The following is a 115,343-nucleotide window of genomic DNA, read 5'->3' on the forward strand; positions in this document are numbered from 1 at the left end:
TAATCGAGGTGAAAGTTTGCCTTCTACTATCTCCCTTTCAAATTCCCAAATAACCCATACAACTGTGATTTGTCTCACTAAGAAAACTGCAATAAAGTAACGAGCAAAATCCACAGGTGTTAAACTAAACTGTCCTCCTTGCGCTGCTTGTATCCAAACTCCCATCAGAATAATTGGCAAAGAGTTTGCCAGTACCCATAGCAGGAGTTCTGAGCGATATTCCAGCATATAGGCATAGTACACAGAAAGGAACGTTAGGCTTTGCCTTAAAATTCGTTTTAGCATATGTTTGATTAGTTGTTAGTTGTTAGTTGTTAATTGTTGGTTGTTAGTTGTTGGTTGTTAGTTGTTAGTTGTTCACCACTATCTACTAACCACTATCTACTAACCACTATCTACTAACGACTCCCGCTTGAAACACTCGACCAATCACTTCTTCTACAGGTGGTTCTGTCACTGTTAAATCAACGACATCTAAGTCAGCTAAGATACGGGAAACAGTGCGGGTCAGTGACTCTTGCTGCACCATAAAACACACAGAGCGTCCCTCTATATGTCGTACATCACCATAAGATGTGAGTTTTTCTTTAGGAAGAGGATTCATTAATTCCAAATGAATTTCTTTATAAGGGGCAAAACTTTCTAGCAGCCCGTCCAGACTGCCATCATACATCAACTTTCCTTGGTGAATCAGCAGAACTCTTTGACACAAAGCAGTAATATCAGCCATATAATGACTTGTTAACAGCACTGTTGCTTGGTAGCGCTGATTATATTCGCGTAAGAAATCGCGCACTCCTATTTGAGCATTTACGTCTAGCCCTAGAGTTGGTTCATCTAAAAACAACACTTGGGGACGGTGTAAAAGTGCTGCTAATAATTCTGCTTTCATCCGTTCACCTAAAGAGAGTTTTCGCACGGGCTGGTTAAGTTTGCCTTGTAGCAAAAGCATCTCCGTTAATTCCCCTACTCGATGTCGGAACTCTCGATCTGGGATGTTGTAGACAGCAGCATTAATTTTTAAGGAATCAAGTGCTGGTAAATCCCAAAGTAACTGTTGTTTTTGCCCCATTACTAAAGTAATTTTTTGCAAAAACCCTTCATGACGGTGAAATGGTACGTATCCAGCAACTCTCACTTGACCAACGGAAGGATAAATCAATCCTGTCAGCATCTTCAGCGTTGTGGTTTTACCTGCACCGTTCGGTCCTAAGAATCCTACTACCTCACCAGGTGCAATCTCAAAGGAGACACCTTGAACTGCTTTAATTTCTCGGTAGGTACGGCGGAAAAAATGAGTTATTGTTCCTACAATACCTGGTTCTTTAACAGCAACAGGGTAAACCTTACTTAGGTTTTGAACCGATATTATACTGCGATCGCTAGAGTTAGATGCACGATAAGTATCAGATACAAGGGATTCTGGGGACATATATTAGGAGAACTGGGTAGGGGGTTAGAGGCTAGGGAAGAGGAATTTTCATCTACCCTGATATATACACTACATAACGACTACTTGTATGTTTTAAGATTGTATTGTTTTTGTAGTCACACAACAATACACCTCAAGTTTAGTTAGCCCTAATGAGTCGTTAGTACTCGACCAGATTAATTGTGAGGATCTGTAAGATCCCCGACTTCTTCAATTCGTCGGGGATCTGAGCAAACTTACTGCCTTCCTTATAAAATGACTGTATATTTTTAACGCAAGCGACCAGACCGCAGAATACTAACAATCAACCACAGCCCCAACAAACTCGCAAATGCAAACAACACATTACTCAAAAATGATAACTGAGATGTCCGTGCATTACTAGAAATAATTGCTGCACCCATAATCAGTGAACCTACTAAGATGCTGAAAGAAAGACGATTAGCAGCATCGTCTGTGGTGCGCCGCAAACCATCCAATCCCCGCACTGATATATTCCATTGTAGAGTTTCCGAGGTGATTCGGTCTAGTAGCAATTCTATCTGACGGGGAGATTGTAAAGAGAGACTTTTCAGATCCAATGCGGTTCTGAGGAGCGATCGCACGGGGCTATCCCCAACGAGCTGTCGGCGGAACAAATCTGTCAGTAATGGCTGAATTTCGTCGATAAAGTTGACTTCTGGGTTAAATCCCCGTGCTACCCCCTCCAAATTAGCTAGTGTTTTAGCATACAATCCCATATTGCTGGGTAAGCGAATCTTATTGTTACGGGCTACTTGCAAAAGTTCATAAATAATTTGACTAAAATTCATTTGAGACAAGCTCAAGTTATAATATTTTCGCAGCATCCGGTCGTAGTCATTTTCCAACCGTCTCAAAATCACTGGTTCAGCAGAATCCGCGAGTTGCAAAGTTAATTGAGCACAACGTTGAGCATCCAAATCCACAATTGCCAGCAACATTTCTGTTAGTATTTGCTGGGTGCGCGGATCGAGCCTTCCTACCATGCCACAATCTAACAAAGCAACGCGACCATCTTTGAGATAAAACAAATTGCCTGGATGGGGATCGGCATGAAAGAACCCATCTATATAAAGTTGCTGGAAGAAAGCACGGAATAAAATGCTGGTAATTGCTTGTCGTTTGGCAGCAGGATCTGTGTCATTTTGCGGATTCTCTAAATCTGCCATCAGCAGGGGAACACCGTCAAGCCACTCCATAACGAGTAACTTTGGTGACGTTAAATCCCAAAAGATTTCAGCAACAACCAATTGTTTGGGATCAAACCACCGACTGTTTGATAAATTGCGACGCAACTGGTCGGTAAAACCAGCTTCCCGTGTAAAATCTAACTCGGCTTCCAGCGCTTTGGTAAATTCTTCAGCAATAGATTTGATTTCATACGTTTGCCCAAACTCAGTACGCGCCACCAAATCAGCAATCCCTTGAATCAAAGCAATATCTTGGGCAACAGTAATATCAATTCCCGGTCGTTGTACCTTGAGTGCGACTTCCCGACCACTTGCAAGGGTAGCATGGTGTGTTTGAGCAATAGAACCAGCCGCAACTGGAATAACGTTGATTGTACTGAAGGTTTCTTCTAAAGGCTGTTTGAGCTGTTGGCGAATGAGAACTTCTACATCTGCCCAAGGAACTGGTGGAACTTCGTCTTGCAGAGTTGATAGTTCCTCAATATAGGAGCCGCTTAGCAAATCCGGACGCGTGGACATCAGCTGGCCTAACTTAACATAGACTGGTCCTAAATCTACCAAAATGTTTTTTAAGACAGCTGGTGTGGGTAACTGAGGTTCATCGGCTTTACCAAGTGTAATGAGTCGCCGCATATAGTCCCAGCCGTTGCGAAGCAAAACTTCAATAATTTCTCTTTGACGAGGAACTGTTTGGGTTAGGAACATTTTTATAGGAATTTTGGATTTTGGATTTTGGATTTTGGATTTTGGATTTTGGATTTTGGATTGGGCGTTGGGGGTTAGGGATTGTGAAAAACTATTCAATTCTCATTGCCCAATGCCCAATGCCCAATGCCCAATGCCCAACTTGATATACAAGGTATACTCAAAAATGCACTCCTGTAACGTCTTGCCCAGGTCTAGTTTTTACAGTAAATTGGTAAAGCGGGGATCGCTTTGTAAAGTTTTGAGCACTTGTTTGATTTCCTGAGTACGGTCTTTTCGGACAATAAGTGTGACATTGCGATCGCGCACAATCACAACATCGTCCAAACCGATAGTTACAATAACATCTTCAGGGTTGGAAGAATAGAGTATTGCTCCTTGTGTATCTAGACCAACGTGAGTAGCAAGTTCAACATTGGGAGTGTCTTCTTTTTTCAGTAAGCGCTCGATAGCATTCCAATCGCCCAGATCGTCCCAACCAAATTCTGCAGGAATTACATAAGCTAGACCTGTCTTTTCCATTAACGCATAGTCTATACTCTTCTTAGGTAGCTGGGGGTAGATGTTAGGACCGTGCTTTTCTAACGGTTCAATGATTTCCGGCGAGTGGATATGCAGTTCCTTGAGAACAACACCCGCTCGAAAAACGAACATACCGCTATTCCAGCTAAAACGTCCCGTAGAAAGGAAATTTTCTGCCGTTTGATGGTCGGGCTTTTCAGTAAAGCGGTTGACGTGATAAGCTGGCAAATCCTTAAAGCTATCAATTATTTCACCTTGTTCTATGTAGCCGTAACCAGTTGATGGAAAGGTTGGCTTGATCCCCATAGTTACAATTGCTGAATAGCTAGCCGCAAGTTGCGAAGCTGCATCTATGGTGTTTGCAAACGCTTCTTTATCGGCAATCCAGTGGTCGGCGGGGAAAAAGCCAATAATGGCATCTTCACCGTAACGGTTTTTAATTTCCAAACTTGTCCAGGCAACTGCAGCCGCAGTATCCCTTCCCTGTAACTCAACAAGTAAATTGTCGGATGGCAGTTCGGGTAGTTGTTCAAGAACACCCCGAGCAATCTGACTAGAAGTGATTACCCACAAGTTTTCCCAACCGCCTGCTAGTGGTAGCAGTCGGTCAGCAGTTGCTTGTAGCAAGCTTCTATTGCTGCCATCTAGATTTAAAAATTGCTTGGGACGGTTTTGGCGACTCAGTGGCCAAAAACGTTCGCCTTTTCCACCGGCAAGAATGACAGGGATTAGGGATTTAGTCATTGTTTCATGTCTAGGTTACTGAAGAACACTACAAGTGTACTGTGACCCTACAGAAGAATGAAGAAGTATAAAGTTGTTCTGGTGAAATAAGAGGGAATGCTAAGCAAGGATATAAGGATAACGGGTAAAGGATAACAAGACTTACGCACTCACACGAAAGAAACCTGGTTTCTGGACAGAGACTCATGGCGAAACAACAATTTTTGGTAAAGAAACCCGGTTTTTGCGTAAGTCCTAGGATAAAAACGGCTAACTTCATCTTTATAGAGGACTTATTGAATCCTTGACAAGGTGATTTCGTTCACTGGCAAGCTTGATAGCGTGCATTAACATTACGTTTAGGGAGTGGTTGAGTGGGGAGATATTCGTGGTTAAACAAGTAGCAAAGGCAAATCAGGGCACATCTGAAGCAGAGGAACAGTCACCAATTGAGGTGAAAGTAAAAGAGCACCAAAAAGATTCCCAGACTTATGTGGAGTCTAAAGGTTCCATTCCCAGCCAACTTTATTACAGGTTGGGGTTGGCAATGCCTCGATGGCTGTTCTGGATACTTACAGGAGTTGTGGGGATCACTTTATCGGGGTTATTAGTATCGACCTTGGCGCTTTGGACTCCGTTGTGGAGTGATATGGATCGAACAGATGAAGAGCTAAGTACTGGAGGTCAAGATACTCATAAAGGACCGTTGCCAGGAGAATTGTGGAGTAACATCTCCCAATATCAGCTCGCACGACCCATGAACATTTTAATCATGGGTATTGAACCTGTTCCCGGTAGTGTAGATGGTTCTCCGGAAAGTTTTTCTGGAAATAGTGACACAGTTTTGCTAGTACGGTTAAATCCAGAAAACAAAACAATTCGATTGCTTTCGATCCCCAAAGATACGATGATAGCAATTCCAGAAAAGGGATTGAATAAGGTGTCTGAGGCTAATGCCAAAGGAGGTCATGTTTTAGCAGCACGCGTAGTCAGCCGTACTTTAAATAACGCCCCTATCGATCGCTATATCCGCCTTTCTTCAGCAGGTTTGCGACAGTTGGTGGATCAGTTTGATGGGGTGGAAGTATTTGTACCCAAACCAATGGTACAAAAAGGCTCTACTGGGCGGTCATCAGTTAACTTGGTCAGTGGTTGGCAAACTCTCAATGGCGAACAAGCAGAACAGTTTGTGCAGTTCCGGGAAGAAGGGCTGGGGGATTTGGCAAGAGTTCAGCGACAGCAAGCGTTTTTGCTGGGGTTGAAAGAACGCCTTTATAGTCCCACGGTGAAGCCTAAGTTACCTCAAATCATCCGCCTAATGCGGAGGCACTTTGATACCAACCTGAAGGTAGAGGAAATGATGGCGCTGGTTAACTTTACCTTGAATATCGAGCGGGATAAGTTCCAGATGACCATATTGCCCGGTATCTTCAGCCCTATGAGTGCAGATCCTAATAACTACTGGCTCGATCTTACCGGACGAATAGACTTGCTTGATGAGTATGCCGGGGTGACAATCTCTGGAATGTCGCCAACCGTAAAACCTACATCACAACTGAAAATTGCTATTCAAAATGCTTCTAAAAAACCCCAACTAGCTGAAAAAGCGATTAAATATCTTAAAGACAAAGGCTTCGCTAAGGTTTACGCAGCGCCAGATTGGTCTGATACCCGAAGCGAATCTAAAATTATTGTTCAAAAAGGTAATCGACAAGCAGGAGAAAAAATACAGGAAATCTTTGGTAAAGGTCAGATTGAAGTCTCTGGCACTGGTGACATAGAATCTGATATTACTATCCGGATTGGGAAGGATTGGGAGTAGATAGTTGTTGGTTGTTGGTTGTTGGTTGTTAGTTGTTAGTTGTTAGTTGTTGGTTGTTGGTTGAAAACTACTAACCACTAACCACTAACCACTATCTACTAACCACTAACCAAGTTCAGTTGCCAGGTATTATTTGTGACACAAGAAAAAAAGGTTTCTCGTTCTATAGCGGGAATTGCGGGCATTGTTGCCGCAGGTACTTTAATTAGTAAAGTTGTGGGTTTAGTTCGGCAGCAAGTGATTGCTGCTGCTTTTGGTTTGGGTGTTGTAGCTGATGCTTATCAATATGCCTATGTGATCCCCGGCTTTCTGTTGATTTTACTGGGTGGGATCAACGGACCGTTCCATAGTGCTATTGTGAGTGTCTTAGCTAAGCGCAATAAAGAAGAAGCAGCACCTTTGGTGGAGACGATTACAACCATTGTGGGTGCGGTGCTGCTTGTCCTCACTATTATTTTGGTTCTTTTTTCTGGAAACTTAATCGATTTGGTAGCACCAGGTTTAAATCAATTGCCACAGGGAGGCGCTGTCAAAGCGATCGCCATCCAACAACTTCAGATTATGGCACCAATGGCAATCCTGGCAGGGTTGATTGGTATTGGCTTTGGAACGCTTAATGCTGCTAATCTATTCTGGCTGCCCTCCATCAGCCCTTTATTTTCCAGTATTACCGTTATTATTGGGTTGGGTATTTTGTGGCTGCAGTTGGGTAGTAAAATTACTGCCCCTGAGTATGCTGTGCTGGGTGGAATGGTTTTAGCTGCAGGAACTTTAGCAGGAGCCATATTGCAATGGATGGTACAGCTTGTCGCCCAAGCGCAAGCCGGAATGGGTGGTTTTCGCCTGCGATTTAATATCAATCAGCCTGGGGTAGGTGAGGTCATGAAAATCATGGGACCCGCCACCATTTCCTCTGGTATGCTGCAAATTAACCTCTGGGTGATTTTATTTTTTGCTTCTAATATTCCATCTGCTGCTGCGGCACTGGCAAATGCTAATCTCTTGGTACAAACACCATTGGGAATCATTTCTAGTATGATTTTGGTTCCCCTACTACCAGTTTTCTCCCGACTGGCAGATCCTAAAGATTGGCACGATCTCAAATTACGCATTCGCCAAGGAATTATCCTGTCTGCTTTTACCATGCTGCCTTTAGGTGCTCTAATGATTGCCTTGGCTGTACCTATTGTGCGCGTTATTTACGAACGGGGAGCTTTCCAAAAAGATGAATCTCAATTGGTAGCTTCTCTGCTTGTTGCATACGGTAGTGGAATGTTTGTCTATTTGGCACGCGATGTTTTGGTAAGAGTCTTTTATGCTTTGGGTGATGGGGATACACCATTTCGTGTCAGCAGTTTTAATATCTTTCTTAACGTTGTCTTAGCTTACATTTTTATCAATATTCTAAAATTGGGTGCTCCCGGTTTAGTGTTGACGACCGTAGGAGTGAATTTTAGCTCTACTTTAATGTTGTTATTTTTGCTACATCGCAAGATACGTGGATTGCCTTGGTTGGAGTGGAGTGTACCCATTTTGGGCATGGCTGTTGGTAGCGTGGTGGCTGGTGCAGCTAGTTATGGGACTCTTGAGGTTTCTCAAAGGTTTTTGGGTCAGGATGGGTTGCTAATTCAATTGTTAGAGCTATCTGTTGCTGGTTTAGTAGGCTTGGGGATTTTCGCTGCGATCGCGGCTTGTATGAAAATACCTGAGGTGAATGTCTTTGCATCTCGGTTGCAACAGCGCTTTCTGAACCGCAGATGAACGCAGACAGACGCTGATAAATAATACCATAATATTATCCGCGTGCATCCGCGTTCATCTGCGGTTATTTTAGCAAAATTAACAGACAATATGTTCACCATAGTGGGTGTAAAAACTTCACCCCCTTAGGTCACCTAAGTGTACGAGGGCATATCTTGTAAAAAAGGGGACTCTAGTACTAGAAAGCATTGATTTTAATGAACTCTAGTTACGAAAGACCTATGAAATTTACAAAATTAGCAACCTCTACACTTGTTTTTGCTTCTGTTATTCTTTCTGCTGGAATTGCCTCAGCACAATCAGTTCCAACACGCGGTACAAGTGCTAACTACTTGGGTGCTGGTGTTGCGGCTGGTGTGACTAACGGCGGACAAGATAATGATGCAGCAACGTTGGGTGGTAATATTCAAGGACGATTTGCTGTTCCAAATGCCCCTGTTTCAGTTCGCGGTTCTGTTCTGTTCGGTGGCGATGCAACAGCTGCTATGCCAATAGTCACTTATGATGTACCTGTTGCCAAAAATACAAATGTTTATGTTGGTGGTGGTTACTCCTTTGTGACTGATGAAGGTCAAAGCACTCCCTTGGGCAATAAAAATTCACCGGTTGTGACAATTGGTGCTGAGAGAGAAATCGCTAAAAACTTCGTCTTATACGGTGATGCTAAATGGGGTATTGATGCTTATGAAAATAGTTCTGCTGACGCCCTTAGCATTCAATCAGGTGTAGGCTTGCGCTTCTAATCCTTCTGAGTGCCATTGGTAAAGAAGGTTTATTGATGCCGCAGTATAAGCAGTGCTCTGTGGTACGGGCGTCCCCGCTGGTTCTAGGCAGGAGAGCAGGCGAGGACGCCCGCCCCACTCCATGTGGTCTATTAATCTGAAAAATGCTACAAGACCACTTTGCCCAGATGGAGCTTGAGGTTAAACATCCGCAGTAAAATCAGTGTAATGTTCAGTGTAATTGGCTGTAATGCTGCCATCAACAGAAAATGTGTCCCTCTGGCACCACTAATCAAGAAAAAAAGCAAGACCTTTTCCTAGTATGCGGACTCAAAAGTTTAGGGCAACATTGTGTTGCAGTCCTCAATAAGTACGATGTTAAAATCAGCGCTATTGACGATGTGCAGCCCGAACATTGGGAAGTCCCAGAACTACCCAGCTTACTAGAAAAGTTAATCATAGGAGACTGCCGCCAGCCAAGTATTTTGGAGCAGGCGGATATACGCCAGTGTCGTTCAATACTTTTAGTGACAAGAGATGAGCGGATGAATATAGAAGCTGCGTTTGCAGCACGGCGTATCAATCCGCAGGTTCGCCTGATTGTACGTTCTGACAAACAAAATTTCAACGAACTCTTGTACGAAAATTTAGGCAATTTTGTTGCCTTTGAGCCTACCCATCTTTCGGCTCATGCCTTCGCTCTGACAGCCCTGGGATCTGAAGCTATTGGATATTTTACTGTAGAAGGGCAACTGTTGCGAGTCATAGAGCATCAGGTACAACCAAAGGATAGCTGGTGCATTGGCAAACCAGTCTATAGACTCAATCTCACAACTCGCTGCATTTTGAGTCACACACCTGTTTCATCTAACCCACCGAAACAATTCTATGACTGGAATCCAGAAGCAGAAGTACAGGTAGGAGACACACTCGTTTACATTGATGTTGCAAGCGAATTGGCTTTATTTGAACAACATACAACGAAATCTCAGGACTTTTGGGGGCAGTGGCAACATTTTCTCCAAGCCATCACAGCGAAGAATCTCTGGCAGAGAACAGTGCAATTTTGGCAATCTTACTACCAAAGTCAAAATCAGATCCGGAGAATTGCGACAATCTATGCAATTACCGTACTCATACTGTGGCTCGTTGGCATAGTTCTTTACTGGTTGTATTATCCTCAGATCGCTCTCCAAGAAGCTTTCTATGCCACAGCAGTCTTGCTTTTAGGAGGATACGGAGATTTATTTGGCGGCGTTAAGTTTGCAGCGCAATTACAGGAATCGAATTCTATACCGTGGTGGTTGCGGTTGTTCAGTCTGGGATTGACGTTAACAGGTCAAGCTTTCGTAGGAGTCTTGTATGCACTGCTAACTGATGCTCTTGTGACTTCAAGATTCCAGTTTTTCAATTCCGAACCTCCCATGCCACAACGCAACCATGTGGTGCTCATTGGCTTAAATCGGCTGGGACAGAGAGTGGCTGCTCTTTTGCAAGAACTCAACCAGCCGTTAGTGGGAATTCATAGTACCACTCTCGACAAACACATTTTACCTGATATGCCCCTGATTGTTGGCAATGCTACTGAATCACTCGCTAAGGTGAATCTCTCTCATGCCAAAAGCATCGTTTTAGTTGGGGACGATAACATGGAAAATCTGGAAATTGGTCTGGTGGCTCATGCAATGAACCCCACAAGTCGCTTGATTATCCGCACTCAAGATCGCCAATTTTGTGACAATATAGCTCCTCTGTTTCCTTATGCTCAAGTTCTGTGTGGTGCAGTTTTATCTGCGGAAGTCTTCGCTTGTGCTGCCTTTGGAGAAAACGTTCTCAGTTTCTTTCACTTGAGCGATCGAATAGTCATGGTAACAGAATACAACATCGAAGAAGGCGATACCCTCAATGGGTTGCTTCTCTCTGAGATAGCCCATGGCTACGGTGTTGTTCCGATTCTCTACCAGAAATATCGGCAACAAAAATACTCGTTAATGCCCTGGGATGATGTTACGCTTTATGCTGGCGATCGCTTGATTGTTTTAGCCACAAGTAGTGGTTTGCAGCGAATTGAATGGGGTGAAATGCTACCTCGCCTTTGGCAAGTGCAGATTGAACAAGCGCTGACTCAAAATGCTATTGCTAACGGTGCAGAGAAAATCACCTTGATTGCGGGATGTAGTTCTACTCATGCTAGGCAATGGATAAATAATTTACCTATAGTGTTGCCAACACCACTTTATAAATATCAAGCTCAGCGTCTTGTGCGCGAGCTAAGAAAAGTGCAGGTTGTAGCAAGTGTAGTTTTCATTGGGCAATTCCATTAATTCGCTCTTTGCCAAATGCGCTGGATTTCGGCTTGGACTTGTGCTTTGGGAACTGGTACTGCTTTCACAGATGGATTCACTTCTACGCCAGGAACATTCTGATTCCAAGGGCTGTTAGCAACTCCTTGCAAATTAACGCCATTAATTGCTGGACGGAAACCATGCTGTACAAAGACTTTTTGTTGTTCGGGTTCTCTTATATAAGAGATAAAACTTTTCGCAGCACTGGCTGTTGCTGCATCTACATCTTGACGAAGAATTGCCGCAGTTGCTATTGTTTCAATGGTAGGATCGAGGTAGTAAATTTGATAAGGTTTACCCTGATTCTTACTAGATTGCTGCCATCGCGATAGGGCAAGACTTTCATAAACAGTTGCTACATCCGCATCATTAGGACCGCGAGTAATAAACTCTTGTAAAAGAATATCTGTAGAACGAGGTGGTTGGTAGACTGAGCGCTTAATTGTTCCAAATAGGGAACTCACCGTAGGATTGCTGAAGTTAGCATTATTAGGATTATCGCCACCAAATTTTGACAGCGACCACAAACTGAGAGTAACTTGACCGCTGTTAGAACGGCTGGGATCGGTCATCATAAAATCAAAGCTTCCCCAATCTTTTTGACCGCCAATTGCTTGCCAATTAGAAGCTTGCATAGCTTGTTCTACCCTTTGCCAAGAAAAGCGACCATTGGGGAAAAGAACTTTACCTCGTTCTAACCAAGCAACACCAACTAAAAGTGTTTTAGCAATTGGTTGTGGTGATTCTATAAATGGCTCTTTGTTATTTTGTGTTGTGTAGCGTTGGCGCAATTCATCTAAAAATTCAGCCGAAGCAGGTATCAAAATAGTTGGCTTTGGTTCAGTTTTTTGGTCAATGTAGTTATTAACAATATCTTGAGAACCTTGAAATTTTAACTCTATTTTGATGTTAGGATTATTTTGTTCAAACTTAGTTGCTAGTTCTTGCAACGGAGCTTGTAATTCTGTCCCGCTAACGATCGCAACTGTTTGTTCTAGTCCTGGTAAGGGAGCATAGGCTAAACCGAGTGCTGCTAGAGCGATCGCAATTGAAGTTATTGCCTGTTTCCGACGAAGCAATGAAGTTTTTTTGATAGTCATAAATGTGTTTCTCACTTCAGTTGTATATCAAGTACAAAAAAATTTACTTCTCTAACTATTGACCCACTAAAATTTCCACATTCTCCTGGTAACTATTAAGCTCAGCACTTAAAGAACGTAACTCATTAACTTCCTCAAATTTACTCAAATCGGAAGTCCGCAGCTTATTTTGTAAATGCTGCAATATACCTGCAGTCTCTTGAATTAAAGTGTAGAGATTCACGATTTGTGCTTGTCGAGTATCTTCACCTGCTTTTGCCAATTGAATATTGCGTTTTAAGCTATCGGCTAATTTCTCTAAATGCTCGCGTGCAGACCCAGAACTTGCACCTAATTTATTTTGAACTTCTAGCAATTGTTGCTGTAATTCTGTAGGAGAGAGCAAAGAATTATGACCTTGGACGCGCCGGGATAGTTGGTCAATTTTTGTAGGAAGTTCCGTAGCTCGATCGCAAGCCTCTTCCACAATCACCAGTAATTCCATTTTAAAACTATCATCAGTTAACAAATACTTTGCTTCTTGACGCAAATCTCTCGATTTATCAGCCAAATTTTTAGCAGCATTATACAGCATTTGTAATTCCTTTTGTAATTGTTCTTTTGCCATTTTTTCTGCATCTGGTTCCCTAGACTTCAAAAAAGCTGCCCCCACTGTTACCACTAAAGCAGCCGTAGGTAATATAACAACATTAGGTAATCTCACAAAACGAACACCAACAACAAGGACAACACCACCAGCCAATACACTTAATGGGTAAAAAATAGGATTTGCCAATTTAATCATTTCCACGCATCCAAAATTCAAAATCTAAAATCCAAAATCCAAAATCCAAAATCCAAAATCGCTAAAACTCCACCTGTAATTCAGACATCAAAGTAGAAATTGTTGCAGGGTCTCCCTTCCGGTAATAACCACCATTAACTTGAGCAATTTTCTTCAATGCGTCTGGATTAAATTCTCCTTCATTGCCATAACCAACAGTAAAAAAGGCAATTCTTTTGTCACTACTAAAGTTACTTTTGCCAAGTTCTTGCTGTAATTGCTCTAAGTTAATTGAAGACTCAGAATCTTCACCATCCGTCAAAATAACAACAGCATTAATAGCATCTTTGCGGAGATTAGATGCTAACCAATTACGTGCATAGAGGGCAGAATCATATAATTTAGTCCCACCATCGACTTGCAAACTAGCAATAAATTGCATCCCCCGTTCTTTACCTTGAGGAGTTCCGTCTACAACGATGGGAGAGCGAATTGCAGAATCAAAATCAATGAGAGCAATCTTTTCTTTTGGTCCGAGGCTTTCAATATATTGACGCAAAGTACTTTGCACTGCAGGTAATTTATTCCCTTGCATAGAACCGGAAGAATCGACCACAACAATGACTTGTGAAGGTTTTTTGGCAAATTCTTGCCAAGATTTCAGCATTGCAGCCACCACTTCAGGTTGGGGGGGACGCAAAGAATCATATTTAGCATTGGGATCGACGCCATATTCGGGACTAAATTTTGCTCCCAACTCCACTCCAGGAACACCTGGTCTCAAACCGAGTTCTGTGGCAATTTTCTGTGCGTCTGGGGATTGCAAATAAGCAATAACTTTTTCCGCAGCTGCTTTTTCATCTGAACTTACCCAAGGTGCATTAGGTACGATCGCCCGCATATTAGAGGTAAAGGTTGCTTTTGGATAAATAGCTTTGTAGCGGGTTTGACCGGGTTGTAAATTGGAGTTGGCTTTAATCACAGATGATTCGTAAACAGAAGCGACAGATGCCCAAAATGAACCATTTTTGACCATATCGGTGGCTAAAGCATCTGTAGAAACACCGTAGCGAGTGATTTTAGTTTGGATATTTTGGATTTGGGTTTGGAATTTCTGGACATCTGTTGCTGTTAGTTGTTCGGGACGTTTCCCAGAGACAGACACAAATTGCGCCACAAGTGTTTGCAAGCCTGAATTCGAGCGAGTTGGTGCGGATTGAACAAAGTAAATGGGTAGTGTGGGACTACTTGCATCAAGTTCTTTGTGGGTTTTTGCCTTGGCTAATGCTTTATATACATCTTCTTGTTTTTGCAATCCAGTAGCAACATCTGTAGGAACCATAAACACCATTGGGCTATTTGCCAGTAAGGGTGCATCAGTAATTTGAGGAATATAGTTTTTTCCGGGGAAGACTTGATTGAACTGGTAAACTAACTGAGAGTGGTAAATTTCTCCATCTAAAGAAACTAAAGTAGGAAAGTCTGGTGAATCAGCTTGCAAGCTTCCAGATTGAAGTTGCTTGGCTTTATTAACTAGGTTTGTGACTATATCGCCACTTCCCATCGCCTGACAACTTAAGTAGAACGCTTTACCATCACCAAGCTTGGGTTTTGTTTGATTGAACTGTTCTGCTGCTTGGGTGCAGAATTGTTGTAAAGCACTACCGACTAAAAACTTGACTTCAAAACCCTCTCTAGGGGCGGAACTCACTTCAGACGTGCAACCAGCCAGTAGGAAAGTACCTAAGGTGACACTAATGTAAAATTTTTTTTTCATAGCCTGAGTTTGTAACTAGTTATGATAAATTGCGAAGGCACATTCGTATAGTTCCCTGAACTTGACTTCAGATAACGGTTTTTAGTTGAGAATGGTTTGTTTATTGGTAAGCTTGGTAGATAGGGTGTTTGAGTTTTATCCTTGCTTTTATAGATGAGCTACTACTTAATCAGGCTTGTTGTTAGAATTTATGAAATGAGCTAGATTTCTAACTTCAATCTGGGAACTATAAACCTGTCAAACTCCCCAGAGAGAAGCAAAAGAGCGTATGCGTTCAGAGGGGTGCTTGCGTTTTGGACAAAAATTAAATGTCTTGGGTTGTCAAAAAAGTTTCACTGCGCTTGCTCCTTGTTGTCCCCTTTGTCGTGCAAATCTTCGCCGCTGTGGGGTTGACTGGGTATTTATCTTTGTATAATGGACAGAAAGCGGTTAATAATTTAGCAACGCGGTTGTGCAGCGAGGTCAGTGGGCGTATCCATCAGCACCTTGACAGCTACATGACAACGCCCCGGATACTGAGCCACACCTATGCAGATGCTTTCGACTTGGGGATACTCGCTCCACAAGACCTAGAAAAGCTGCAACACTTTTTCGCGAAGCAAATACAGTTATATAATGTTGGTTATATTCTCTTCGGTTCGATCGCAGGTGAATTTGCATCTGCTGGACGTTCTGCTTATGACAACCGCATCAATATTGATGAGGTTTCGCAAAAACGACATGGCAATAGTGGAATTTACACCTACGGAACAGATGAGAAGGGAAATCGGACTAAACTCATTGAATACGTTAAGAATTACGCTTTTCAAAAAGAAGCTTGGTATGCACAGACAACCCAACTTCACAAACCCTTATGGAGTGATATTTATCAATGGGAAACAAAACCATATCCCCTGTCAATTTCTGCAACTCATCCTGTTTTTGATAAAAACAAAAATCTCATAGGTGCGATCGCGGTTGAGCAGCGCTTATCACAGATTAGTAATTTTTTACGCCTTCTTAAAGTCAGCCCCACAGGAAAAACCTTTATCTTGGAGCGCAACGGACTATTGGTTGCTAGCTCTGGTACTGAGCAACCTTTCACAATAGTCAATGGAAAGCCACAAAGACTTAAGGGAATAAATAGTCACGATTATCTCATTCAAGCAACTGCAAAATATTTAACACAGTATTTTGGCGGGATCGGCAAAATCAAAAACTCACAGCAGCTTAACCTTATGCTCAATCAGAAGCGCCAATTTGTGTTGGTCACTCCTTGGCGGGATAATTTGGGTCTGGACTGGTTAGTGGTGGTGGTCGTTCCTGAAGCTGACTTTATAGAGCAAATTCACGCCAATACCCGTACCACAATACTATTGTGTCTGGGAGCATTAATACTGGCTGTTATGTTAGGAATATACACTTCGCATTGGATTACGACACCAATTCTACGTTTAACTGAAGCAGCAACTGCTATTTCTAATGGTTGTTTAGAGCAACAAGTAGAAAATTCAAGAGTTCATGAAATTTGTGTTTTAGCCAACTCATTTAATCAAATGGCGGTTCAATTAAGTTCTGCTTTTACGAACTTAGAAAAGACGAATCAAGAACTAGAAAATGCTAATTCAGAGTTAGAAAATCGTGTAGAAAAACGGACAGAAGAATTGACGCAAGCTCTGCGAAACCTCCAACAAGCTCAAGCTAAATTAGTACATAGTGAAAAAATGTCTAGCTTGGGACAGATGATAGCTGGAATTGCTCATGAAATCAATAACCCAATAAGCTTTATTCATGGAAACCTTTTTTATGCTAATCAATACTTAAAAACACTAATAACAACTTTAAGTTTTTACCAAAAACATTATTCTCAGCCTGCAAGCGAAATTCAGAAATATTTAGAAGAGGCAGATCTGAATTTCATTCTGGAGGACTTTCCAAAATTACTTGATTCTATGGATGTAGGAACGCAGCGGATCGGCGATATTGTTTTAAGTTTACGAAATTTTTCGCGCTTGGATGAAGCAGAATTAAAAACCGTAGATATTCATACTGGGTTGGATAGCACCTTGCTACTTCTACAGCATAGACTAAAGCATAATACCCTTCATCAAAGCGCAATTAAAGTGATAAAAATGTATGGCCAGTTGCCAAAAATTGAGTGCTACCCAGGACAAATGAACCAAGTGTTTTTGAGCATATTAAATAACGCTATTGACGCCCTCGATCAGGGTTTGAGGGAAGAATTTTCTACTCCTCAAATTCAAATTACCACTGAAGTCGTACAAGACAACCGCGTCTTGGTTCGTATTTGGGATAATGGCTTTGGGATATCTCAAAAAGTGCTATCCAAGATATTTGACCCCTTCTTCACCACCAAACCCGTAGGTAAAGGCACTGGTTTAGGATTGTCAATATGCTACCAAATTGTAGTTGAGAAACACGGAGGTCAATTAAGCTGTATTTCTGCTTTAGGAGAGGGAACAGAGTTTGCGATCGAGATTCCGATTCAGCAATCGTAGAGTTGATTGGGTAAAACTCCCCAATTTCAGTAATCTTCCTATTGTTGTTATACCGAAAAAGTTATTAGCTTATATATAGATGAATTTCTGTATCGCGCCGAGCATTAAAACTAGGCAATTATTAATTTGGGTGTTTGCTAAAACTAGCCCAAACCTATCCTCATGAGAAAATCCCCCTTTTTTTTAACCCTAATCTACTGGGCTATTTTGTCTGTATTTTTTCTTAGCTGTACCCCAGCTAAAAAGGAATCAAAATTTATAACTTTAACGGTATATGCTAGTGCTAGCTTAAAAAGCGCTTTGGCAGATATTCAAAAAATTTATAACCAAGACAATCCCAATATTACTATTAAATATAAACTGGCCAATTCTGGAACTTTAGAAAAGTTAATTGAGCAGGGTGCTAGAGTGGATATTCTCATCACTAGCAACTCTAAAAGCTTAGATAATTTACAGTCTAAAAATTTTCTTCTTGCAGGTACTCGTCAGAATTTATTGAAAAATCAAATAGTATTGATTGTATCCAAGGATACTAAAAATATTTCTGATTTCAAAGACTTGACTCGCAGGCAAATTCAGAAAATTGCTTTAGGCGATCGCACAAAAGAAGCATCAGGTAAATATGCTTTAGAAATTTTCATGAATCTTGGAATTTTAGACCAAGTCAAACAAAAATTTGTGTTCATGTCTAAAAATAATGAAATACTGAGTTTTGTAGAAAATGGTAAGGCAAATGCAGGTCTGGTCTATGCAACAGATGCTATTTTATCGGAAGGAGTAAAGATGGTAACGCTTTCACCACACGAGCTTCATTCTCCGATTGTTTATCCCATAGCCATACTTAAAACTAGCCCAAATACCCCTGAAGCTAGGAATTTTATCCAATTTCTTCAAACCGATCGCGCTGAAGCTGTGTTTCTTAAGTATCGATTTGTTGTTAATTCTAAGAGATCAAATTAACCAGGACTTAAATCTTATTAATAATTATTTCTCAGTCAAAGTTCCAGACTTGATAACTATGAAATGCAGTTTTTACCTTCCCTTAGCTATCTTATCTCTAGTTTTAGTCAGTTGTAGAAAACAAGAGGCAAAAACAATTAGTTTAAACGTCTCAGCAGGTCAAAGTTTACAACCTGCTATGACGGAAATTAAAAAAATTTATACTCAGCAACAGCCAAACGTATCTATTACTTACAAGTTTAGCAGTGGTGGTTTCCTTAAAGACTCAATTAAGCAGGGAGAAACCATAGATATTTTCTTTACAGGAGGCTCGGAATTTTTGGATGATTTGCAGTCAAAAGGGTTTCTGTTTGAAAAGACTCGTAAACATTTACTTAATAACAAATTAGTCTTGATTGTGCCAAAGAATTCTACTGGTGTATCTACATTCAATGATTTGTCTGGTAAACAAGTCAAGACGATTGCTGTAGGTAACTTTAAGACTACAAGTTCTGGTCAACACGCTGAAACAATTTTAACATCTTTAAAGATTTTAGACCTAGTAAAACCAAAATTACTTTTTTCTAAAGTTGGCTTTGGTGCAGCTCGTTTTGTGGAAACGGGACAAGCAGATGCAGGTATTGTTTATGCCACAGACGCCATCAACGCAAGTCAAATTAAGATTGTGGCGATCGCACCTGAAAACTCTCATTCTCCTAGTATGTATAGTGTAGCTATACTTAAAGCTAGCCCGCATATTCCCGAAGCTAAAGAGTTTATCCAATTTCTGGAAAGTAACCAAGCCAGTGCTGTGTTTGTGAAATATGGATTTGCGATCGCAAGGGACGATCGAGCTAGAAAATAGTTTATCTTTTATTAGAGTTGTTTTACTTATTCATAATATTTTATGTCTATCAGGCAAGAATTTACTTCGCTACCCATATTTAGGTATCAATTCAAGTTAAAACATTTCTTTAGTCAATTAGGTATTCGACAAAAAATTACCTATGGGTATGCTCTTGCTATTGGAATTGCTATACTGGGCGCTACTGGTGGGAAAATTATAGAAAATTATTATCAATCTCAAGCCAAAAAACAACTAGTTGAGTCTCAAGAAATTATATTACTTCTAAATAATTTACAGGCATCTACATTACAAGCTCACACTCAAACACCAAAACTCATTTATTTCTTAACTGAGCCAGTTAGGTTAGAGTTAGAATACTCTCGGTTTTTAGAATATATTGCTGCGGTCAATCAATTGCTTTATCAAACTAAGAATTACTTAGATATTTTAGAGTCAGAACAATTTTTTATCAATAAAAAAGAAAAAATTCAGACAGTTAAAATGTCAATCCAAACTTATATTGATTCTATTAAAGAGTATGCTCAAAGGCTAGAAGTAATAGAAAAACAATCTGCATCTACTTGGAGAGCAAACACGATTGATTCCGTATCTTTACTCAGTGTGACTAAGAAAAGCAAAAAACTTGATTTAGCAGTTAATAAAGTTTCACAAGAAATGTCTTTGCTTATTAGCGAAATTCAAGACAAAGAAGCTAAAAAAACTGTTCAAGCCTTAGATCGAGCTAAAGTAATAGGGACACTTATTTTAGTGATTAGTCTCATGTTAGCAGCAGGGCTTGCAACTATCTTAGCTATGTACACTAGCTGGATGATTGCTTCACCTATCGAAGCAACTACCAAAATTGCTCAACAAGTTACAAAAGAGTCAAATTTTACCCTCTTTGCGCCCGTAACAACAGAGGATGAAGTTGGTCAATTAACCATATCTCTCAATCAACTGATCCAACGAGTTGCGGAATATACTGAAGAATTGAATCTTGCTCAAAGCCAGTTGATCCAAACTGAAAAAATGTCGAGTCTGGGACAGATGGTTGCTGGTATTGCCCATGAAATAAATAACCCGATTAACTTTATCTATGGTAACATCGAACATACTAAAAATTATGTTCAGGATTTGTTAGAACTCATATATATTTACCAGCAGAAGTATCCTCAATTTGAGACTGAAATTGAGGAACGAATTGAGGAAATCGAGCTAGAATTTATCATTTCCGATTTGCCCAAAATCTTAGGTTCTATGAAAATGGGTGCTGAACGCATCCGCCAACTTGTGTTATCTTTACGAAATTTTTCCCGTCTCGACGAAGCAGAGGTCAAGTACGTTGATTTGCATGAAGGAATTGACAATACATTATTGATTCTCAATAATCGGATCAAAGATAAAATTGAAATTATCAAAAAATACGGCAATTTACCATTGGTAGAGTGCTATCCAGCACAGATTAACCAAGTGTTTATGAATCTTATAAGTAATGCTATAGATGCTCTAATTAGTGCTAGCGAACAATTACAAAAAGAAATAGTGATTCAAACAAAAATTATTGCTTCCGATTCAATTCAGGTAGAAATTCGAGATAATGGAGTAGGTATACCTTTGGAAATTCAAAACAAAATTTTCGATCCTTTTTTTACCACAAAACCAGTGGGTTCTGGAACTGGTTTAGGGCTGTCAATTTGTTATCAAATAATAGAAAAGCATCGTGGCAAAATTCTTGTCAAATCGCAACCAAATCAAGGCACAGAATTTGCCGTCTCTCTTCCAATTCAACAGATACATTCACTCTAGTCAGAGTGAAATTCAACCCCGCTCAACGAACAGCTTGCAAAGCATCGTAAAGTCGCTCGTATCGCTTAAACCCTGCTTCATACAAAAGATTTGCCTGGGGCTGTACCACATGACTATCCTGTGGTAGTATCTTGAGTGCAGTTTCTAAGACAGGGTAAACACTTACGCCCACCATTGCCAAAATAGCGGCTCCGTGAGCTGCTCCTTCTTCGGCTTTGGGAGCAATGAGTTCTGTTTGCAAAACATCGGATAAAATTCGTAACCAGATGTTAGAGCGTGCTCCTCCACCCGTTGCTAAGAGTTGATGAACGGGGGCGATCGCGCTGATGAGTTCCAAAGCTTCCCGCAGACTGAATGCAACTCCCTCTAGAACAGCACGAATGATATCTGCTTGCGTATGAGCTAATGACAGATTCACGAAAGCACCCCGAGTATTTGGATCGAGGTGGGGACTGCGCTCTCCTGATAGGTGGGGCAAAAATAGTACACCACGCGCACCTGGAAGCGATCGCTCTGCTATTTCCATCAGCTCGGTATAGGATATATGCGGTGCAAATGTATCCCGATACCAACGCAGAGAACCACCACCCGCCAGTGTCACTCCCAGCAGATGATAACCCCCATCCACATGACAGAACAAATGCACCCGACCTTCTGGATCGGGAATTGGGCGATGTCTACGACGGGCTACGCCTACGCACGGTGCAAAAATGACCCCCGATGTGCCAATACTCAAACTACCTCGGTTCAGGTTGCTTGATGAGATGTCCAAACCGATGAAGCTGCGGCTCAAGCAATCCTTGCGAAGATTTAGTACCAGTTTGCCGTCTCTACATTGTTTTCCTGATAAGGGTTCCGGTTTTATCTGAACCGTATTGGGTTATATAGGACTCCTATTTGATTTTTGAACAATTACTGAGCCTTAGAAACCCGGTATCTGGGAGATACCGGGTTTCTTTATTTCAAGATTCAAGTAGGATTGCTATATAGTCTCTAGGTATTTTTAGAGAAACGTTTAAAAAGCTCTGCATATTCTTCAAGTTTAATTTCATCAATATTTGAACCTATACGCTGATAAAATTTTCTATCGTATGGTATGGGATCTCCAGCTTTTAAACAAAAGATAACTACACATTTATCATAATAATTAATTATTTTAATTTCTCTACCTATGGTATCTTTAGCTATTTGAGGAATAGGTTCTAATTTAATTTGTTGAATTATCCAGCGATAAAAACTATCAAGATTTCCCTGTAATCTGTTTGCTTCATGTTCTATTCCTGTTATCTTGAAATTTTTATAATCCACGGGATCAATATTATATAATTCTTTTATCCTTTGTGCTGTCTGATCATTATCTACTACTCCAACACAAACATAACCAATTGCATTAGGAGAATGATTTGCCATTGCAGTTAAAGTTTGAATTATTTTGCTAAAATTTCCTTGATCAAATTCTCCTCTTTGATTTAGTTGTGTAAAACCTTGTTTAAAGTCATATAAAGTTTGTTCTGTTTTCGATTGAGTTAGTAGAGTTTCAAATTCTGTTAACCATGAATCTTTAGCAGGATCGTTATTATCCCTTTTTTTAAAAAACTTTCTAATGATTCCTTTAACTTTGTCTATATTACGCCTTTTATTTTGATAGCTCCATGTCGGACCGCTAGTAGTAGTTATATCATGATTAATATTTTTTAAAGATTTTACTAATCCATCATAATTAGCTATTTCCATTTGCTCCTGAAATACTAAATCGTAAAAACTTAAAAATATTATTTGAAAAGGGCGTGGCATATAATTGAGATTATTTAAACTTATCAAATCGCAAAAAGATTTGTTAGATTCTTTTAATATTTCACGAATATGATTATAAATAATCATAAACTGTTTTTTAATAAACTCGGTTTGCTTTAATACTAATAAAGTTTCTATCTTTTCATGATTTTCACAATTTTTAAAACCATAATATTCATCTAAAACGGAAGCACTACTTTTGGGAATTTCAGGGTATAGTGTAATATATGCAATAATGTTAGCAACAATTTGTTCATCTTCTGATTGCCTCAGCATTTGTTTTGTTAAAATTTTATTTTTTACCCAAAATATATCATCAATTTTGATACCATATTCAAGTTGTTTATTAGTAATACTAATTTTTTTCATCTCATTAAGAAGAATAATGTCTGAAGCTGATGCGTCTGATCTTATTTCGCTTGAAATTACTCTAACTAAATTAGCAAATTTAGAAGTTGCTCCTGCTGAACGTAATTCCTGTTTTGATAAATGTTTACCGTTAGAGTTGATTCTTCTGAAGATCTCGTCAACTTTATCATTATCATCGAAGTAATAAACAGAGAGTGGAAGAATATAACTGCCTATTATTTCACAATATTTTCTTTCAAGAATAGGTTCTTTTTGCACTAATGTTTCTTGGTCTAATTTGGATTTTGATTCCACCATTGTTTGCAAATCAAAATATTTACCTTTAATATCAAATTCTCCTTCAATAAAAGCAGTAATAGCATTTAATCTTTGCATTCCGTCTATAATTTCAAATACAGATTTTTTGTCTTTTTCTGTTTCTGCTAATAAGATAATAGGAACTGGAAATCCTTGTAAAATTGAATCTATAAATGCTCTTTTTTCTTCGATAGTCCAAACCAATTTTCTTTGATATCTTCTATTAGCATAAAAGAGATTATTTACATAAAAATTATAAATTCGTTGTATACTTTCGCTTCTTATTGAAAGTTCTCTTTGAACAGGAGATGATTGAATGTTTGCTGTACTCATAATTACTATCCCTTCCTTGCTAACAAGTATTATTGCGAAAAATTTTAAAAAATTAAAATGCCCGTATTATTCCTTTATGAACGATGCCCAGCAGCAATAGCGTAATATAATTTCCGGCAAATTACCCATAATTAAGCAGCTAGCTCATGCAATGCAAGTGCTTGCCAAAGTCATGCCTGCTGTACATCATCCAAAAGCGGTTCGCTGCTTCCTTGGTTTGAACTGCGTTGATCCCCTAAGGTTTCTGCTCCAATCCGGTTGTAGCCCCAAACCAACTCGTAAATCCAACTTCGGCTATACCCTGTAACTTCTGCCACTTCTTCAGTTCGTGTACCTTTAGCTAACAACCAAATTGTCTGGTAGTGTGTCCGCTTTATAAGTTCCTTGGTTTGCCAGTAACTTCTTTCTAGTTCTTCTAGGCTTAGATGTGGCTCAATTGTTACTCGTCTTGGCATTGCGATCTCACTCAAATGCATTCTGATTTATATTATGGCTGATTTGGCGGACATCATACTTATGGGTTCGTTCACCCACTGCAAGAGATGGCGATCGGCTAAGACAACAGGTGCTTGAAAGTTTATAACCAGATGGTCGTTCATTATCCATGATTTCTTGAAAAGTTTCAAAATATCTTTCTCGTTCTTTCGCTTCTGCTTCTGACACCTCTTCTTCAATCCAACTTTTCAATAATTTCATTGCATCTTGATTTTTCAAGAGTTGTTCCTCTGGAGTTTCCCCCTTATGTTTTAAAAAGGGTTTAAAAGAATTTTGCAAAGTGTGAACTTCTTCTATTTTATGAGTTTCTACCAGTCTATTTAACATCCAAAGTGTAGAAGTTACAGAACGACGTAAGTTTTTAGCGGTATCTTCAAAATCTAGATAAGTTTTTTGTTTTTTGTGTCTAATTTCCAATTCAATTTGTAATATTGTATTAGCAGCTATTTCAATTTGCTTACAAACTTCACCAGATAAAAATTGCCAACTATCCTCTACCGTTGTGGCAATCAGTTCAAATCCATTAACATATTCTTTTAATTTGACAGCTAAATCATTCTCATTTTCAGCAGCCGCTAGAAAATTTACTCCTTCTAAAAGGCTGGCGTAAACTACGGCTTGCCTTTTCAAAAACTCAATATTATCTATATGTAGCCAAATTTTTCTTGTTGGCGGGTTATTAATATCTTTTAATTGCAATAATATTTGACTAACTTGGATTAATGCGTGTCTTTTTTTTAGAATATTATGAATTTCAACAGTTTCCTTAAGGAATTTTTTAAGATTGTTTAAATTTTCCAGACTTATATGCTCAAAGTTTTGAAGGTTAACAATAGCCTCAAGTTTGTCTCTCAATACGTACAAGTCACGTTCTATCTGAAGAGTTAATAACCTAGAAATATTGAATACAGCAGGTTGCAATGTCATATTTATTTCTTTAAAGACGGTTTATAAATATATTTTGCCATAAATATAAGGTAAATGACCTTATCAAAACTTAACTCTTCTAATCAAGCCCTTTGTTCACGGCAAAACTGCCTGACAGCCCTGACAACAGTTAAATTCGTCCCAGTTCTTCTTAACTGTAGCTACTGATTCAACTGTTCTGCACTAATTAAAGGAAATGCCCGACTAGTGGGTGAATCAACATACTTCCTTTCACGCAGTTGTTTGATTTTGATTGTTTCTTGTTGATAAAGCCTACTTCAGGAACCGACATTGCCCAGTAAATACTGAGCTTACTATCTGGCTTGTTGCAATATAACCCTCTGAAAATCTTGTCGTTTGTTATATCATGTCCGGTTAAATAATTATGATTTAAAACTCACGCAAAGACGCAAAGGCGCAAAGAAAGACGCAAGTTTTTTAATAACTGATTAAGCGGACTTGATATTACACGGCTCTCTGCTCAATATGTATAATAGTATCGAGCAGAGATCCCTTATTAAGGTTTTAAGGTTTGAATAACGGGAGTTCAGAACACTGATTATTGCAATCCGCTAACCTACTACTAACAATTGCATAGCTTGTAGCTGCCAATAGAGAAAAAATTACAACGAAAGCGTCCTATAATAAATCAATCTCTTTTTTTCCCTCAGACCCAACAACATAAAAATTTTGAGGGTAGACCCATTGTGTCTCTAAAGGTCCGTGGATTTGAATACCTGTCATGACAGCATAATTGAATACAGAAGAGTTTAAAGTCTTCAAAAGCTTTTCTATATCTTGAGAAATAATTTGGCAAGCTAACTTTGTAATCCCAACTAGATCGGGTTTATCTCCATATTTGAGGGTAGAAAGGATTTTCTGCCGAACAATACTTTGCTCAATATCTTGCATATCAGTTTCTAGATTGAGACATCCTAATTCAAGTTCTTTGACAATAGCTTCCAATGCACCGCAAGCATGAGAGGGTTTGTCGAGACCTTTGCGATATACTTTCCCAATCTCGCCATACCGAGAAATAGCAATATGAGGCATGGCATAAAAAGTAAAACGACGCAAACCTTCAAAGATGGGAGTATGGTCACATGCTGCTGCCAAACCCGTTTTGCCCATTGTGACAAACCCTGCTAAGCTGCAACAGTTGAATGTCTTACCCCAGTATCTAATGACTGCATCAAAGAGTGGATCTGTAATCTCATCACGACATATAGCCACCATTCCCATTGTGTTTTCATCAGTCAAGCCATGGTCACTCAAGCACTCATAGGTCTTGCTCATATAGCTTTCTAATGGCAAAGTTCCAGGAAAATGACTGTGAACAGTTTGGTGGAAAGCTGGAAACACACTTGGGTTGTAGCCATTTAGATCTTGCAAAATGGTTTCTTGTTCTCGAACTTGGTAGTTTTGGGTCATAATATGACTGCTCAAATTTTCAGCACAGGCTGCTGGCTGCTAAACTTAACACTTCTTAACGGTTATAGCAAATCTTTTAGTAGAGTCATAATTTTCGCGAACCGCCCTTTCTTTTCCACTTCCGGTGAAGAAGAGTCCTAATCAAGCCCTTTGTTCCCGGCAAAACTGCCTAATAGCCCTGACAACAGTTAAATCCGTCCCAGTTCTTCTTAACTGCAGCCACTGATTCAACTGTTCTGCACGAATTAAAGGAAATGCCCGACTGGTGGGCGATTGTCTCCAAGTTCCCTCAGGAGTGTAATATAGTTTTCCCAAGTCACTCCATCAATCTTAATAGCGCTACCAAGTGCTAACTCTATCTGGCTGATGGGTATAGCAATTGTTGCTGTCATTTAAAGAAAAATAAACTTATATTATAGATTATCGCATGGGAATAAACTCAGCTTTCTCGGTTAACTTTTGCCCTTCTCTTGTTAACAATAAACTAGCGTAAGCTTCTCCCGCTTGTTCATCCACTTGACCGTTTTGTTTAATAATGACGAATAGACGGCGAGTCAATGGATATTCTCCATTTTGCAAAACCTCAAGGTTGAGCTTATTGTATTGTCTCTGACACTTACCTCCCGGCTCAGAACTTTCTATTTCTGGAGAAATTAAAGCACTTCCTTTATGACGACTGACCGGTAAAGTTTTCACAGTACACTGCTTGATAATTTCAGAAGCTGAAGCATAATAAATAGCCCCTTCTTCTGGAAAATTGCCAACTTTATTGAGTGCTTGAGTGGTGGTAGGAATAAAGACAATATTTGAACCAAAAACTTGGTTTTCTAAAATATTTTCTTTGAAAAATTCACTTGTTCCACTATTTAATGGGCGAGATAATGGCGTGATTTTTACATTAGGGCCACCTATCTGGCTCCAGTTGGTTATCCTACCTGTATAAATCCCTTTTAATTGTTCTACAGTTAAACCTTCAATCTTTAAAATGGGGTGAACTGCGATCGCGATCGCATCAATTGCCACAGGAACCTGTTTGAGTTTCACACCCCTCGCAGCCGCCAGTTCGTATTCTTTATCTAGAATTGGTCTGGAAGACTGAGCGAAAGAAATCTGACCATCTAATAACATCTTGATACCAGTTCCCGAACCGGGTGGTAAAGTAGGATGTTGAGTGTAAGTCAAGTTAAATTCAGGCAATTCCTGTTTAATTTTCTGATCTACCAAACCACGAATGGGTGCCCAAGTTGTACTTCCACCATACAGCCAAGTTCCAGACAGAACGGTGATGGATTTGATGCTAGATTGTTTGGGCTGTTGTGCTGATTCCGATCGCTGGTTGAGAACAATAGTAGCAGGGATCGCGATCGCACAACCAAGACACAATCCCATCATCCCAGCCAACAAAGCTGCTTTTTGACTTTTGAGAATTGGGAGATGCGAGCGATCAAATTTCGCAGTTGACAGCTTTGAAACTGTAGCTTTAGGATAATTCCCACTCAAAGAAAGCCAAGTCAGAGGTTCTACATTAGACGCAATACAAATTGTGGGCAACCAAACAGCACCGGGATAACGGGATTTAAAATGTTCCAAACGTTTGCGGGCTTTCAATACCGAAGCAAATAAAGATTTATTGCGAGTAAACTCTTGAAAAAAGTGTTTCAAAAACTCCACAGCCACAGGATCTGGTACGGGTTCCCGCATCACGACGCTTTGAGGCAAATGTAACTCAGCCAGTTGGTTGGCTAAGCCCAAACCATCGCAAGAGTTGAAAATTGCCAATTGCAATCCTTTAGCGATCGCTTCTTTTAATGCTTCCTTAAATTCCTCAATACTTAAACTTTCGCTATCATTAACTTCTATCCACCCAATTTGCCCATCTTTTCGACTCCCACTATGCCCGGTAAAAATGAAGATGTGATAGCCCTGTTCGTCCCAAAGGGCTTCACACAAATTTTTGAGATTCGGTTGCATCAAACAGACAACTTCCGCCCCAAGTTCCTCCAAGCGCCGAACAACTTCTATGTCATCGGTGGTATTAATCCCGTCACTTCTTCCCACTGCTACTAAAATTCTGACTTTTGAACTGTTGGGACGTGCAACGCTCTTGTGGTCTGTTGTTTTGGGCGCACTTAAGGCAATTTCCGCTTGAGGATAGTGTTGTTCAAATAAACTCCACTCTTGCCAAGGGAGACGCCGCAAGTTAATATCTTTGGCATCCAGAATTACTCGAATTTCTTCACCTGAGGAATGCAGTTGTTGGGCGATCGCAATCAATCCATCCCGAATCGGTTGCCATTTACTATCCCCCGAATTCAACCACTCATTCAGGTTAGTTTTCAGCGCTTGGGTGTGTTCCAAGTTGGAATGAACCGTGACACTTATTGGTGTTAAACGCAAACCTGGTGCGGGAGCAATGCAAGATCGTACATCTTCAATTTGACGATAAGCGGATTGCCATTGAGTAAAAGAAGTTTCTAATTCTGGTGGAAGTGTTAAAAGAAAACCCTCAGTTTCATACTCTCGATTTGTTGCTGTCAGAATAACTAGAAAGCCCTCTTCTGATGTTCGCCTAATTTTAATCTTGACAATGCCCATACAGAGTATCCTGTTATTTGATGCTCAGACAATAAACTTTTCAGTCAGACTTGTCCCTTCTAACACCACTTTGACACTAAACATTTCGCTTTGTTGGCAACTAAACTCCAATTCCATCCAACTGTCAGTTTTTTTAGATTGTGCTTCCATACAAGCACTTCCTGCTTCATCAAACAAAACCAACTGTAAATTTTCCGGCAAATAAATTCCATTGTTACCTGGATAAAGACGCAAACGAATATTAACTGACTCAGTTACCGTAAGTGTAACTTCCACAACAAGTAGTAACAGGCGATCGACCAAATCAATTTCTTTTACCCGACTCACAGAATTGGTTACATGAGTTATGTGCCTAAAGTTACCTGCCAGTGCCAATTCAACAGGCTGCCAGTCTTGGTTAAAAATTCCCTCAAGCCACTGACGCAAGTTGACAAAAAATTGTTCTGATTGGTTGCTCTGGATAGAGTTAATAGTCTCAATGAGAATATCTAAAGGCTGTAGTTGCGCCAATTGGACTATTTCAAGGTATTCATCAGCATTTATGGCACGAGCAAATCCCAGTAATTGTACGGAATTCAACTGACTGTGAAATTGAACTGCCACATAACCAATTCTATTTTGAGAAACTTCCATTGGTAACTCAAAAGCAAGCTCACCAGGTAGCACCGGACGGCACTCCAATTTTCCTACATTGGGAATAACCAAATCCGCGACATTAAAAATTGCCCGCAAACCCGGTTCCCAACTGTCACTGCTTGTGAGATTGGTTTCAACCATCAGCCATTTTAAATAACTGTGAACAGCACAAACAGCTAAAGTATTGAGATAGACTTGTTTACCCTTTTGGGGTGTAGCTTGTTCTGAGGCAAACATCTCAGCCCAACGATGAGCATCTTTACCCAAAGGAACACTTATAGGTTGTGATTGTGTGCTAGTCATGGTTTATACCCACAATTTCGTCCAATATCTACTAATAAAGGAAGGCATTTTTGCTTCCAATGTGAATAAAGGGTTTGGTTGTTCATTTCAAACTCTCTGGCAATGTCAGAAATTTTTTCAGGAGGTTCCTGCAAAAGCAAACGTTTTGCTAATAACTGACAATGACATTCTGGGTGTTTTCGCGGATGACACACACTGAGTGTTCCTTGAGTATCTTGTATAATGTGTCCCTTTATTTGTTGACCGAGACGCTGGCGTTCTCCTTCTTGCACTTGAAGAATTTTAATATCTAATAAGTCTAAAGAAAGGCTTGTAAATTGGGAATCGGGTAGGAAATCCAACAGAGTGATTTGGTCTCCATCATCATTCCGTATTGGTTTGTCTAAACTGGTAACATTTTGATTGTCCTTAGCATACAAATCCACGATTCTCCACTTAAGGTAGCCATTGATCCAACTTACCAAGCTTTGTTGCACTAAGGAATGACGTGGCTGAAAATCACAGATACTGCGACAAACCCACTGCCAAGTATCATTTAAAGCTTGAGGATAGTCTTGGTGAGTAGACTTATAAATACCAGGTAGTTGCTGTAGTTGTACGAGCAGCCGATTGAGAGCTTTTTGCCGCTCCGCAGTTAAATCTGCATGACGGCAAACCTCATGAATGAGATTTTGCAGTTGTTCATCCACAGCAAGTTTTCCCCGCAACTGCCATGCTTGTTCTACGTATAATTCCAAGAGACAAGCACTTGAACAGCTTGAGTTTAACTGATTTTCAGAAGATATGGTGGTTATCATTTCCATTCAATCTGGAGATTAACTGGTCACTGGTTACTGGTCACTGGTCACTGGTTACTGGTCACTGGTCACTGGTTACTGGTCACTGGTCACTGTTAAAAGGGCTACCCGCCTTTGTAAGGTTTCTATAGTTCTATCTACCCTCATCAGACTTTTTATGAAATTAAATCGTGAAAAATAAGTTGAATGACCCCATTGACAAAAAATATAACTTGGTAATAATGTAAAAATACGCAGCCAAAAAAGCCTCATCACTAACACGTGAAATGTTGGTTTTGTTTGGTCTCAGGTGTATCCTCCCAACTATCCTGCCTGATGTCAGGTTATCCCGTTGGCTGGATATTCAGTTTAACTTTTAACTATTGCTGACTAGTATATCCACAAGATAAAACTACGTTGGCTATTTGGCTGAATGTTCAGCCAGCTGGATAATCCGGCACTAGGCAGGATAGTTGAGAGGATACATCTGAGACCCGAACCAAATGAGTTTGTAAGTGATTGTTTTGGGAAATTTTCATCAGTGAAATTTCTCACAATAGAGCCTTGGTACAGTATTTAACATGGGGGCAAAAAACCCAGTCTTTTTCTGCTAAAAGGATTAATATCTCGTTAACTTAACGAAAGAAACTGGGTTTTTGAGATTAATGTACCAATGCTCTAGATGCTTTTTTGCTGCATATTGCAAATTTTAGGAAGCAAGTAATATGCTCAAAACAAAAAAAATACAGCCGCAGCGCATTTCGATTTATTGGGATTCTCAGAACGTGTATTTAACTCAAGAGCGAGTGAAACTTTTGCGAATTTATGCCAATCTTAAAGGGCTGATAATCGGCATAAAAGTTTACTATAATTCCCTACGTGAAGCGCAAGTAGTGGTAAAAGATGAGTCACCAATTTTTGGTATTAAATTTGTTGATGTACCTTGCGCTTTAAAAAATAGTGCAGATAATCAACTCGTATTTGACGTACTGGAAGATATGAGTAGTAGCCAGCCTCCGGACATAGTTATTCTTATATCTGGTGATGGGGACTTTGCTCATCTAGTTGTCATGTTAAAAAAATTAGGTGTAGAGGTCATAGTCCTAGCTCAACGAGGTAATGTCAAACGGATACTCAAAGAGGTTGCTCATGAAGTTCACTATGTAGATGAGTTACTGCAGTTATCTGAGGAACAAAACCAACGTCAAAACAATGCTATTGAATCTATCATTACTTACAATGAAGCTATAGGCTATTTAATAGCAGCTATAAAAACTGCATTAAATCAAGGTAAGCAAGCAACCCTAGGTAAAATTGACAACGTAATGCGTCAGCTATTTCCAAAATATAAAGGAGTTGCTTGCATTTGTAACCCGGATGGAGGAAAATTTTCTCGCTTTAGTAAATTTCTTGAAGCAGTTGAGAGAGATGGAAAAATCAAAATGCACGAGCAGAATTTATTGTTAATAGAGTAACATAGAGTGGTTTGAAGTTTCCTGGCTCTAAAAATTCTGTAAATTCTAGAAACCCAGTTACTTTGATAAACTGGGTTTCAACTTTGACATCATCATCTAAAATTTCTGATGCATATAATTAGAGAATTGCCAAACTTTTAAGGCAAATACTTATACTGTGATAGGAACCAGTTTTGATTTTTAAAATCCGCTCTTTCTTCCCTCAGCGCCCTCAGCGCCTCTGCGGTTCATTAAAATTTTTATAATTCAAATAAGATTGCCCATAACACGCAAATCATATCCAACAATCAAACACACAACCAATGCACAAACTGTTGACATTCCGAAATGAAAAACTCTTACGCCACGCTCTCACTCACCGTTCTTACGTTCATGAAAACCCAGACGCAGGAGAACACAACGAACGCTTAGAATTTCTGGGCGATGCTTTGTTAACTTTTTTAAGTGCTGAATATCTCCATCGCCGTCATCCCGACAAGGAAGAAGACGAACTCACTCGTCGCCGTTCCGCACTTGTAGATGAAAAGCAACTGGCAAAGTTTGCGATAGAAGTTGGCTTAGACTTAAGGATGCGGTTGGGCAAAGGAGCTATTCTAGAAGGTGGTTACCAAAATCCCAATTTGCTAAGCAGTACCTTTGAAGCCGTGATAGCGGCTTATTATCTAGACAATGATTCCGATGCAGACGCAGTTCGTAAGATTATAGAACCACTGTTTGATTCCGTACCAGAAAAAGTCGTTGAATCTCGTTCTAGTGTAGATTCAAAGAACAAATTTCAAGAATGGGTGCAGCGTAACGTGACCCAAACGCCCCCCAAATATGTCACAGTCCAAGCAGGTGGTTCTTCCCACGCTCCTGAATTCACTGCTCAAGTACTTGTAAACGATCGCGTGTACGGAGAAGGTAAGGGACGCAGCAAAAAAGATGCTGAAAAGGCGGCGGCTGAGGATGCACTAGCTCGTGTGAAAAAATGAATCAGAGAACAATCCAAGTAACACCAGGTGTGTTGGTTAAGCTGCTAAGGCAAAAACTCCCAACAATCTACAGGTTGTTCCAAAGAGCATGCACAGTAAGTGTTGCGTCCTTGTGCTTTGGCTTTGTAGAGCGATCGATCTGCAGCCATGATGAGCTTTTCCTGCAAGCACTCCACTGTAGGAATTAAGCTAGCAATGCCCATACTGATTGTCACATAAGTATTTGCTCTAGAAGCTGCATGGGGAATGGCTAGCTTGGCAATTTGCTGTCGAATCTGTTGTGCTACATAAGTAGCTCCTTCCAAATCAGTATCGGGTAGCAATACAGCAAATTCTTCTCCGCCATAGCGAGCGACTAAATCGCCCGGACGTTTGCACGTAAGTGCGATCGCATTAGCTACCTCTTTCAGACAACTATCCCCAGCCACATGACCGTAGCAATCGTTATAAAACTTGAAATAATCGATATCACAGAGAATTAACGCTAAGGAAGCTTGTCTGCGTTGAAGCCTCTGCCATTCCCTCTCAAGTGCTTCATCAAAACTGCGACGGTTGTTGATTTGTGTTAACCCATCCAGGGTAGCCAAACGCTGTAGTTCCTGGTTAGTCAGTATCAACGCTTCTTCTGTTTGCTTTCGCTGTATAAATTCACCTAGCTCAATCGCAACAGCATTGACTAGTTGCACTAACTTTGGATCGTAAGGCAAGGGCGATCGCTTAAAAAAAACCAAAACAGCAAGCACTTGCTCCTGCAACACAATCGGCATCCCAAAAGCTGCTTTCAACCCAGCACGAATTGCTGCTTCAGTCCGAAGAAAAACAGGCGCTTGCTTTTGTGAAACATCTTCAATCCACTCCGATTGGTGAGTTGCCCAAACCCGACCCAGCAATCCCACACCATCAGTAAAGGATATGTCTAATCTTGCCTGATGAAATTGATTGAGTGATAGATCGTGCATTGGATCGTGGCAGGTTTGACTCAGTTGTAAAGTCATAATATCGTCACCTAAAATCCAACCTTCGCCATAGTCCCAATCCATAGCTTGACGTACCTTACATAAAAGAATTTCCAAAGCACGCTTGAAATCAGATGCTTGATGAACTGCATGAATTGTGGTTAATAACAGTTGAGTTGCTGCTTCAGCTTGCCTTCGCTCTTGAATCTCCTTTTGCAGCTTCTGATTGTGTTCCTTAAGTTCTTGCTGTTGCTTTTGAATCTTAAGTTGATGGCGAACTCGGAGCAAAACTTCTTCAGCTAGGAATGGTTTGGTGATATAGTCTTCACCCCCAACCTCAAAAGCTCTGATTTTATCTATTGCTTCATCCAAAGCACTCAAGAAGATAATGGGAATTTCACAAGTTTGGGGAGATGCTTTTAACTGGGTACAAACAGCATATCCGTCTATCACTGGCATTTTAATGTCCAGCAAAATGAGATCGGGTGGTTCTAAGAAAATAGCTTTTAAAGCGACTTCACCACTAATTGCTTTCCGAACCCTGTAGCCCTGTTGACTAAGAATAGCAGAGAGTAGAGCAAGGTTACCGATATTATCATCAACAATCAATAAATCTGCATGATTTTTTAGGGCTTCTGTATCCTCCCGAACAGCCAGGTTTACATCTTTATAGTTATTATCAAATTCCTGATTTTGAATGTACATTGCGGTCAGGACAAAAGTGTTAATCTAAAGAAAGAGTTAAGATTGGACGATCTTAACACCATTCTTAAAAAACACTTTGGTATTTGTGGCAAAAAGACTTATTTAATGGCAACTGTAACAGTTGCTGACATTCCGGGAGATAACCGCGATTCAAAACCGCGAATGCTCTTAGGTTCAAACACTATCTTGACAGGTATTCTTTGCTCATCCAAATTTTTTGTAGATAATGGTGTATCGCTTTCTTGTGGCAAAGGAGTAAATCTACCAAAAGATGAGGGAGACATACTCTCTACCGTGCCACTAAACTTGTGACTGGGGAAAGCAGTCATCTTAACATCCACTTTTTGACCGGGCTGTATTTTTTCTAACTGCGTTTCTTTAAAGTTAGCCACAATCCAAGGATTTGGTTGCACAACTGTAATTAGGGTTTGTCCCGGTTGTACCTGCTGTCCTATCTGGACGTTTTTGTTACCTACTTTTCCAGGAACAAGCGCTGTAATGTTAGTATAAGATAATTGGAGTTGTGCTTTTTTTAACTCAGCTTCTTTTTGCGCGATCGCAGCTAGTGCTGTTTTGTACTTTTGCTCGTCAATCTCTTTTTGGGAGTTAGCGGTTGACAACTGCGAGACTCTCTGTTTGCTATCGGTTGGTTTGACTTGTTTGTCCTTGTTGCTTGATTTAGCAACCTGTGTTCCTTTCTTTGCAGGTTTTGTTGCAACTGGTTCTGGGATATTAATTGTGCTAATTGTGACAGCGTTCATATTTTCCCGGATCTGAGCGGCTTGTTGTTTGGCTAACTCTAGAGACGCTTTGGCTTGGGACAAAGAGACTTCATAATCGCGGGAATCGAGCTTTACCAACACCGTTCCGGGAGATACCATTTGGTTATCATTAACTGCAATTTCAGTGACGATTCCTGATATACGTGATGTGACTCTTTGAATATTTGCACTGATAAAAGCATTGTCAGTTTCTTGATATTTTTGAGCATACTGCCACGATTTGTAACCGTAAACTCCAGAAGCGATCGCCCCTGTACTTAACAACACGCCGATTGTCACTTTAGGGAGTAGATGACTCACAGAGAGCGAGACAGATTTTTTGTGATGAGTTTTTGTCTGAGTGGAATTGGTAGCGATCGCCTCTTGCTGCGACACTAGAGTTGTTTGTTCGTTTAGTCCTGCAACTGGCTGAGTCTGTTGTGAAGAATTTAGGCTTTCCATGAGCGACCTTTATCTAAGCAACGATTACGGTTTTTTAAACCGATGTATTAATTAGTAACAATCGTCAAGATCGCAATAGTCTGATTTTGACCGAGTGTTGTCCGCTTTCAGGACGCGCCCAATACTTCAGTTGTTCCAAAAATATCCAGTTCGCTTTTGTTCTGAGTTTGAATATAGACCATTAACAATCATTACAGAGAGTGTTTTTCTCTAACTCATTTGCCTAAATGAATGGCGATCGAGAATATACCCACACAAGGTACTATGCAATTTAATACGGTTAATGTTAGAGTTAAAACAAACACCAACATACCCAAAGAATTTATCACTACAACAAGTCATGAAGATTAAATTTTTACCGATTAAATCTTTATTTGTTCTCGGACTCACTCTTGGCTTGATAATAATTGGCAAACTGATAGTAGCACAACCGAGTATGGCCCAGAGTCTGCCAGTAGCACAAACTTACATTGAAGGTACAAACATTACTGGTACTCTACTTTTCAAAGAGCGAAAAGATGGATCTGTACAGATTAAGGGCGAGATCCAAGGAGATCCGGCTATACTGACACCCGGTTTGCACGGGCTTCACGTTCATTCCGTAGGCGTGTGCGATCCTAATGCTCAACCTGCTTTCAGCACCAGTGGTGGACACTTTGACCCCGGTCCTTTTACTTCAGAAGTTCCCGTGGAAGCAAACCACCCATACCATTTAGGTGATTTGCCAAACCTAATGGTGGATGAACACGGTTACGCAAAGTACAACGCGATCACCAGTCGTGTAACTCTACGTGAAAGTCCTGTCAGTGTGTTTGACGACAATGGCAGTGCAATTATTATTCACCAATTGCAGGATCTACAACAAGCTGAGGGTTTAGCAGCACAAGCAGGTGGGGGACGGATAGCCTGCGGAGTTGTAACGTATGATTCTCAAGGTTATGGTGTATGAGGGCTTAGTAGGTTAGTCGGTTAGTAGTTATTAACAACCACTAACCACTAACCACTAACCACTAACAAATTATACTTACTCTTCTAAATAAACTTCACCGTACTCTTTTCCTGCAATTGGAATAGATTGATAGCGTATTTTACCTTTAAAAACAACTTTATCTCCCTCTTTTATACCAGTTTGATTGGTAAGTACCCACACTTTCCCGGTAGAGTCGTCAATTTGATATGCTAGCCGCTTTAACAAAGGTACTCGTTTCTCGACATGTCCTTGTATGTAGACTGTAGCATCATCCTCTTTTTGTGGTTTGATTTCCTGAATAGGGGTAATATTGGCTCCTATTGTGTTCCAGCCATACCGACCCAAATTAGTGCAACTTAACACCCCTGTCAGAAGGAGACTTGTCAATCCCAAGCGTAAGGATAAAACTATGCCATGCTGATACAACAACAATATATTTAAATTTTTCATTTTTTGCATAATGAATACCTGTACTTGTCAATTTTGGCATCAGGGATCGGCTAGTGACAATTTATATCTGTGAAGTCGGGTGTTATGGGCATGGGACAATTTTTACATTTCTTTACACAGTTGTTTTTATCTTTACCTACCTACTTACAAGCAATCTGAGAAGATATTGAATGTGGTGTTTAAGCACGAATGCTAATAAAGCATGAGAAGGCAATGCCACTGCGTAGCGTTCTTCTACGAATTGTGATGGATACAAAAACAGCCAAACTTCTTGATGGTAAAGCTAAGGCAGAAAAGATTCAGCAAGAACTTTCTGCTGTCATTAAAGAAGCTCAACCCAAAATAGGACGCCCGCCCGGATTAGCAGTGTTGATGGTGGGCGATCATCCGCCATCTGCAGCGTATGTACGTGGAAAGGAACGCGCCTGTAAGAAGATTGGTATTGCATCTTTTGGTAGGCATTTTCCTAAAGAAACGACTGAAACTGAACTGGAGGAAGTGATTGCTGCACTCAACAAAGATGAGCGAGTGGATGGTATTCTTATACAATTGCCTCTCCCTAATCACTTGAATGCCCAGCACTTGTTGTATCGAATTGCTCCAGATAAAGATGTTGACGGCTTGCACCCCGTAAACTTGGGACGACTGGTGCGGGGCGAGATGGGTTTACGCAGTTGCACTCCAGCTGGAATCATGAGTTTACTGGAAGAATACAAAATTCCCCTACAAGGCAAGCAAGCAGTGGTGGTGGGACGTAGCATTCTAGTAGGTAAACCTTTGGCTTTGATGCTACTCGAAGCAGATGCTACCGTGACTGTCGCTCATTCGCGATCGCACGATTTACAGTCAATCGCAAAGAATGCTGATATTCTGGTTGCAGCCGTAGGTCGTCCAGAATTCATAACTTCTGACATGGTGAAACCAGGTGCTGTTGTGGTAGATGTGGGGATCAATCGCGTGACAGACTCAAGTGGTAACAGTCGCATTGTGGGTGATGTTCACTTTGAAGGAGTTGCTGGAGTTGCAGAATTTCTCACACCAGTTCCTGGCGGCGTAGGTCTCATGACTGTAGCTATGTTGATGCAAAATACTGTAAATAGCTACAGGCAAAGTTTAAAAAATTAGTCATTGGTCATTTGTTCTTTGTCATTTGTTCTTGGTCATTTACAAATGACGAATGACGAATGACTAATGACTCTTTCCCGTAAAATTGTTACGTAGATAACGGAACATCAAGGATAATTAAGGATGGTAGCAGCAGATAATATTCAGACAACTTCACAGGAAGGCAAATTTGACCTGTTAGCTTATCTCAAAGAGAAAAAACAGCTTTGTGATGAAGCTTTGGATCGGGCTTTACCCGTGCGCTATCCAGAAAAAATCTATGAAGCAATGCGCTATTCCCTACTAGCGGGTGGGAAACGCTTGCGCCCAATTCTTTGTCTAACTACCAATGAGATGCTTGGTGGTACTATTGAAATGGCTCTGCCTACTGCCGTTGCTGTAGAGATAATCCACACGATGTCGTTGATTCACGACGATTTACCCGCGATGGATAACGATGACTATCGGCGCGGTAAGCTGACTAACCATAAAGTGTATGGCGAAGATATTGCGATTTTAGCTGGAGACGGCTTACTCGCCTACGCATTTGAATATGTTGCGACCCAGACTCAAAAAGTTCCTGCAGAACGGGTATTAAAGGTTATTGCTCGGTTGGGTCAAGCAACTGGAGCAACTGGATTAGTAGGCGGTCAAGTGCTTGATTTAGAATCAGAGGGCAAAACGGATACTCCTCTGGAAACATTAAATTTTATTCACAGCCACAAGACAGGTGCTCTTTTGGAGGCTTGTGTCGTTTGTGGTGGTATTTTGGCAGGAGCAACACTAGAAGAAGAGCAACACCTATCTCGCTACTCCCAAAATATTGGGCTTGCTTTTCAAATTATCGATGACATTCTAGATATTACGGAAACCGCCGAGCAATTAGGTAAAACTGCTGGCAAAGACCTAAAAGCCAATAAAGTCACCTATCCTAGTCTTTGGGGAATAGAAGAATCTCGCGCAAAAGCTCAACAACTGATTGAAGAGGCTTGTGCTGAACTGGAACCCTTTGGAGCAAAAGCACAAGCATTGATTGCGATCGCGCATTTTATAACAAGTCGCAATCACTAGAGCATGAAAATGAATGATGAAAGACGGCTTTACAAGTCACCATTTATCATTCATATTTCTTTTCATAATTCATCATTTATAATTGATAATTCATAAATAGTATGCAGGACATAAGCGACATTTTAGAAAACCGAGTACTGTTCGTAGCTCTGATATCTAGTTTGATTGCTCAAGGGCTAAAGCTGGTTATTGAGTTAGTGAAAAATCGCAAACTTAACGTAAACGTTCTGGTAACCACAGGAGGAATGCCTAGTGCTCATTCCGCTTTGGTTACAGCCCTAGCAGCTGGTATTGGACAAACTCTAGGTTGGGCTTCTTCCGAATTTGCTGTTGCCGTTGTTTTTGCCATTATTGTCATGTATGATGCAGCAGGAGTTAGGCAAGCTGCAGGTAAGCAAGCTCGCATCCTCAACCAAATGATTGATGAACTATTTCACGAACATCCAAATTTTAACGGCGATCGACTCAAGGAATTATTGGGACACACACCCGTTCAAGTTATAGCTGGTTCAGCTTTAGGCATAACCATATCATGGTTAGCGAGATCTACTGGTGTACTAGTTGTTAATCCGTAACCAGTGACCAGTGACCAGTGACCAATGACCAGTGACCAGTGACCAGTGACCAATGACCAGTGACCAGTGACCAGTTTACTGCAAGCGTACAGCTGAGCGTAACAGCAACACTTTTCGACTGTCTACCAATACAGCAGAAAAGCCTTGTTCGCTTAGCTTTTGCAATGTAGTGTATGCATCTTTTTGGTTACTTGTATAAACAGCTAACAAGTAAGGACGTTGTCCGTAAGTAGCAAAACCCACATCTCCTCCTACAACTTCCCGTACTTCATTGGCAACTTCTGGACGGTTATAGTAATCAACCAAGACAGCGTAACCCTCTCCCAATCGCTCGGGTTTATAGGTGACGTTTTGACTGGGTGCGCCATCTGTTGGTCGAGTTGTGATGATAGCAGATAGCGCAACAACGTGGCTGATGTACCTCGCCCAGCGATTAGCATCGTCTATGCTGCGAAATCCACCTATCCGCGTTACCGTATCTTTTAGATACCTGCATGTGGTTGTCTTGAGTTCTCCTGGCAATGCACGACGCAACTGATTTTGACTATTTGATGTGGGACTAATAACCAATAAAAGATACTCACCTGCACCGGGAGGTTGACAGACAGGTAGATTTTGTCCTTGAGCAATGGCAGAATCTACACCAGCAATCAAGCTGCTAAATGCTAGCAATAAACTACTGACTAAAGATTTTGTTAATGTCCGGGCAATAGCTTGATACATGATTTTATTCTTTTTTTCTAATTTATAGTATAAAGACGCGCCATAGCGCGTCTCTACATTTAGGATACAGTGGCAACAGATGCCAAAGCATCAGGGATTTCTGGCGAAGGAGCTTGAAATTCGCCAGTAATGACGTACTCCAATCGTAGTTTCAACCAGGTAATAAATTGGGAATCAGTAGAAATAATTGCCACTGCTGTTTGGGGACACTTTGCCTTGATTTCTGCCATTTGAGGTGCCTCTAGAAAAGCTGGTTGCTTAATCACCCAAAAATCTATTTCTTTTTCTTGTTCGTGATAATAACGGGTTCGTTCTTTGAGAACTTCCTCCATGGGTTCTTCTTCTAGTAAAAATCGTTGACTTGCCAAAAGGTAATAGTATTTTTGCATTTTTCGTCTTTGATTGATGAATGAAAGGACACATAAAAATGGACAAGGGGCAATAGGTAATCAATTATTTCTTATTCCCTACTCCCCACTCCCCATTCCCCATTCCCTATTTTCTACCTAGTTGTTTGTTTTTTACCAACAGTTAACTTTTTGAGAAACTGACTGTTGTCAAAATAGTGCTCCACCGAAAGAATTTTTAAATCTTCAGTGACACGGGCTACGCTCATACCAACGATCTCCACTGTCTCCCCTGTTGACGCAGAGTCTTTGTATGAACCGCTAAAAGTTCCCCAATGCCGCCATTTAAATGTTACGTTGGGAGGACTGGAGAAAACCTCTAAAACTTCCCACAAGAATCCTTTGGGAAATGCCGTGCGGAAAAGTTTCCCCGATGATTCAAAAGTTTCTTCTGAAGCTTTGTAATCTTCTGTATCCGGCATAAATAGATTATAAGTGCCTGCCTGTATCACATCTGATGCTGTATATTCTGCACCTCCATTGCTACTCATGCGGAATTGCTCGTTAACAACAGATAGCCACTGAGAGGGGTTAGTCTTGAAAGATGCTTCCATCTCAAAGGTTCTCACCAAATTTTGAACGATCGCTTCGAGTGATCCTTCAATATGCTTGGCTTTGCTTTCTTTTGCAAGACCTTCTTGAGACTCAGTGTAATCTGGTGGAGTTTGAGAACGCCATTCAGCGTTACCACTATTTGCTATAACTGTGTCTCTGTCCTGTACCCAAAGAGGAAGGTTGTGAGATGGTTCTGCGTTCATAGAATTTTGAATTCCGATTTAACTTGTGAAATACAAACAAGTTTCTGGATTTTCGCACTGACAACCCCTCCATTTCAGTTATTAGTGACCACTGATCACTGGTCACTGGTCACTGGTCACTGTTCCCCTCGCATGGCTAGTTTCATTTCACGAACTGCTCTTTCCATACCTACCAACACAGCGCGACTGACAATGGTATGTCCGATGTTTAGTTCTTCCATACCAGGAAAGGTAGCAATGGGGAAAACATTCCAGTAAGTTAACCCGTGTCCTGCATTGACTCGCAATCCTGCTTGTATTGCTTGCTCGCATCCTTTAGCCAGGAACGTTAGCTCCTGTTGGCGACTTGTTTCATTTTTAGCTTCAGCGTACCGCCCAGTATGGAGTTCAATAAACTGTGCCTGAATCTTGACAGAAGCTTCAATTTGTGCAGGTTCGGCATCGATAAACAAGCTGACTGGAATACTAGCGCCTTGCAATTTATCGACCACTGCTTCCATTCTATCAATTTGACCGACGATATCCAGCCCACCTTCTGTGGTGACTTCTTCTCGCTTTTCTGGAACTAGAGTAACGTAATCGGGTTTAATATCTAGGGCAATAGCAACCATTTCATCTGTAGCTGCCATTTCCAAGTTAAGATGTGTTCTTACTGTTTGACGCAATAAGCGGACATCTCGTTCTTGAATATGCCGTCTGTCTTCGCGCAGATGCACGGTAATGCCATCTGCACCTCCTAATTCTGCGAGTACCGCCGCAGCTACGGGGTCTGGTTCCACTGTCCGCCGCGCTTGTCGAATGGTGGCAATGTGGTCTATGTTTACACCAAGTGTAGCCAACCTGAGTCTCCCTGTTTACAATCCTCAGGTCTTGATTTTACTGGAAATTGTGGGTTTGTGGTTTGATCGTTTTTATTGAACCGCACCAGGCGCTGAGGGCGCTGAGAGAAAGAAAGAGAGTGGATTATATACCCGACGAGTTGAAGAAGTCGAGTATCTGATTGTGGAGAAAGAAACTGGGTTAGTTTTAGAATGGTTGTTGTTTAAATAATTAATACAAATTTGAACAAAGAATGGGACAAATAGTTAGCCTAAATCAAGTCTATACATCACTTTCTCAATCCAAAATCTAAAATCTAAAATCTAAAATGGTATAAGATTTATGAGTCGTCCGCGTATTCTTCAACCCGGTCAAAGCTATACATTTAGTAAATATTTTGAATTGTCATTCTCCCCAGAGGATATTCTTGCAGAACTGGGATGTTCTTATGAAAGACAAAGATTGCAGTTGCCTAAATCAGAATGGGACTTGAACAGAATTGAGGGATTGGGTCTTATTATTGAACGAAATATAAGACGCGTTAAGCTATTAAGTGAAGATGCACGCAAACAAGCTATAATCGCACCAATTCTCTTTGAAGTCTGTGAAATAACAGAAACTCAGTTGAATATTGAATATCCTGTTAGTGTTAATGATTACTTGAAAGGTAGTTTCGATTACTATGTTAATAGAGGTCGAGGATTATTGGTGATTGAAGCTAAGCAATCCGATTTAAGTCGAGGTTTTACACAATTAGCTGTAGAGTTAATAGCTCTAGACCAATGGACGACTTCAGAGACTCCGATTTTGTTTGGAGCAGTAACAACTGGTGAAGATTGGCGATTTGGTATATACAAGCGTCAAGAAAAACAGGTTATTGAAGATTTTAAGCTGTACCGAGTTCCAGAAGAATTAACAGAATTAGTCAGCATTTTGGTTGGTATTTTGAAGGGTTAGATTGGTTAGAACCCCGACTTCTTGAAGAAGTCGGGGTTCTGAATACCAGACTAAAGTAGAATAGAAAAGTCATTGCAAATGTTAGTGTCTATGACTTTGATTAACATTTTAAAACAAGCATCAGATGGTTTGTTGTTTATGAGCGAGTCTGAGTATCCTTTTGAAGTTTTTCTTTGGGATGCTCCCGAACAAAAGGATATTACGCCGGAGTTTGTTCTTCAAAAAATAGGAATTCCTTTAGATACGCCTGTAGAAAGTGTTGAAGTTGACTCTTTTTTTGAAGTCGCGATCGCAGAACAAGATTGGCATAGTTCCGAAGACAAAATGATTGTGAAAAAGTATCAAAATCTTGTTAAACTTTTGAAAGAAAATCTTTCCGATATCAAAGTCATGCGTTTTGGATCTATCAATATTGATGTTTATATTATAGGTAAAACCTCGAACGATCATTTAGCCGGACTTTCTACAAAGGTAGTTGAAACTTAGTTATTTCTTGCGCGTTCTACTCTTTGATTTTAAATTGGTCACTTGAGCCACCTTAGATTCTATAATATTCTGAATAGAAAGGTCAATATTGGATAGAAAATTATAACCTGTTGTTTTTTCAATAGCATCAACACTTGTTAAAAACTCAGTCCAGTCAGCATCCCGATTCCCATCTATATTGGGAGTATCAACAGTAATAATTCTTGTAGATTCATTAATGCTATTGACATTTTGATTGGGTGTGGTAACAATAATAATTTTAAAAATTCTAGCGGGAATAGAAACTTTTCCTTGAGCAAGAGTTCCTTTCTGACCGTAAACTCCTGATATAATATGCAACTCATTACCTTGATTAGCTAGAGTCCTCTCATAATCTTCCAGACGCGCCCAGTAACCCTGATTGTTATCGGGTGCTTGGGGAATAATATTTGTCATGAAAAAAGTAGCAGCATTATTTTCAGGATTATTGCTGCGGTCTGCGGAAGGTACCATGTGTCCTTTGTCAAAACCGCTTCTGGTGTAATCGTTGGGAGTGACACGATACCAGCCTTCTGGAAGTGTATCATCAGGACGAAAATTATTAGACCGTGGTGCTTCACCTAACCAGGACTGATTTAATTCCCAACTCACCCAGTTTGGAATTCCTTTATCTCTATTGTATGAAAGTATATATTGAGGCTTTTCTATTAAATAATTATTTGGGTCAGCTTTACTTGCGTTACTTGGATTGCCAAATGCTAAGTGAGGGTTAGTAGCAAACTGTCTTGGAAAAAGAATTGTGCATCCGACAGCTAGTGTCAGGAGAAGTGTGGTTAGGAGAATAAGAAGTTTTTTGGAGGCGAACATGAGTTTATGGGGAACTTTAAAAAACCGTGAATCTTGACCAGAACCTAAGACGCTAGGATAGTTATTTCAAGTACCATAGATGAAGTTAAGCTAGAAAAATATATACACATATGACTACATCTGTCAAGGTCACTAAAGTTTATGACGATATCGTTGAGTTTATTGCTTCAGGGACTACTCCTCAAAGCGTTATTAATTTTAAACTATCGGCTGAGGCAAAAGAACGTTTAGATGACTTGGTATACAGTCATCACACTGGAGAACTGACACCAGATGAACAAAAAGAATTAGATTATTTTTTGATGTTAGAGCATATAATGACGGCGGAGTATGGCATAGGGAGTGTAAGCTTTAAAGGCGTGGATATAAGTTGTGTATCCTGTTAATTCACAGATGTTGTCGTTTACGTTATATAATGGTAGTGGCTACTTTTTACCCGTCCGGTTGCACATTCAATCACTATGTCTGTGAGAGATGCATTTCATGATGCGGTCAGGCGAGCTCTCGAAAAAGATGGTTGGACAATTACGGATGATCCGTTGCGCCTTCTTGTTGAGGAAGTTGAACTGCTAATTGATTTGGGAGCAGAGCAACTGCTGGCTGCGGAAAGGTCAGGAGAAAAAATTGCGGTAGAGATTAAAACCTTCCTACAGGCATCAGCCATTTCAACTTTTCATACAGCCTTGGGACAATTCCTCAACTATCAGGAAGCTTTGGAACTCGATCAACCAGAACGAATATTGTATTTAGCTGTGCCAAAGCAGGCTTATAAAAGCTTTTTTGAAAAACGCTTTGTGCAGAGAATGGTAGATAAGTATAGCATAAAACTTTTGATTTATGATCCCAAGCAGGAGGTCATTGTAGAATGGAAAGAGTAGAGAAATATAGAGAGTTAGTGAAACAAGTTCTAGAAGAATATGCAAGCTATAAATTCTCATCAGGTGAAATTGAAGTGATGCCTGTTTTTGATTTAGAACGAGATCGCTATCAAGTTGTTAGTGCAGGATGGAAAGACGAGCGTCGAATTTACGGGTGTTCGGTACATATCGATATTAAAGATAGTAAGATTTGGATACAGCATGATGGCACTGAGATTGGATTTGCGGATGAATTTGTAAGGCTAGGAGTTGCAAAAGACGACATTGTGTTGGCATATCACTCGCCGTTTATGCGGCAGTTTGATGGTTTTGCAGTTAGCTAATGAACAAGTTTTGTACCTTTATACCTTATAAGATTTAATTATTAAAAATGAATGTTTGATGCTTTTAGTAATGGTCAATATTATTGGTATTAACCACGGTGCCATTCTAATGTGGAAACTGGTCAGTTATTTTTGCCAGCCTGCACTAGTTGCTTCATCTAAAATTGGATTTCCCTTGTTTTTCCCTGATAGTTGCTGCTATTGTGCTCTGCCAAACGGTTTAAACCCCCCATCGATCGGCTGTATGCTTATAAGAAGTCGGGGATTTTGCAGCCTCTAATCTCTCAATGAAGTTATCCGTAATTTGGTCAGCAGAGATTGAAGTATCTAGATGTCAGCAAAAACAATTCCAAGCAGGAAAAGTTTTAAATTACTCTTAACATCACCTAAGGCATATTTTAATGGCTACTTACGTTGCAACAAAAGAAGGCGATCCTCTCACAGTGCGTTCTAAACCCAATGGAGAATCAGTAGGTTCTCTCAGCAATGGTACTGAAGTTCAAGTAACTGGCGAACCCGTGCAAGCAGGAAACAGGAAGTGGGTACAAATTGGAACGAATCGCTGGGTTGCTAACGAGTTTCTCACAACTATCAAAACAGCACGAGTAGTTGCTAAAAGAACGACAAAAACCATCGGTGGCGGTTTGAGAGTCTACGAAACTCGACTGATAGATAGCAATGGTAATGTTATTAACACAGTACAAGCTGTTTCCGGTCGAGTTGGTAAGCAAACTCCATCTGATGTTGCTGGTTCTGAAACACCTCTACCTTTTGGAATTTACAAGTTTGACAGCCTTGGGGTTGTCGGTACACCACCAGGAAATAAACCAGAATTTGGTGGTGTTTGGTCTCCAGTGACACCTCTGTTCAGTACGGGACGTTCGGGTATAGGCGTTCACTACGATCCCTCTGCTTTGGCTCAAAATGCTAACACTGGTACGGCTGGTTGTTTTGCCACGCCAACTGTTAAAGAACGGGATATTATGACAAACTTTATTCGCACTCACAAACCAACCCATTTGATTGTGTATGAGGGTTAGTAGTTAGTGGTTGGTAGTTAGTGGTTATACTACAACTGTGTTTTACAATTCCCCTTATTTTCTGCACTCTAAGAATGGAACGGGCGAGACGCCCGTCCCACAAGAGCAGAGATTGTGGGATGGGCATCTTGCCCGTCCCTTGAATTTTCCAAAAAGCTTTCAAAATCTCCTTAAGTGAAAAGGTGTAAATTAATACTGAGCTTAGCATTTCTAGAGACGTAGCACTATACGTCTCTACATAACCTACTGTATCATCGGATGCTTGCCATTGCTATTATTCAACTCAACAGAGTTCTGAACAGAATACTTGGCGGCGTCTGCTGCTTCCAACGGTTTAACATTCAGACTTTCCTCATTATCAGTCTTGAACACAGTGACTGAAGCTTGTAACTGCTGTGCTACGTCTACAGTTTGTACCAAAGAACTTGACACCAAGCGGGAGAAATCACTCGTATGAAGTGAATCGCGAGCAATCTGTTTCATCAAAGACACAACTACTTGCGAAGTTTGCGTTTGGGATACTGTTGCATGGGAAATGGACTGTACTAAGGAGTCAATTTCGCGAGACACTTCTAAAATTCCCCCTAGCTGTTGCTTAGCATCTTTCACTGATTCTGTGCCTTCCACAACCTGTGTCATCCCCTGTTCCACGGCTTTCACAACTTCACTGGTTTCAATCTGTATATTTCGCACAATCTGTTGAATTTCTTCAGTGGCTTGGGCTGAACGAGCAGCTAAATCCCCAACTTCTTCTGCCACAACTGCAAAAGACAGACCTTCCTCACCTGCTTTTGCTGCTTCAATACTAGCATTGATAGATATTATGTTGGTTTGCAAGGCAATTTGGTTAATCAAAGACACAACTTTGGAAATCTCTTGGGATGATTCACCAAGCCGTTTCACCTTTTTAGCAGCTTCTGCCATAGTCAAATGCAGCTTCGTGATGCTATCTACCGTGCGCTCCATGGAATCTCTACCAACTTCTGCAGTTGTTGATGCAGTCCGTGCCATACCTGCTGCTTGATGAGCGCTATCTGCTACAGCTTGAATTGAAAGTACCATTGCATCTAATGATTTGAGGGTATGAGTAATCTCCTCTGCTTGTTTGAGTGCATCATCTGCCAACAGACGCATGGATTGTGAGTTTTCCCCAACAAGCACATTCACCTGTTGCACGGCTTGTTTTACTTGCACCACAATGTGTCGTAGGCTTTCAATAATAGCATTGAAAAAGTCTGCTACAGTCCCAATTTCGCCTGTATTAATCTGGGCATGCACGGTTAGGTCTCCTCTAGATGCTTCTTCAACATCATTTAACAATTCTACGACTTGACTCTGTAAGTTTTCTTTACTAAGCCGCAATTCTTCTTGCGCCTGCATTTGTTCTGTGATGTCCGCTTGTACCCCAATAAAATTTATGACTTTCCCGGAAGCATCTCGCACTGGTGAAATGGTCAATTGGTTCCAGAAAGGAGTCCCATCCTTGCAATAATTCTTAATAACAACTTGGCAATCCCGCTCTTGCTTTACGGCATTGTTGAGTTCTCTCACAGTAGCAGGGTCTGTGCCTTCTCCCTGCAAAAAGCGACAGTTATGTCCCAATACCTCTTCTAACGAGTAGCCCGTCATGGTTTCAAATGCTGCATTGCAAAAGACGATAGGGTTATCTTCCTGTCGTGGGTCAGTAATGAGAATACCGTTGCTAGCAGCCGCAATGGCGCGATCGCGTAACCGCAGCACTTCCTGCGCCTGTTGCAATTCATGGAGGAGATTTGCTTGTTCTAGAGCAATGCTAATTTGAACTGCTAGTTGTCGGAACAATTCAATTTCCCACTTTTGCCAAATCCGAGCATTAGAACACTGATGAGCAAAAAGTAAACCCTGAAGTTGATTGTTCTGTAGGATAGGCGCAGCCATATAAGCTTTGATCTGAAAGCGCTTTAAAATCTCCAGATGCTCCTCAGCAAAACCCACTTCGTAAATATTATCAATAACCCAAACTTGACCATTGTTATAAGATTCGACATAACGTTCCCAAAAAGAATCGTCCATTGTCAGCCCCAAAGTAGAAATCCAACCTTGGGCAACTGATTCAGCAATAATAGTGCCATTCCAATCACGATTCAAGCGATGGATAATAACACGATGGACACCTAATGCTTGCTGCACTTCACTCACAGCCGTATTGAGAACATCTTCCAACTTCAGAGAACGCCGAATGCGTAAAGTAATGTCTGTAAATTGTTGCAATCGTTGAGCTTCAGCTTCTTGCTGCTTCAGAAGATTCGTTTGAGATGCTATACGCCGATCTACAAAGGATGTCAGCAGTGTAAAACATAAGATAATCAGCGTAGCAATGCCAATGCCGATCGCCAGCCAGGTGAGAGAAGATTGCACAGCGGGGTTTGCTAAGACTGAACTCACAACTTTTGTTGGTGTGAAAGAAACTGCCGCCATTCCTGTATAATGCATCCCAGCGATCGCCGCCCCCATGATGAGCGCACTTAAAATCCGAGACGATCTTCCACTTTTACTCGTTTGCATGCGGAATTGAAAGGCAATATACAGCGCTGCTATTGACGCGCCGATCGCGATCGCAACCGACAGCACAAACAACAGAGGATCGTAGTGAGTAGAGGCATCCATCCGCATTGCTGCCATCCCAATATAATGCATGGATGCAATCCCTAAACCCATTAACATACCGCCAATTAGCAATCGCCTCATACTCAAAAACCGACGACTCGCGAGAAAAAGCGCACCTGCTGAACTAACGATCGCGGGCAATGTTGAGAACACAACAGTTCCCACATCATAGACAATGGGTATTGGTAAACTAAAGGCTAGCATGGCAACAAAGTGCATTGACCAGATCCCAATACCCATTGTAATTGCACCACCAATCAACCAAGCCACTCTGACCCTTTTCTCCACTCCACTGACTCTTCCGGCTAGGTCTAAGGCTGTGTAGGATGAAAGTACCGCGAGCACTATCGATAGCGCCACTAAACCTTGGTCATAGCTGCTACTGAGCATGGTTGCATCTCCTTGGTGTTTTTCAATAGTTTTTTAGAAATAGATGCATGAAACTCACAATCTGTTTGCTTGGGGTAGAGCAAGATTTGAGGCTATAGCAAACAGATAAGCCCCGTCCATACCGAAAACTGAAGTTTTTCTGTAAGGTAAAAACGACGGGTTTCAAAGTAGACGCGGCTTATATATAAATCTGAAGTAGATTTAAATAATATGTATTGTCTTCCACACATGTTATTCTTACATAAAAATTTTTTTTGTCAAACAGGACTTACATCAAGTCATAAAATTTATCAACGCTCGTTGGGTTGAGGAACGAAACCCTGAAAATTGATGTTGGGTTTCGTTCCTCAACCCAACCTACTAACTAACCATTAAAATTTCAAAATACGTGGTTTCCCATCGTCTTGAAATTGCTGTTCACCCACTCCAACAAGTTCAACAATCACTTCACGGGATGCTGGTATCCATTCTCCCTGTCGTTCTCCAATTTCTAAAATTGTGTGTTCCGCCTTAGCAAAAACACGGTAATTTGTTGTTGCAAAAGCTCCTTTTTGAAACTCAAATGTATGTCCGTCATCTTCGTAAAGAGTAAACTCACTAGCACCATGCCAAATACGCAGTCGTAATTGGTTTAGTGGATGCTCATCGACATACTGCATCACGGGTTGCATGGGAATAATTGCACCTGCGCGGACATAAAGAGGCATTGTTTCTAATGGTGCATGGGCTAGGATATGAACGGGTCCGGAATGACTTTCTCCCGTCCACCAGTCATACCACGTTCCTTCAGGCAAATAGACGGAACGATGCTCTATTCCGGGACGGTAAATGGGTGCAGCCATCAAGTTAGGACCGAGCAACACTTGATCGTAGAGCGTGTAAGTTTTGGGATCGTTAGGATAATGGTAGAGTAATGGTCTTAAAATCGGAGTCCCTGTAGTTGCTGCTTCCCAAAAGAGGGTGTATAGGTAGGGTAGCAACTGATAACGCAGATTTATGTATTCTCTACAAATTTTCTCTGTACGTTCTCCAAAAACCCACGGTTCGTGACGTGCTGTACTCATTGCTGAGTGACCGCGCATGAGAGGATAGAGCATTCCTACTTGCATCCACCGGGCGAACATTTCTGCTGTAGCGTTACCTGCAAATCCACCAATATCGCACCCTACAAATGCTACACCAGATAGTCCCATATTACACAGCATTGGTAGGGACATTTCTAAATGATCCCACAACGATTGATTGTCACCCATCCAAACCGACGACCATCGCTGCACTCCTGCAAAACCAGAACGAGTCAGCACAAAAGAACGCTCATTGGGACGTAACCGTTGCAAACCTTCTGCACTCGCTCTCGCCATTGACAAACCGTACAAATTATGAACTTCAGTGTGAGTAGTTCTATTTGAGGACACGGAGGACAGGGTAGAGTTTTCTCCCCCTCTCCCTCTTTCCCCCTCCCCCTCTCCTCCTTGGGGTGCATCCAGAGGAAACCAAATTTTATTGCCACCATCTCCAAAAGGGCGCTCGTCAATGGCTGGCTCGTTCATATCATTCCATATTCCTGCAACGCCTGCATCAGTTAGGCTTTTGTGTAAGTCTCCCCACCACTGACGTACATCGGAACGTAAAAAGTCGGGAAACACGGATTTTTCAGGCCAAACATAGCCGTGGAACAACCGCCCATCAACTTTTCTGACAAAGTAGTCGTGTTCTATTCCTTGGTCAAACACGTGATAATTGGCTTCTGGTTCGTATTTAACTCCTGGATCTATAATGGTAACCGTCTTAAAACCGTTTTGCCCCAAGTTAGAAATCAGTTTTGCAGGATCGGAAAAGCGGTTGGGACTCCAGGTAAACACGCGGTAACCCCGCATATAATCAATATCAAGATGGATGACATCGCAGGGAATTTGACGCGATCGAAATTCTTGGGCTAGTTCGCGTACTATGGTATCTGACTCGTAACTCCAACGACATTGGTGATAGCCAATTGACCATTTTGGCGGTAATGGCATTCTACCTGTTAATTGGGTATAGGTGTGAAGAATGTTTGCGGGTTCAGGACCGTAAATAATATAGTAATCTAACTCGCCCCCACGAGTTTCCATTTTCAATGTACCTGGTGCTTCTGCACCCATGTCAAACTGACTCCAAAACGTGGTATGGAAGAAAATACCGTAGGCAAGTTGGGGACGCAAGGCTATAAAAAACGGAATTGCCTGATACATTTCATCAGTTTGGGTACTGTAGTCTAAGGCATCAACCGTCCAGTTGGTTTTGACTTCGCTCAGTTTATCGAGCAATCCCGTGCGTTCGCCAAATCCGTAAAAGTGCTCTTCTGCTTCTATATGTTTCCAGGCGGCGACTGCACCCAAACGCCAACCCATTCCCATCTCTGTATCTTGAGCAAAGGGACGCCCTTCTTTATCAAAACAGCTTATACGGCATTTGTCTCTGTGTACGATCGCTCGTATCTGCTCAGTTTCAATTTCTACAACAGCATCTGTTGTTTTCACCTCAAAAGGCACATCTGCCCATTCGGCGTCATCCAGTGTCACCGCCCAAGGACGACGGGGCTGAAATTCACCAGTTGGTGACATCCGCACTTGTAGCAAGTTGGATGCGAGTATGCTAATGGTAACATGAGCGTCACTACACTCCAGATGAATTGTGCGATCGCTCTTAGCGCAAGCTGTACCCAGCTTATCGCCCTTGGCGCAAGCCGTACCCGGCTTATCGCTCTTGTTGACAGATTGCACCGTGCCAATAGTAGTCCAAGGTTGGTCAGTTGTGGGAAGTTTTCCAAAGTATTGGGGCATGCACCCTCCAAGGTGGATGTATATCTCAAAACAATTGCCACTTTAGTACACTCAACCAATGGGCATAAACCTACTGATGGCAGAATTTTTATTATGCTGCGGTTAACTCGGCAATTTTGGCACGAGCTTTGGCGATCAACTCTGCTAGCTTTTGCCTACCATACCAGGGCAAACGCACCAAAATTCACAAAAACCTACAGTTGCTAACCCTACTTAGCAACGAGCGGAACGGGGTATCATAAATTTTTGGTGTTCGGGGGTAAATGTACCGCGAACCATTAGGTGAGAGTCTCCATCTAATAATTCTGGTAATACTTCCGTATTTGTTTTTAGACTTTCTGGGTTAAAGTAGATAGAACAGGACTTGATATGATGAGGTATTCTTTGTATAAGCTCTTTTAACGGGAATATTTGCGGTGCCACTAAGTCATATAATTTAAGTTCGTTATTGTCGATGGACATACAGGCAATAGTGTCTAAGTCCGGACAGTAATACATAGATCTTGTAGCTTCGTTAACTAGAAACAAAGGCTTTTCGTTGACTACGCCAATAATGTTTGACACAGGTGCGCGCGTTTCTAACAGTTGGTGTAAAAGCTTCACGTCGTCGATATTATTAATATCAAGCAAACGTATTCCATTTACGCCACCTAGAGAGTTGACGCTAGCTATAAAACTGTGTTCTTGGACAAAGCGAAACCCAAACGTTTGGTAAAATTCAGGGTTAGAAGTAGTCAATACTAAAGTTTCGTAGCGTTTGTCGCAATAATCTAATACTTCATTCATAATTTCACGGTAATAACCACGTCTACGAAAATCAGGATGAGTACATACTGCGTGAACTCCACCAACTATGACATCTTTTCCCATGAGTCGCATTGGAATGGACAGTACTCCAACGTGGGTTATTAAACTACCGTCGTCATGGAAGCGTGCGAATGGTGTTGATGCATCTTCCCATGCGACACCTAGTTTTCTAGCTTGTTCTATATGGGAAGTAATTCCTGCTCCAGGAAATACAATTTCTAGTAAGTTGAATAATTTAGAACTCAGAGTAGTGTCTTGTGAGAATGAGCGTTGATAACGATTCTGCATATTATTGAATAATTATACGGGGTGAATGTATTATACTACTTATACTACATAAATGTTATGGTGCTTGAATGCACTTTGTTCTCTCGTTTCACCTAGAAACATCCTCATCTTGCTTTTTTCTGACTTTTTCAGCAAGCCCTAATTAATGACCCCTCCTCTAAGCCGAACCGCCGCCTGAGATAAGGCACATACTATTTGTCTATACGCTATTATTAAGAGAATTCGTAGAGAAAAAGGCTTTGCCAACACTGGTTAAGAAAGCGTTGTACGGCCAAAAATATGCGTCCAACCGTTGACGATAAGAAGATAGAACAACTTATGCAAGCCTTGGGAAGAGAAGCTCGGGGTTCAGGATGTGTTTACTTTACAGGTGGTGCAAGTGCTCTACTGATTGGATGGCGTAGTTCTACAGTTGATGTTGATATTCGTCTAGATCCCGAACCCCCAGGTATTTTTCAAGCAATTGCCAAACTCAAGCAAGAATTGAACATCAATATCGAACTAGCTTCCCCCCAGGATTTCTTACCTCCTCTTCCAGGGTGGCGTGCTCGCAGTGTATTTATTGGCAAACAAGGTAAAATCTCGTTTTACCATTATGACTTCACAGCTCAAGCTCTTTCTAAACTGTCCAGAGGATTTGACCGTGACATTAACGATGTTCAAGCCATGTACGAGCAGAGATTATTTTCCTTAAGCGAGTTACGTGATTGCTTTGAAGCCATTGCACCCGAATTAATCCGATTCCCCTCTCTCGATCCTGATGTGCTTAGAAACAGGGTCGAGAACTTTATCAAGCGTTTTGAAGGTAAACCACAGGAGGATGAACCATGAATCTCAATGAGTTGCCGGGGGCAGAATTGATCTTACCAGGAATAGACGATCTTCACAATGGCAAGACGAATACAGTTGGATCGTTGTTAGTTGCGATCGCAGCAACGCGCTTAACCGAAGCCGGCTTAGACATCCCAAAAGAGCGTCTAGCCCCAGAGCCAGAACTAACCTTGTATGCCCGTCTTCAAGATGAACGGGAGGATGCCTACTCTTACTACAACGCTTTGCTGAGGAGCCTCAATAGCTTTTGCAATGCACTTGAACTCAGTTATAAATATAGGTCGCCTAACAATCCCAATACACCAGGACAAAATTAAGAACCGTTGAAATATTTGACCCAGGGGCTTTCTAGAGCAAACGCACCTTGTCAATAAAAATGCTGTATTCTCAATAAACTCCTATTTTTTCGCATTAAACCCTATTTATTGAGAATTAGTGTCATGATAATTTTAGATGCGTTTGCCTTAAGGGGCTTGGACAGACAAACCCGTTTGGTGGGCAACTTGTTGAATCGTCAGGGTCTGCATGGAACTCACCTTCAGAAACTTAACTCTACCTTATATCTTAGAGTGCGCTCTAAGTCAAGCAATTTTGGTAAATTTTTTTCTGTGCTTAGGAAAGTATGACTCTCGTTGCAAACCAATGACCAATGACAATTGACCAACGACAAATTAACCCTTGACATTTTTCACTAGTACATTTAACCTATTAGTTAATTAACCGAGTGTTTAAATAACTCTATCCTAAATGTCCACTGACCGATTGAGCGTCACCTTTGCCGCCCTTGCCGATCCCACTCGGCGTGCCATCCTGGCTCATCTTGCTAAGGGGGAAGCATCGGTGACCGAGCTAGCTAAACCTTTTGAGATGAGTTTGCCTGCTATTTCCAAACATCTCAAAGTGCTAGAGCGTGCCGGATTAATTACACGCACTCGAGACGCTCAGTGGCGACCCTGTAGGCTAGAGACAGAACCACTCAAGGATGCAGCAGATTGGATCGATGGATATCGCCAGTTCTGGGAACAGAATTTAGATCGCCTGGACGAGTATTTACAAGAATTGCAAGCAGAGGAAAAGAAATCCGATCGCGAGCCATAATCTGCGATCGCGAAGCGCAAGCCGTACCCGGCTTATCGTTCTATCTTTAAGGAGAAACAAAATGTTGAAACAAAATGACTCCAGTGAAACCGAACTCGAAATTAAAATCGTTCGTATGTTTAAGGCTCCACGAGAACTTGTGTTTAGGGTATGGACAGAGCCAAAACACATTGAGCAGTGGTGGGGACCAAAAGGCTTTACAACCCGCGTGACTGAAATGGATTTTCGTCCGGGCGGTCAATGGCGCTATGTTATGGTCGGTCCGGATGGCAAGGAATACCCTAGCAAAGGTGTTTTTCGCGAAATCGTACCTCCAGAACGGATTGTCGCAAGCGATGAATTTGATGAAGGCTTTGAACAAGTTATGAATATGGAATTGCCACAAGGAATTGTGACAACAGCCATATTTGAAGAGTTAGACGGTCAGACTAAACTCACTCTCCAGATTCTCCACGCATCTGAAGGCGATCGCCGCAAGCATGAAGAAATGGGAGTTGTTGATGGATGGAGTTCTACCTTCGATAGCCTCGATGAATTCCTAGCAAAGCAAATCAAACAGCAGCAAAATGGTTTTGCGGTGACCTTACCATCAGAACGCGAGATCCTGATAACTCGCGTCTTCAATGCTCCGCGCCAACTCATCTTCAAGGCATGGACTCAACCAGAGCACGTCAAGCGCTGGTTTGGAGGTTGTACAAGCACAACGATGACCGTTTGCGAAATCGATCTGCGTGTAGGCGGTCAATGGCGCTATGTTCTACATGATTCTAGCAATGGTGTTGACCACGGTTTTGCAGGCGAATATCGCGAGATCGTATCACCAGAACGGTTAGTAGCTACCGAACGTTACGAACCCGTTCCCAACAGCGACCACCTGAACACGCTAACCCTGACAGAGCAAGATGGGAAAACAACACTACAAATTCTCATTCTGCATTCGTCAGTTGAGCAGCGAGACGGACATCTCCAATCGGGAATGGAGACAGGGTTAAACGAGAGTCTAAATCGTCTCGAACAACTCCTCGAATCAATCGCATAAACGCAAACTCTATTTCATCAGCGTGCATCTGCTACAGGGTGCCTAACAATAGGCGACCAAGAGTTGATGGGTTCAGACAGTCCACCTAAATACCAGGAAGAAACAAAAGGTTTTGCCGTATCGATTAGCTTAAACGATCCGGTAGAAGCAGAACGCATTTTTAAAACACTGGCAAAAAATGGTGCAGTGCAAATGCCATTTCAGCAAACCTTTTGGGCTTACCGTTTTGGGATGCTCGTCGATCGCTTTGGTGTTCCCTGGATGATTAACTGCGATCTCAATGGTGGATAAACAAGCTTAAACAAGGGACGGGCGGGACGCCCGTTCCACAAAGAGATAATGTATTTCTGAGCAATCTCTAACCGCGCATATCCATTAAATTTCCAATAGATTCGGGCTAATAACTCTAGAATGTCTCGGGGCGGGAGATGATACCACAATTGCGATCGCTGTCCAAAGACAACTCCTATCTGATAAGCAAGTTCGCGGCGATTGCGCCAGGGATTGAGACCTAACAATCTTGCTGTTCGGTGATGTGGGGTGTAAAATACCCGTTAGCATCTTGATGGTGGTGGATTTTCCCGCTCCATTGGGGCCAATGAATGCGATCGCTTGACCTGCGGGAACGCTTAAACTAATATCATCTACTGCAACAATCTCCTTACGAACTTTGTTGAGTCCCCAACCGCGAGTTAGGGTAAACGTTTTGCGTAAATTTTCTAATTCTACGGCTGCCATCTGCGATAAACCTCTTCCGGCGGCTTTATGCTACAATTATGATACAATAATCATTAACGTAATTTCGGAATTATGAAAAGCAGCACATAGCAAAAAAATTTGCTAAAATTCATTCAACTCGTAGAAGACGAAAGACCCGTCTGAGAGGTTTGCTCGAACAGGAAATCTCCAATAGAAGTGAAAAACTGATTGGGATAGGCATTAGTAGGGCGAAACGTCACTGCAACGACACTGCAGCAATTAAGTGCCACATTCTTGTGCTGAGAAGCCAAAAAATTGAGTTTGTGGAAGTTGGATGGTACCGCCGTTGATATGGTTCCAGCAATTAAACAATACAAACCTCACTCTGAGGTCATTTGTAGTTTTTTGCGGACTGTAGCATATGGTGAATACTGAACGAGTATTTATTGGTTTACTTCACTCATCACTTTCTGAACAGGTTTTAATTCGAGGATGGATATACCGTCTTCGGGAACTGGCGAAAACAACTTTTATTATCCTCAAAGACTGTAGCGGTGAGATTCAGTGTGTCGCAGATCCGGCGTACACGCGATCGCTCTCTTTAAAACTTGATGAACCAGTTGAAATTAAGGGTTGGGTCAAACCCGATCTTCGTTCTCGCAGTGGTTTTGAGATAGAAGTCACTGACATTTGTGTTTTAAATCGAGTCACTCATCTTCTTCCCTTTAACTCTTCCTCAGACATTTCTGAAATTGGCATTGACACAATTTTGGCTTATCGTCCTCTATCACTTCGCAATCATAGCGTTGGAGATATTTTTAGGATACAAGCGGCTGTTCTACATTATTTTCGTCAATTTTTGTGGGAAAAGCACTTCACTGAAATTGTCACCTCTAAGATAGTTTCTAGTGAAACGGAAGGAGGGACGAATTTATTTGAAATTAAATATTTTGAACGTTCTGCTTACCTTGCTCAAAGCCCTCAGTTCTATAAAGAGCAAGGGGTAGCTGGATTGGAAAGAGTTTTTGAAACAGGTCATGTTTACCGTGCTGAACCCCATGCGAGTAGCCGTCATCTCACAGAATACTACTCTTTAGACCTAGAATTAGGCTTCATTGAGCAATCTGAAGAGGTTATTCAGTTAGAGAAAGAACTCTTGACTTATATTTTTGAGATGCTTAATGAGAATTACGCGGAGATTATCAAAAGATATCGAACTAAGCTTTTGCCAAAAATGATAAATGTCCCCATTTGGGAATTTGAAGAATGTCTTGAGCGACTCAATCAATCTTATGGTCGCACTGACCTTGTAGACGACCTAGATCCGGAAGCTGAACGTCAACTTTGTCAACTTGCAGAATCTGAAACTGGCATAAGTGCTCTTTTTGTCATTGGATTTCCACTGTCAGCTCGTCCGTTCTATACTTATCCTAGAGGTAACAATGGGGCATCGCAAAGCTTTGACCTTCTTTTTGAGGGTGTTGAAATTACAACGGGAGGACAAAGACTCCACAAACGCGAGGATTTGGAACAAGCACTCCGCCTGCGTGCCATCAATCCCAATATGTTTGAAAGTCATTTACAGATGTTTGACATGGGAATGCCACCTCATGGTGGATTAGCTATTGGTTTAGAAAGACTGACTTCAAGAATCTTGAATCTTCCTAATATTAAGCAAGCAACTCTTTATCCAAGAGATAGATATCGGATTTCACCCTAGAGCACCACTATTTAGTTGAAGAAATTCAGATTATACAGGTATGATGATTGCCATGGTGGAAGTAAAATGGGATAAAAAAGGAAATCCGCATGGAAATTCCTGCCGTTCCCAACACAGCCCGGATTATTGATTATTGGCTCGGCGGTTCTCATCACTTCCCTCTGGACGTGGAGACCGCTAAACGTTTCGAGTCTTTGTATCACGACTACCCAAAGATTTTTTGGACGTTACGAGACTACATTGGTCGTACAGCTCGCTATATCAAGTCGCAAGGAATAGACCAGTTTGTTGTGTTTGGTGCCGGATTACCAACCTGTGGGAATGTGCATGAAGCTGTACCACAAGCCAAGGTACTTTATACCGACATTGACACAGAAAATATTCAACTCGGAAAGGAAATTTTAGCCGATCACCCCAACGCTGACTACACGTTTTGTGATGCAAAAAACCTAGATACTTTGGATAAATCGGTTGTGGCTCAGGTACTTGAACCGTTGAGACGTTTGGGTATGGTTTTTGTCGGCGTCTGTGCCTTCATACCTGATGAAATTTTGGCTGATATGTTTGATAAACTCTATGACTGGGCACCGACGGGCAGTTTCCTGGCACTAGACTTTGATGGGAAAGCGTGGACTCAGTATCCCAAAGTGCTAGAACTGCTCGACGAGATGGATGCACATCTTTATACGCGTAATCCCACAACAATCGAACCACTTCTAGGACGCTGGCAACTCACCCGCCATGGTATCCTACCAGTTGCCGCATGGCAGCCCGAACTGTTTGCTCAGCCGAGGGAGACGGGAGAACCTGTTTTCATGTATGGGTGCATTGTTTACAAAAATTGAAGGGGAAAAGACATTACACGATTGGCAGATTGCTTTACCCAATCATTCAGCATTTGAGCGAGCCACATTAGATTGACTGTCCCGGTGATGCTGTGGAAAAAACTTGCACAAAACGCGCAAATATGCGTGGGTTATTGGTTGTGCAGGATAACAGGCAAAAACCCGGTTTCTCTCTGCCGGAGAGCTTGATATCTCGTATGCTCAACTCGAAGAAACCGGGTTTTTGGTATTAGTGGATCGATGCTCTAGAGGGTCTTTATGTTTACTTTATCAATCCTCGACTATCAATAAATATTTTTGACGAGAGTATTTTGAATCAAATTCGGTGTAGTTAAATAAAAAAAATAAAGTAAATTTAGCAACGTTATGGTGTAAAATATTCTATGAGCTTACTTACTGTGTCGGGGAGCATTCCAAGTGTATACCCTCAGAATAGAATTTTGAGGCCACACAAACAAAGTACCTTTTGTGCAGACTAACTAGTCAGGGTTTTCAGGCTTTGTTTGTATAGCCGTAATTTCCAATCGCCTAATCTTTTTTTGCACTCATTGGGATACTCCCCTTTGTTGTTTGTAAAAATGACAGTTAAGTTGCCAATAAAACTGTGAGGAGTCGCCATGAAAAAATATCTACTAGCTTGCGCTGGTGGAGCCAGTTTTTTGTGTCTGTTTGCCGAGATATTACCCGTGCAAGCTATATCTAATTATGAATTAGCACATGACAAACAGGTATTAATGGATCCGGAAAACTTAGTAATTTTTAACAGTAGTAGCACTTATGAAACCAGCGAGTTTATTAATAACAATATTGTACCCAACGTAACTCAGACACAATTTACTCTATCTCAACAAGAAAATTTACCTGTTGTCAATCAACAGCAAGAAAGTAGGGATTTAGGGCAGACAATCGCTCCTAGTTCTTCAGTTTTACCTGTCTCACCATCTTCACAAACATCAGGTGCAGCACAGGTTACATCTGTATCGCAGCTGTCTGATGTAAACCCTACAGACTGGGCTTTTCAAGCACTGCAATCTCTAGTGGAGCGCTATGGTTGTATTGCTGGTTATCCAAATGGAACCTATCGAGGCAACCGTGCTTTGACTCGTTATGAATTTGCTGCTGGTTTGAATGCTTGCTTAGATCGAGTCAATGAATTTATTGCTACAGCAACTGCTGATTTGGTAAGAAAAGAAGATTTAGTAACTTTGCAGAGATTGCAAGAAGAATTTGCAGCAGAACTGACAACACTGCGAGGTCGGGTAGATGTTGTAGAAACTCGTGTGGCTGAACTAGAAGCAAATCAGTTTTCCACAACAACCAAACTTAATGGTGAGGCTATTATCGCGGGTATTGGTGCTACAGGAGGTGCTCCAGGCAGAGATGACCCCAATATTATTTTGGTTAATAGAGTGCGGTTAAACCTCAACACCAGCTTTACAGGCAAAGACTTATTGATTACCGGTTTGCAATCTTATAACTTTTTAGGTGGTGAAACTGGTAGTGGTAGCCTTCAAGAATCTTTGGGCTTAGCGTCAAATTTTAGTGCTAGCAGCGCACGTGTAAGTTTTGAACCTCAATCTCCAGGTGTTGATGTTAAGACATTAACCTCCTTTGGTGCCAACGATATTCAGCTTTACAAACTGGTTTATGTCTTTCCTGTTAGCAATCAATTAACTTTGTTTGCTGGACCTGCAACAGAAGTGCCTGATGCTTTTCCTGCAATTACCCCTTTTTATGGTGAAGGGCAAGAGGCGATTTCTCGCTTTGCAAGTTTGAATCCTGTAGTACGTGTTTCTGGAGGAACTTCTGGTTCTGGTTTAGCATCAGCAGCAGGATTTATTTTTAACATTTCAAAGCAGTTAGATTTAAGAGCTTTGTATGGTAACGCAAATGCTAACATTCCTCGTGCTGCCGAGGATATAGCACCTGGAGTATCTAACACGCCCTTGGGTGCGGGCTTCTTTGGTGGTAGCTCGATTGTGGCTGCACAGTTAACCTTCAGACCAAGTAAATCTTTAGATATTGGTCTCAACTATGCCAACAGTTATCACGAGGTCAATATCTTAGGTACGGGATTGACTAATAGTGATAATAGTGCTTTGGCTAATGTTCCCTTAGGAATACCAGTCAAACTTAACTCTGTTGGTGGTACAGTCACTTGGCGGTTTTCCCCAAAAGTTGCGTTTTCTGGGTATGGTGCAGCTATATTTGTTGATGATTCTTCTGGTCGTGTAGATGCTTCTACCACTTTCACAAGTTGGATGGCGGGGCTTCACTTTAGCGATTTATTTGGCAAAGGGAATAACGCCGGGATTATTTTTGGACAGCCACTTTATCGTACCTCTGCCGATGGTGATGCTAGACTTGCCAATGCAGGTGTAGATCGTGCCGTTCCCTACCATTTAGAGGCATATTACCGTTTTAAAGTGAATGACAACATCAGCATTACCCCAGGTGCCTTCGTTCTATTTAATCCAGAAGGTGATAGTAGAAACGACACAACAACCGTAGGTGTACTCCGTACTACTTTCACATTTTAGAGAAGAAATTCTGTTGGTTGGGGAGCCACTGCGTTGTGGGGGTTCCCGCCATGAAAGCAAGTGGCGTTTGAAGAACGAAACCCAACTTTTACAAACGTTTGTTAGGTAACACGAGCGTTCAAACCTACAAAAATTCTGTCAAATCCATGAATACAAGGAAAGAAAAGTTTCACTTAAGAGCGCCCCACAGGAAGCGATTGCCTCCGGCACGCTACGCGAACGCAACCCATTATGAATGAAAGAAACACTCTTTTCCCACTCCCTACTCCCTACTCCCCACTCCCCATGTTTCTTAAGATATACGTAGTAGTAGTAAGTAGGGCTAAAGCCTACCAATAGGATCGTGTGGTGGGCTTTAGCCCTACCTACAGTACTTAATGATTTCTATATTTAGAGGAACTGCCAAGATGAACTGGTGCGTCTTAGTGAATTTTAGTTTAGAGATTTCTTTTTTTTATACAGTTGATAAGAAAAATGAAGTAATTTTAGTAACTCCCTATTGTAATATACTCAATAAGTTTAAATGATGAATTGTTTGTAAAAATTACAGTTAAAACTTAACTGTAACTGTGAGGAGTTCCAATGAAAAAATACTTGCTAGCTTGCGGTGGTGGAGTGACTTTTTTGTGTCTGTTTGCTAAAGTTTTGCCCGTGCAAGCCACGGTTAGTTATAAAATAGCTGACGACAAACAGCCTTTGATAGATACAGAGAACTTAGAGGATTTTAACAGGAGTCGCACATATAACGCAAGCGATTTTGTTGATGAAAATATTATATCCAACGTCACTCAGGCGGAATTTACTCTATCCCAACAACAAAATTTGCCTGTTGTCAATCAGCAGCAAGAAAGTAAAGATTTAGGACAGACCATTACTCCTAGTTCTTCAGTTGTACCTGTCTCAAAATCTTCCCAGAAATCGAGTGCAGCACAGGTTACATCTGTATCTCAGCTGTCTGATGTGAACCCTACAGACTGGGCTTTTCAGGCATTACAATCTTTAGTGGAGCGCTATGGTTGTATTGCTGGTTATCCAAATGGCACTTATCGGGGTAACCGTGCCTTGACTCGTTATGAATTTGCTGCTGGTTTGAATGCTTGCTTAGATCGAGTCAATGAACTTATTGCTACAGCAACTGCCGATTTGGTAAGAAAAGAAGATTTAGTGACTTTGCAGAAATTGCAAGAAGAATTTGCGGCGGAACTGGCAACACTGCGAGGTCGGGTAGATGCTGTAGAAGCTCGTGCGGCTGAATTGGAAGCAAATCAGTTTTCCATGACAACCAAACTCAATGGTGAAGCTATTGTTGCAGGTATTGGTGCTACAGGAGGTGCTCCAGGCAGAGATGACCCCAATATTATTTTGGTTAATAGAGTACGGTTAAACCTCAACACCAGCTTCACGGGCAAAGACTTATTGATTACTGGTTTGCAAGCTTATAACTTCTTAGGTGGTGTCACTGGTAGTGGTAGCCTTCAAGAATCTTTGGGCTTGAGTTCAAATCTACTGAGTGCTAGCAGCGCACGTGTAAGTTTTGAACCTCAATTTCCCGGTGTTGATGTTAAGACGTTAACCCCCACTGGTGCCAACGATATTGAGCTTTACAAACTGCTTTATATCTTTCCTGTCGCCAATAAACTAACTTTGTTTGCTGGTTCTGCTGCAGAAGTGTCCGATGCCTTTCCTGCAATTACGCCTTTTTACGGTGAAGGGCAAGAGTCTATTTCTCGCTTTGCAGGTTTAAACCCTGTAGTACGTGTTTCTGGTGGGACTTCTGGTTCTGGTTTGGCATCAGCTGCGGGATTTATTTTTAACCTTTCAAAGCAGTTGGATTTAAGAGCTTTGTACGGTAGTGTAAACGCCAATATTCCTCGTTCAGCTCAAGATATATTGCCAGGAGTTTCCAATACACCCTTGGGTGCAGGAGTGTTTGGAGGCAGTAGTGTCGTGGCGGCACAATTGACTTTTAGACCAAGTAGTTCCCTTGATTTTGCTCTGAACTATGCCAACAGTTATCACGAAATCAATATCTTGGGTACGGGATTGACTAGTAGTGATATTGGTGCTTTGGCTAATGTTCCTTTAGGAATACCAGTCAAACTGAATTCTGTTGGTGGTACAGTCACTTGGCGGTTTTCCCCAAAAGTGGCTTTTTCTGGATATGGTGCAGCTATATTTGTTGATGATTCTTCTGGTCGTGTAGATGCTTCTACCACTTTCACAAGTTGGATGGCGGGGCTTCACTTTAGCGATTTATTTGGAAAAGGGAATAACGCCGGGATTATTTTTGGACAGCCACTTTATCGTACTTCTGCCGAGGGTGATGCTAGACTTGCCAATACAGGTGTAGATCGTGCCGTTCCCTACCATTTAGAGGCATATTACCGTTTTAAAGTGAATGACAACATCAGTATTACCCCAGGTGCCTTCGTTCTATTTAATCCAGAAGGTGATAGTAGAAACGACACAACAACTGTAGGTGTACTGCGTACTACGTTCACGTTTTAGTATGTAGAGACTAGCTATGCTAGTCTTTACACGATACAAACAAAGAAAAGTTATATGTTAAAATGCAACAGTGAAAAATAAGGATCAAATATCTGCTTTCAGCATGATAATGAGAAAATACTCTGGCTAACCCTGTAATTCGTATAAAGGAATTTCATCAGGATTACCAATTAAGTGCCAGAAAAGAGCAAGGTCACCAGCAGCACTAGAGATAAACTCTAATTGTTCTAGTGTGGCACCGTTTTCCATTTCTACCAAAAAGTTTTTTGCAGCCAGGATAGTGTTTTCTTGAGCCAATGCTTGCCGACTATGCCGTCTAACCATTTTTGTTTCACTCAAAAGCATTTAATGCGAATTTTATTTAAAATGCAATCAAATTTTGTTTTACCATGCATTAGTCCTGGGGTACAATACCCCATAGGTATAAGCTTTGCAAAATTTACCTAAAGTTTGTACGGATATCTTATCAAAAACAATATGGGAGAGTGAGAACCCCTGAAATGTCAGAACCTCGGTTTCGCAGAAGAAACCGGGGTTCTATTTCCGCTTATCCTAGTAGCATTGGAACCATTGCGAATAGGTTCACTTCAAGAAGATTAGCTCAAGCAGACTTTAATCATTTGCCTTAATCAGAGAAGCAAGACGAGAAAAAGCACTATGGATTGCTTCTCCAGACTGCTGGTGTTCTCGGCTATCTAAGTAATCGTCTGCAACAGCATCTAATAATGAGGAGACAACCAAAAGTTTTTCCTTGTCTGTAGTAGCGGCTTGAAATTGTTCTACAAAAGTTGCTACCTCTGTTGCTGTTAATGGCTGTTCGGGAAGGAAACGCTTTCTCCCTTCCCTTCTACCTTCCCCTCTATGCGGCTTTTTTTCAGTCATAATGCACCCTTGGTAATAGTTCAAGTAGATATTACCCAATTTACGGAATTTACAATCAGTGTTTGCGATCGCTCTTGATTTTCATTAAGTTTTATTTAAAAATAAGTGAATTCATCTAGTGATTAAAAATAATTTTATTATTATTGACTTACCGATTAGGTTGACGCGTTACTTGCAAAATCAGTTAAAATTCTGTAAAATACTATAAACTGTATTGAGAGAAAAATGGCTCTAAAAGATATGAATGCTAATGAATTCAAAGCATTGATTCGAGAGGCTTTTGAAGAAGCTTTGGAGGAATTTTTCGGCGATCCAGACGAAGGTAAAGAACTGAGAACTGAAGTTAAAGAACAATTAGTTGAACTAGTTAAGAAAAGACAGGCAGGTGCTCGTGGTATTCCTGCTGAGGAGGTTTAACGTACTTGACTACATTAATTTTGATAGATAAGTTTGCTCAGATACCCGACTTCTTCAAGAAGTCGGGTATCTTGCAGGCATTCACAGTCAATGCGATTATTGCCAGAGGTAAATAAGGATAAACAAAACAATCCAAATGACATCAACAAAGTGCCAAAATAGTGAAGTGGCATTGACACCAAAATGCCCTGAATCGTAGTTACCTGGAATAAAAGAGCGCCCAAAAACAATCAATTGCAACAGAATGCCAGTGAAAACGTGCAAACCGTGGAAGCCAGTTAGCAGGTAGAACATTCCACCAAAAACTCCTGTGGTAAAACCAAAGGAAAGGTGACTCCATTCGATCGCCTGTCCTACAAGAAAATAAGTTCCCATTGCGATCGAAAGCATTAGAAACAGGCGAAACTTTGTTAAATCATGACGTTGAAGAGCACGTTCTGCCAAGTAAATGACGAAGCTACTCGAAACAAGAACTACTGTGTTTATTGCGGGTTCTTTAATTTCTAACCCTGAAACACCAGGCGGTAACCAGTCTATAGCAGTTGTTTTGTAAATAGTATATCCTGCAAAAAAACTGAGGAAAATAAAAGTCTCCGAGATCAAAAACACAATGAAGCCAAACATCTTGTTGCCTTCTTCATCGTGAATATGCCCGTGTGCGGCATGATGTAACTCTTCTGAAACGATGGAACTGTCCATTGGATAAATTCTCCTTTAAGGGTTAGTGGTTAGTGGTTAGTTGTTAGTGGTTAGTTGTTAGTGGTTAGTGCTTAAATTCACAACTAGTAGAGCATAATCGATAATTACCGGATAATTTTGGATTGCCGCGTTGCTTCGCTCCTCGCAATGATGTGCCTAAATAACATACGGTTTTTAATGATTATGCTCTACTAGCAACTAACAACCAACAACCAACAACTAACTATTAACGATTTTCAACTAATGGTTCAGATTTGCCGTACCCGTAAGGTCCAGACACAACAATTGGAAGTTCTTCAAAATTCTCTACTGGAGGTGGTGAAGACACTAACCACTCCAATCCAATTGCTCGCCAAGGATTATTAGGCGCTTTTGGACCGTGCATCCAAGCAGCTACCATATTAATAATGAAGGGTAAAGTAGACATACCTAAAAGAAAGGCTCCAATACTAGCAATAATGTTCCACATCTCATACTCTGGAGCGTAAGAAGAAACTCGACGCAGCATTCCTTGCAATCCTAATGGATGCATGGGGAAAAAGTTGAGATTAGTACCAATGAAGGCAAGCCAGAAGTGGAGTTTACCCCAACCTTCATAGTACATACGGCCAGTCATTTTAGGGAACCAGTAATAAATGGCTGCATATAACCCCATAGTTACCGTGCCATACAGTACGTAGTGAAAATGACCTACCACATAATATGTATTGTTGACATGGACATCAATTGGAACTGAAGAAAGAGTAATGCCAGTAATGCCAGCAAAAACAAACAGTATTAATGCACCAAATGCAAACAGCATCGGTGTATCAAATTGCAGTTTACCGCCCCAAATCGTTGCAGTCCAAGCGAACACTTTAATGCCAGTTGGTACAGACACAAACATTGTCGTCAGCATGAAAAACAACCGCATCCAAGCTGGAGTACCACTGACAAACAAATGGTGTACCCAAACTATACCGCTAACTCCAGCAATAACAAGGGATGAAATGGCGACAACTTTATAACCAAATAAGGGTTTGCGAGAAAAAGTTGGAAAGATTTCTGAAAAAATACCGAAAACTGGCAGAATGATGACGTAAACAGCAGGATGGGAGTAGAACCAAAAGAAGTGTTGGAAAAGAATGGGATCTCCTCCCTTAACCGGATCGAAAAAGCTAGTTCCAACTGTTAAGTCAAATAAGAGCATAACTGCACCTGCTGTCAATACAGGCAATCCAAACAGTTGGATAATCTGAGCACTTAAGACAGCCCAGACAAAAACAGGCATGCGGAAAAATGTCATCCCTGGTGCTCGCATCTTGAAAATCGTGGTGACAAAGTTAACTGCCCCCATAATTGAGGAGATACCTGACACGGCTACTGCCAACAACCAAATAAATTCACCATTGATTAGGTTACCAGTTGGGTTTTGCAGACTGATAGGAGGATAAGACCACCAACCTGCTTGTGCTGGACCACCCGGTACTAAAAAACTCACCATCAGGAGAATAGCTGCCACTGGTACCATCCAAAAGGCAACAGCATTAAGTCGTGGAAACGCCATATCTTGCGCTCCAATCATCAAGGGAACAAGATAGTTAGCAAAACCTGCTAAAACTGGGAATGTCCAACCAAACAGCATCACCGTGCCGTGCATGGTGAACATGGCGTTATAAACAGTCCGGTCAATAAGGTCTGATTCTGGGGTAATTAATTCCCCACGAATGACCATTGCAAATATGCCAGCTATCAAAAAGAGAAGGAAAGCGGTGACAATATACTGAATTCCAATGACTTTATGGTCAGTACTAAAGCTAAAATATCGTTTCCAATCTGATGCAGCTGTTTCATGGTGAGATTTCTCACCAGTCACGCTAATATCATTTACAGAAATATTTGTCATTTGTCATTTGTCCTTTGTCATTTTTCACTGTTATGTTGGGTTTCGTTCCTCAACCCAACCTACGGTCACTGGTCACTGTAATTGACTAGAGGTGGTTGTGCGGGGACTACTGTTGTCCAACCTGCTTTCACTGGCGCTTTTAGTGCTTGAGCATACTCGGATGCTGCTTGATTGCTTGCAGGAGATGGTTTGTGCATTGCTGCTTTTGCAAGCCACTTTTTGTAGTCTTCTAAGGATTCAACCACGACATCTGCCTGCATGGTTGCAAAGTATGTACCGCTAAATTCGGAATCTGTCAAGCTATATTTACCTGGGCGAATAGGTGTGAACTCAAAATCAATTTTGCGCTGAGGAATAATATCTTGCTTGACTCGAAAAGCAGGAATATAAAAGCCGTGGAGAACATCTTCTGACTGCATTGCTAAACGAATGCGATGATTTACGGGTAAGTGCAGTTCGGTACTGGTAACTCCTGTTTCTGGATACCGAAAAACCCAAGCCCACTGTTTGGCATCGACTTCGATGTCTTCAACTGGTATCGCATTCGTATTTTTTGTGTCCTTGTTGACTGGTGCAGCATATGCTGATTCTATCCCGATTGGCATATGCACGTGAACAGCCTCCATGGGTCCTTGAATTCCCATTTGCTCATAAATTTGGTAGCTGTATCCAGCAATCCAAAATACTAGCAATACAGGAATTGCCGTCCAAATAACTTCCAAGGTTACATTTCCTTCAATAGGAGGACCATCGCTTGTATCGTACCTCTCAGCTCGATGGAAAAGAACTGAATACATCAGTGTGCTTGTGACTCCAAGGAAGATAAATGCTCCTAATGTTACCAAGAAGCTAAATAATTCATCAAAGAGTCGCGATTCTACTGCCGCTTGAGGGGGTAGCCAGGAATATGCCTGTTGTCCTATCCAAAGACTAGCAGCAGTTAAGGCGAGAGCACACGCACTCAGGAGCAAAATATTTCGGGTTTTCATAGTGACAAAATTGTTGAATGTTAGTTGTTAGTTGTTAGTTGTTAGTTGTTGGTTGTTAGTTGTTGGTTGTTAATTTTTCTACTAACTAATAACTACTAACTACTAACTACTAACCAACATCTATTTGAGTAGTAAGTTAGGGTCTTTGCCCAATCGCAATAACATATCGGCGGTGTTGTGAACCCCAAACTCAGCAGCTAGGTGTGCTCCTAGCGTTCCGTGAACGTACATGAGGGACATGAGGAACAGCCCGGAGAGTAAATATGTCCACTGCACTTCTTGGCTATCGTCCTTGCGCCAAATGAAGCGCTGAAATCCTCTCCAGATAGTCATACCGACAATTAATGACAGAAGAAAAACACCACCTACACCATGCCAAAGCATTGTGTCTATCGCTTGTAATCCCCAAGCACTCTTCACATGAGTGGCTGGTTCTGCCAGCAGGATTTCATAAAAACCTGCTGCTACCGTAAAAAATGTGATGACTGCTGAAGCCAGCATATTGTACCAGCCAGCATCAAAGAAGTTGGAACGTATCACAGGAATTGCCAAAAACTTGAAGATTGGTTTTTGTAAAGGAAACAACACACCAATAAAATCAAAGACAACTCCAAGAATGAACAAACCTAGAGTGAGATGGACTAAGTTTGGATGAATGGGTATGGCATAGGGTAAACCATTTGCCCCAAGCTGAGTTTTTAATTGGTCAATCACTTCAGGATTCATTGTAGTAAGCCCTCCTTCATGGCTTCAACAACTGGTACAGTATGTAGTCCATAAACCCAAACCAGTTCATCTCCGAAATACACCTGTATGCCTACTAAAACAGTTAATAACAAAGCTGCTGCTAGATAATAAATTGGCACTTTGTATGGAGTGCGAGCACGAATTACATAACGCCAAGCTGTGATGACAGCCAGAATTCCAGAAAGCGACCAACCAATGATGGTGTGTATATTTAGGATTGGTCGAGCTGCATTATAAGGTTCTGCCAAACCTGCTTCAAACTGACCAAAAATGATGGCAACGAAGATGGAAATTGTAGCGAAAAACATATTCCACCAACTCACTTCAAAAAGACGGTGGTTGCGGGTAAAGTATCCAACGACATCGCACAAAAAGGCAAACAACACCATCGCGATTACGAAGTGGACAACGATGGGATGCATTGTATCGGGATACGGTAAGTTATGGTCATTCAAAAGTGGAAGATACGCCAGCATGGTATTCTCCTTAATGGTTAGTGGTTAGTAGTTATTGGCTAGTAGTTATTGTTTTTTTGTACTAACTTGTAACTACTAACTATTTAGATAAAGTTACTCCTAAATCAAAATTTCAAGTTAAAAAGTCAAAAATACACTTTTGTCTTTTGAGTTCTGACTTAACTCAAAAATAAGTATTCCTACTTTTGACTTCTAACTTTCGACGCCTATAACAACTCAGATCGGACTTCACACCTGTCCAAATAGCAGCACCATACCGGACGAGTTTATAAGTTAGTAGTAAACTCTTTTCTTAAAGGTATTTACCACTGTTAAGTATCTTAAACTTATGTAAATAAATTTTGTGTATCTCATGATATTTTTGCATAAATCAAAAAAAACAGCAGCGTAACAAAACCTTTGTCTGAAAGTGCCAAGTATTATTGTTAAATCCAAAAAGACATAATCGACTTCTACTTGAGATTCATACCAGTTCCGATCGCGGTGTCTTGTGACCTACTCCCGAACCGCTAGAAGATTACCTATTTAAAATGGGCGAAACTAGAAGACCTTGCCTATGATATTTATCAGCTTCTCGAAACTTTTCAGCCGATGAAAGTAGAGGAAGCTAGTCCTAGTTTGCCTGACGTTCGTTGTCAAAAATTCGCTTTCCAAGCTGCAATCACACGACCACGTAAATTCATTTTTCTAGTTACTGGTACTAATGACAGTAGCGCTGGTTCTCTGCACGATGCTATTACTCAAGCTAATAACACTGCTGGCGCTGACACGATTAATTTTGATAATTTTATTCTTGATGGGCGCACAAAGGGCATTTTATAGTAGGATGGAAGGATTTATTCAAGCTATGATTGAAGTTATCAAATCTCATCAGAATCAAACTGCCACAGCCTTTTGGCGATTAACTCCGGGCTACTTGCAGTCAGGCTATGCAGATTTTGAATCTGTACATATTTTGTTAGGACGTTTTTTAGCAGACAGAACTTCTGTCGATCCCCTCGCTGAAAAAGAACTATTTGCGGAAGACAGCATTTTTGAGTGGGGACACGCATCGCCATTAGAGAAAGTGATTAATTCACGCTCAGACTTTGAGTTTCTACTGTTGCATCCCAGTTTGTTACGTAATTCTATAACCATTATCGAACCGTGGAAATATGTGGGTCAGAACGCTCTCGGCGAATGGGTTCGGGCTTCCAAAAACGTTGCCTACATTGCCCAAAAAGTCGCCGACATAGACTCAATATTGTTGCCTGTTTGGTCTTGTGGAATCATAGATCCAGAAATAGTCGTTCCAGCAATCACCTCCGGTTATGCTGTGGTCGTCGAAGGAGGCGAGCCATCGACCTACGATCCATCCACTTGGACAAGTCCGGCATGCTCGCAAGAGCATATGTTTGCCTTAGTAGAAAAATTACTCATCTCGCGATCGCCCAATAGTGCCGTCGCAATCTTCATTTGTATAGGGCATCAGCTAGCTGCTGAAAGTCATATACGACTGCTCCGAAAAGCAGTCCAACAAGTTCTGGGCATAATATCAATGGATCGCGATCGAGATGGTAGAGCAATCAAATCGCTGCAAGAGGTTGCTCTTCGCATTCAAGCTATGGGCAAAACACTCCAAGTCAAAAAGCGTGATGGACGCACTGTTGCTTTTGGCTGGAATGATGCCCATTTTGCAGTAACGCTCAATGAAACAAAGGAAGTTGGCGATCGCGTCCTGTTGCCATATCAGTCTCCCGACGGCGATGCCTTAGGTTTTCCCTGGGAACTCATCCATGCCCATGATGTGACAGCTGACAGCCATGAAGGTGTAATTGACACGACGATTCAGTACGAGCGTGAAGTATCGATTTCGATGTTTCACTCAGATGAAGTCAACGAAGAAGCCATACTGTTTGCTAACTGGGCATACCGCAGTATTCATGACGCCATTGTTCCTTATCGACACATTATAGCTGGAAGTCCTCTGTCATGGCTGATACAACTGCCCGACTCCGTTGAAATTCTCTGTTCGACAGCGATTGATGGTGAAATAGTCACAGAATGTTCGGCTACCTGCATTAACTATAAAGATTTTGAGACCAAGAAAATTCGACGCTCCTTCACTTGCCAATTCCATCCAGAACTGCTGTCAGATTTGCGTGCGATCGGTAGCAGTGAAGCTCCATCTTATTCTACTTTAAAAAAAGACGATGGCGTTCGCTTATTTGTGAGACTTCTATATGCTGGAATGCAAGAGTGATGACGTAAGTTGTTTTTGGAATACAACCCAAACATGAATATAGTAATTATATTAGTTGAAGTCGGTTTTGTGGTATTCATTTTCTCCCTGTTTAACTGGCTGATTGGAATAACCTGCAAGCAGATTGTTAAAATTTCTTGGCTGAATGAGAGAACTGAGAAGATCGCCACCCTGCGCCGGAATATCAGCAGATTTTTGATTTTTCTTTGTGTGGTGCTGTGTCTTCTGCTGATAGGTGTCAATGGGGTGGTAATTTATCGAGGTGACAATGTAAAGGAATTTCAACTCAACTTAATTCAAAGTATTCCTACCGAATTCTGGGTAAATCTTGTCACGGCAAGCTTAAAAACTGTTAGCCTACTCATGTTGGTTAACTGGAGCATACCATTGTTACACCGGGCTATAGACTGGGTTTGCGTTGTGGCTCAGAAATTCGATCAAATTAAGGCTAATGATGACAGCACCGAGGCTTTTTTTAGGGTTTTAAAAAGAATTATTACTAACAGCATCTGGATCTTATCTGCCATCCTATGCTCTCAATTTCTCTATTTTCCAGAAGTCGTTGAAAAATATCTTTACATTGCCTTAAAAATTTATATCATTGTCTCAGTTGGTTTACTCATTGTCAAAGCTGTTTCTACCATCATCGACACCCTTGATGCTCTCAGTCTTAAATACTCCAATTCTAACAATCTGCTGCGTTTTTACGAGCATTTTCGCCACCTGATCCCACTCTTCAAAAAATGTCTGGAATACGTTCTCTATATTAGCATGGTAACTCTTATTGTTCCACAAATAGAGTTTATCGCTTGGATAAGTGTTTATACTTCTATCATCATTCAGATTATTGGTATTTTCTTTCTCAGCAATGTTTTGATTGAAGTCGCCAACTTCATTCTTGAGGAGTTCTACATCAGAATTTCAGATTTAAATGATTTACAGAAACAGAGACGAATGACGCTCATCCCCTTAATGCGGAGTTTTGTCAAATATCTCATCTACTTCAGCGCTGGAGTTACTGTCCTCAAGCTTATTGGCATTGATGCCACGCCTATCTTAGCAGGTGCAGGGATTGTAAGTATAGCAATTGGTTTTGGGGCACAAAACCTCATTAATGATGTCGTTTGTGGATTTTTTATCCTGTTTGAAAATTATTACTTGGTGGGTGATTATGTTGAAGCTGGGAAAATTGAAGAGAGATGCGTTGAGGGAATTGTGGAGGCTATTGAGTTGAGAACTACTCACATCCGACATCCCGATGGTCAATTACAGATTATTCGCAATGGCGATATTGGATCGATTATCAACTACTCTAAGCAGTACATTTATGCAAAAGTGGAAGTTGGCGTTTCCTATAACTCTAATTTAGATCGTGTATACAAGGTTATTGAGAGGGTAGGACAGCAGTTAAAAGATGATTACCAGGATGTCCTGGAAGCCACGCAGGTAGCTGGATTAGAAAAATTTGGGGAGCATAACCTGTTACTTCTCACGCGGACAAAGGTCAAGCCTGGAAAACACCTTCATATCCAGCGTGTTCTCCGCAAGATATTAAAGGAAACCTTTAGCCAGGAAGAGATTGAAATTTACGGTTTCTCCAAAGATAGATAGTAACAAATGGGCAAGAGTCCCACCAGTGGCAGTAGGCAGCACTACTTTGCTGGATAACGCTCATTGAGGTAATAAATCTAAAAAAGCTTTAATATTGTGACCAACAGTGTCAAAGGAAAATTAAAGCATTATGGTTTCGATTTTACTCCATTATTTGGCTACTCAACGGTATAGCATTGGATTATCCCACCAAAATCTGGCGGTTGCCGTACTCCCGTGATGACTGAACTCTTTGAAAAACTGCGTGCCACTTTAGCAAAAGATTGGGTTCGTTTGACTCGAAGAACGTCCCAATTTCCTTTACAGAGGCAAAATCGCCATAGTGATACGTTTGTCGCTCAAAAGAAACAGGACGCGGCTTTGACTGAGGCTCCTCAAGAAATCATCTCTGATGACCGTCGCAACAATACCCCTTTCAAGTGGTTGTTCACTATTCTGAGCGCTAGTGTGGGAGTCACGGCTTTATTAGTGGGAGTTCGAGAACTGAAATTATTGCAGTCGGTAGAACTAAAGGCATATGACCAAATGTTGCGGTTGCGTTCCTTAGAAGCAACTGATTCGCGTCTAGTGCTAGTGTCAGTAACCGAAGATGATGTTCGGACACAAAAATGGCCACTATCAGATAGTAAAATCAACCAGTTATTGGCAAAATTACAATCATACCAACCACGAATTATTGGGGTTAATTTATATAGATCGGAACAAGAAAATTTTGCGTCTGGTTTAAAAGACCGAGATAATATCATTAGCGTGTGTGCATTCAGCAGTGTAGGAACTCAGGAAATTGCACCTCCACCAAATTTATCTATAAACAACGTAGGATTTACCGATTTATTGACAGATGATGATGGTATTGTTCGCCGAAGTTTGTTATTTGCTCATTCTGAAGATCAAAAATGTACAACAGCCGCATCATTTGCTACTGTACTGGCAATGAGTTATTTGGAAAAAGAGGGAATTAAACCAGATTATCCTAATCAAAAAAACATGATATTGAGTCAGACAAAAAATCACAAATTAAAAGCAATTTTTACATCTTTAACAAGTGATGCTGGTGGTTATAAAAGGATAGATGCTGGTGGCTATCAAATTATGTTAAATTACCGCCATCCCGATCGCCTTGCACCGGAAGTTACTCTTACACAAGTGTTAAACGGGGCTTTTAATCCTAAGTTAGTCAAAGACCGTCTAGTAATTATTGGCACTAAAACTCCCAGCCTTCATCCTGGTTTTTACACCCCCTATAGTGCATTACCAGACCAACCAGCAAGAATGTCGCCAGCTTTAATTCACGCACAGACAACAAGCCAGTTGATAAGTGCAGCTCTAGATGGGCGTCCCCTCATTTGGTATTTTCCAGAATGGGCAGAAGTGGTATGGATATGGATTTGGTCACTTGTTGGCGCTGCTTTGGCTTGGCGGTTGCGGCATCCTTTGCTACTCATCGTTGTAGGTGGTACAACCGTTATTAGTTTAATAGTCATTTGTACAAGTGTATTTTTACAAGCAGGATGGATACCAGTAGTACCACCTGCGATCGCATTCGTAACCAGTGGTGTTGCTATTGTGATTTATATTACGTATCAAACCCAACAGCAAACAAAGATAATTCTTATACAAGTTGAAAAACAAAAAGAAGCAATTGAACAATTACATACTCTTTTGAAAGAGACGACAGAAATAAAAGATAAACACATTCACACTCCAAAAGTAGAGCCTCTAGAAAAAGCAAGTGGTGATTCCATACTCAGTGGACGCTATAATGTGACAAAGGTTTTGGGATCGGGTGGATTTGGTTGCACTTATTTAGCACGAGATATGCAACGTCCCGGCAATCCGGTTTGCGTAGTGAAGCAATTGATGCCAGCCCGTCGAGATCCAAAGTTTTTACAAGTTGCTAGAAGGTTATTTGATGCTGAAGCAGAAATTTTAGAAGTTTTAGGTCAACATTATCAAATTCCTCAATTGCTAGCTTACTTTGAGGACAATCATGAATTTTATTTAGTACAAGAATATATTCAAGGACATTCTCTTAGTGACGAATTGCCACCTGTAAGGGGAGTACAAAATGAATCTTATGTTATGACTTTACTAAAAGAAATCTTAGAAATTCTGGTATTTGTTCACGACCATCGCGTCATTCATCGAGATATTAAACCAAATAATATTCTCAGACGTAGCTTTGATAATCGCCTAGTGCTAATTGACTTTGGTGCAGTTAAAATGATGCAACCATCTAGCAGCGAGCAAACAGAATTAGCAACAGTTGCCATTGGAACGCGAGGTTACGCACCACCAGAACAATTTGCAGGACATCCGCGCTTGTGTAGCGATATTTATGCTGTCGGTATGATTGGCATTCAAGCAGTGACAGGATTGTTACCTCAGGAACTTCAGCCCAACCCAGATACTGGTTCTGTTATGTGGCGACATCGCGCACAAGTCAGCGAAAATTTAGCAGCAATTTTAGATAAGATGGTGCGGTATCATTTTAGCGATCGCTATCAATCTGCTGCTGAAGTGCTGTTGGATTTTAAATTTTAATTATAGACATCTCCAGAAATTAATCATGCATTACCCGAAAGTCTTGGTAGGGGCGCAATGCCTTGCGCCCTTACATGGCATTGCGCCGAGAACCTTGTAAAATTATGCAAAATAGTCTGTAAAGCCTTGTATTGTCTAGCTTACAGGCATTTTTCGAAAATTCATGCTACTGAATAAGAAAGTAAATTACGGTTGACTTTTTAATTAAATAATTATTCTGGAAGTGAGTAGGACGGGTATAGGAGTTTAGTAAAAGTATAGAGGGAATAACCTAGGATGTAGGATTAAAGTAATACTAATCACATATGTCATGCTGTAAATATATCATATGTCTATCGGCAAACCGATAAATAATACTTTGTGTGCGTAGTTAAATCTCCGACGCCTTCCCAACTACTGCCCTTGTTTCCAGAAATTACTGATAAAAACTCCTATTAGCACCACTCCAATGGTGGGCTGTACCACTTTTGGCACCATCATAATGGTGCGCTGTACCACTCTGATTACAAATTTTTCCACCAGAAAATAATTAACGATGCTGGCAATTGCTGCGTGTAAGAGGCTAAAGCTGCTCTTACCTATGCAGAAACTTTCTCAGTATCAACTTGATGTAGAACCTGCTCTCGTACAGAATTTGCGGCGGCTGTAGCAATCATTTCCCAATCAGAATTAGTCAACAATATCGAGAGTAGCGTTTGTAATTCTTGTCTGTCAGATATAAATTCTTCGAACTTGACGCAGCTTGGGCGCGGAGTTTGGGGTCAGTTTCGGTGGAGAGTTCAAACGGCATTTCGCCGCGATCGCCCTTGGCGCAAGCCGTACCCGGCTTATCGCTTCGGCGCAAGCTGTACCCAGCTTATCGCCCCACCATGATGCAGATTTTTGCGGGTCGGCATCAACTAGCAGAGTGTTGAATTTTTTTGAGAGGATGGCGGCAGTTCTGAAGCGGTTGTGGTCTTAAGTGCGCCACCTTTTCCGTTTGCTATGGTCAGGATTTTCACTTTGTCAGTTTGTAAGTCTGTAAGTTCGACAGATATTATCCTGCCTTAGGTACACATATAGGTGTAAGATGGTGAATTAGCTGACTTATGAGGAGATAATGATTGTATGTATCAATAAAAACTTATCGTTCATGGGGAACTTGTGAAAAATAAGAGAACAATTGTGTTAATTGCTTAGTTGCTGCATATTTTGTTACATTAACTTTAAATAGAGTAAAAAACTATATCCGAAAATCCCTAAGCGGAAAGTTGGGCTGAAGCCGTGTAGTCAAAGTGTAAAACAAAGCTGAATGTACAAGCACCCATGATCTCAAAATTAGCCTTTTCTTGGGAACAAGCCAAACAGGTTGCCGAGCAAACAGTTTTCAATCATCTTGAAGAATACCTTAAAGATGTTGAAATGAACGTGCTTCAAGGTTCGTGGCAGGGTCTGACCTACGAAAAGATGGCAGAGCAGTACCACCTTTCTGTAAATTACCTTCGGGGAGATGTTGGGCCTCAGTTATGGCAGAAGCTGTCAGAGGCTTTCGGAGAAGAGGTTACAAAGAGTAACTTTAAAAGAGCTTTGGAAAGGGCATGGGAAAGGCAACAATCTCAGCCTTCTACTATTAATACAAGGTTACCAATATCAACCCTTAGTGCAGAACCACCTTTTCCTGGGGGATCGGTTCCTCTGAGTTCTCCTTTTTACGTAGAGCGAGATGGCATTGAGTCTGTTTGTTACGAGACAGTTGTCAAACCTGGTTCGTTGATTCGGATTAAAGCACCGAACCTGATGGGCAAAACCTCATTAATGACTAGGGTTCTAGCTTATGCTGAATCTCAAAATTGCCAAACGGTATATTTGGATTTAAGCTCTGTAGAGCGGGCAATTTTAACGAATTTGGATAAGTTTTTGCGCTGGCTGTGTTTGATGGTTGGTCGCAAGTTAAAGTTAGAAAATCGGTTAAAAGATTATTGGGATACAGAAATTCTCGGTAGCAACGATAACTGCACGGTGTACTTTGAGGAGTATTTATTGCCGGAAATAGACTGTCCTTTAGTCTTGGGATTGGATGAAGTGGATCGGATTTTTCCTTATAACGAAGTCATTGAGGACTTTTTTGGAATGCTGCGAAACTGGCACGAAAAGGGGAAAATTTCCGAGCAATGGAAACAACTACGTCTGGTAATGGCACATTCTACCGAAGTTTATATTCCCTTAGATATGAATCAATCCCCCTTTAACGCAGGAGTGCCCGTGGCGTTGCTGGAATTTGACCGCAAGCAGGTGAAAGATTTGGCTCACCTTTATGGATTGGATTGGAACGATATTCAGGTAGAAGAATTAATGAAGGTTGTAGGGGGGCATCCTTATCTGGTATGCTTAGCCATGTATGAAGTCTCCTCTGGAAAGACAACCCTTCAGCAGCTATTACAAAATGCTGCCACAGAAGCAGGAATTTACAGCAACCATTTGCGGAAGTACTTGGAGATGCTGCAACGAGGCTCGGAAGAGGTTCAAGCTTTAAAAGCAGCTTTAAAAAAGGTGGTCACCTCACTTGAGCCAGTGGAATTAGATTCATTGCAAATTTATAAGTTACACAGTATGGGATTAGTGCAGCGACAGGACAATCAGGTGATGCCCAGTTGCCATTTGTACCGCGAGTATTTCCACAGAGTGTTATAAAACCTGAACGTAATAGCCATTGCTCTGGTTCTATCTCACTTTAGTTATTGAGTTAACAAGTTGTTTGTTGCTTTATTCCATTGATAGGAATTTAGAATAAATCCTATAAATTCTACTTAACACTTATCAAAAATGCCTTCACCAAGTGCTGTTCTCTCAAGATAAGAAAGGGAGAACTAAGGCGCGGTGAGGGTTTTTGTCGTTTGTAAACTCTACTGACTTTTTCCTACTTCCTCATTATTCTCACTAATTTGTTTGGAAAGACCTCCGATTTTTCCCTATTGTACTCTTTAAAATTTATTAGGAATATAGTTACAGCAAGAGAGAAGCAACAAGCTGAAGTGGATAGAACAAAAAAACCACCCAGGTTGTCAATAGAGCGATCGGAGTTAACTCTAATTTTGGCTACCAACCCCTAACATCCCTGAACTAACCATTTGTTTGGAGAAAAATATGACAAATAACAGTTTATTACAAGCCGCTCGAGGTGAGAAACTGGAACGCCCTCCAGTTTAAATTATGCGCCAAGCTGGTCGTCATATGAAACAGGGATTGATATCGGTGCAGAAAATAGTCTTGTCAGCGTTCAGCAGGCACAAGGCTAAGGGTGACTTTTTTCATTTGACTCAAGGTAGCTAGCTTTGATTTTTGGAGAAAAGAATAAGATGACCGACTCTTTAAATGATTTTAAATTTTCCACGTTCGTAGACCTGTTGCGCTACAGAGCAGTACACCAGTCACACAAACTAGCTTTTACTTTTCTACAGGATGGAGAAACAGAAAGCTCAAGGTTGACTTATCAAGAATTGGATCGGCAGGCGCGTGCCATCGCCGCCTATCTGCAGTCCCTTGGAGCTACTGGCTCCCGAGCGCTGCTGCTGTATCCATCTGGTCTGGAATTCATTGCCGCCTTTTTCGGGTGTTTGTATGCGGGAGTTGTAGCGGTTCCCGCTTATCCACCCCGTCGTAACCAGAATATGTCCAGGTTGCAGGCGATTGTGGCAAATGCACAGGCGTCGATAGCGCTCACCACCACATCGCTGTTGGGCAACATAGAGGTTCACTTTGCCCAAAATTCCGAATTGGCACAGTTGAACTGGCTAGCCACGGAGCGGATTGCCAACAACCAAGCAAAAGCATGGCAAGAACCGGAAATCACTTGCGGCTCCCTGGCTTTTCTTCAGTACACGTCAGGCTCTACGGGTACACCGAAGGGAGTGATGGTAAGTCACGGGAATCTGCTGCACAATCAGCAAGTGATCCAGACTGGCTTTCAGCATACAGACAAAACCATCGGTGTTAGCTGGTTGCCTCTATATCATGACATGGGTTTAATTGGTAATATACTGCAACCGTTGTACTTGGGTATTCACTGTATTCTCATGTCTCCGGTTGCTTTTCTGCAACGCCCTATCCGCTGGCTTGAGGCTATTTCCCGTTATAGGGGGACTACTAGTGGCGGACCTAATTTTGCCTACGATTTGTGTAGCCGCAAGATTACTCCAGAACAACTGTCCAGTCTTGATCTCAGTAGTTGGGATGTGGCTTTTAATGGAGCTGAGCCTGTGCATAGCGACACAATTGAAAGATTTTCAGAAGTGTTTGCGCCCTGTGGCTTTCGCTCCAGTGCCTTCTACCCCTGCTACGGGATGGCCGAAACGACTTTGATCGTTTCTGGTGGTCTCAAGGTAGCCCCACCAGTGTTTGAAACTATCCAGAGAGATGCCCTTGAACAAAAACGGGTGGTTTCAACTTATAAAGAGAATTATGAAGCCCGAACCCTAGTTGGGTGTGGTCAAACCTTACTGGAGCAACAGATTATTATTGCCCATCCTGAGACTTTGACCTGTTGTTTGCCTAATGAAGTGGGTGAGATTTGGGTATCAGGTCCCAGCGTGGCTCAGGGGTATTGGGACCTTCCTGAAGAAACGCAACGTACCTTCCAAGCCTACTTAGCAGACACGGGAACAGGACCATTTCTGCGCACGGGAGATTTGGGGTTCTTAAAGGATGGTGAGTTGTTCGTCACCGGTCGGCTCAAAGACTTAATCATAATCCGAGGTCGTAACCACTATCCCCAGGATATTGAACTGACAGTAGAACGGAGCCATCCGGCATTACGACAGGGTTACGGGGCGGCGTTTTCAGTCGATGTGCATGGAGAAGAGCGACTGGCCATTGCTTTTGAGGTAGAGCGTAATTATCTACGGAATCTGGATGTCAATGAAGTGGTCACGGCGATCCGCAAAGCAGTGACGCAACAGCATGAAATTCAAGTTTATGCGATATTGCTACTCAAGACGGGGAGCGTCCCAAAAACTTCTAGTGGCAAGATTCAGCGCCATGCTTGCCGGAGTGGATTTCTAGCTGTTAGCCTGGATGTGGTGGCGGATTGGATCGAGAATCCTCAAAGCGAAGTAGATCTCCAGGGTCTACAGGCGGAAGTAAAATCCCTGTGGCAGCAGATGCAAGCTCCCGAACAACAAACTGAATCAAATGAAAACAATTTTAGAGAGCGATCGCATTTGCCAAACTTGGTTTCAACTGAAGAAACCATTCAGCGCTGGTTGGTTACTCAAATGGCCAAGCAGCTAAAAATCCACTCTGATGAGATAGATATTCAAGAACCCTTTGTTCGCTATGGTTTGGATTCGGCGGTGGCACTCGGACTCTGCGGTGATTTGGCACAGTGGCTTGGATGTAATTTAGAACCCACTATCTTCTGGGATTACCCTAGCATAGAGGCTCTTGCCCAGCACATAGTTAAAAACAGCAGTCTTTCGCCAAGTACTGAGTTTGTCAGTAGGTAACACAGAGGAGAGTTGAAATGAACTTAACTGACAATAATTCCAAAAATATTTTTAGCAGTAGGGAAAGACGTGACGCCAGTTTCGCAAGAGCAGTCACATTTAATCCCTTCCTTCCCGAGTTTCGTGTCGATCCCTATCCCTTCTACCATCGCCTCCGCTCCGAAGACCCTGTTCATATGAGCTTTATGGGTGTATGGGTTATTACTCGCTACAGTGATGCTATAGCGGTTCTGCGTGATTCTCGTTTTAGCGCCGATATGCGACGTTGGGGAAAGTATCAAGACATTAGGTTTCGGGAAAAGCAAGGACAAATCAGCCAACTTGGACAAACCAACAGCAAGTGGATTCTCTTTCTAGATCCGCCCGACCACACCCGACTGCAAAGGTTAGTGATTAAGGCTTTCACCCCTCAAGTGGTTGAGGGCTTACGTCCTTACATCCAGGAGGTCGTCAACGAAAAGCTCAATCAGGTTCGGAGTTCTGGGGTAATGGACATCGTTGCCGATCTCGCCCAACCACTGCCTGTCACCGTGATTGCTAAAATGCTGGGGGTGCCAACTGAAGATCGCGATCGGCTTAGGGAATGGTCGGACGATCTAGCCTCTTGCTTAGATCCGATGATGTCAGTAGATATTTTTGAACATCTCAATAAAGTAGTTTTGGAGTTTACGGATTACCTCCGCAGCCTAGTTGCTAAACGGCGTCAGTGTAGGCAGGATGACCTGATCGGCGCTCTAATTGCAGTTAGGGAAGAAGGTGACAAACTAAGCGAAGATGAGCTGTTAGCTACATGCATACTGTTGTTTGCCGCTGGTCAAGAAACTACGGTAAAACTGATTAGCAATGGTATGCTCGCTTTGCTGCGTCACCCCGATCAAATGGAAAAGCTGAAACAAGAGCCGACGCTAATCCAAGATGCTGTTGAAGAATTGTTACGCTACGATAGCCCGGTACAGATTACTGTCCGAACAGCGATTGAAAACGTCGAAATTGACAACAAGATAATCCAAAAGGGTCAGCAGGTTCTTGTCTGCACGGGAGCAGCAAATCGGGATCCAGTTCAGTTTCCTGACCCCGATAAACTAGACATCACTCGACCAAAGAGCCGTCATCTTAGCTTTAGCTACGGTATCCACGCCTGTTTGGGAGCCACGCTTGCACGCGTCCAGGCGCAGATCGCTATCAATACGCTCATTCAAAGAATGCCCGAGTTGAAACTCCGAACAGACACACTGGAGTGGCAAGAAAAAATCATTCTACGCGGACTAAAGGCTCTCCCTGTGTCCTTTAAGATTTGAGCTAAGAACGCTAGCCAGTGAATTAAGAACCAAACTCAAGGATGTACAACAGAGCGATGAAGCGATGAAACATTTTAGATATTCTTCAACTCCAACTAGAACAAGCAGTCAATCTTGCGTAACTATGCAAGGCTCTAATAAAACAAAAGAGGAGAAGGATTGAGATGGAATCCATTGCAATTATCGGGATTGGTTGCCGTTTTCCCCGTGCCAAGAATCCAGAGACGTTCTGGCAGCTTCTGCGCGACGGAGTGGATGCCATTAGCGAAGTTCCAGCCCAGCGATGGGACATAGATGCTTTCTACGACCCGAACCCAGCAACACCGGGCAAAATGAGTACACGCTGGGGCGGCTTTCTGGAGCAGGTGGATCAGTTTGATACCCAATTTTTCGGGATTGCCCCACAAGAAGCCCATAGCATGGATCCCCAGCAGCGGCTTTTGCTGGAGGTGGCTTGGGAAGCACTGGAAGACGCAGGGCAGATACCGGAACGCTTAGCGAACACGTCCACAGGTGTGTTTGTCGGAATCTCGACCTACGATTACAGTGAGCTTCTTTTAAAGGCGAATGCCATTGGCAATGCCTATACGGGATCGGGCAACACCCAAGCTATTGTAGCCAACCGCCTCTCCTATTTTTTTAATTTCCACGGACCAAGCATGGCCGTTGATACCGCTTGCTCCTCCTCGCTTGTCGCTGTTCACCTCGCCTGCAATAGTATATGGCAAGGGGAGTCTACCCTAGCCTTAGTTGGGGGCGTGAATTTGCTCTTGTCGCCAGTGATTACCATCAATTTCACCAAAGCTGGGTTCATGGCAAACGATGGGCGTTGTAAAACCTTTGATGCCCGAGCCAATGGCTATGTTCGTGGTGAGGGAGCTGGTGTTATCGTTCTTAAACCTTTGTCGCAAGCGCTGAGCGACGGCGATCCCATTTATGCAGTTATCCGTGGCAGTGCAGTAAACCAGGACGGGCGTACCAATGGGCTTATGGCTCCCAATCGTTGGGCGCAGGAGGCTGTTCTGCGACAAGCTTACCGAAAAGCTGGAGTCCAGCCGAGTCAGGTTCAATATGTAGAGGCCCACGGGACCGGCACCTTACTGGGAGACCCAATGGAGATGAAAGCGCTGGGAGCCGTGTTATCCAGCGAGCGCCCCTCTTTTAAACCCCACTGTGCTGTAGGTTCGGTCAAAACAAATATTGGACACTTAGAGGCAGCAGCGGGTATTGCTGGGCTGATTAAAGTAGCCCTGTCGCTCAAACATCGGCAAATACCGCCTAGCCTGCATTTCCAGAAGCCAAATCCCTACATTCCTTTCGAAGACCTTCTTCTGCGCGTTCCACAAACTCTGGAGCCTTGGCCTGAGACATCGAGTACGGCGATCGCTAGTGTGAGTTCTTTTGGCTTCGGAGGTACCAATGCCCATGTGGTTCTGGAGTCGGGACCAGAAGAAAGTCAAAAGGCAAAAGGCAAAAGCAAAAACAAACAAGTAATCGAAAGTCCTCTGCACCTTCTGACCCTGTCAGCGAAAAGTGAGCAGGCACTTTTGGATCTGGCGTGTCGTTATCAAGCACTCTTAGCTGACCATCCAACAGAGTCTCTAGCGGATGTTTGTTTCACGGCTAATACCGGGCGAGCGCAATTTGCTCACCGTCTGGCAATCGTAGCTAAATCTAACGAGGATCTAACCGAGCAACTGAGTGCTTTCGCCAACGGTGACAAGCCAGTGGGTCTAGTGAATGGTCATGTGCAGGACAGGAAGCGCCCGCAGATAGCATTTCTATTCACCGGACAGGGTGCTCAGTACTTTAGCATGGGACGCCAGCTCTATGATACCCAGCCCACGTTTCGTAGAGCTCTAGAGCGATGCGACGAACTGCTTCGACCTTTTTTGGAACAGCCGCTCCTGTCAGTTCTCTTTGAGAAATCTGATGATTCCAAAATATTGTTAAGCCAAACAGTTTATACCCAGCCAGCTCTGTTTGCCTTGGAGTATGCGCTTGCCGAATTGTGGTGCTCTTGGGGAATTGTGCCCGATATCGTCATGGGACACAGCGTGGGGGAATACGTGGCTGCTTGCGTGGCTGGGGTGTTGAGTCTGGAAGATGGACTTCAACTCATTGCTGAGCGTGGGCGTCTGATACAGGCTTTGCCTGAAGACGGGATGATGGCTGCCGTGTTTGCAGATGAAGCACGGGTAGTATCTGCCATAGATCCGCATAAGTCGCGGATCGCCATCGCTGCTATTAACGGTCCTAATAATATCGTGATTTCAGGAAACCGAGCAACTGTAGAGGCTGTGCTGAAGCAGTTGCATGCTGAGGGAATTAATGCTCGTCCCTTGCAAGTTTCTCACGGCTTCCATTCACCACTGATGGAACCCATCCTCGACAAATTCGAGCATCTGGCTAGTCAAGTGCAGTTTGCCGCCCCTCGCATTCCATTGGTATCGAATCTAACTGGTCAGATTCTACCGACTGGGGAAATTCCTGACGAGACTTACTGGCGGCGACACCTTCGGGAAACAGTGCAGTTTGCCGCTGGGATGCATACCTTAGCTGACCAGGGCTATAACCTGTTTATTGAGGTAGGTCCGCATCCTACTTTGTTGGGTATGGGGAAGCACTGCTTACCTCCAGACAGTAGTACTTGGTTGCCTTCGATGCGTAAAGGCCAAGACGACTTGTGGGTGCTTTTAAACAGTTTAAGTGCCTTATATATCAAAGGTACCAATGTAAATTGGGTGGGATTTTATCAAGACTACCAACTTTTTAAGATTTCTCTGCCAACCTATCCCTTTCAGCGCAAACGTTATTGGGTTGAATCTGTCGCAACTATGAATGGAAATCAATTAGTTACAAAAACATCTAATCCTCAGGTTGACATAGCATCTAAAATCACATCGGGAGACACAATATCAACAACTAAACAGAAAGACAGCATTCAGTCAATATTGCGTTCTTCAATAGCGCGATGGCTGCAATTGGCTCCAGATGAAATAGATATTTATGCATCTTTTTTGGAAATGGGGGCTGATTCAATCATCCTTTTAGACATTGTTCGAAGTCTTGAAAACACTTTTAGAGTTAAGGTTGAAATTCGCCAGTTGTTTGAAGAGTTAACAACCATTGATACCCTGTCCACCTACATTGAGCAAAATCTATCCCCAGAGTGGGATTCAGTAAGCTTTTCTCAATCTGAATTAGAGCCTAAAGTAAATTCCCAACAGCCCGAGATGGAAGCTATCAAATTATCTCAACAATTGCTAACAGCTTCTCATCCACCTGTAGCCGTACCTACAGATAAAGTAGTGGACAAACAAGATGGGCGATCGGTGTCTGAGACTGTGCTAGAAGGAATTATCGGGCAGCAGATTCAATTGATGTCTCAACAGTTGGAACTCTTACGCAACGACCGTCTACAGTCCCCAACAACCACTACTGCGTCCCCTAACTATGTATCAAATCCAACAAATTCAAATCTACCTGTCGCTAAATCTTCTTCGTCTGTTCAACCAAAATCACCGGGACAGAAAGACGGTTTGATCCCCATTCAGCAGGAATATTTAAGGACGTTTATAGCACGTTATACTAAGCGCACTCAAGGGTCAAAAAGACACAAACAAACGTACCACCCTGTCTTAGCAGACAAAAGAGCTGCATCCGCATTTCGTCTTTCTACCAAAGAGATGGTTTATCCCATCGTTGGCAAGGGTTCAATGGGTTCTAAATTCTGGGACGTAGATGACAACGAATATATAGATATTTCAATGGGATTTGGTGTCCATCTGTTTGGTCACCGAGCTTCCTTTATTATGGAGGCGTTGGAAGAGCGGATCGAGGAAGGCATACAAATTGGTCCCCAATCGAATTTGGCAGGCGAGGTAGCGCAGTTAATCTGTGAACTGACAGGCATGGAGCGAGTAACGTTCTGTAATACAGGCACAGAAGCAGTGATGACAGCAATGCGCTTGGCTCGTGGAGTGACAGGGCGCACAAAGATTGCTCAATTTGCAGGAGCTTATCATGGTCAGTCTGACGGTACTTTGGTCGAACCATCTATAACTGCAGACGGAAAAGTACAGGCGACACCACTCAATGGTGTGTCCCCCCATGTTAGCGAGGAAACTCTGGTACTAACTTATGGCGATCCCCGTTCCCTCGACATCATCAAAGCCCACGAGAAAGAACTAGCTGCTGTTTTAGTGGAGCCTGTGCAAAGTGGCCGCCCTGATATACAGCCTAAAGAGTTTCTCCAAGAGTTGAGGCAATTGACGAAAGCCGCTGGCATAGCATTAATTTTCGACGAGGTAATCACAGGTTTCCGTCTCCATCCTGGCGGTGCCCAGGCATGGTTTGGTGTGGAAGCAGACATAGCCACCTACGGCAAAGTAGTTGGTGGCGGAATGCCAATTGGCGTCGTGGCTGGTTCGGCAGCGTACATGAACGCAATTGACGGCGGCGCGTGGAACTATGGAGATGATTCGTCTCCTGAAGCCGAAACCATATTTTGCGGAGGAACTTTTAACAAGAATCCTTTGACCACGGCTACCGCCTGGGCTGTACTCAAGTATCTTAAAGAACAAGGACCTACGTTACATCAGAATTTAAATCGGCGGACATCACAGTTAGCTGAAACACTAAATGCTTACTTTAAGCAAGAGAATGTACCCATCAAGATGGTTTATTGTGGGTCGGTGTTTCGTTTTAGCATTTCGGGTAATGTCACTGATGTGTACACGACCTTGGAAATGGATCTGTTTTTCTATCACCTAATTCATAATGGAGTCTACACTTGGGAAGGACGGAGATTTTTTCTGTCCACAGCCCATACCGATGAAGATATAGACTTCATTATTAGGGCTGTTAAGAAGAGCGTGGAGGAAATGCGAGCGGGGGGCTTCTTGTTGCCAAAGGACAAGCAGCGTTCTCAGGAAGTACTTAGTAGTGCTATAACTTCAGATACTTTTCAGACGCGTGATGAAGCAGCAAATCACAAAAATGGTAAAGCTACCCAAACTGAGGCACCAGAGCAACTTCGGTTTGTCGCCCAGACCAAACAAGAGACATCGAGCGCAGATACCGATTTTTCGTTGCCAGCAATAGTACCTGCACCCAAGGAGCGACACCTCCCTTTTCCCTTAACCGACATTCAGCAAGCATACTGGCTAGGGCAAAGTAGGGGTTTTGAGATGGGTAACGTGATGGCCCACAGCTACTACGAGTTTGAAGTTGTCGATTTGGATATAGAACGATGCAACCAGGTTTTGCAAAGGTTGATTGAGCGGCACGAGATGCTGCGGGCTATTGTGCTACCAGACGGTCAGCAAAAAATTCTAGAGCAGGTGCCAACTTATCAAATTGAGGTTTTTGACCAGCGTGGCAAAGACCCGCAAGAGGTCAAATCCCAGTTGGCGTCTATTCGTGAGCGCATGTCCCAACAAGGACCAACGACTGACCAATGGCCCTTATTCGAGATTCAAGCTCACCGCCTAGACGATCGACTTGTTCGGATTCATCTTAGCATCAGCTTGATGATCGTAGATGGTCGAGCAGACTCGGTAATGACCCAAGAGGCTGTAATATTATATCAGAATCCTGATGCTTTCCTTCCTCCTATAGACCTGTCATTCCGAGACTATGTCTTAGCATTGAATACCTTAGAAAATTCAGAAGAGTACCAACGCTCCTTGCAGTATTGGAAGAACCGTTTCTCAACGCTTCCTCCTGCGCCAGAGTTGCCCCTAGCTAAAAATCCTGCTTCTGTGTCACATCCGCAATTTGTGCGCCGGAATGCGAGATTGGAACCAAAGATTTGGCTGCAGTTGAAAACTCGAGCTATCAGAGCGGGTTTGACACCCACAGTCGCACTGTGTGCTGCCTATTGCGAGGCTCTTGCTGCTTGGAGCAAAACTCGTCATTTTACTTTAAACATCCTGTTTTTCAACCGTCTGCCCTTGCATCCTCAGGTTAACGACATCATAGGGAACTTTAGCTCAACCATCTTGCTAGAAGTGGACAACTTCTCAGAGATCCCCTTCGTAACCCGAGCTAAGCGCCTTCAAAGCCAACTCTTAACTGACCTTGAACGCAGTGATGTTAGTGGTGTTCGAGTCCTGCGGGAACTAAATCGCGTTGAAACCAGGACTTCAAGAGCCGCGATGCCTGTCGTATTTGCCAGCAGTCTTAACTTGAATTCAAACAGTGAAGAAACTCCCAATAGCCCTGTGTCGGGTAAAGAGATCTACAGTTGCCTCCAGACACCACAGGTTCAGCTGGATCATGAAGTTTACGAACAAGATGGGGCTCTCGTCTGTAACTGGGACGCTGTAGAGGAACTGTTTCCTGCGGGGCTTTTAGACGATATGTTCAGCGCCTACAGTCTTCTTCTGCATCGTTTGGCTGAAGAGGAAGAAGTCTGGCAAGAGACGGTTCCACAACTGATGCCACCTGCACAGCAAGAACAGCGTTTGACCATTAACGCTACCTCGGCTCCCGTACCAGCCGACATGCTTCACACCTTATTTGCGGCGCAGGTCTCCCAACAACCGCGTCAAACAGCCGTGATTTCTTCCAAAAAAATTCTAACTTATGAGGAGTTGTATTATCGCTCCAATCAGGTGGCGCACTGGCTACGGCGGTTGGGGGCTCGCCCTAACCTACTGGTGGCGGTAGTTATGGAGAAAGGTTGGGAGCAGGTGGTAGCCGTATTGGGAGTTCTCCAGTCCGGGGCTGCCTACCTGCCCATTGACCCTGCACTTCCTAAAGAGCGTCTTTGGTATCTTCTGGCTCAGAGTGAGGTCGGGCTGGTACTGACCCAATCCTGGATCGACGATAACCTAGAATGGCCTGAGAGCGTCCAGCGACTTTGTGTAGACAGCAAGGACTTGGAGAAAGTAGACAATCACCCCTTAGAGGTAGTTCAGAAACCGGAGGATCTGGCTTACGTTATCTTTACATCAGGCTCAACAGGTCTGCCCAAGGGTGTGATGATCGACCATCGCGGCGCAGTTAACACAATTTGCGACATCAACCAGCGTTTTGGCATCGGCCCTGAGGATCGTTTACTGGCGCTGTCCTCCTTAAGTTTTGACTTGTCGGTCTACGACATCTTCGGCATACTGGCTGCGGGAGGGACAATTATCATCCCTGATGCCTCAGTTGTGCGGGACCCGGCTCACTGGGCGGAGTTGCTAGTACGGGAAAAAGTCACGATTTGGAATTCGGTGCCAGCCCTGATGCAGATGTTGATAGAATATTTGGGTGGTCGATCCAAAATGCCTCCTTGCCCACTGCGTCTAGTCCTTCTGAGTGGGGATTGGATCCCGGTGGTCCTTCCAAATCAGATCGAAGCTCTATCTGAAGGCGTTCAGGTAATTGGTCTCGGAGGTGCCACTGAGGCCTCTATATGGTCTGTCCTACATCCTATTGAAGAGGTTGATTCTGCTGGGAACAGCATTCCCTATGGTAAGCCAATGGTGAACCAGCGCTTGTACGTACTCAACTCGGCGCTGGAACCTTGTCCCAATTGGGTTGTAGGTCGTCTCTACATCGGGGGCATTGGACTGGCTATAGGTTACTGGCGGGATGAGGAAAAAACCAAAGCCTACTTTATCAATCATCCTAAAACAGGAGAGCGTTTATACCGTACAGGAGATATTGGTCGCTATCTTCCAGATGGGAACATTGAATTTCTGGGGAGGGAGGACTTCCAGGTCAAAGTTCAGGGCTACCGCATCGAATTGGGAGAAATCGAGGCGGCTCTGGAGCAGCACCGGGCGGTGCGTAATGCAGTAGCAACGGCAGTGGGGGAATTCGATCGCACCAAGCGTCTAGTTGCTTATGTCGTTCCCGATCGGGATTCGGTACCAGATGTAAGTGAACTACGTAGCTTCTTAGCAGAGAAGTTGCCTGAGTACATGGTGCCCTCTGCTTTTGTGCCCCTGGAAGCTCTGCCGCTGACGCCCAACGGCAAGGTGGATCGGAAGGCGCTTCCAATTCCCGAGCAGGTGGTATCCGAACGGGAAAAAGCTTTTGTCGCGCCCAGCGATCCCCTGGAACTTCAGCTTGCACAGATTTGGGAAGACTTGTTACATATACACCCTGTGGGAGTACGGGACAATTTCTTTGACAAAGGAGGTAATTCTCTTCTTGCCGTGCGCCTGATGACCCAGATTCAGAAGCTGTTTGAAAAAGAGCTTTCACTGTCTACGCTCTTACAAAGACCGACTATAGAATGTCTAGCCAGTATATTACGCCAGCAAACGGCTTTCGTACCCCAGTCTTCCTTAGTAGAAATTCAGCCTGCTGGTTCAAAGCCACCTTTCTTCTGCGTACATCCAGTTGGTGGAAATGTACTTTGCTATGTAGATTTGGCACGTCTTTTGGGTCAAGAGCAACCATTTTACGGGCTGCAATCACCGGGTCTTAACGGGGAAAGGGAGCCTTATACCCAGGTTAAGGATATGGCTACTCATTATATTGAAGCACTGCGTACCATTCAACCTGAGGGTCCGTACCTTCTGGGAGGCTGGTCAATGGGAGGCATTGTAGCTTTTGAGATGGCCCAGCAACTGCATAAGCAGAATCAAGAAGTTGCTGCACTCATTTTGCTGGATAGTCGAGCGCCAGTTGGCACATCAAACCTTGATGATGCTAAACTCCTGAGTTGGTTTGTTAGGGATTTAGGGGGTCGGTTTGCCAAAGACCTAACAGTATCTCACGACCAACTCCAGGGGCTTGGACCAGACGAGGGATTGCAATACGTTTTGGAGCAAGCGAGGAAGGCCAATATCCTGCCAGCAGATGTCGGGCTGATGCAAATTCAACGTCTTCTGCAGGTTTTTAAAGCTAACACAAGAGCCATGTGGAGCTACAAGCCTGAGGTCTATCCAAACCGAGTTATTCTCTTGCGGCCTAACGAGATGTTTTCTGAAGATTTCGATAATTTTGGCGACCATACCTTAGGTTGGAGCAAATTTGTTTCTAATCAGATAGAAATCCATACTGTCCCAGGTAATCATTACACGATTCTCGCCAATCCCCACGTTAAGTTCCTGGCAGAACGGTTGAGAAACTACCTCGACCAGGTTAGCGGAAAAACACTTAATTACAAGTAGGATTTACGCAAAAACCGGGTGACTTTTCCGAAAAATGGTCGTTTCATCTGCCAAGTTCTGCCCAGAAACCCGGTTTCTCTCTATGAAGTGCGTAAGTCTTGACAAGTAGAGGTGCTATAAGGCATCGATCTGGTGTTGATGCCTTCCTATTCTCCACAATTACAACTTGTAGAAGTTTTGGAGCCATGACTAATGAACCCAATGCCAATAAGTCATTTGAGAACCTCGATGAATTGAAGGATTGCTATGATGAAAAAACGCGCTGCCAAAGGAATGCAAGTCTTTCTTCTCATCTGGTTTGGACAACTAGTCTCCCTGATCGGCTCTAGTCTCACCAGCTTCGCATTGGGTGTGTGGGTGTACCAAAGAACCGGGTTAGTTACCCAGTTCGCACTGATTTATTTGTTTACTACCCTACCGCTTGTCGTCGTTTCTCCCGTAGCGGGCGCTCTCGCAGACCGGTGGAACCGACAGCGAGTCATGTTCTTTAGCGACTTAGGGGCTGGTCTCAGCACCCTGGCGATCGCTCTGCTCCTGTTTGCCGATCAACTGGAAGTCTGGCACATCTACCTGGCAACGGCTGTTAGCTCTGTCTGTAGAGCCTTCCAATGGCCAGCCTATACCGCCATGTCCACGCTGCTGGTGCCTAAGCAGCACCTCCATCGCATCAGCGGACTGAGCCAGATGGCACAATCAGTTTCCGAACTAATCTCGCCAGTGGTGGCGGGCGTGCTAGTTGTAACAATTCAGCTTCAAGGCGTAGTCCTAGTGGACTTCGCCACCTTCCTCTTTGCCCTGATGACGTTACTTAGCGTCCGCTTACCCAACCCCGAAATCAATGCTGCTAACTCAGGTAAGAAAACCTTGCTGCTAAGCGAAATTGCTTACGGCTGGAATTATATTATAGCCCGACCTGGGCTTTTAGGGTTGCAGATTTTCTTGGCGGCTATTAACTTCTTCCAAGGAGCCGTTGAGGTCTTAGCCGCGCCGTTAGTTATGTCCTTGGTTTCAACTGCCGTCCTTGGTATCGTGGTTTCTATCATCAGCAGTGGCATGGTAATCGGCAGCTTGGTGATGAGCATCTGGGGAGGACCACAACGTCGCATCAATAGCATATTTGGCTTCACACTGCTAAACGGACTGAGCATAATGGTTACTGGGCTAAAGCCCTCAGCTCTACTTGTTACTGTCGCCATCTTCCTCGTTTGTTTAGGTGTGCCAATTATCTACGGCTCTAGCCAAGTAATAATGCAACAAAAAGTCGCGCTTGATGTGCAGGGAAGGGTTTTCGCTTTGAGTAAAATGATTGCGGGAACTACTTTACCACTTGCTTATCTTGTCGCCGGACCTTTGGCAGACAAAGTCTTCGAGCCCCTGATGACCATTAACGGACCGCTAGCAAGCAGCATTGGACAGATCATCGGCGTCGGCAAAGGGCGCGGCATTGCCTTACTGTTCATCGTCTTAGGAGTGCTGACGATGCTGGCGACAGTTGCCGCCTACCAGTATCCCCGCTTGCGATGGGTGGAGGATGAACTGCCGGATGCAATTGCCAAGCCTGTTGCAGAGCAAAGTACTGCTGACAAAGTTCATATTAGAACCGACTGATCTGTCCGGTTCTCTTGTATAAGCAATTACCTCTTTATTTTAAGTTTTCATTTCACAAAAGGAACAAAACCTCATGGACACACTTTTACCAGACCTCGTTATCGATTTCGGCAACATTAAGGAGCCCACAATTTTTCCTGAAGAACAGGGGAAAGTGGAAGTTGTTGTCTCCAATCAAGGTCAAACAACGTTCACAGGACCTCTAACCTTCGACATTTACGCATCAACAAACTCAGTTCTGGATGATTCACCCTTAAATACCCTTAATCCCAAACTGGAGGGCACAGATGAGCTATTGGGCAATCTGAATGCCAGAAGGGTTGACTTAGCGCCGGGGGAATCCCGAACTTTTACCATAAACTTTGCTGACCCTGAGTTTCGTACACCTAGTGTGGTGTCACCAGGAGCCTATCATCTGCTTGCCAAAGTTGACCCAGGCAACGACGTTGTTGAGAGCAATGAAACTAACAATGTGACCAGCGCTTTTGTCTCTACGCCTGGGACTGACGTTGTCCTCGATTGGAATTCAACTCTTTTTAATGCCATCCAGGCTAATAACATCAAGCTTGCACAGGGGAACCCCGAAGCCGATGCTGCTCTTGACTCACGCAATGCGGCGATAGTTCACGCAGCAATTTATGATGCTGTTAATGCGATTGACCAAAGCTACAGTTCTTACTTTGTCAACATAGACCCATCTAAAGCTGCAGGTGCGTCGCTCGAGGCTGCGGTAGTCGGAGCAGCGTACCAAACACTGATCGATCTTTACCCAGGAGAAGCAGCTGCATTCGAGGCACAACGGCTTAGGTCTTTGGCGGAAATCCCTGATGGCGCGGCTGAGGACGCTGGCTTTAATTTAGGAGTAGACGTTGCCAATCAAATACTTAAATTGCGGGAAAATGACGGTTTAGCAGAAGCTGTTGCTGTAGTTTACACTGAGAAACCAGCCCCTGGTGTGTGGCGACCCACTCCTACCCGAGGTGAAACAACCCCTAATTTTGGGGAGGCAGTATTGCCGGGGTGGGGCAACATTACTCCCTTTGCGATATCCAGCGTCGAAGATGTTCTACAGGGTACCAGGGTGGATGGTCCTCCAAGTTTGGATAGTGCCCAGTACGCAGCCGAACTTAAGCAAGTCCGGTTGTTGGGCGGGTTGGAGAACACAGACGTTACCAGAATCACCCGCACCCCAGAGCAAACGGAAATTGCTAAATTCTGGTCTTACGATCGCTTGGATACCTTCGGTGAGCCATACAACCTAATCGCGCAAGACGTGGCCTTGCAGCAGGGCAATACACTGGCAGAGAACGCCCGTTTGTTTGCGCTGCTGAATTTCGCCACAGCTGATGCGGGTCTTGTTGCGTTTGATGTCAAGTACACATACAATCAATGGCGACCAATTACCGGAATCCGGGAAGGTGATACTGACGGTAATCCAAACACAATTCAGGATACTAATTGGCAGCCGCTGCTAGATACCCCACCGTTTCCCGACTACATAGCGGCGCATTCTGCAATAGGTGCAGCAGCAGCTCAAATTTTGGCTTCCTTCTATGGAACCGACAATATCAGTTACAGCATCCCTTCCCAAGAATTGCCTGGTGTTGCTCGCTCGTTCGGCAGCTTTTCAGAGTTTGCTCAGGAGAATTCTATCAGCCGCCTTTACGGTGGGATTCATCTGCCCTCATCCAATCAAGACGGCTTGACAGCAGGTATAGCTGTGGGTAACTACGTATTTGATAACATCTTAGTGTAGTGAACCTGAAAGTCTATGTAGCGTGGTCACTTCTTTATGGAACTTCTGAGAGCGATTCCAAACACTTTGGTCATGAACTTGACCTAATTCCCAATGTAGGGTAGAGACAAGATGCGTTACCCGCCTCATGTTCTCCTACCCTTCATCGAAGTTAACGTGAAAGTTTCCAAGCAAGCACCTCTGCAATAATTAACATTCCGTCATGGAAATCACTCCTAGATTTGTCATCAAAATTACTATTTTGGCAATAACGTCTATTTCAGGAGTCAACTCGCTGTTTGATGTTTCTGCAAATAATCAGATGCACACTCTTGATTCCGACAAAAAAAGCCCCATTTTACAAAGCTAAAAAAAACTTAACTTGTCAACAATGCTACTAAACACTCTAAAAGCTGACTTCCAAATTATTTTTGAGCGGGATCCTGCCGCACATAATTGGTTGGAAGTGCTGTTTTGCTACCCTGGCTTGCAGGCACTGTTTTTTCATCGGGTGGCGCACTGGCTGTATTGCCAGAGGATACTACTGATTTCCCGCTTGATTTCCCACCTAGGTCGGTTATTGACCGGAATTGAGATTCACCCAGGAGCGAAAATTGGCAAGCGTGTATTCATTGACCACGGCATGGGCGTCGTGATTGGAGAAACTGCAATCGTGGGAGACTACGCTTTGATTTATCAAGGAGTTACTCTTGGTGGCACTGGTAAAGAAACAGGTAAACGCCACCCAACCCTAGGACAGCATGTCGTAGTAGGTGCTGGGGCAAAGGTTTTGGGAAATATTCAGATTGGCGATCGCGTTCGCGTAGGTGCAGGTTCTGTCGTTTTGCAAGATATTCCTTCTAATTGCACTGTAGTGGGGGTTCCGGGTCGAATTGTTCGTTGCAAAGGAGAGCCAATTGGTTTCTTTAACCATGAAAAGTTACCAGATCGAGAAGCCGAGATAATTTGCTCCTTATTTAATAGAATTCAAGTCCTGGAAAAAGAGATTGGGCGTCTGAAGGTGTTGTTGCTCAATGACAAGCACAATTTCAAAGCAAGTGAATTGCAACAGACACCTATGAACTACGTTCGTAACGTAGTATGAATACATGGTTTTTCATGCCCAGAGATTGGCACAGCGATTGGATTTGACAAGATAATTTTCTCCGATTGCCTTTAAATCTCTTCAAGTTTTTGACAATTGTTGGCTAATGTTAAACCAACATCGATTTTCCCAATGCATAGGTTGAGTTCAGTAACTCCTATTTAGGATTTGGTATAAGTCTCAGAGTTATAGTCGGAGATTTGACATGTCAACTATAGATACACCAACCCTAGAAACAACTCTAGGATTCCTCGCATTAGTTTGCTACATTCTCACCTTATTACCTACAATTCTGAGAATTGTTATTCCGCACACAAAAGAGACTGGTATTCTCAAATTGTTACTGAAACATCGCCGTAGCATTGGTATTCTGGCTTTCTTATTTGCATTGGGACATGGGTTTCTTTTAGTACAAAAAAGACGTGTAGATTTATTCGACTTAAAGACAAGTTGGATTTATAACCAAGGATTAGCCACCTTTACAATTTTTACACTTCTAGCTATCACTTCTAATGATTGGAGTAGAAAAAAGCTCAAGAAAAATTGGAAGCAATTGCATAAACTTACTTACTTAGCCATGTTTCTTTTAACTTGGCATATTTGGGACAAAATGTCCGGTCATTGGACATACTTAACTCCCATTGGTCTGGTGGCAATTATGGGGATAATAATTTTATACCTGTTTAGACTCGGAATTGAAAGTCAGGATAAACAGCAAAAGAAAGAGGGTAAAGCATTCCTATCTCAGCTTGCAGTAAAAACATTTAAGTAGGGTGAGCAATCCCCACTACTGAACGCAAGGAGGATTTTGTATAATGTTAAAGCATATTAATGGGAAAATTTGGGTAGGAATAGTAATAACAACAATGACGGCTGTTGTTGGATTAAGTTGGTCTAAATCGCTTTCACAAACACAGCTTGCGTACTCTTCTCAATCTTTACTTACCACTCATCTTTCTCGCACCCTTAGAGGAAATACGGCTTGGATTTATGCGATCGCCATTAGCCCAGACGGTAAAACTTTAGCCAGTGGCAGTTACGATCGCAAGATTAAGATTTGGAATCTGCAAACTGACAAATTACTCCATACCTTCAAGGGACATGCTGATGCAGTTGTATCACTCAGTATTAGTCCAGATGGCAAAACGTTAGCTAGTGGTAGTTGGGACAACCGGATTAGGTTGTGGAATCTAAAAAATGGGGAGTTGCTCCGCACTTTCTCTGGACATTCTGATGATGTTGAATCTGTTGCTATCAGCCGAGATGGGAAGACTTTAGTAAGTGGCAGTTGGGATCGGACAGTCAAAGTCTGGAATATTAGTACTGGAGAGGTACGGAGCAGTTTTTATCACACAAATGCAGTAAAAGCGGTTGCCATTAGTCCTGATGGGCAGTTGCTTGCCAGTAGTACTAAAGATGGAAAAATCATGATTTGGCAATTGGCTGGCGGCATATTGAAAACCTCCTTAGCGGCACACAATCGGGCTGTTTCAGCGTTGGCTTTTAGCCCTGATGGAAAGCAACTTGCTAGTGGTAGTGATGACCGAACAATTAAGGTGTGGAATCCGCAGGGGCAGTTGCCGCACGTCCTAACTGGACATAATAATGCAGTTTGGTCTGTGGCTTTTAGCCCCAATGGGCAGCAACTCGCTAGTGGTAGTTACGATCGGACAATTAAATTGTGGAATCTCAAAACAGGGCAGTTGTTAGACACTTTCACCGGACATAACAAAGCAGTTTGGTCTGTGGCTTTCAATCCGCAAGATAATACCCTTGTTAGTGGCAGTGCAGATGAGACTATCAAGATTTGGCAGCTAGCGAAACCGCCTTTAAAGCCACTGTCGCATTTGCGATTTTAGTAACTAGCGATCGCTTGTTTTTTTTCGTACTTTTCTTATTCACTTCTTGTCTTTCTTGTCAACGCGTAAGTCCTAGAATTTATGAAATCTTATCTAGCCGCTGCTATTCAAATGACTAGTGTGCCCAATCTACAAAAAAACTTGGCTCAGGCAGAGGAATTAATCGAACTTGCCGTGCGTCAGGGTGCTACATTGGTTGGTTTACCAGAAAACTTTTCCTTCATGGGAGAAGTGAATGACAAACTCGCTCAAGCGGAAGCGATCGCCACTGCGAGCGAAAAATTCCTCAAAAAAATGGCTCAGCGCTTTCAAATTACCATCCTAGGCGGTGGCTTTCCAGTTACCGTAGACAACACGAGAAAAGTATATAACACTGCCTTACTCGTCAGTCCCAATGGTCAAGAACTCACCCGCTACCACAAGACACATCTATTTGATGTTAACATCTCCGACGGCAACACCTATCGAGAATCCAGCACTGTTATGGCTGGCAAACACCTACCTTCGGTCTATTTTTCGGAAGAACTGGGTAATATAGGGCTTTCTGTTTGCTACGATGTCCGCTTCCCTGAACTATATCGACACATAGCATCTAAAGGTGGGGATATAATATTTGTTCCCGCAGCCTTTACTGCTCTCACTGGCAAAGACCACTGGCAAGTGCTACTGCAAGCGAGAGCCATTGAAAATACCTGCTATGTCATTGCTCCCGCCCAAACCGGATTCAACTACGCCCGCCGCCAAACCCACGGACACGCGATGATTATCGATCCTTGGGGAGTGATTTTAGCCGATGCTGACGATAAACCAGGAGTGGCGATCGCCGAAATCAACCCCTCTCGTCTAGAACAAGTCCGCAGCCAAATGCCCTCCCTGCAACACCGAGTATTCACATAGCTATGTAGAAACGCGAAATTTCGCTTCTCTACGTATTCTTTCAACAATTACAATTTGAAATTGGTTATCCAACCTGACAAAGTTTTTGCAACATAACCCTTAGGAGCATTATGACAAGCCTAGAACTCTATCACTTCCCCGATTCACTATGTTCCCAGAAAGTGCGGCTAGCTTTGGCTGAAAAAGGTATTGAGTGGAAAAGCCACATCGTCAATTTACTTACCTTTGAAAATCTCAAGCCAGATTACGTTCGGATCAACCCAAAGGCGGTAGTACCGACTTTAGTCGATGACGGTAAAGTGGTGTGCAACTCAGCTATTATTGTTCGCCATCTCGACAAAAATTTCCCAGAACACAGACTGACACCGGTAGAAGAAACGCTGACGGAAAAGATGACCAAATGGATCGACCTTCAGGACGCTTTTCCGATGCGCGAATTGATTTACCACAACCTGAAAGGATTTAGTGGAATTGTGGCGCGTCGATCAATGCGGATGAAAAAAGACCTTGTTGCCAAACTGATGCGTGAAAATCCAAATCTTCACACTCAATATGCAGCAAAGCTAGAAGACGTAAAGAATTGGAACGCGACGGTTGACGATCGGGCGCAGGTAGCAGCTATAAACGGGCGAATGAATGAAATTCTTGACCAACTTGAGAACGAACTTAGGAAAAGCGATTGGCTTTGTGGAGCTAATTATTCGCTTGCTGACTTGGTCTGGACGGCGGTACTACACTATCTAGAGCAGGTTAAGCTTGACACTCTCTGGCGCAACGGACGACGTCCAGCGCTCGCTGCGTATATCGCACGTCTCAAAGCTCGACCTAGCTTTAAGGAAGCGATTCAAGATTACCTTGCGCCCAAAGTGATGGAACCGATTGTTATAGCTGGTTTGCGAAGGATTTTTCTCGGTTTTTGATGCTCTGAGTCCTGATACTGGTCGCTGATTGAGCCGGAAATCTTGACCTTGAAGGTGATAAAAGCAGAGAAGATTACCATTCTTCCCGGTGTATCTTACATCTTCAAATCTCTAGCAGAAACGTCAGCCATTGCTCAAGCGGATTTATCTACACTGAAACTGTGCTTCTGTGCGGGAAACTTTTTAGGGAAGGATGTTTTCGATAAGTTTCTGGTTCTTGCGTACAAAGCGCGTGTTAAATTTGTTGAAAAATAAGCTTGAGACCAATGCTTGCAAGCATAACAGTCATTATTGACTGCATGACGGTCAGATTGCTGAAATTCAGACTATAAGCGCCTGTAAGCCTTAATTTTAAAGCAAATTTATCGACTGTAATTAACAATTTAGCACGGTATGTACGAAAGAACCGGCTGTGGCAACAGTAATGACGGTAGTACAGGACAAAATTCCACCCACAATTAATCTTGAAGCTCCCGATCCAGCTTGTGACCTAGACTATGTTCCTCTGCACAGCCGAACTCAACGGGTAGAGGTTGCCCTTTCTAATTCCTTTGGTTTCGGAGGACACAATGTCGCCCTAGCTTTTAAAAAATTTGAGGAATAATTTTGTCATTTGTCATTTGTCCTTGGGCATTCGTAATGGAAAATTTTGTAATGCAAACCATCAGCGAGTCAGCTGCCAACGATATAAGCCAACATTTAGAGTACTCTACAGAAATACTGCCGCAGCTTTTAAACCACCAGATTGATGGTTCTAAAATTTGTAAAAACTGGCTTAAATATCGAGAATATCGTCCCCTCAATAACGAGGAAGTTGAGCAATATCAGAGAATTTTGATGATATTGAAAGACATTGGGAGTCTTATGGACGATGTAAAAGCAAAAATTCAGTGTAGCCGCTTGAAGAACCAGGAAGTTTTTGAAAAAGTGCGAGTCATTCTTGTAGATAAACTAAAAATTGAGCCAGACAAAGTAACTCCAACAGCCAATTTTATCAATGACTTGGGAACTGATTCTTTAGATACATTAGAACTGGTCATGGCTTTGGAAGATGCTTTCAAGATTAAAATTGCCAATGAAGTTGCTGAAAAACTGTTGACAGTACAACAAACCATCGATTACATCTGCCAAAAAATTGAGGTATCTATTTAATTTTGCTTCCCAACTAAGTTACTTGGCAAATTGAAGAACACATTTTTGATTTGTCAAGAAATAATTGATCTTTCGCCAACAGTATCCGTATCTCGGATCAATACCGTCATCACCTCGTCAAATACTAATAACGCTCCATGCTCATGAGTCAAATCTTTGTAGACGAGATGCATTATAATACTGATGCTCTACAACTTTTTTATGTCATTAAGTTAGAAGCAGCAACATTGACCAATGAATCAGGACTACTAATTGGCAAGTCACCGCCCAGATGCCAGAAGAACATTCCACCAAGTTTTTGTTGTTCAACATAATCAACTTTCCCCAGAACTGATTGTTTATCTTCATAGGTACTAAACTCTTTTATCTGAGAATTATAAACATAGGGAACTTTTGCACTATCATCCCAGTAACGTTGATACCCATTTGTACCTACCTTACTGTAAAGGTCTTTATATAAAATTGCGTCTTTTACTGGAGTACCGCTTTGAAGCAGACCATCATTGCTAGCTCCGGGATTAACTCCTGTCCAGCTGTAACTATAGAGAGGAACCCCAAGGACAATATCTTTAGCTTCAACACCAGCATTTAAATATTGTTTAATTGCCCAATCAACATTTAATTTACTGCTGTTATAAGATTGGTCATTGGTACTTTTGTACAAAGCAGCTTGATGGTTAGTTGTTTGTTCCCAAGGACCGTGGTAGTCATAACTCATAACGTTGATAAAATCAACATACTGGGAAGTTGTTTTCAAAACTGTTGCGTTTAAATCGTAAGGGCTATCACCGTAATCTGACGGAGACAATTGATAGGGAGAAGCAGAAAGAGCAGTCGTTAGTTGATAATTCTTACCGTCCGCAGCAGATGTGTTATTAAGTTGTTGACGTAGTTCGCTGAGCAATTGAAGGTAATCATTATTTTCCTGCTTCTTTGGAAACTCCCAGTCAATATCAATGCCATCGAAACCATTATCCTTCATGAATTTGATGGCAGACTGGACAAAATTTGTCCTAGACTGGGTGCTAGAAGCTACAGGGGAGAAATCAGGGTCTGCTGCACCACCGATAGAAACAAGAATTTTGAGGTTGGGATTTTGAGTCTTAATGGATTTAAGTACGTCAATATCACCATCCAAACCATCTTGATGCAGTTTAACATTACCTTGTGCATCGATATCTGCAAAAGCATAGAACAAATGCGTTAGTTTATTAGCCGGAATGCTGGCTGGATTAGTAGCACTACTAATAGTCCAAGATGGTAAGTACCCACCTACAACATATTGATTGTTTCCTCCAGATGTCTGATTTTTTGCTAAAGCTACATAAGTACCATCTTGAGCAAAACCAACAATATCAGCTCGACCATCTCCATTCACATCACCAAGCTGGCGCGTTCGCGAACCAAAGCTAGTCCATCCGCCTTGACTAACTGTAAAATCATCGTTTTTAGCAACAGACACCGAACCAAAAGTTCCATTGCTTTGACCTAGAGATACATAGACAGCATCATATCCAAAACCAACAATATCAGCTCGACCATCTCCGTTGACATCAGCTACTTGACGCGGATATTGGTCAAAGCTATTCCATCCTCCTTTACTGACAGTAAAGCCATCATCCTTAGCCACAAAAGCCTGACCAAAAGTCCCATTGCTTTGACCTAGAGATACAAGGATATTGTCATATTCAAAACCAACAATATCAGCCCGTCCATCTCCGTTCACATCACCTAGCTGGCGCGGATATTGGTCAAAGCTTGTCCATCCCCCTTGGCTTGCACTAAAAGTGTCATTCCTGGCTACAAAAGCCGAACCGAAAGTGCCATTGCTTTGACCTAAAGATACATAGACATTGTCATATCCAAAACCAACAATATCAGCTCGGCCATCTCCGTTGACATCGGCTAGCTGACGTGGATATTGGTCAAAGCTATTCCATCCTCCTGCATTGGTAGTGTAGTAATCGTTCCTGGCTACAAAAGCCGAACCGAAAGTGCCATTGCTTTCACCTAAAGATACATAGACATTGTCATATCCAAAACCAACAATATCAGCTCGACCATCTCCGTTGACATCGGCTAGCTGACGCGGATAGGAATTAAAGCTTGTCCATCCTCCTGCATTGGTGGTGTAGTAATCGTTCCTGGCTACAAAAGCTGAACCGAAAGTGCCATTGCTTTCACCTAAAGATACATAGATAGCATCATCTCTAAAACCGATAACGTCATCTCGACCATCTCCATTGACATCAGCTATTTGACGCGGATAGGAATCAAAGCTATTCCATCCTTGTAAAGAGCTAAAATTATTGACCGCCAACTTTTTTGCTTCATAAATGCTCATCATCATGCTCCTTTTATGGTAAGCCGATCGCTCTTTTATTACTATGACCAGAGTATATCTGAAACCCTTGTTCGGACAGAGATTAACCTATTAAGGTTCGTATGTCCGGTTTCTTTTGATTTGCGTAGACGCGTAGCGGCTTGCCGTTAGACATCGCGTTCCCTTACCCTATTCTACTTTGATTATTTAGTTTCAATTTTTCTCTAGTAAAATTCATAAAATAGGGTTCCAGTTACTAAACAACCAGTCTAAAATCTTAGTGTAATTATAAAATAATACATCATAATTTATCCAATTAAAATTTTTTATATTATTACAAATACATTTTAAATATAGGTTTAACTAATGACAAATTAGAAATAAATCAAGGACTAAAGGACAAACACAAGAATAACTTCATAACTTATTCTTATGACCGAATAAGCGACGTTACTAGCAAATTTTAAAGACCGCAATGGGAAAAAATCGGGGATTTATCACCCAAGTCATTAGTTACAAGAATTAAAAAGTCTGAAAAAATTGGATAAAGTCTGGTGTTTGCCTTTATTTTAGAACATCTTTACTAGAAGAAATCCTCCAATCCCATTCTGTCAACGAAAATCAGACAGTCAGGATTTTTTTCTTTGAATATACTTCAGTACTTTCTTCAGATGTGTTTTAAAAGAAAAGAGTTGATGATATTGTTGTTAAGGCGCAAACAAACTTAATTAGTCCTGTTGAAGTAAAGCAAGAGAACTAGGGAGGATTTTTTATCCTACTGCTTTACGTCTAGATGATATTAAGTTTTTTCTCCTTTTGCCAAAATTCTAATGAGTGAGAGATATGATGAAGAAATCGCTTCTTTTTTATTGCTAATTGTGGTAAGAATTTATGCATGCACCAAATAATAAGAATGCGTTCATTCAGAGCGTTCCATCTATGCATTATGTATACAGTTTATCAGTTCTCTCAACTACAAAGCACGTAAATAAGTGTTGCTACAACTGAGTGTATAAATTGATTTGGTTATCCCTATCAAAAATCATAGAAGGAAGGCTTGAAAATGCTCAACTTCCACTCTGACAAATTCAGTGGGACTTAATGTAAACAATCTTTTGTTAATACGTAAGTTCTAGTATGCAATCCCACTCATATTTTTTTTGAAAGAAATATCTTTCTACCAAATCTTGTAAAAAACAGCGCGTATGACAGAAGACAAGTTCAACTTTGAGTATCAAGTGGGAGGGAGCCTTGAGAGCAGCGCCCCCAGCTATGTGACACGACTGGCCGATTCAGAATTTTATGAAGCGTTAAAAATGGGTCAGTTGTGTTACGTACTGAATTCGCGACAGATGGGTAAGTCTAGCTTGCGAGTACGGACGATGCAAAGGTTGCAAGCAGAAGGGACAATCTGTGTTTTTATTGACCTGACGGGTATAGGAAAGCAGGATGTAACTCCAGAAAAGTGGTATGCGGGGTTTGTCCAATCTTTGGTAAGCAGTTGTCAGCTTAGCTCAAAAATTCAATGGCGGACTTGGTGGCGAGAGCGGCGGGATTTGCTTTCTCCAGTGCAGTGCTTAAGCCAATTCATTGATGAAGTGCTCTTAGTAGAAGTGACGCAGAATATTGTTATTTTTGTTGATGAAATCGATCGGGTTTTGAGCCAGAATTTTTCACTGGATGATTTTTTTGCTTTGATTCGATTTTTCTCCCAGCAACGACAGGTACGTCATGAATATAGGCGCTTGACTTTTGCGCTATTGGGGGTAGCAACTCCTAGCGATCTCATTCAAGACAAAACTCAAACACCGTTTAACATTGGTAAGGCGATCGAACTGCACGGTTTTCAGCCTCATGAAGTTCAACCATTAATAGAGGGTTTGAAAGGAAAAATTAGCAATCCTGAAGCAGTTATCAAGCAGATACTAGACTGGACAGGTGGTCAACCCTTCATGACACAAAAGCTTTGTCAGTTAATGGTCTGTGAGTCAGCGCTCAAAAATTCCCTATCGGTTGAGCAAGTGGTGAGAACGCGTATTATTGAGAATTGGGAATCCCAGGATGAGCCGGAGCATTTGAGGACTATTCGCGATCGCATCTGTTACAGGAATGAGCAACAGACAGGTCGGTTACTGGGGCTATACCAGCAAATTTTACAGCAGGGAGAAGCGATCGCTGATGGCAGCCCGGAACAAATGGAATTGCGATTGTCAGGGTTAGTGGTCGAGCGCCAGGGGAAACTCAAGGTATATAACCGCATTTATGAAACCGTATTTAACAGAAGTTGGGTTGACCGTAAATTAACCGAGTTACGACCTTATGCAGAAGCGCTCGCAGGTTGGTTAGCTTCAAATTGTCAGGATGAATCATATCTGTTGCAAGGGCAAATCTTACAAAACGCTTTAACTTGGGCATTGGGCAAAAGCCTCAAAGACTTGGATTATCAATTTTTAGTCGCCAGCCAAGATTTAGCCAAACGTCAAGCTCAAATGGCACTGGAAACACTGGCACAAGCCAGCCAAATCCTAGCAGAGGCAAGGCAAAAAGCCAAGGGAGAAGTATTGAAACTGCGAATTGGACGGGATTGGGTACCATTAATTGCTGGATGTGTTAGCGTACCCATTATGCTGCTCCATATTGGTGGACTGTTACAGCGAACCGAGTGGGGTATGCTTGACCAGTTTTTTCGCTGGCGTCCCAATGAACCACCAGAGAAACGGATTACCATTGTCACCATTGATGAAGCAGATATTACCAATGTGGGAAAATGGCCCTTATCCGATCGAGTTTTAACCCAGGCAATTAACAATATCATTGCCCAAAAACCCAGAGCAATTGGTCTCGACATTTATCGCGATTTACCTGTAGAACCGGGGCATAGGGATTTGGTTAACCTGTTTAAATCCACCTCTAACTTATATGGGATTGAGAAAGCCGTGGGAAGTACTATTAATACTGTTGCACCTCCTCCCAGTCTTAGTCAAGAAAGAGTGGGTTTTGCCGATCAGGTGTTAGACGCAGATAGCAAAGTTCGTCGCGCCTTGTTATCAGTAAGCCTCTCTGACAAAGATGTGCGTTACAGTTTGGCACTAAAGTTGGCGCAGCACTATTTAAAAGTTGAAAGAATAACCCCAGAAATGATTGACAGCGATCCCCAACGCCAACAGATGCGGTGGGGTCAAGCAGTCTTTGACAGGTTTGAAGGGAATCATGGAAGTTATGTTCGCGCCGATTCTGGAGGGTATCAAATATTACTTAATTTTCGTGGCATCCAAGACAATTTTATTACATTATCTTTAACAGATATACTGAAAAACCAAATCCCCTCCAATAGTTTACGCGATCGCCTAGTTCTCATTGGCAGCACTGCTGAAAGCCTCAAAGATTTCTTCCATACGCCCTATAGCAACGATCTCTTTGGTTCCCCGCAACCTATGGCTGGGGTGGTTGTTCATGCCAACATCATCAGTCAAATAATTAGCACCGTCCTTGATGGAAGACCTTTGCTTCGCAGTTGGGACGACCCAGTAGAATGGATGTGGGTCTTAGCTTGGGCAGTGTTAGGCGCAATGATTAGCTGGCGGATAAACTCTACCATAGCAAGCATTGCTAGTATAGCCCTTGCCAGTGGTGGGCTTTTAGGAGTTTGTTTTTTAGCCTTTTTGCTGGGCTGGTGGATACCCGTGGTTTCCTCACTGTTGGCGTTTGTGGGCTCGGGGCTTGCGTTGCTACTCGTCACTAATAAGCAACTTGAGACGCTTCAATTCCGTCGTACTTTGGAACTGCTTCTGGAAGTTTGCCAAGAACACCCTACCGGCGGGCTAATTGCCATTGAATATCTCAAGCAATCAGAAAGTCGGAACAATCAAGTTTTCATTGAGCAACGTCTTAAAAAAACGCAAAGCGGATAAGATAGCATCTTTATTAGGCATTGAGCCGAGATACGTGTAAAAACCTGCATTCCGGGTCTGGAAGCGCCTTCTCTGACTACATTTCAAAGATTTCCGGGGGTAGGGGTAGATCTAGCCACCTTGTCATGAGGGGCAAGATAGACTAAAACTATTGCTGGAGGATGCTTTTCTGTTATCAGTTTCTATTAAATCGTCTACACATAGTTCGCGCTCATCTACCCAAAGTCGCGCCAAAGTGGAGCGAAAGAATGAGAGTTTTAGCCATGTTTTGGCATACTACAAATGGAAGTTTTATACTACTTGCCCCTGGTAACAAGCTCCCTAGAACTACCCCATAGCTCTGCATAGAAATTAACTTACAGTTACTAGCCCTTTGAATAAGGATTTTGCTTAACTCCACAATAAACCACAACACCATCTAATACCTCACCCGTATCTCGATCTACAGAGGTTATTCTTCTACGTCTCATGAGTTTTCTAAGAAATAGTCATCATATATGATGACTATCCAATTTTCAACCCCTCTCCGGGTGGGAATCCTGGAACTGGCCTTATGTCTTTGTATACTGAGCCGGTGTACTACACGCTCCTGAGCGACGATTGAAGCAGCCCCCCAAGGGGGCGGATAGCGCGGGGGGTAATGAAGATAACCGAGCGATAGCGAGAACGATACTTTGATTTAAAAACCCTCTATACTTTGTGTTCTGGGTTTTGAAAATCACTTTTACAACCTGCATCCCAAATTTTGGGCTGGTTTCCGTGAGCGGGAATTCCGCCATTATCTTTCAACATTCTGGCCAAATGCATACAATTCCAAGTTAAGAAAGTTGTGTTTCTGTTGGTAAAATCGTTTTCAGGGCCACCAGAACCAGGATCTAAATAAGAAGGCCCGGGGCCAACTTCTCCTAACCATCCTGCATCAGCTTGTGGTGGAATTGTATAACCAATATGAGAAAGAGAAAATAAAATATTCATAGCGCAATGTTTAATCCCATCTTCGTTCCCAGTGATTAGGGTTGCACCAACTTTTCCATAATCTCGATATTGCCCTTTTTCGTTTAAAACATGAGTGTAACCATACATTCTTTCTAAAACTCGATTACAAACAGAACTTTTTTCTCCAAGCCAAACTGAAGTACATAAAACCAAAATATCAGTTTCATCAATTTCTTTTTGAATTATGGGCCAATCGTCTTTATCCCATTCATCTGTTTGGGACATATCTAGCCCAAGTCCTGCTGGTATTTCGTAGTCTACAGGTCGAATGACCTTCGTCTGAACTCTATTGGCTTGAACGCACCCCAACTAAAGCAAAGCTTAGAGTTGGGGATTCTTTCGCTATGAAGTAGCCGTACATCTGCTTGCAGAAGCAGCCATACATCTTAGCGTACCCAGAGTTACTGGCGTCCTCAGTGTGCCGTGGGAACTTTTGCCCTCGAACACTCTAGAATAACTGTTATCACCCATAATTACTGCATACCAATAACGGGCAGCAATGTTATATGAAGCGTTTAAGTCAGAGTGATATCTTTTTCCCGAAGTGAAGCGACACAAGGAATAATTGACCTTGTCTCTCTTAACTTTACCACTGCCGTCAAAAGCGTATGCGCTTGTGTATTTTGGGTTGATAAAAACAATTTTTCCTCCCATTTCCGTCCATCTATCTGTCACTAGCGCAACAATTTTCCTGTGACACCAGAGATGAAACTTTTGTTTTTGTAAAGATTTTCTTCTACCACCCTTCGCCTTCCATCCTTCTAAGTTCTCAAATACAATAACCTTTACATTGTGGGTCTTAGCAAACTCAACAATTGCTCTTGCTACTGTTTTAGAAATTTGTAAGTTAATGTTGGAAGATTTGCGTTGGAGTCCTTTACAAAAACCCTTAGGTAAATCTACGGCAGTCGCTCCACTTGGGGAAACCCCAAGACCGCGCTGCCTTAACTTTGTAATGTTTCTTGTCTGCTTAGACTTGTGAGCAATCATCATCCGACGTTTGTTGCGACGGTCTATGTCTTGGATCGGGTTAATAAACACCCGAGCTTTTACAGTACCGTCACGACCAACGATGGATGCTGTTGCAGCGTTGTTGATACCCATGTCAACACTGCATACCATATCAGATTCTGGTAAATCAACTATCTTTACCTCAACTGGCATAGAAAGTTGACACGTATGTTTATTAACCACCAATGCAGGTGATTTTATTTTGTTACCATCAACTAGATGGCGATTTAAACCATGTTTTTTGACTGGAATGCATTCTAGCCACACCCAATCAGTTCCAGACCAAACTTTAATATCAACCAACTGGAAATTGTTGCGATATTTCACTTGTTGACCCTGGTACAACGCTGGATAAGTATTGCACCATGCGCTCAAGCTAGGTGGTTTGGCGTGACGATGTTTCCTGTCTCCAGACTGCCATTGAAAATGTCTAGTTTGAAAACTAGAAACAATTCCGATAGTATCTGCTATGGCTGCTCGTCTTAAGTAAGAAGGAAACTTTCGGAACGATGGATGTCTATTGACTACACTTTGAAAATATTTGTGTTTAGGGTCAGGATTATCTGCGGTTTTATGAATCATCTTCTCTACCGCATTAATCCGTTCTTTTGATGTCAAGTCAACAAGGTTTACCCATTGAGAATTGACAATGATAACTAAGGGATGCAAAAACTTACGATATTCCTCAATAGTTCCTACCATTTGGCTTTTCTGTTCAGGAGTCGCTTTTAAATCCCAAACATCTGTCCGGATAATTTCAGCCGGTTTATTCTTGCCTTTCTTTTTGGATTGTCGTTTACTCATGGGGTTGTCCTCGACCTCGACATATATCTATAATAACCATGAACGTTCATAGTGTCAAGTATGTCAAAGAAAGAATATGATAAAAAATGGCAGCAAGCAAATGCTCCCAAGGTACGAGCTTATACGGCAAAATACCAGAAAGGGAAAAGGAGAGCAACAGTAATCTTGGATGAGTGGATAGGACAGGAAATAGACAAAATAAAACCCCCAGAACAATCGTTAGGGGGATGGATAAGAGAGAAGATAGAAAGATGGGCAGAAAAAAGTAGGTCAGAAACTGTCGAGTCGAGTGATGACCTTTTTTAATTGTTGCTGCGCTTTTTATATTGGCTTTGCTTACCCCGCCTAAAATGTAGATATTTTTATAGTATTTTTAGGCGGGGACTGCGCTCAGCATTCTGTTCAAAAATATTTTTAGCAATATCAATTACGCCCTTGGTATGAGATAAAACAGGAGTTCTATTAAGAGTGCAGTTTAAAAAAAGAGCTTTGAGGTCATCATACTTTGCTGGTGCATTTTGATACTGATTCTCAGTTATTTGTTTTAGCTGTTCTGACATAATATTTCATTTTAATGAACAAGGTGAATATGAGGAAGTTAACCGTAGCAGCTTCTTCCCAGATTTAGACCCCAATCTGTTACTACAGTATATTACTATGCCCGACCAATACGACGCTGTTCAAGAATTTGAACAGTTTTTGCGATCGCAGCTTTCTTGAGTTGAGTTGCGATCTAAAAAACCGGAATTTTTCAGACAGTAAGATTTTACCATCTCTTGCCGCACCTCCCGCTAGATAAAATTCCCCGCCGGAGTTGGCGTAAATAGAAAGTTCGTGTCACCCAGTGCAGCCTGTGGCTATAAACCTTATACAGCAACAGTTACAGAGATTGATACGAGATTTAAGCACGCTCGGAAAAAGATAAGTTGCACAAATAGTTTTTCTAGCGCAGAGACAGTAAAAAACTTTGCCTAAAACGGAGCTTGGAGTACATAAAAGTATTTGTTTCAAAGTATTATTGCTCCGTCTCGAAACTAAAAAACATTGCCTAAAAGAAGACAAACTAGGCAAAGCTATCATTTGTATTTCTTATCAATTACCCCGGAAAAATCAGTCATTTTTACAAAACTTTACAAGGCTGCACCTGGTGACACGAACCTTCTATTTTCGCCTATTCGGGGTAGTTCTAGGGAGCTTGTTACCAGGGGTAAGTAGTATAAAACTTCCATTTGTAGTATGCCAAAACATGGCTAAAACTCTCATTCTTTCGCTCCACTTTGGCGCGACTTTGGGTAGATGAGCGCGAACTATGTGTAGACGATTTAATAGAAACTGATAACAGAAAAGCATCCTCCAGCAATAGTTTTAGTCTATCTTGCCCCTCATGACAAGGTGGCTAGATCTACCCCAGATTGGGTCTGTTTTGGCAAGGATGGCACGATTACTGAAAATGACCCGATTGAACAGGAAAAGCGGTTTAAATACCTAGATTTGGTTGCAAGTGCGGTGATTTTACAGAACACAGTCGATATGTCGTTGGCGATTCAGACGTGTTGTTAACGCTAATGACACAGGGAGAGGTTGTTCATCACCGATATATTAAAGCTTTAAGTCCTTTCATCACGAGGCATATCAAGCGGTATGGGGATTATGTGGTGAATTTGCATATCTTTCCACAGCCGTTGGAAGCTGCGATTAATCTGCCACCAGAAATATTTGAAATCTAGATAGGGCAAGGGTTTCCAGACCCGGAATGCAGGTTTTTACACGTATCTCGGCTCAATGCCTATTAGTTCATACGAAGTGGCTCAGTAACAACTACCTCCAATCCTGTAGACTTGAGAAAATCAGTCCAAATATCCGTTATAGCTTTGTTGTTGGGCTGAGCTTTCTTAGCCTGAGCCAAAGCTGTCAAAGCGTCATACCAAATTCCTTTTTCGCTATACCAATTTGCTTGCTCTAAAGGTGTTTTTTGACTTGTTGGTGGCTGAGGCAAAGCAACACGACTCACCCAAGAGGCGATCGTTGGATCGTTAGGGCTGGGTTTTTCCCCACAAACCAACACTAGAGCCCACTGATAGTTCTTTCCCACGGACAGAGGAGGTGAGTTATTTGGGATAGTAACAGCAATAACACCAGATTCCCCCGTAATGGGGAAAAAGGTTTGGGAATGATGCTTAGTGCCTTCTTCCATAAGGCTTAATACAACTTGTTTTGCAGACGTTTGTGGCAAATAAACTAAAAATGTTGGACGTTCTGCTAAAGTCAACCCATAGTTAGTATTGTTCGGGACGAGTGCGATCGCAGACGGCTGATCTAGTGATATGTTAGAGGAGGTGGTTAATGTTACATCTTGAGGACATAGCCAGTCGCGACGCGTCCCCGCTCCTGACGTCTTCTTTGGCTTACCTTGATTAGGTGGTGGTTTAAATCTGACCTGGGATATTAAGCGATTAGTCTTCGCCGAACTATTGGCAATTGATTGAGCGATCGCCGGCTCAGTCCCTAAAAGAAACAGCCCTACGATAATTAGATTAATCAACTGTCTGTTATTTAACATTGCTTATCTTTTGGTAGGGATCATCCCTAGTTAGGGCAAAAGTTCAACTTGAACAGCTTTCCTTGCTATCTTTATATAGGGGAAAAATAATTAACTTTATGCACTAAAACCAATTTCCTACCAAGACAAATGGAGCCCAGTAGTAGGGATGTTGATATTGAGGCGATTTCA

General features: G+C 42.2%; 91 protein-coding genes and 2 pseudogenes (2 of these 93 cut by a window edge). 52 read left to right on the forward strand and 41 right to left on the reverse strand.

Annotated elements, in window-relative coordinates; all coding sequences use genetic code 11:
* The 4 genes from WA1_RS08745 to WA1_RS08760 all read right to left on the reverse strand — a co-directional run.
* On the reverse strand, positions 1-285 hold the beginning of the coding sequence (locus tag WA1_RS08745; protein WP_026134886.1) for an ABC transporter permease. The gene continues 507 nt to the left of window position 1, outside the view; 285 of the gene's 792 nt are visible here — the first part of the coding sequence; the start codon lies at positions 283-285; its stop codon lies beyond the left edge, outside the window.
* Between the two features lie 106 nt (positions 286-391).
* The gene (locus WA1_RS08750; RefSeq protein WP_017745444.1) at positions 392-1,432 is read right to left on the reverse strand and encodes an ABC transporter ATP-binding protein; all 1,041 of its coding nucleotides are present in this window, start codon (positions 1,430-1,432) and stop codon (positions 392-394) included.
* A gap of 269 nt (positions 1,433-1,701) precedes the next feature.
* On the reverse strand, positions 1,702-3,348 hold the full coding sequence (locus WA1_RS08755; RefSeq protein ID WP_026134884.1) for an ABC1 kinase family protein: 1,647 nt from the start codon (positions 3,346-3,348) through the stop codon (positions 1,702-1,704).
* Between the two features lie 201 nt (positions 3,349-3,549).
* Entirely contained in the window at positions 3,550-4,614 is a 1,065-nt protein-coding gene (locus tag WA1_RS08760; RefSeq protein ID WP_017745442.1) for a mannose-1-phosphate guanylyltransferase, read from the reverse strand.
* Positions 4,615-4,981: 367 nt separating this feature from the next.
* Here WA1_RS08760 and WA1_RS08765 point away from each other — a divergent pair, with 367 nt between their 5' ends.
* The 4 genes from WA1_RS08765 to WA1_RS08780 all read left to right on the forward strand — a co-directional run bounded on the left by WA1_RS08765 (position 4,982) and on the right by WA1_RS08780 (position 11,222).
* Entirely contained in the window at positions 4,982-6,415 is a 1,434-nt protein-coding gene (locus WA1_RS08765; protein WP_017745441.1) for an LCP family protein, read from the forward strand.
* A gap of 135 nt (positions 6,416-6,550) precedes the next feature.
* The gene (gene murJ / locus WA1_RS08770; RefSeq protein ID WP_017745440.1) at positions 6,551-8,176 is read left to right on the forward strand and encodes a murein biosynthesis integral membrane protein MurJ; all 1,626 of its coding nucleotides are present in this window, start codon (positions 6,551-6,553) and stop codon (positions 8,174-8,176) included.
* A 221-nt stretch (positions 8,177-8,397) separates the two neighbouring features.
* Entirely contained in the window at positions 8,398-8,919 is a 522-nt protein-coding gene (locus WA1_RS08775) for a porin family protein (RefSeq protein WP_017745439.1), read from the forward strand.
* A 248-nt stretch (positions 8,920-9,167) separates the two neighbouring features.
* Positions 9,168-11,222 carry a potassium channel family protein gene (locus tag WA1_RS08780; RefSeq protein WP_017745438.1) on the forward strand — a complete coding sequence of 685 codons (2,055 nt, stop codon included), beginning with the start codon at positions 9,168-9,170 and terminating at the stop codon, positions 11,220-11,222.
* On the opposite strand, the gene WA1_RS08785 is transcribed toward WA1_RS08780, so the two are convergent.
* The 3 genes from WA1_RS08785 to WA1_RS08795 all read right to left on the reverse strand — a co-directional run bounded on the left by WA1_RS08785 (position 11,219) and on the right by WA1_RS08795 (position 14,883).
* Positions 11,219-12,343 (reverse strand): substrate-binding domain-containing protein, encoded by a 1,125-nt coding sequence (locus tag WA1_RS08785; RefSeq protein WP_017745437.1) that lies wholly within the window; start codon positions 12,341-12,343, stop codon positions 11,219-11,221. The two genes, WA1_RS08780 and WA1_RS08785, sit on opposite strands and share 4 nt — an antisense overlap.
* Before the next feature lie 55 nt (positions 12,344-12,398).
* Positions 12,399-13,127, reverse strand: coding sequence for a BAR domain-containing protein (locus WA1_RS08790; protein ID WP_033335789.1), 729 nt, complete (start codon positions 13,125-13,127; stop codon positions 12,399-12,401).
* 61 nt (positions 13,128-13,188) lie between these two features.
* Positions 13,189-14,883, reverse strand: a complete 1,695-nt coding sequence (locus tag WA1_RS08795; protein WP_017745435.1) for a VWA domain-containing protein — start codon at positions 14,881-14,883, stop codon at positions 13,189-13,191.
* 308 nt (positions 14,884-15,191) lie between these two features.
* Between WA1_RS08795 and WA1_RS08800 the strand changes: the two genes are divergently transcribed.
* From WA1_RS08800 to WA1_RS08815, 4 genes are all read left to right on the forward strand, one after another.
* Positions 15,192-17,381 (forward strand): ATP-binding protein, encoded by a 2,190-nt coding sequence (locus WA1_RS08800; protein ID WP_017745434.1) that lies wholly within the window; start codon positions 15,192-15,194, stop codon positions 17,379-17,381.
* A 162-nt stretch (positions 17,382-17,543) separates the two neighbouring features.
* Complete coding sequence (gene modA, locus WA1_RS08805) at positions 17,544-18,341, forward strand: molybdate ABC transporter substrate-binding protein (protein ID WP_017745433.1); 798 nt, start codon at positions 17,544-17,546, stop codon at positions 18,339-18,341.
* A gap of 58 nt (positions 18,342-18,399) precedes the next feature.
* Positions 18,400-19,185: a molybdate ABC transporter substrate-binding protein gene (modA, locus tag WA1_RS08810; RefSeq protein ID WP_026134882.1), complete on the forward strand. Its 786-nt coding sequence runs from the start codon at positions 18,400-18,402 to the stop codon at positions 19,183-19,185.
* A gap of 42 nt (positions 19,186-19,227) precedes the next feature.
* Positions 19,228-20,973 (forward strand): sensor histidine kinase, encoded by a 1,746-nt coding sequence (locus WA1_RS08815; RefSeq protein WP_017745431.1) that lies wholly within the window; start codon positions 19,228-19,230, stop codon positions 20,971-20,973.
* A gap of 22 nt (positions 20,974-20,995) precedes the next feature.
* Here the strand turns inward: WA1_RS08815 and WA1_RS08820 are convergent, their stop codons facing one another.
* The 9 genes and pseudogenes from WA1_RS08820 to WA1_RS08855 form a co-directional block, all read right to left on the reverse strand.
* Positions 20,996-21,766, reverse strand: a complete 771-nt coding sequence (locus WA1_RS08820) for an FGGY-family carbohydrate kinase (protein WP_272819103.1) — start codon at positions 21,764-21,766, stop codon at positions 20,996-20,998.
* Positions 21,767-21,966: 200 nt separating this feature from the next.
* Complete coding sequence (locus WA1_RS08825) at positions 21,967-23,766, reverse strand: DUF262 domain-containing protein (protein WP_017745429.1); 1,800 nt, start codon at positions 23,764-23,766, stop codon at positions 21,967-21,969.
* Positions 23,767-23,939: 173 nt separating this feature from the next.
* Positions 23,940-24,221 (reverse strand): annotated as a pseudogene (locus tag WA1_RS08830) (IS630 family transposase); the annotation flags it as partial.
* A 7-nt stretch (positions 24,222-24,228) separates the two neighbouring features.
* Positions 24,229-25,188 (reverse strand): hypothetical protein, encoded by a 960-nt coding sequence (locus WA1_RS58590; RefSeq protein WP_017745427.1) that lies wholly within the window; start codon positions 25,186-25,188, stop codon positions 24,229-24,231.
* Between the two features lie 639 nt (positions 25,189-25,827).
* Complete coding sequence (locus WA1_RS08840; protein ID WP_017745426.1) at positions 25,828-26,619, reverse strand: hypothetical protein; 792 nt, start codon at positions 26,617-26,619, stop codon at positions 25,828-25,830.
* A gap of 245 nt (positions 26,620-26,864) precedes the next feature.
* Complete coding sequence (locus WA1_RS56775; RefSeq protein WP_017745425.1) at positions 26,865-27,011, reverse strand: hypothetical protein; 147 nt, start codon at positions 27,009-27,011, stop codon at positions 26,865-26,867.
* 28 nt (positions 27,012-27,039) lie between these two features.
* On the reverse strand, positions 27,040-29,214 hold the full coding sequence (locus tag WA1_RS08845; RefSeq protein ID WP_017745424.1) for a substrate-binding domain-containing protein: 2,175 nt from the start codon (positions 29,212-29,214) through the stop codon (positions 27,040-27,042).
* 24 nt (positions 29,215-29,238) lie between these two features.
* Complete coding sequence (locus WA1_RS08850; RefSeq protein ID WP_017745423.1) at positions 29,239-30,153, reverse strand: DUF1822 family protein; 915 nt, start codon at positions 30,151-30,153, stop codon at positions 29,239-29,241.
* Positions 30,150-30,950 carry a hypothetical protein gene (locus tag WA1_RS08855; RefSeq protein WP_272819104.1) on the reverse strand — a complete coding sequence of 267 codons (801 nt, stop codon included), beginning with the start codon at positions 30,948-30,950 and terminating at the stop codon, positions 30,150-30,152. Before WA1_RS08855 ends, WA1_RS08850 begins: the two co-directional genes overlap by 4 nt.
* Positions 30,951-31,654: 704 nt before the next feature.
* Here WA1_RS08855 and WA1_RS08860 point away from each other — a divergent pair.
* A complete protein-coding gene (locus WA1_RS08860) occupies positions 31,655-32,404 on the forward strand; it encodes an NYN domain-containing protein (protein ID WP_017745421.1) in 750 nt (249 codons plus the stop codon).
* 302 nt (positions 32,405-32,706) lie between these two features.
* Positions 32,707-33,378 (forward strand): ribonuclease III, encoded by a 672-nt coding sequence (gene rnc / locus WA1_RS08865; protein WP_017745420.1) that lies wholly within the window; start codon positions 32,707-32,709, stop codon positions 33,376-33,378.
* A gap of 44 nt (positions 33,379-33,422) precedes the next feature.
* Here the strand turns inward: rnc and WA1_RS08870 are convergent, their stop codons facing one another.
* On the reverse strand, positions 33,423-35,039 hold the full coding sequence (locus WA1_RS08870; RefSeq protein WP_017745419.1) for a diguanylate cyclase domain-containing protein: 1,617 nt from the start codon (positions 35,037-35,039) through the stop codon (positions 33,423-33,425).
* A 98-nt stretch (positions 35,040-35,137) separates the two neighbouring features.
* Positions 35,138-36,262: an HlyD family secretion protein gene (locus WA1_RS08875; RefSeq protein WP_017745418.1), complete on the reverse strand. Its 1,125-nt coding sequence runs from the start codon at positions 36,260-36,262 to the stop codon at positions 35,138-35,140.
* A gap of 340 nt (positions 36,263-36,602) precedes the next feature.
* Between WA1_RS08875 and WA1_RS08880 the strand changes: the two genes are divergently transcribed.
* On the forward strand, positions 36,603-37,211 hold the full coding sequence (locus tag WA1_RS08880) for a superoxide dismutase family protein (RefSeq protein ID WP_026134880.1): 609 nt from the start codon (positions 36,603-36,605) through the stop codon (positions 37,209-37,211).
* A 75-nt stretch (positions 37,212-37,286) separates the two neighbouring features.
* Here WA1_RS08880 and WA1_RS08885 read toward each other — a convergent pair whose 3' ends face one another.
* Entirely contained in the window at positions 37,287-37,691 is a 405-nt protein-coding gene (locus WA1_RS08885; RefSeq protein ID WP_017745416.1) for a hypothetical protein, read from the reverse strand.
* A 237-nt stretch (positions 37,692-37,928) separates the two neighbouring features.
* Here WA1_RS08885 and folD point away from each other — a divergent pair, with 237 nt between their 5' ends.
* The 3 genes from folD to WA1_RS08900 all read left to right on the forward strand — a co-directional run bounded on the left by folD (position 37,929) and on the right by WA1_RS08900 (position 40,432).
* Entirely contained in the window at positions 37,929-38,807 is an 879-nt protein-coding gene (gene folD / locus WA1_RS08890) for a bifunctional methylenetetrahydrofolate dehydrogenase/methenyltetrahydrofolate cyclohydrolase FolD (protein ID WP_026134879.1), read from the forward strand.
* Between the two features lie 123 nt (positions 38,808-38,930).
* A complete protein-coding gene (gene crtE, locus WA1_RS08895) occupies positions 38,931-39,857 on the forward strand; it encodes a geranylgeranyl diphosphate synthase CrtE (protein WP_017745414.1) in 927 nt (308 codons plus the stop codon).
* Positions 39,858-39,958: 101 nt separating this feature from the next.
* Entirely contained in the window at positions 39,959-40,432 is a 474-nt protein-coding gene (locus WA1_RS08900) for a divergent PAP2 family protein (RefSeq protein WP_017745413.1), read from the forward strand.
* A gap of 75 nt (positions 40,433-40,507) precedes the next feature.
* On the opposite strand, the gene WA1_RS08905 is transcribed toward WA1_RS08900, so the two are convergent.
* The 4 genes from WA1_RS08905 to WA1_RS08920 form a co-directional block, all read right to left on the reverse strand.
* A complete protein-coding gene (locus tag WA1_RS08905) occupies positions 40,508-41,155 on the reverse strand; it encodes a hypothetical protein (RefSeq protein ID WP_017745412.1) in 648 nt (215 codons plus the stop codon).
* 59 nt (positions 41,156-41,214) lie between these two features.
* A complete protein-coding gene (locus tag WA1_RS08910) occupies positions 41,215-41,544 on the reverse strand; it encodes an MgPME-cyclase complex family protein (RefSeq protein WP_017745411.1) in 330 nt (109 codons plus the stop codon).
* 113 nt (positions 41,545-41,657) lie between these two features.
* Positions 41,658-42,320 (reverse strand): ester cyclase, encoded by a 663-nt coding sequence (locus WA1_RS08915; protein WP_017745410.1) that lies wholly within the window; start codon positions 42,318-42,320, stop codon positions 41,658-41,660.
* A gap of 116 nt (positions 42,321-42,436) precedes the next feature.
* Positions 42,437-43,159, reverse strand: coding sequence for a pyridoxine 5'-phosphate synthase (locus WA1_RS08920; RefSeq protein WP_017745409.1), 723 nt, complete (start codon positions 43,157-43,159; stop codon positions 42,437-42,439).
* Between the two features lie 322 nt (positions 43,160-43,481).
* Between WA1_RS08920 and WA1_RS08925 the strand changes: the two genes are divergently transcribed.
* Together WA1_RS08925 and WA1_RS08930 are read left to right on the forward strand one after the other, a co-directional pair.
* Complete coding sequence (locus tag WA1_RS08925; protein ID WP_017745408.1) at positions 43,482-44,096, forward strand: hypothetical protein; 615 nt, start codon at positions 43,482-43,484, stop codon at positions 44,094-44,096.
* A 90-nt stretch (positions 44,097-44,186) separates the two neighbouring features.
* Positions 44,187-44,582 carry a nuclease A inhibitor family protein gene (locus tag WA1_RS08930; protein WP_017745407.1) on the forward strand — a complete coding sequence of 132 codons (396 nt, stop codon included), beginning with the start codon at positions 44,187-44,189 and terminating at the stop codon, positions 44,580-44,582.
* Here WA1_RS08930 and WA1_RS08935 read toward each other — a convergent pair whose 3' ends face one another.
* Positions 44,583-45,428, reverse strand: coding sequence for a DNA/RNA non-specific endonuclease (locus tag WA1_RS08935; protein WP_017745406.1), 846 nt, complete (start codon positions 45,426-45,428; stop codon positions 44,583-44,585).
* A 110-nt stretch (positions 45,429-45,538) separates the two neighbouring features.
* On the opposite strand from WA1_RS08935, the gene WA1_RS08940 reads away from it, so the two are divergent.
* The 4 genes from WA1_RS08940 to WA1_RS08955 all read left to right on the forward strand — a co-directional run bounded on the left by WA1_RS08940 (position 45,539) and on the right by WA1_RS08955 (position 47,669).
* Positions 45,539-45,814 (forward strand): hypothetical protein, encoded by a 276-nt coding sequence (locus WA1_RS08940; RefSeq protein ID WP_017745405.1) that lies wholly within the window; start codon positions 45,539-45,541, stop codon positions 45,812-45,814.
* Positions 45,815-45,889: 75 nt separating this feature from the next.
* The gene (locus WA1_RS08945; protein ID WP_017745404.1) at positions 45,890-46,306 is read left to right on the forward strand and encodes a XisH family protein; all 417 of its coding nucleotides are present in this window, start codon (positions 45,890-45,892) and stop codon (positions 46,304-46,306) included.
* Positions 46,294-46,629: a XisI protein gene (locus tag WA1_RS08950; RefSeq protein ID WP_017745403.1), complete on the forward strand. Its 336-nt coding sequence runs from the start codon at positions 46,294-46,296 to the stop codon at positions 46,627-46,629. The genes WA1_RS08945 and WA1_RS08950 overlap by 13 nt, the downstream gene beginning before the upstream one ends.
* 401 nt (positions 46,630-47,030) lie before the next feature.
* Entirely contained in the window at positions 47,031-47,669 is a 639-nt protein-coding gene (locus WA1_RS08955; RefSeq protein ID WP_017745402.1) for a L,D-transpeptidase family protein, read from the forward strand.
* Between the two features lie 243 nt (positions 47,670-47,912).
* Here the strand turns inward: WA1_RS08955 and WA1_RS08960 are convergent, their stop codons facing one another.
* From WA1_RS08960 to WA1_RS08970, 3 genes are all read right to left on the reverse strand, one after another.
* A complete protein-coding gene (locus WA1_RS08960) occupies positions 47,913-50,705 on the reverse strand; it encodes an MHYT domain-containing protein (RefSeq protein WP_017745401.1) in 2,793 nt (930 codons plus the stop codon).
* A 371-nt stretch (positions 50,706-51,076) separates the two neighbouring features.
* The gene (locus WA1_RS08965) at positions 51,077-53,527 is read right to left on the reverse strand and encodes a glycoside hydrolase family 31 protein (RefSeq protein ID WP_017745400.1); all 2,451 of its coding nucleotides are present in this window, start codon (positions 53,525-53,527) and stop codon (positions 51,077-51,079) included.
* Positions 53,528-53,740: 213 nt separating this feature from the next.
* A complete protein-coding gene (locus WA1_RS08970; RefSeq protein WP_017745399.1) occupies positions 53,741-54,622 on the reverse strand; it encodes a GNAT family N-acetyltransferase in 882 nt (293 codons plus the stop codon).
* A gap of 279 nt (positions 54,623-54,901) precedes the next feature.
* On the opposite strand from WA1_RS08970, the gene WA1_RS08975 reads away from it, so the two are divergent.
* The 5 genes from WA1_RS08975 to WA1_RS08995 all read left to right on the forward strand — a co-directional run bounded on the left by WA1_RS08975 (position 54,902) and on the right by WA1_RS08995 (position 57,881).
* Positions 54,902-55,453: a DUF6036 family nucleotidyltransferase gene (locus WA1_RS08975; protein ID WP_017745398.1), complete on the forward strand. Its 552-nt coding sequence runs from the start codon at positions 54,902-54,904 to the stop codon at positions 55,451-55,453.
* Complete coding sequence (locus WA1_RS08980) at positions 55,450-55,770, forward strand: hypothetical protein (protein WP_017745397.1); 321 nt, start codon at positions 55,450-55,452, stop codon at positions 55,768-55,770. Before WA1_RS08975 ends, WA1_RS08980 begins: the two co-directional genes overlap by 4 nt.
* Positions 55,771-56,200: 430 nt before the next feature.
* Positions 56,201-56,551: an ArsR/SmtB family transcription factor gene (locus WA1_RS08985; protein ID WP_017745396.1), complete on the forward strand. Its 351-nt coding sequence runs from the start codon at positions 56,201-56,203 to the stop codon at positions 56,549-56,551.
* A 61-nt stretch (positions 56,552-56,612) separates the two neighbouring features.
* Positions 56,613-57,590, forward strand: a complete 978-nt coding sequence (locus WA1_RS08990; protein ID WP_017745395.1) for an SRPBCC family protein — start codon at positions 56,613-56,615, stop codon at positions 57,588-57,590.
* A 48-nt stretch (positions 57,591-57,638) separates the two neighbouring features.
* Complete coding sequence (locus WA1_RS08995) at positions 57,639-57,881, forward strand: VOC family protein (RefSeq protein ID WP_272819419.1); 243 nt, start codon at positions 57,639-57,641, stop codon at positions 57,879-57,881.
* Positions 57,882-57,965: 84 nt separating this feature from the next.
* Here the strand turns inward: WA1_RS08995 and WA1_RS09000 are convergent, their stop codons facing one another.
* Positions 57,966-58,328 carry an ATP-binding cassette domain-containing protein gene (locus WA1_RS09000; protein WP_026134877.1) on the reverse strand — a complete coding sequence of 121 codons (363 nt, stop codon included), beginning with the start codon at positions 58,326-58,328 and terminating at the stop codon, positions 57,966-57,968.
* 382 nt (positions 58,329-58,710) lie between these two features.
* Between WA1_RS09000 and aspS the strand changes: the two genes are divergently transcribed.
* The 4 genes from aspS to WA1_RS09020 all read left to right on the forward strand — a co-directional run bounded on the left by aspS (position 58,711) and on the right by WA1_RS09020 (position 65,902).
* Entirely contained in the window at positions 58,711-60,009 is a 1,299-nt protein-coding gene (gene aspS / locus WA1_RS09005) for an aspartate--tRNA(Asn) ligase (RefSeq protein ID WP_017745393.1), read from the forward strand.
* 89 nt (positions 60,010-60,098) lie between these two features.
* Positions 60,099-60,854: an SAM-dependent methyltransferase gene (locus WA1_RS09010; protein ID WP_017745392.1), complete on the forward strand. Its 756-nt coding sequence runs from the start codon at positions 60,099-60,101 to the stop codon at positions 60,852-60,854.
* A 617-nt stretch (positions 60,855-61,471) separates the two neighbouring features.
* Entirely contained in the window at positions 61,472-63,394 is a 1,923-nt protein-coding gene (locus WA1_RS09015) for an iron uptake porin (protein ID WP_017745389.1), read from the forward strand.
* Positions 63,395-63,976: 582 nt separating this feature from the next.
* Positions 63,977-65,902, forward strand: coding sequence for an iron uptake porin (locus WA1_RS09020; protein ID WP_017745388.1), 1,926 nt, complete (start codon positions 63,977-63,979; stop codon positions 65,900-65,902).
* Positions 65,903-66,028: 126 nt separating this feature from the next.
* Here WA1_RS09020 and WA1_RS09025 read toward each other — a convergent pair whose 3' ends face one another.
* Both WA1_RS09025 and WA1_RS09030 read right to left on the reverse strand, forming a co-directional pair.
* On the reverse strand, positions 66,029-66,226 hold the full coding sequence (locus tag WA1_RS09025; RefSeq protein WP_148662659.1) for a hypothetical protein: 198 nt from the start codon (positions 66,224-66,226) through the stop codon (positions 66,029-66,031).
* A gap of 288 nt (positions 66,227-66,514) precedes the next feature.
* Positions 66,515-66,784, reverse strand: coding sequence for a hypothetical protein (locus tag WA1_RS09030; protein WP_017745386.1), 270 nt, complete (start codon positions 66,782-66,784; stop codon positions 66,515-66,517).
* A 225-nt stretch (positions 66,785-67,009) separates the two neighbouring features.
* On the opposite strand from WA1_RS09030, the gene WA1_RS09035 reads away from it, so the two are divergent.
* A complete protein-coding gene (locus tag WA1_RS09035; protein ID WP_017745385.1) occupies positions 67,010-67,201 on the forward strand; it encodes a hypothetical protein in 192 nt (63 codons plus the stop codon).
* A 96-nt stretch (positions 67,202-67,297) separates the two neighbouring features.
* Here WA1_RS09035 and WA1_RS09040 read toward each other — a convergent pair whose 3' ends face one another.
* The 5 genes from WA1_RS09040 to WA1_RS09060 form a co-directional block, all read right to left on the reverse strand.
* The gene (locus tag WA1_RS09040; RefSeq protein WP_017745384.1) at positions 67,298-67,900 is read right to left on the reverse strand and encodes a cytochrome c oxidase subunit 3; all 603 of its coding nucleotides are present in this window, start codon (positions 67,898-67,900) and stop codon (positions 67,298-67,300) included.
* 226 nt (positions 67,901-68,126) lie between these two features.
* Positions 68,127-69,785: a cytochrome c oxidase subunit I gene (gene ctaD / locus WA1_RS09045; RefSeq protein ID WP_017745383.1), complete on the reverse strand. Its 1,659-nt coding sequence runs from the start codon at positions 69,783-69,785 to the stop codon at positions 68,127-68,129.
* A 65-nt stretch (positions 69,786-69,850) separates the two neighbouring features.
* Complete coding sequence (locus WA1_RS09050) at positions 69,851-70,774, reverse strand: cytochrome c oxidase subunit II (protein ID WP_017745382.1); 924 nt, start codon at positions 70,772-70,774, stop codon at positions 69,851-69,853.
* Between the two features lie 120 nt (positions 70,775-70,894).
* Positions 70,895-71,500, reverse strand: a complete 606-nt coding sequence (locus WA1_RS09055; protein ID WP_017745381.1) for a DUF2231 domain-containing protein — start codon at positions 71,498-71,500, stop codon at positions 70,895-70,897.
* Positions 71,497-71,997, reverse strand: a complete 501-nt coding sequence (locus WA1_RS09060) for a DUF2231 domain-containing protein (RefSeq protein ID WP_017745380.1) — start codon at positions 71,995-71,997, stop codon at positions 71,497-71,499. Before WA1_RS09060 ends, WA1_RS09055 begins: the two co-directional genes overlap by 4 nt.
* A 591-nt stretch (positions 71,998-72,588) precedes the next feature.
* Here WA1_RS09060 and WA1_RS09065 point away from each other — a divergent pair.
* From WA1_RS09065 to acpP, 18 genes and pseudogenes are all read left to right on the forward strand, one after another.
* Positions 72,589-72,819 carry a hypothetical protein gene (locus WA1_RS09065; protein ID WP_017745379.1) on the forward strand — a complete coding sequence of 77 codons (231 nt, stop codon included), beginning with the start codon at positions 72,589-72,591 and terminating at the stop codon, positions 72,817-72,819.
* 25 nt (positions 72,820-72,844) lie between these two features.
* Positions 72,845-74,239: a hypothetical protein gene (locus WA1_RS09070; RefSeq protein WP_026134876.1), complete on the forward strand. Its 1,395-nt coding sequence runs from the start codon at positions 72,845-72,847 to the stop codon at positions 74,237-74,239.
* A gap of 33 nt (positions 74,240-74,272) precedes the next feature.
* Positions 74,273-75,850 (forward strand): mechanosensitive ion channel family protein, encoded by a 1,578-nt coding sequence (locus WA1_RS09075; protein ID WP_017745377.1) that lies wholly within the window; start codon positions 74,273-74,275, stop codon positions 75,848-75,850.
* A gap of 219 nt (positions 75,851-76,069) precedes the next feature.
* Positions 76,070-78,394, forward strand: a complete 2,325-nt coding sequence (locus WA1_RS09080; protein ID WP_017745376.1) for a CHASE2 domain-containing serine/threonine-protein kinase — start codon at positions 76,070-76,072, stop codon at positions 78,392-78,394.
* A 770-nt stretch (positions 78,395-79,164) separates the two neighbouring features.
* A complete protein-coding gene (locus WA1_RS56780; RefSeq protein ID WP_158516617.1) occupies positions 79,165-79,308 on the forward strand; it encodes a hypothetical protein in 144 nt (47 codons plus the stop codon).
* A 391-nt stretch (positions 79,309-79,699) separates the two neighbouring features.
* Entirely contained in the window at positions 79,700-81,064 is a 1,365-nt protein-coding gene (locus tag WA1_RS09085) for an AAA-like domain-containing protein (RefSeq protein WP_017745375.1), read from the forward strand.
* A gap of 665 nt (positions 81,065-81,729) precedes the next feature.
* On the forward strand, positions 81,730-83,874 hold the full coding sequence (locus WA1_RS09090) for an AMP-binding protein (RefSeq protein WP_017745374.1): 2,145 nt from the start codon (positions 81,730-81,732) through the stop codon (positions 83,872-83,874).
* 17 nt (positions 83,875-83,891) lie between these two features.
* Complete coding sequence (locus tag WA1_RS09095) at positions 83,892-85,172, forward strand: cytochrome P450 (protein WP_017745373.1); 1,281 nt, start codon at positions 83,892-83,894, stop codon at positions 85,170-85,172.
* 164 nt (positions 85,173-85,336) lie between these two features.
* Positions 85,337-94,291, forward strand: coding sequence for a hybrid non-ribosomal peptide synthetase/type I polyketide synthase (locus WA1_RS58595; protein ID WP_017745372.1), 8,955 nt, complete (start codon positions 85,337-85,339; stop codon positions 94,289-94,291).
* Between the two features lie 246 nt (positions 94,292-94,537).
* Positions 94,538-95,899 (forward strand): MFS transporter, encoded by a 1,362-nt coding sequence (locus WA1_RS09105; protein ID WP_017745371.1) that lies wholly within the window; start codon positions 94,538-94,540, stop codon positions 95,897-95,899.
* Positions 95,900-95,972: 73 nt separating this feature from the next.
* Positions 95,973-97,655, forward strand: a complete 1,683-nt coding sequence (locus WA1_RS09110) for a CARDB domain-containing protein (protein WP_017745370.1) — start codon at positions 95,973-95,975, stop codon at positions 97,653-97,655.
* Between the two features lie 370 nt (positions 97,656-98,025).
* Complete coding sequence (gene cysE / locus WA1_RS09115; protein WP_017745368.1) at positions 98,026-98,739, forward strand: serine O-acetyltransferase; 714 nt, start codon at positions 98,026-98,028, stop codon at positions 98,737-98,739.
* Between the two features lie 205 nt (positions 98,740-98,944).
* The gene (locus WA1_RS09120; RefSeq protein WP_017745367.1) at positions 98,945-99,511 is read left to right on the forward strand and encodes a ferric reductase-like transmembrane domain-containing protein; all 567 of its coding nucleotides are present in this window, start codon (positions 98,945-98,947) and stop codon (positions 99,509-99,511) included.
* 43 nt (positions 99,512-99,554) lie between these two features.
* Positions 99,555-100,598: a WD40 repeat domain-containing protein gene (locus WA1_RS09125; RefSeq protein ID WP_017745366.1), complete on the forward strand. Its 1,044-nt coding sequence runs from the start codon at positions 99,555-99,557 to the stop codon at positions 100,596-100,598.
* Between the two features lie 81 nt (positions 100,599-100,679).
* Positions 100,680-101,495, forward strand: a complete 816-nt coding sequence (locus tag WA1_RS09130) for a carbon-nitrogen hydrolase family protein (RefSeq protein ID WP_017745365.1) — start codon at positions 100,680-100,682, stop codon at positions 101,493-101,495.
* 110 nt (positions 101,496-101,605) lie between these two features.
* Positions 101,606-102,415, forward strand: a complete 810-nt coding sequence (locus tag WA1_RS09135; RefSeq protein ID WP_017745364.1) for a glutathione S-transferase family protein — start codon at positions 101,606-101,608, stop codon at positions 102,413-102,415.
* A 409-nt stretch (positions 102,416-102,824) separates the two neighbouring features.
* Positions 102,825-103,019, forward strand: a pseudogene (locus tag WA1_RS09145) (beta-ketoacyl-[acyl-carrier-protein] synthase II); the annotation flags it as partial.
* Between the two features lie 296 nt (positions 103,020-103,315).
* On the forward strand, positions 103,316-103,567 hold the full coding sequence (gene acpP / locus WA1_RS09150; protein WP_033335808.1) for an acyl carrier protein: 252 nt from the start codon (positions 103,316-103,318) through the stop codon (positions 103,565-103,567).
* A 199-nt stretch (positions 103,568-103,766) separates the two neighbouring features.
* On the opposite strand, the gene WA1_RS09155 is transcribed toward acpP, so the two are convergent.
* The gene (locus tag WA1_RS09155; protein ID WP_081402866.1) at positions 103,767-105,917 is read right to left on the reverse strand and encodes a glycosyl hydrolase family 18 protein; all 2,151 of its coding nucleotides are present in this window, start codon (positions 105,915-105,917) and stop codon (positions 103,767-103,769) included.
* 1,178 nt (positions 105,918-107,095) lie between these two features.
* On the opposite strand from WA1_RS09155, the gene WA1_RS09160 reads away from it, so the two are divergent.
* Positions 107,096-109,801, forward strand: a complete 2,706-nt coding sequence (locus WA1_RS09160) for a CHASE2 domain-containing protein (protein ID WP_017745359.1) — start codon at positions 107,096-107,098, stop codon at positions 109,799-109,801.
* A gap of 690 nt (positions 109,802-110,491) precedes the next feature.
* Here the strand turns inward: WA1_RS09160 and WA1_RS09165 are convergent.
* Complete coding sequence (locus WA1_RS09165) at positions 110,492-111,022, reverse strand: flavodoxin family protein (RefSeq protein WP_017745358.1); 531 nt, start codon at positions 111,020-111,022, stop codon at positions 110,492-110,494.
* Positions 111,023-111,139: 117 nt separating this feature from the next.
* Complete coding sequence (locus WA1_RS09170) at positions 111,140-112,612, reverse strand: IS200/IS605 family accessory protein TnpB-related protein (protein ID WP_017745357.1); 1,473 nt, start codon at positions 112,610-112,612, stop codon at positions 111,140-111,142.
* Between the two features lie 60 nt (positions 112,613-112,672).
* Between WA1_RS09170 and WA1_RS09175 the strand changes: the two genes are divergently transcribed.
* Entirely contained in the window at positions 112,673-112,918 is a 246-nt protein-coding gene (locus WA1_RS09175) for a hypothetical protein (protein ID WP_017745356.1), read from the forward strand.
* Between the two features lie 56 nt (positions 112,919-112,974).
* On the opposite strand, the gene WA1_RS09180 is transcribed toward WA1_RS09175, so the two are convergent.
* Positions 112,975-113,172 (reverse strand): hypothetical protein, encoded by a 198-nt coding sequence (locus WA1_RS09180; protein ID WP_017745355.1) that lies wholly within the window; start codon positions 113,170-113,172, stop codon positions 112,975-112,977.
* 832 nt (positions 113,173-114,004) lie between these two features.
* Here WA1_RS09180 and WA1_RS61610 point away from each other — a divergent pair.
* Both WA1_RS61610 and WA1_RS56785 read left to right on the forward strand, forming a co-directional pair.
* Complete coding sequence (locus WA1_RS61610) at positions 114,005-114,172, forward strand: Tn3 family transposase (protein ID WP_158516618.1); 168 nt, start codon at positions 114,005-114,007, stop codon at positions 114,170-114,172.
* A 5-nt stretch (positions 114,173-114,177) separates the two neighbouring features.
* Complete coding sequence (locus tag WA1_RS56785) at positions 114,178-114,339, forward strand: hypothetical protein (RefSeq protein ID WP_158516619.1); 162 nt, start codon at positions 114,178-114,180, stop codon at positions 114,337-114,339.
* A 62-nt stretch (positions 114,340-114,401) separates the two neighbouring features.
* Here WA1_RS56785 and WA1_RS09185 read toward each other — a convergent pair whose 3' ends face one another.
* A complete protein-coding gene (locus WA1_RS09185; RefSeq protein ID WP_017745354.1) occupies positions 114,402-115,172 on the reverse strand; it encodes a DUF928 domain-containing protein in 771 nt (256 codons plus the stop codon).
* 103 nt (positions 115,173-115,275) lie between these two features.
* A protein-coding gene (locus tag WA1_RS09190; RefSeq protein ID WP_033335786.1) for a CHAT domain-containing protein crosses the window boundary here: on the reverse strand, positions 115,276-115,343 show its 3' portion. It continues 2,803 nt past the right edge of the window; only the last 68 of its 2,871 coding nucleotides appear in the window; the start codon falls outside the window, past its right edge; the stop codon is at positions 115,276-115,278.

The sequence above is a fragment of the Scytonema hofmannii PCC 7110 genome (assembly GCF_000346485.2).
Taxonomy (GTDB): Bacteria; Cyanobacteriota; Cyanobacteriia; order Cyanobacteriales; family Nostocaceae; genus Scytonema; species Scytonema hofmannii.

Excerpts from the sequence above, each read along its gene's own strand:
- WA1_RS08750 (WP_017745444.1), bottom strand. The coding sequence starts at position 1,432 with ATGTCCCCAGAATCCCTTGTATCTGATACTTATCGTGCATCTAACTCT.
- WA1_RS08755 (WP_026134884.1), bottom strand. The coding sequence starts at position 3,348 with ATGTTCCTAACCCAAACAGTTCCTCGTCAAAGAGAAATTATTGAAGTT.
- WA1_RS08760 (WP_017745442.1), bottom strand. The coding sequence starts at position 4,614 with ATGACTAAATCCCTAATCCCTGTCATTCTTGCCGGTGGAAAAGGCGAA.
- WA1_RS08775 (WP_017745439.1), top strand. The coding sequence starts at position 8,398 with ATGAAATTTACAAAATTAGCAACCTCTACACTTGTTTTTGCTTCTGTT.
- WA1_RS08780 (WP_017745438.1), top strand. The coding sequence starts at position 9,168 with ATGTGTCCCTCTGGCACCACTAATCAAGAAAAAAAGCAAGACCTTTTC.
- WA1_RS08785 (WP_017745437.1), bottom strand. The coding sequence starts at position 12,343 with ATGACTATCAAAAAAACTTCATTGCTTCGTCGGAAACAGGCAATAACT.
- WA1_RS08790 (WP_033335789.1), bottom strand. The coding sequence starts at position 13,127 with ATGATTAAATTGGCAAATCCTATTTTTTACCCATTAAGTGTATTGGCT.
- WA1_RS08795 (WP_017745435.1), bottom strand. The coding sequence starts at position 14,883 with ATGAAAAAAAAATTTTACATTAGTGTCACCTTAGGTACTTTCCTACTG.
- WA1_RS08800 (WP_017745434.1), top strand. The coding sequence starts at position 15,192 with ATGTCTTGGGTTGTCAAAAAAGTTTCACTGCGCTTGCTCCTTGTTGTC.
- modA (WP_017745433.1), top strand. The coding sequence starts at position 17,544 with ATGAGAAAATCCCCCTTTTTTTTAACCCTAATCTACTGGGCTATTTTG.
- modA (WP_026134882.1), top strand. The coding sequence starts at position 18,400 with ATGAAATGCAGTTTTTACCTTCCCTTAGCTATCTTATCTCTAGTTTTA.
- WA1_RS08815 (WP_017745431.1), top strand. The coding sequence starts at position 19,228 with ATGTCTATCAGGCAAGAATTTACTTCGCTACCCATATTTAGGTATCAA.
- WA1_RS08825 (WP_017745429.1), bottom strand. The coding sequence starts at position 23,766 with ATGAGTACAGCAAACATTCAATCATCTCCTGTTCAAAGAGAACTTTCA.
- WA1_RS58590 (WP_017745427.1), bottom strand. The coding sequence starts at position 25,188 with ATGACATTGCAACCTGCTGTATTCAATATTTCTAGGTTATTAACTCTT.
- WA1_RS08840 (WP_017745426.1), bottom strand. The coding sequence starts at position 26,619 with ATGACCCAAAACTACCAAGTTCGAGAACAAGAAACCATTTTGCAAGAT.
- WA1_RS56775 (WP_017745425.1), bottom strand. The coding sequence starts at position 27,011 with ATGACAGCAACAATTGCTATACCCATCAGCCAGATAGAGTTAGCACTT.
- WA1_RS08845 (WP_017745424.1), bottom strand. The coding sequence starts at position 29,214 with ATGGGCATTGTCAAGATTAAAATTAGGCGAACATCAGAAGAGGGCTTT.
- WA1_RS08850 (WP_017745423.1), bottom strand. The coding sequence starts at position 30,153 with ATGACTAGCACACAATCACAACCTATAAGTGTTCCTTTGGGTAAAGAT.
- WA1_RS08855 (WP_272819104.1), bottom strand. The coding sequence starts at position 30,950 with ATGATAACCACCATATCTTCTGAAAATCAGTTAAACTCAAGCTGTTCA.
- WA1_RS08860 (WP_017745421.1), top strand. The coding sequence starts at position 31,655 with ATGCTCAAAACAAAAAAAATACAGCCGCAGCGCATTTCGATTTATTGG.
- rnc (WP_017745420.1), top strand. The coding sequence starts at position 32,707 with ATGCACAAACTGTTGACATTCCGAAATGAAAAACTCTTACGCCACGCT.
- WA1_RS08870 (WP_017745419.1), bottom strand. The coding sequence starts at position 35,039 with ATGTACATTCAAAATCAGGAATTTGATAATAACTATAAAGATGTAAAC.
- WA1_RS08875 (WP_017745418.1), bottom strand. The coding sequence starts at position 36,262 with ATGGAAAGCCTAAATTCTTCACAACAGACTCAGCCAGTTGCAGGACTA.
- WA1_RS08880 (WP_026134880.1), top strand. The coding sequence starts at position 36,603 with ATGAAGATTAAATTTTTACCGATTAAATCTTTATTTGTTCTCGGACTC.
- WA1_RS08885 (WP_017745416.1), bottom strand. The coding sequence starts at position 37,691 with ATGCAAAAAATGAAAAATTTAAATATATTGTTGTTGTATCAGCATGGC.
- folD (WP_026134879.1), top strand. The coding sequence starts at position 37,929 with ATGGATACAAAAACAGCCAAACTTCTTGATGGTAAAGCTAAGGCAGAA.
- crtE (WP_017745414.1), top strand. The coding sequence starts at position 38,931 with ATGGTAGCAGCAGATAATATTCAGACAACTTCACAGGAAGGCAAATTT.
- WA1_RS08900 (WP_017745413.1), top strand. The coding sequence starts at position 39,959 with ATGCAGGACATAAGCGACATTTTAGAAAACCGAGTACTGTTCGTAGCT.
- WA1_RS08905 (WP_017745412.1), bottom strand. The coding sequence starts at position 41,155 with ATGTATCAAGCTATTGCCCGGACATTAACAAAATCTTTAGTCAGTAGT.
- WA1_RS08910 (WP_017745411.1), bottom strand. The coding sequence starts at position 41,544 with ATGCAAAAATACTATTACCTTTTGGCAAGTCAACGATTTTTACTAGAA.
- WA1_RS08915 (WP_017745410.1), bottom strand. The coding sequence starts at position 42,320 with ATGAACGCAGAACCATCTCACAACCTTCCTCTTTGGGTACAGGACAGA.
- WA1_RS08925 (WP_017745408.1), top strand. The coding sequence starts at position 43,482 with ATGAGTCGTCCGCGTATTCTTCAACCCGGTCAAAGCTATACATTTAGT.
- WA1_RS08930 (WP_017745407.1), top strand. The coding sequence starts at position 44,187 with ATGACTTTGATTAACATTTTAAAACAAGCATCAGATGGTTTGTTGTTT.
- WA1_RS08935 (WP_017745406.1), bottom strand. The coding sequence starts at position 45,428 with ATGTTCGCCTCCAAAAAACTTCTTATTCTCCTAACCACACTTCTCCTG.
- WA1_RS08940 (WP_017745405.1), top strand. The coding sequence starts at position 45,539 with ATGACTACATCTGTCAAGGTCACTAAAGTTTATGACGATATCGTTGAG.
- WA1_RS08945 (WP_017745404.1), top strand. The coding sequence starts at position 45,890 with ATGTCTGTGAGAGATGCATTTCATGATGCGGTCAGGCGAGCTCTCGAA.
- WA1_RS08950 (WP_017745403.1), top strand. The coding sequence starts at position 46,294 with ATGGAAAGAGTAGAGAAATATAGAGAGTTAGTGAAACAAGTTCTAGAA.
- WA1_RS08955 (WP_017745402.1), top strand. The coding sequence starts at position 47,031 with ATGGCTACTTACGTTGCAACAAAAGAAGGCGATCCTCTCACAGTGCGT.
- WA1_RS08960 (WP_017745401.1), bottom strand. The coding sequence starts at position 50,705 with ATGCTCAGTAGCAGCTATGACCAAGGTTTAGTGGCGCTATCGATAGTG.
- WA1_RS08965 (WP_017745400.1), bottom strand. The coding sequence starts at position 53,527 with ATGCCCCAATACTTTGGAAAACTTCCCACAACTGACCAACCTTGGACT.
- WA1_RS08970 (WP_017745399.1), bottom strand. The coding sequence starts at position 54,622 with ATGCAGAATCGTTATCAACGCTCATTCTCACAAGACACTACTCTGAGT.
- WA1_RS08975 (WP_017745398.1), top strand. The coding sequence starts at position 54,902 with ATGCGTCCAACCGTTGACGATAAGAAGATAGAACAACTTATGCAAGCC.
- WA1_RS08980 (WP_017745397.1), top strand. The coding sequence starts at position 55,450 with ATGAATCTCAATGAGTTGCCGGGGGCAGAATTGATCTTACCAGGAATA.
- WA1_RS08985 (WP_017745396.1), top strand. The coding sequence starts at position 56,201 with ATGTCCACTGACCGATTGAGCGTCACCTTTGCCGCCCTTGCCGATCCC.
- WA1_RS08990 (WP_017745395.1), top strand. The coding sequence starts at position 56,613 with ATGTTGAAACAAAATGACTCCAGTGAAACCGAACTCGAAATTAAAATC.
- WA1_RS09000 (WP_026134877.1), bottom strand. The coding sequence starts at position 58,328 with ATGGCAGCCGTAGAATTAGAAAATTTACGCAAAACGTTTACCCTAACT.
- aspS (WP_017745393.1), top strand. The coding sequence starts at position 58,711 with ATGGTGAATACTGAACGAGTATTTATTGGTTTACTTCACTCATCACTT.
- WA1_RS09010 (WP_017745392.1), top strand. The coding sequence starts at position 60,099 with ATGGAAATTCCTGCCGTTCCCAACACAGCCCGGATTATTGATTATTGG.
- WA1_RS09015 (WP_017745389.1), top strand. The coding sequence starts at position 61,472 with ATGAAAAAATATCTACTAGCTTGCGCTGGTGGAGCCAGTTTTTTGTGT.
- WA1_RS09020 (WP_017745388.1), top strand. The coding sequence starts at position 63,977 with ATGAAAAAATACTTGCTAGCTTGCGGTGGTGGAGTGACTTTTTTGTGT.
- WA1_RS09025 (WP_148662659.1), bottom strand. The coding sequence starts at position 66,226 with ATGGTTAGACGGCATAGTCGGCAAGCATTGGCTCAAGAAAACACTATC.
- WA1_RS09030 (WP_017745386.1), bottom strand. The coding sequence starts at position 66,784 with ATGACTGAAAAAAAGCCGCATAGAGGGGAAGGTAGAAGGGAAGGGAGA.
- WA1_RS09035 (WP_017745385.1), top strand. The coding sequence starts at position 67,010 with ATGGCTCTAAAAGATATGAATGCTAATGAATTCAAAGCATTGATTCGA.
- WA1_RS09040 (WP_017745384.1), bottom strand. The coding sequence starts at position 67,900 with ATGGACAGTTCCATCGTTTCAGAAGAGTTACATCATGCCGCACACGGG.
- ctaD (WP_017745383.1), bottom strand. The coding sequence starts at position 69,785 with ATGACAAATATTTCTGTAAATGATATTAGCGTGACTGGTGAGAAATCT.
- WA1_RS09050 (WP_017745382.1), bottom strand. The coding sequence starts at position 70,774 with ATGAAAACCCGAAATATTTTGCTCCTGAGTGCGTGTGCTCTCGCCTTA.
- WA1_RS09055 (WP_017745381.1), bottom strand. The coding sequence starts at position 71,500 with ATGAATCCTGAAGTGATTGACCAATTAAAAACTCAGCTTGGGGCAAAT.
- WA1_RS09060 (WP_017745380.1), bottom strand. The coding sequence starts at position 71,997 with ATGCTGGCGTATCTTCCACTTTTGAATGACCATAACTTACCGTATCCC.
- WA1_RS09065 (WP_017745379.1), top strand. The coding sequence starts at position 72,589 with ATGAAAGTAGAGGAAGCTAGTCCTAGTTTGCCTGACGTTCGTTGTCAA.
- WA1_RS09070 (WP_026134876.1), top strand. The coding sequence starts at position 72,845 with ATGATTGAAGTTATCAAATCTCATCAGAATCAAACTGCCACAGCCTTT.
- WA1_RS09075 (WP_017745377.1), top strand. The coding sequence starts at position 74,273 with ATGAATATAGTAATTATATTAGTTGAAGTCGGTTTTGTGGTATTCATT.
- WA1_RS09080 (WP_017745376.1), top strand. The coding sequence starts at position 76,070 with ATGACTGAACTCTTTGAAAAACTGCGTGCCACTTTAGCAAAAGATTGG.
- WA1_RS09085 (WP_017745375.1), top strand. The coding sequence starts at position 79,700 with ATGATCTCAAAATTAGCCTTTTCTTGGGAACAAGCCAAACAGGTTGCC.
- WA1_RS09090 (WP_017745374.1), top strand. The coding sequence starts at position 81,730 with ATGACCGACTCTTTAAATGATTTTAAATTTTCCACGTTCGTAGACCTG.
- WA1_RS09095 (WP_017745373.1), top strand. The coding sequence starts at position 83,892 with ATGAACTTAACTGACAATAATTCCAAAAATATTTTTAGCAGTAGGGAA.
- WA1_RS58595 (WP_017745372.1), top strand. The coding sequence starts at position 85,337 with ATGGAATCCATTGCAATTATCGGGATTGGTTGCCGTTTTCCCCGTGCC.
- WA1_RS09105 (WP_017745371.1), top strand. The coding sequence starts at position 94,538 with ATGATGAAAAAACGCGCTGCCAAAGGAATGCAAGTCTTTCTTCTCATC.
- WA1_RS09110 (WP_017745370.1), top strand. The coding sequence starts at position 95,973 with ATGGACACACTTTTACCAGACCTCGTTATCGATTTCGGCAACATTAAG.
- cysE (WP_017745368.1), top strand. The coding sequence starts at position 98,026 with ATGCTACTAAACACTCTAAAAGCTGACTTCCAAATTATTTTTGAGCGG.
- WA1_RS09120 (WP_017745367.1), top strand. The coding sequence starts at position 98,945 with ATGTCAACTATAGATACACCAACCCTAGAAACAACTCTAGGATTCCTC.
- WA1_RS09125 (WP_017745366.1), top strand. The coding sequence starts at position 99,555 with ATGTTAAAGCATATTAATGGGAAAATTTGGGTAGGAATAGTAATAACA.
- WA1_RS09130 (WP_017745365.1), top strand. The coding sequence starts at position 100,680 with ATGAAATCTTATCTAGCCGCTGCTATTCAAATGACTAGTGTGCCCAAT.
- WA1_RS09135 (WP_017745364.1), top strand. The coding sequence starts at position 101,606 with ATGACAAGCCTAGAACTCTATCACTTCCCCGATTCACTATGTTCCCAG.
- WA1_RS09155 (WP_081402866.1), bottom strand. The coding sequence starts at position 105,917 with ATGATGATGAGCATTTATGAAGCAAAAAAGTTGGCGGTCAATAATTTT.
- WA1_RS09160 (WP_017745359.1), top strand. The coding sequence starts at position 107,096 with ATGACAGAAGACAAGTTCAACTTTGAGTATCAAGTGGGAGGGAGCCTT.
- WA1_RS09165 (WP_017745358.1), bottom strand. The coding sequence starts at position 111,022 with ATGTCCCAAACAGATGAATGGGATAAAGACGATTGGCCCATAATTCAA.
- WA1_RS09170 (WP_017745357.1), bottom strand. The coding sequence starts at position 112,612 with ATGAGTAAACGACAATCCAAAAAGAAAGGCAAGAATAAACCGGCTGAA.
- WA1_RS09175 (WP_017745356.1), top strand. The coding sequence starts at position 112,673 with ATGTCAAAGAAAGAATATGATAAAAAATGGCAGCAAGCAAATGCTCCC.
- WA1_RS09180 (WP_017745355.1), bottom strand. The coding sequence starts at position 113,172 with ATGTCAGAACAGCTAAAACAAATAACTGAGAATCAGTATCAAAATGCA.
- WA1_RS56785 (WP_158516619.1), top strand. The coding sequence starts at position 114,178 with ATGACACAGGGAGAGGTTGTTCATCACCGATATATTAAAGCTTTAAGT.
- WA1_RS09185 (WP_017745354.1), bottom strand. The coding sequence starts at position 115,172 with ATGTTAAATAACAGACAGTTGATTAATCTAATTATCGTAGGGCTGTTT.